A 110670-nucleotide genomic window follows, 5' to 3' on the forward strand; every position below is an offset into this window, starting at 1 on the left:
GAACTGGGGGCCGAGCGGATCATCGCCATGTCCCGGCACGAGTCCCGTCAGAAGCTGGCCCGTGAGTTCGGCGCGACCGACATCGTCGCCGAGCGCGGCGAGGATGGCGTGGCCCGGATCAAGGAGATGACCGACGGTATCGGGGCCGACCGCGTGCTGGAGTGCGTGGGCAACGAGCAGTCGATGCAGCAGGCCCTGAACTCCACCCGGCCCGGCGGCAACGTCGGCTTCGTCGGCGTGCCCCACGGCGTTTCCCTCGACGGCGCGCAGCTCTTCTACTCCCAGGTCGGCGTGCGCGGCGGCCCCGCCCCCGTGCGCGAGTACTTGCCCGACCTGATCGACCGCGTCCTGTCCGGCCGGATCAACCCGGGCAGGGTCTTCGACCTGAAGCTGCCCCTGTCCGAGGTCGCCGAGGGCTACCGGGCCATGGACGAGCGCCGCGCCATCAAGACCCTGCTCATTCCCTGACCGGCTCGCCCACCACGGCGCCGGGACCGAACTGTACTGTGATCACGTCACACCGCTGAGGCGGCTGCTTTCCGCAGGGCGGCCGCCGCGCCGTGCGAGATCGGCTCGCCGTGTCCGAAGACCGCCGTGTCGGCCTCCAGCTCGGCAAGCCGGTGCAGCGACTCGACGACCCGGGCGCGGTCGGTGTTGAAGACACCCAGCATGACCCGGCCGACGTGGACGACCGCGTCGCCGGTGAACAGCACCCCCGGCCCGGGCAGGTGGAGCGCGATCGACCCGTCCGTGTGCCCGGGCACCGCGACCACCACCGCCCCGCCACCGAACTCCAGCACATCGCCGTCCTCCACCTCCCGGTCGACCCGGCACGGCGGGGCGGGCGGCAGCGGCGGAAGGGCCGCCCGGATCGGCACCTCGAACTCCTCCAGTACCGGCGGCGCCCCGGCCGCCTCGCCCCGGATCACCGGCGCCTCCAGCCGATGAGCCACCACCTCCGCGCCGTGCCGGGCGGCCAGTTCGGCAGCCGAGCCCGTATGGTCCTCGTGCCAGTGCGTCAGCACGATCCGCCGCAGCTCGCCCTCAAGTACTTCCTCGATCTTCGCCGCGCAGTCCGCCGTCCCGGCGTCGATCAGGGTCAGCCCGTCGTCGTCCCGCCACAGATAGGCCGCCCCCACGGGGAAGCGGAGCATACGCAGCCTTGGCAGCACCTCGATCACATCCATGCCCCCAGCCTGCACGGTCACTCCGGCGACCACGCCCTCGTTCGCTGACGGCTCACCAGGCGCACGGGACAACCAAGCCGCCAACGCGCGCCCTCCACACGGTCGAGGTAGAACGCCGGGCGAGACGGGGAAGGCTTTCTGCCGGGCGTGGGCACGCTTCTATCGCTGCACACTCTTGGACAGGTACATGGACGAAACTTCATAGCCATTGCATTGATACATGGCAATGGCTGCCTCGTTGTCCCCGACGACGTTCAAATTGAGCGACGTCTTGCCCTCGCGGGCAACGAGTTCCTCTGCGGCGGCGAGGATGGCGGATCCGTATCCGCGGCGCTGGAACTGCGCGAAGACGTTGATGTCGTACAGCCAGGCTGAGTTGATGGTGCCGGAACCATGGCGGGGATCCGGACCGATCCACGCGTTCCCCACAACCTCGCCCGAGCCGTTCTCCGCCACCACGAGATGATGACCGGCCGTGTCGAGCCCGTCCGGGAGGAACTGAGCCGTGCCCTGATGAACCCGCTCTCGCGCCAACTCCTGGGGCATGAACTTACTGAGTTCACGGACCGACTCGGCTTCCCGGCGCCCGGTCGCCACGTCGTACTCCGACGGCGTCATTTTCCGCAAGGTCACCTTCTGTGCGTCCATGCCACCATCTTCAGCATGTCACAGGCGAGAGCGGTACCGAGTTTCCAGGCCCGACACGTGCAACCGGAGCAGAGACCCCCACTCGCTGAGGCCGGCCCGATGGTTCGGGGATCAGCCTCGTGCTCTACTGAGGGGGTTGCTGCCCTCAGGCCGGGCGGAGTTGCCTGATGGTCTGCTCGGTCGACCACACCGCGCTGGCCAGGAAGCGGAAGTTGATGAGGGCGGACAGATAGCCGTCGCCTTCGGGCAGCCGGGGTCCGGCGGTGGCGTCGCGGACGACGGCGACTTCGAATCCCTGCTCGATCAGCTCCCGCAGGTGCCCTTCGGTGCACAGGTTGGCCGCCATGCCGGCGAGAATCACCTGCGAGACGCCGCGCTTGCGGAGTTGGAGGACGAGGTCGTTCGACTCCGGCCCCACGATCTTGTGCGGGGAGGCGATGACGGTCTTCCCGTCCAGGATACCGCGACCTCTCCACCAGCTCCGTGCCGCACATCACGGCCGACGCCCACAGCGCCGGGTTCGCCGACCCCGCCACCCACACGCCCGGGCAGGCCGCGGCCTTCGCCGAACGCCTGCGGCTGATCGAGGAGTTGGAGAGCGCGGACGCGGTGCTGATCGGCGCCCAGAACTATCTGACGGCGGTCCTCTCCGACATGCTCGGTCTCGACCTCGATTTCATCGTGCCGGAGCTGACGATGGCCCCGCACAACCCGGCCATGACCGAACTGGTGCCGCTGTTCGAGTCCTCCCGCGAGCGCGCGCTGCAGGACGCGGCCACCAGGGCGAAGAGCCTCGCCGAACGCTTCGCCGCGGGGCAGCGGTCCGGCCCAGGGTTCGACCGACCCCGGCTGACGGGCGGGCCGGGCTGCGCAACAGCACCCGGCCTTCCTCGCGCACGCTCTCAACCGCCGTCGCGGGCCGGTTCGTCACGGTCGGACAGACGGCGAAATCCCATGTGCGTCGATGAGTTGGTCCACGGCCGCCGCGACCGCCTCGGGGCTGGAGATCATCGTCAGGTGCCGGGCGCCCGGGATGAGCGTCGGAGGCGGTGCGCCGATGCGCCGGGCGGTCTCGTACGGCGCCTGCCGGGTGAACACGTCGTCCTGCGCCCCGAACACCACCGCCTTGGGCAGGTCGAGACCGGCGAGCCGCGCGACCCGGTCGGCAGGCAGGCCCGGTACGCCTTCGGCCAGCATGCTCCACAGGGCGCCCTCTCCGCCCGGCACCTGGAGCGGGCGTCGCCATTGATCCAGGCCGGCGGCGTCCAGCGGCGGGCAGGCAGGCCCGCACTGCGCGTCGTACAGGCTCCGGATCACGGCGTCGATCCCGAGTCCGATGCGCAGCAGGCTGGTGCGGTAGGGGTCGATCAGCACGTACTTGAAGGCCGGCGGCGGGCCGGCACCCGTGTCGAGGGCGTCGCCGTCGAGCAGCATCACGCCCCCCAGCCGGCCAGGAGCGCGCAGCGCGGCCTCGGTGACCACGGCGGCTCCGCTGGAGTGCCCCACCAGCAGCGGGCGCTCGCCGGGGCCGCCGAGGTGCATGGCGTCGAGGAACCCCAGCAACTGCCGGGTGAAATGGTCGACGGTGTACGGGCCGTGGCGTTCGCTGTATCCGTCGCCGGTCAGGTCGAGCGCGTATACGCGGTGATTGCCGGCCAGCAGCGGGGCCAGGCGCGACCAGGTGTCCACGGTCTCGAAGGCGCCGTGCACCAGGACGACCGGTGAGCCCGTCGCGCCCCAGGTCTGGTAGCGCGTGCGGATGTCGGCGGCCTGGACGTACCTGAGTCCCGGCGGAGGCGCGGCGCGGCCGGCGGTGAATCCGTTGTAGGCGAACGAGGCCGCCGTGACGGCCACCAGCAGCATGGCGCAGCCCAGCGCGGCGCGCCGCAGCCACCGCCGCAGCCGTGAACGGCGCGGCCGGGGCGCGCCGTCGGCAGGTGGCGCCGGCGAAGTGGGCGCCGGAAGGGCATCGCCACCTGTGTGGAGATCAGCTGTCACACACCACAGGATCGCCCACCGGCAGGGCCGTGGTCGTCCTGCGGGAGGAGTCCTTGTGACTACTCCGCCGGTTGTACGGGCCTCGGTTCAGGCCGCGCGGCTGCCCGGCCGGTCAATGCCCGAGCCGGGCCGTTCGCACAGCCGCCGAGCCGGCCTGCTCGGCCTATTTGTAGAAGACGGCCACGCCTCCGTGGTGCGAGCAGGCGCCCTGATGGTGGGCGGCATAGGAGTAGGTGCCGTCGTTGCACAGAGCCGTGGCGCCGTTTCCGGCACTGCTGGAACCGCCCGAGGAACTCGAGCCGCCGCTCCCCGACGAACCGCCCGACGAACCGCCCGACGAACCGCCGGACGAACCGCCACTGCCTCCCGAACCCGCCGCGGCGGCCCTCGCGGTGACGGTCACCTTCACCTCGACGGTCTCCGTGGCCGTAGCCGTCACCGTCGGTGCCGGCTTCGGGGTCGCGGTCTCCGTGGCGGTGGCTGTCGCGGTGACAGTGGCCGTCGGACGCACCTTCTCGACGACGGGCTTCACCGTATTGCTGCCCTGATCGCCGGCGCCCGCGCCGATTCCCATGAAGAAGGCGAGGCCCATCACGGGCAGCACATAGCGCTTCCGCGCCCACTTGGGGGCAGGCCGGACAGGTTGTGGCGGAATGGCGTACGGATTGGTCATAGGTCCCCCCAGAACGCGTTGGCAGCGCCGGCCGTGGCGTCGGCTGTGACATCTTGGCGTGCTGCTCGGTGCGGCGGTTGCCCGTTCGTGACGTCGGCCGAGAGCCGCAGAGGACTCCGCCGCCGCAACGCAGCGAGGCCACATCATGCCACAAGTCCGCCATGCGATATGCACACTTCGTTCACATGCATGACCGAGTGATCTGCTGGATGCGTGCGCGGAGGTGACCCCGTACGACGGCGTCCGTCGCCCTACCCGGTGAAGAGTTGCTTGGCCTTCAGGACGAGTTCGTAGAGGCCGTAGCACAGGGGCGCACCCACCCACAGCCAGGAGAAGAGGATCAGTGCTCGCCGGTCAGGCGTGCTGCTCGTGTCGGCCATCGGCGGCCTCCTTCGGTGCGTGGACGTGGTGGCGTGGGTGGACGGGACGTACGAACTCGTTGGCGACGAATCCGACGACGAGCAGCCCGATCATGATCATGAAGGAGAGGCCGTAGAGGGACGCACCGTGCTTGCCCGCCTCCTCCTGGCGGTCGGCGATCCAGTTCACGATCAGCGGGCCGAGGACGCCGGCGGTCGACCAGGCGGTGAGCAGCCGGCCGTGGATCGCGCCGACCTCGTAGGTCCCGAACAGGTCCTTCAGATAGGCGGGGACCGTCGCGAATCCGCCGCCGTAGAAGGAGAGGATCACGAGCGCGCAGAGGACGAACAGCGGCTTGGACGAGTCGCCGAACGACGCGATGAGCAGGTACATGAGCGCGCCGACGCCCAGGTAGACGCGGTAGATGTTCTTGCGTCCGATCAGGTCGGAGGTCGAGGACCAGCCGATGCGGCCCGCCATGTTGGCCGCCGACAGCAGGGCGACGAAGCCGGCGGCCGCGAACGCCGACACCGGGGTGGAGGTGTCCGCGAAGAAGTCCGTGATCATCGGGGCGGCCTTCTCGAGGATGCCGATGCCGGCGGTCACGTTCATGCAGAGCACGAGCCACAGGCACCAGAACTGCGGGGTGCGTACGGCGCTGCGGGCGGAGACCTGAACGCCGGCGACGGCGCTCGGACCGTTCTCGACGGGCTTCCTGGCGCGAGGCACCCGCACCAACAGGACGCCCAGGGACATGAACACCGCGTACGTCAGTCCGTGCACGAGGAAGGCGAGGGCGATCCCCGAGTGGTCGGCGCCGAACGAGTTCAGCATCTGCGCCGACCAGGGTGACGCGATCAGCGCGCCGCCGCCGAAGCCCATGATGGCGATGCCGGTGGCCATTCCGGGCCGGTCCGGGAACCACTTGATCAGGGTGGAGACGGGCGAGATGTAGCCGATGCCCAGTCCGATGCCGCCGACGAACCCGTAGCCGAGGACGATCAGCCAGTACTGCTCGGTCTGCGCCCCCAGTGCGGCGAGCAGGAATCCGGAGGAGAAGCAGACCAGGGCGACGGTCATCGCCCAGCGCGGTCCGTTGCGTTCCACGAGCGTGCCGCCGAACGCGGCGGACAGACCGAGCATCACGATGGCCAGCTGGAACGGCAGCGCGCTCTGCGTGCCGTCGAGGTGCAGCGCGGACTCCAGGGGCGGTTTGAACACGCTCCAGGCGTAGGCCTGGCCGATGGACAGATGGACCGACAGAGCGGCGGGCGGAATCAGCCAGCGGCTCCATCCCGGGGGAGCAACAGGAGCACTCATGATCCCGGACGGTACGAATCCCGTGCCTTGTTGAACACCATTCGGTCTACCGTATGCGGTAAGCGGCATCCCTCGTGCGACGAACGGTCGTACCCCCCGGTTTTCCCCGGTCGACGAGGCCACCGCCGGTGGGTCGTGGCACCGGTGGTGGCCGGTAGTTGTCGGTCTACGGTGTGGGTGTCAGTTCCGCGCGGCCGAACAACAGGGCATAGCCCGGTGGGAGTTGGGTCAGGACACGGTTCACGAGTTCGTCGCCGACCAGGCTCGGCAGGACGCTCAGGACCGAGCTGACGTCCCAGCGGGCCGTGGCGGGAGTGGCCCCCTCCATTCGGACCGCCACCGAGTCGACGAATTCCTGAGCCGTGAGCGGGCGTGTGGCCGGGATCTGGCCGGCGACCACCCGGGCCGCTTCCTCGGGCAGGGCGCGCGCGAGGTCGACGCGCTCGTCCCCGACCACATGTCCGCCGAGGGCCGACAGGACGATACGGGTGACTCGTTCCGCCTCCGCCCGGGTGGGGTACCGGCCGGAGTCCCGTACCTTCTCGGTCAGTTCGACCCATCCGGCGTCGTGTCCCGGGCTCCCGGCCGGCGTGCGCGGGGTGTTCACTGCGGTGGGCGCCGTCGTCGCGGTCACCTGTGGGCTCTCCTCCTCTCATGCGCGCGGGGTACCGCGTCCCGCAGCCGAGCGGCGCGCGGCTGCGGGACGCGTGGCGCGATGTGCGGTTACTTGCCGAGTTCCTTGCGTCCTGCGCCGCCAGAGATCTGGATGCGGCGCGGCTTGGCCTGTTCGGCCACCGGAATGCGCAGCGTCAGCACGCCGGCGTCGTACGCGGCGTCGATGCGTTCCGTGTCGAGGGTGTCGCCGAGGAAGAGCTGCCGGGTGAAGGAGCCCGTGGGCCGCTCGGCGACGATCACTTCCGCGCCCTCGGGGGCGGGGTTCTTGCGCTCGGCGCGGACGTTCAGGACATTGCGCTCGACGTCGAGTTCGATCGTCTCGGGGTCGATGCCGGGAAGGTCGAAGTGGACGATGAAGTCGTCCCCCGACCGGTAGGCGTCCATCGCCATCGCGACGGGGCGGGCGGCGGAGCCGAGGACCTGCTGCGCGAGTCGGTCGAATTCGCGGAACGGGTCGGTACGCATGAGCATCACGGGTCACTCCTCTCTTTCAGGCGCTGAGGTGCGATGCCCTACGACTTCTTATATAGCCCGAAGGAGGAAACTTGACAAGCCTCGACTCAGACAAGAGGTCTGCGCAGGTCAGGTCGGGGAGCCGGGGCCGGGAGGGATGTGGACGGTCATGATCAGGTGGCAGGTGCCGGCGCCCGAGCCGCGGTAGGTGTGGGCGGTGTCGCCGTCGAAGGTGGCGGTCTGTCCGGCTTCGACGGGATGCTCGGTGCCGTCGACGATCAGCGTCATCCGGCCGGACGTGACGCTGACGGTTTCCACGACGCCGGCCTGGTGGGGGTGGCTGGGGTATTCCTCGCCCGGCTCCAGCCTCCAGCGCCAGACCTCGACCGGAGCCGGTCCGGAGGTGGTCAGCATGAGCCGGGCCTCGCTGCCCAGTTCCCCGGCCCACAGGGGCATGACGGCGTCGGCGGACACCACGCGGACGCGGCCTTCGGCCGGTCCCTCCATCAGCGCGGACACCGAGATGCCGAGGGTGTCGGCGAGGCGGACCAGGGTGGCGAAGTTCGGGTTGCCCTGGGCTTTCTCAAGGCCGACCAGGGCGCCCTTGCTGACCTTGGCGCGGCGGCCCAGTTCGTCCAGGGACAGGCCCGCGCGCGTGCGCGCGGCTCTGACGTTGTGCGCGAGCGTGCGCAGGGCTGCTTCGGCCTCGGACACCTGATCACCGTCCTGACGAGTGGAGCACTGGAATGGACCGTCCGGTCGTTTGGTTGACAACACGCGGTCGTTTCATTGTACGGTCGAGTCGTTCCGATGTGAAAGTGAAGGAATTGCCGTGCTCGCTCTGCTGCTGGCCCTGGGCAGCTCTCTCGCCTACGGATGCGCCGATTTCCTCGGGGGCGTCGGCGCCCGCAAGGCGCATGTGCTGCGCACCGTGCTGGTCGCGGCTCCGGCCAGTCTCGCCGTCGAACTCCTGCTGTGGCCCGTCCTGGGCGCCTCGTTCACCTGGGCGAGCGTCGGGTGGGGCGCGGCCTCCGGGGTCGCGTCGGCCGCCGCGTTCGTCCTGCTGTACAAGACCCTGGCGATCGGCCCCATGAACGTGCTGTCGCCGCTCACCGCGCTGGTGTCCGCCGCGCTGCCGGTCGCGGTCGGGCTGCTCCAGGGCGAGCGCCTGGGCGTGGCGGGCCTCGTGGGTCTGCCGCTGGCGCTGGTGGCCGTGGTCATGGTGAGCGCCGGGCACGGAGCGCGCTCGTCGCGTCCGTCGCGGACGGCTCTGCTGCTGGCCTTCGGCGCGGGTGCCGCCATCGCCCTTCAGCTCGTCTGCCTGCACCAGGCGCCCTCCGACAGCGGCGTGGCCCCTCTGATCACCGGCAGAGCGGTCTCCTCGGCCGTCACCCTGGCCGCGGCCGCGGCGATGCACCGCCGGCTGGGCCCGGAGAGGCCCGCCTACGCGATCTCCGCGGCCGCCGGCGTACTCGACTCGCTCGCGAACCTGCTGTTCCTGCTCGCTGCCCGCAGCGGCGACCTCACCATCGTCGCCGTGATCACCGCCCTGTATCCGGCCGGCACGGTCCTGCTCGCCCGTGGCGTGCTCGCCGAACGCATCCACCGCGGCCAGCTCGTCGGCCTGGGCACCGCCGCCCTCGCGGTCGGCCTCCTCGCCCTCACCTGACCAACCGCCCTTCCCCTCAAGGAGAACCGCATGTTCATCCAGCCCTGGGACGCCTCCCTCGACGACACCGAATGGCAGACCTGGATCGCCGACGACCACGACTTCGGCCAGCTCAGCGTCAACGGCCTGCCCGGCCAGGCGCCCGTCGTCGTCCCCACCCACTTCACCACCGGCAACGGCGAACTGCTGATCCACCTCGCCCGGCCCAACCCGGTCTGGAAGGCGATCGAGCACGACCCGAACGTCACCTTCACCGTCTTCGGCGACTACGCCTTCGTCCCCGGACCCTGGCGCGCCCAGCCCGGCATCCCGCCCACCGAGGGCGTGCCCACCAGCTACTACGCGGCCGTCCAGTTCACCTGCCGCGCCCGCATCGTCGACGACCCCGAGGCCAAGGCCGACCTGCTGCGCCGCCAGATGGCCCATTTCCAGCCCGATGGCGACCACGCTCCCGTCGACGTCGACCAGCCGCCCTACGGGCGGATGCTGCCCGGAATCCGCGGTCTGCGCCTGGAAGTCACCGAGGTGCGCGCCAAGTTCAAGTACGACGACCACAAGCCGGTCGAGCACCGCACCAGCGTCGCCGGCCGGCTCACGGAGCGCGGCCAGGGCCTTGACGTGCCCACCGCGCGCCAGCAGTTGCGCCGCCTGGACCGCATCGGCTCCTGGAAGCCCTGACCCTCACCGGCCGGCACGCGCACAAGACAGGACCTCGCCCATGACCGCCTTCCGTATCAGCCCCGCCGTCGCCGACGCCTTCCCGGACACCCTCATCGCCCTGGTCACCGCCACCGGGCTGCGCGGCCACGAGCCCTGGCACGACACCATCACCGCTGTCGAGGACCTGGAGCAGCAACTCGCCCTCGGCATATGGCGGCCTGCCGACGAGAGCGACCAACGCGTCGAGGCGTGGCACACCGCCTACCGCTCCTTCGGCACCAACCCCCGGCGTATCCGCCCCAGTGTCGACGCCCTCGGACGGCGCATGGCCAAGAAGGGCGCGCTCCCCCGCATCAACCCGGCGGTCGACTCCTACAACTCCGTCTCCGTGCGCCACGGACTGCCCGCCGGCGCCTTCGACCTGGGCCACGTCACGGGCGACGTCGACATCCGGTACGCCGACGGAAGCGAGGATTTCACCCCGCTCGGCGAACCCGGAACCGTCGAGCACCCCAAGCCCGGCGAGATCATCTACGCCGACGCCGATGGGGTGCTCACCCGCCACTGGAACCACCGCGACGCCCACCGCACCCGCGTCACCGAGGACTCCGCCCACGTCGCCTTCGTCCTGGAAACCCTCCACGCCACCCGCGACGGCGACATCCTCAAGGTCGCGGCGGACGAACTCCAGGGTCTGCTCGCCCCGCATGCCGAGCAGACCACGGTGCACTACCTGAGCCCCGCCCGCCCCGACGCCGTCACCTGACCGCTTGCGTCCGGTGCGGGGAGAGCCTGGACAGTCCGGCCCTCCCCTTGTGCGGAGCGGGAGTTACTCGGTTACTCGGTGACCTCGTGGTCGTGGCCCTCGTGCAGGCCGCCGCCGCTGCCCGCCGAGCCCTTGGTGTTCTGCGGCGTCACCGGCTTGCTCAGGAGGCTGGTGTCCCAGGCGTACTGGCCCACCGCGTTGGCGATGACGTCGATGTTGACGTCGAATGCCTTCATGTTGATGTTCTTCAGGGTGTCGCAGGCGGCGTGGTAGCAGGCGTCGTACGCGACGCCCGCCTTACCGCCGTACACCTTTGCCTGCACGGCCGTCTTGATGCCCTCGGCGCCGGTGAACGTGCCGCCCGAGGGGATGCCCACCTCGATGAACGGCCCGTAGTCCGACCGGCCGGTGAAGTCGGTGCCCTCGTGCGGGATGCGCCTGCTGTCCAGGTAGTCGGTGATCTGCCGCTCCAGCTGCGCCGAGCCCTCAGGGCCGGGGCCCGCGCCGACCTGGTCGGAGTCGTCGCCGTCGTAGACGAACTGGGCGTAGTTCGGCGAGGCGATCATGTCGAAGTTCAGGTACAGCTTGACCTTCGCACGGTCCGCCGCGGAGAGGCTGTCGACGTACGCCTCCGAGCCCAGCAGGCCGAACTCCTCGGCCGACCACCAGGCGAAACGCACCTTGTTCTTGACCTTCTCGTGGGCGAGGTTCAGGGCCACGTCGAGGATGCCGGCGGAGCCGGAGCCGTTGTCGTTGATGCCCGGGCCGGCCGCCACCGAGTCCAGGTGGGCGCCGAACATCACCACGTTGTCGGCGCTGCCGGTCCTGGTCTCGGCGATCACGTTGTAGGTGTGCCGGGTCTCCGCGAAGGTGCGGATCTCCAGGTTGACGGTCACCGCGCCGGCGGCGGCCCTGGCCGCGAGCGCCTCGCCGTCCGCCTGCGTCACGCCGCCGGCCGGGATCCTGGCGGCGGACGGGTCGCCCAGGGTGCCGTTGAGCGCGCCCTCGGTGTTGTTGTAGATGATCGCGCCGACCGCGCCGGCATCGGCGGCGGCCTCCTGCTTCTCCGCGAAGGTGCAGCCGCCGCGCTTGATCAGCGCGATCTTGCCGGTGAACGTCCCGGAGGCGTAGTCCCCCGGCTCGCAGCCGGTGGTGTCGTCGACCGGCACCACCGCGACCGGGGCGGTGAGGCCGCCGACCGGGCTGCTGGCCGAGTACGTCATGGCGATCAACGGGACGTCCTGCTGCTGCGGCGACACCACCCGCAGGTTCTGCGCCAGCGTCTCGGTGAAGGGGTAGTCGAACTCGTTCCGGGTCACCGAGTACCCGGCCTTCCGCAGCAGGCTCTCGACGTACTCGGCCGACTGCCGGTGCCCCTCCGACCCGGCCACCCGGGTGTTGCCGTTCTTGTCCGCGATCCGCTGGAACTTCTTCAGATGCTCGTAGGCATCCTCGGCGTTGCTCTTCTTGACGAGCTTCTTCGCGAGCTGGGCAGCCTCCTTGGCAGGGTCACTGTGGGCGGAGGCGGTGCCCGAACCGATCAGCAGCAGCGGCGCTATGAGCCCTGCGGCGGATACGGCGGCTACCGTGGTACGGCGGTTCCGAGCGTTCAAGACGCTTCCTTCCGGCAGTCCATCAGAAATGGGCGTAGTGGCCGAAAACAGGCCGAGGGACGTGCGGCGGTACGCCGGGGCAGGCAGAAACGACCGGATCGCACCGTTCCCCTGCCACCGGCAAGGAGAAAGGTATCTGCTCAGTAAACGCTTGGTAATGGGTTGACAAGAATCTTCGACGCCGGCGCCGTCCACACAGGTGCGGAAGTCACCGGTCGGCCGTCGGAGCAGCGGTAGTTGACCTGATGTCACCGGTGCTGGCTACAGTCCACGGCATGTCGAAGGTTGATGTCGGCCGCTATCTGGAGCGGCTGGGGGTCGCGGCTCCCGGCGCGCCGTCAGTGGCGGGGCTGCGGGCGCTGCACGCCGCTCATGTGGCCCGGGTGCCGTACGAGACGCTGGAGATCCATCTGGGGCGGGCGACCACGGTGGATCCTGAGGAGTCGGTGGACCGGATCCTGAGGGGGCGCGGCGGCTACTGCTTCCATCTCAACGGAGCCTTCGCCACCCTGCTCGACGCCCTGGGGTACGCCGTGACGTGGCACCGCGGCGGAGTCCAGGGCAGTGCGGCCGCCGACCCGCCCGGAGCGAACGCCAACCATCTGGCGCTCACGGTGGTCTGCGAGGGCGAGACCTGGTTCGTCGACGTCGGGCTCGGTGACGGGCTGTACGAGCCGCTGCCGCTCCGTGCCGGGGAATACCGGCAGGGGCCCTTCGCCTATCGGCTCTCCCGGTCGGCGGTCGAGCCCGGCGGGTGGCGCTTCGACCACGATCCCCGTGGCTCCTTCGCCGGGATGGACTTCACCATGGCGCCCGCCGGTCCGGAGGACTTCGCCGAGCGGCACCGGGAGTTGTCCACCTCGCCGAGTTCGGGGTTCGTCCGGGTCGTCTCCGCGGTCCGCAGGGACGCGGCCGGCACGGACGAGTTGCGGGGCTGCGTGCTGGTGCGGACGGACGGCGACGGCCGGTCGGAGCGCGAACTGACCATCGAGGAAGCCTGGTTCGCGGCCCTCGCGGAGGTCTTCGGGCTCACCCTCACGGATGTGGGCGAGGACGAGCGAGCCGCGCTCTGGGCCAGGGTGCGGTCGGCCCACCGGGCGTGGCTCGCCGCCCGCGCCGGCTGACCGGACGGCCCGTCACCAGCAGTGCGGGAGTCCCGCCGGGCGGTGGCCGCCCGGCGGGATCGGTGCCGTGGTGCCGGCCGGGTCAGTCGAAGTACTCCGGCTGGGTCTGGACGTTCAGCTGGTCCAGGTGGATCTTCCGGGCCGGGTCGGTGCGCCGGTCGTTGACCTTGAGCACGTCGAAGCCCTTGGCGATGTCGTTCGAGTAGATGTAGCCGTTGTAGTAGTACGCGGACCAGGAGCCGCCCACGGTCAGCCTGTCGGTGCTGAGCGGTCCGCGCTCGAAGTAGCCGATCTCCTTCGGCTTCGTCGAGTCGGTGAAGTCCCAGACCGAGACGCCGCCCTGGTACCAGGCCTGGACCATGAGGTCGCGGCCCTTGACCGGGATCAGCGAGCCGTTGTGGGCGACGCAGTTCTCGGTGTCCGCCTGGTGGCGGGGGATCTTGAAGTAACCGCGGAAGACGAGCTTGCGGTGGTCGCCCTTGCCGACGATGTCGTAGATGCCGTCGGCGCCGCGGTTCGGGCCGATGGCCGCGTTGCAGGTCGCGGCGCCTCCGCCGCCGAGTTCGTCGGTGAAGACGACCTTCTTCGCGGTCTGGTTGAAGGTCGCCGAGTGCCAGAACGCGAAGTTGACGTTGTCCTGGACCTGGTCGATGACCTTCGGGTGCTCCGGGTCCTTGATGGACATCAGGATGCCGTCGCCCATGCAGGCGCCGGCGGCCAGGTCCTTGGACGGCAGCACGGTGATGTCGTGGCAGCCGGTCGTCTTGGAGACACCCGGGTTGGTGGGCGCGCCGGGGTTGCCGCCACCGTCGGGGCCGTCACCGGGGAAGAGCACCGCGAAGTTGACGAGCGCGGCCTTCTGGGGAGCGTCGCGCGGAACCTTGATGATCGAGATGCCGTCGTGCGGGGGCTGGCAGTCGGGGAAGGACGGGCTCGGGGAGTACGAGGACACGTAGATGTAGACGTTGCGGCCATGGGGAACGAGGGAGTGCGTGTGCGAGCCGCAGTTGGTCTCGACGGCCGCGACGTACTTGGGGCTCTTCTTGTTGCTGATGTCGAAGATCTTCATGCCCTCCCACGACGACTTCTCGGTCGCGGGCTGCGACGTGCTGGAGCAGGAGTTGTCGCTGCGTGAGGAGTCGGTCGACAGGAACAGCAGGTTCCCGTAGACGGACACGTCGTTCTGCGATCCCGGGCACAGCACCTGGGAAACCGTCTTGGGCGCCTTCGGGTTGCTGATGTCGAAGACGCGGAAGCCGTCGTAGTTGCCGGCGAACGCGTACTTGCCCTGGAAGGCGAGGTCGGAGTTCAGGTCCTTCAGAGCGTCCTTGGGGACGTTGGCGAGGTGTTCGATGTTGTCGGAGTGGACGATCTCGTCCTGCGCGGGTATCTCGCCGTTGGCGATGGCCGTTCTGGTCTCGGCCGCGTCGCTCTTCGACACACGCTGGGGTGTGGTGGTGGCGTCGCCGGGGTCGGGCGTCGCCATGGCCGGAGCCGCGGTGAGCAGCGCCGCCAGCAGGCCGGTGGCTGCGGCCACAACCCCCAGGCGCCTCCGCCGTGTTCGGGGACTGTTCAACAGGTTCACTGTTTCCTCCCTGGTGTCCGTTCGCAAGGGAACGGTTCACGGACAGCCGCAGTATCGTACGCTTCATGTACAGATCAAAAGATGGCAATGCGTTCCGTGTGAAAGTCTTTGATCGTTCCAGGTGGCGGGCAGTCACCGCTCTCACCCTTGTCGCTCTCACCGTCGGCGCGTGCAACTCGGGCGCGGACTCCCCGGAGAAGAGGAGCGCGCCCGGTCCCTCGGTGATCGCTCCCGGCAAGCCCGGCGAGCCCGCCCGGACCCTGTCCGCGGAGGACGCCGCGAAGGAGATTCCCGACGACTCCCCCAACGCGGCGGACTTCGAGTACGTCCAGATGATGATCGTCCACCATGGCCAGGCCCTGGAGATGACCGAACTCGCCGCCCACCGGGCGAAGTCGGGCGATGTGAAGCGGATGGCCTCCCGCATCGCCGCGGGGCAGGGGCCGGAAATCGACGCCATGAAGGGGTGGTTGAAGAACCACGGCGGGGAGCGGCGCACAAGTGGCGGCGCGGGCTCGGAGCACGACCACGACCATGCCACGATGCCCGGCATGGCGACCGATGCGCAGTTGAAGCAGTTGCGCGCGGCTCGGGGCGTGGCCTTCGACGAGCTGTTCCTGACCCTCATGATCGCGCACCACTACGGGGCGATCACCATGGCCACCTCGGTGCTCTCGGACGGCAACAACGTACAGGTCGAGGAGATGGCGAACGAAGTGATCGCCCAGCAGACCAGCGAGATCAGCCGGATGCGCGAGATGCCCTGACGCCCGGCACGGCGTCCCGCCGGCCGCTCGGCGGCGCGATGAGCGACCACGGTCGCCTCACGCCCCCGGGCGGCACGGCGCAGGAGCCCTGTGCTGCGGGTGGTGGCCCTCGCCGACGGGCGCGGCCGGAGCCCCGCGCCGGCCCGGTTGATTGCCCGGCTCAGGCCCGGTGGGGAGTGGCGTCGCGGGTCGGCCCATGATGGCCGTCATGGAGAACGCGGTCGAAAAGATCAAGGTCTGGTTCCGGTTCGTCCCACGTCAGGGATGGCTTCCCCAGGACACCGAGGGTCTTTGGGCGACGAAGCTCGACGGCAGCACGGCCAGGGTGCGGAACGTCCCCTTCCTTCAGGACGGGGTGGCCGAGGGTGACGTGGTGCGGTACCGGACCGACCCCGACGGGCGCCACTGGGCCGTCGGACGGGTCAGTGCCTCCGGGAACTGCACGATCCGCGTGGTGCCCGTGCCCACCGGCCCCCTGGGAAGCGGTCCGCAGGCGGTGCACCAGCGCATTTCGGCGTTCGGGCTCGGGGGCGAGGTGTTCAGCGAGGACCTCCCCCTGGTGGCCTTCACCGCACCGGCGGGCGCGGACTTCGCCGGACTCAAGGCGCTGCTGAACCGAGGGCGGGAGGAAGGGTGGTGGCACTACGAGGTCGGCTGCGGCACCGACGAGTGGTGGAGCGCCTGAGCCTCGGGAGGCTTCGACGGCCAGGCCACCCGCGAGAAGTTCGGCCGCGGCCTGGCCCTGGTCGGCCAGGACAACCTGCGCCGCATCGTCCTGCGCGAACGCGACCGGCCCGGCGCGGCCGACATCGGGCTGATCGACCTGACCGCCCGCTACGCCCTCGAGGCCGGCTCCCACGTCGTGGTGGAGGGCATCCTGTACGCCGACCGGCACGGCGACATGCTCGCGGCGCTGCACGCCGACCACCGCGGTCCGACGCACGCCTGCTACCTGGACGTGCCGTTCGAGGAAACCCTCGCCCTGCATGCCACCAAGCCGCAGGCGGGCGAATACGGCGAGACCGAGATGCGCGCCTGGTACCGGGACCGGGATCTGCTGCCCGGCGGCGTCGAGACCGTCATCGGCACCGACAGCGCTCCCCCCGCAACCGTCGACCGGATCATGCTCGAATCCGGCCTGGCCCGGCTCCCGGCCCCGGACCGCTGACGCCCCCCCCGGCGCGGTGGCGGGAATGCGGTGATGCGTTATGTTCCCGCCATGCACACCGTCGCCGTCCTGGCGCTGGATCAGGTGATTCCCTTCGACCTGTCCACGCCGATCGAGGTCTTCTCCCGTACCCGGCTCCCCGACGGGCGCCCCGGCTACCAGGTCCGCGTGTGCGCCGAGCGCCCCGAGGTCGACGCGGGCACGTTCACTCTCCGCGCGCACCGCGCGCTCGACGGGCTCAAGGGTGCGGACACGATCGTCGTGCCGGGCACGGCCGCCCCCACGGCACCGCTCACGCCCGAGGTCCGCGAGGCGCTGCTGGCCGCCGCCGCGGGCGGCACCCGGATCGCGTCCGTCTGCACGGGCACCTTCCCGCTGGCCGCCACCGGTCTGCTCGACGGGCTCCGCGCCACGACGCACTGGATGGCGGCCGACCTGCTGGCCGCGCTGCATCCGAAGGTGACGGTCGACCCCGATGTGCTGTACGTCGACAACGGCCGGATCCTCACCTCCGCGGGCGCCGCCGCCGGCCTCGACCTGTGCCTGCACATGATCCGCGGCGACTACGGCTCGGCGGTGGCCGCCGACGCCGCCCGGCTCTCCGTCATGCCGCTCGAACGGGAGGGCGGACAGGCGCAGTTCATCGTCCACAACCGTGCTCCCACACCACAGGGATCCGCCTTCGAACCCCTGCTCACCTGGCTCCAGGACAACCTGCACCGGAACCTGACCCTCGCCGACATGGCCGCGCACACGGGCGTGAGCACCCGCACCCTGATGCGCCGCTTCCGCGAGCAGACCGGCACCAGCCCGCTCCAATGGCTGCACCGGGCGCGCATCCGGCAGGCCCAGCACCTCCTGGAGACCACACAGCACCCGGTGGAACGGATCGCGGGACAGGTCGGGTTCGGCTCACCCACAGCGTTCCGCGACCGCTTCAAGCGGACGACGGGCGTCAGCCCGCAGGCGTACCGCCGTTCATTCAGCTGAAGCCGCACAGGAATAGCCACGGCCCCGCCCCGTGTTCCCGCGCACATGACGACGAACGCGCCGCGGCCCGAGGTGCTGCGCTACACCGCCTTCTCCAGCGACCCCGCCGGGGGCAACCCCGCCGGCGTCGTCCTGGACGCCGCCGCCCTGGACGAGAGCGACATGCTCGCCATCGCCGCCGACCTCGGGTACTCGGAGTCCGCGTTCCTGACCGCGCCCCCGGAGGGCCTCGGTGACGCGGAGGAACGGGCGTACAGCATCCGCTACTTCAGCCCCAAGGCCGAGGTGCCGTTCTGCGGGCACGCCACCGTCGCGACCGCCGTCGCGCTCGCCGAGCGGACGGGCCCCGGGAAGCTGGTGTTCGCGACGCGCGCCGGCACCGTACCGGTGGAGGTGGCCGAGGAGGGCGGGACGGTCAGGGCCACACTCACCAGCGTCGAGCCGCACATCGAAGAGATCGGCCGTGCCGGCCTCACGGAGGCGCTCGCCGCGCTGGGCTGGCCGGTCACCGACCTCGACCCGGCCTTCCCTCCCCGCATCGCGTTCGCCGGCGCCCGCCATCTCGTCCTCGCGGCGGCAACGCGCGCACGCCTGGCGGATCTCGACTACGACTTCCCGCGCCTCGAAGCCCTGATGCACCGCTTGGACCTGACCACTGTCCAGTTGGTGTGGCGGGAGTCGCCCACCGTCTTCCACGTCCGTGACCCGTTCCCCGTCGGCGGCGTCGTCGAGGACCCGGCGACCGGCGCCGCGGCCGCCGCGTTCGGCGCGTACGCCCGTGAGATCGGCCTGGTCCCCGAGGAGGCCGTCCTCACTCTGCATCAGGGCGAGGACCTCGGCCGCCCCGGCGAACTCACGGTGACCCTGCGCGCGGGTGACCCGCGCGTCCGCGTCGGCGGCACGGGGGCCCGCATCGGCTAGTGCCACGGTTGCACGTCAGGTGCTGGTGACGGTGGTGCGGGGGGACTCGTCGACGTGGAGGGTGAAGACGTCGGGGCGCGCGTAGTGGCCGGTGGGGTCGAAGTCGAAGCGGGCCCGTGCGAGGTCGTCGAGGTCAAGTTCGGCGGTCAGGATCCCCTCGCCGTCCCGCAGCGGGCCGGCGAGGACCTCGCCGAGCGGGGAGACGATGACGGAGCCGCCGCCGATCAGGACGGTGTCGGGCGCGTCGCCCTGGACGGGGTGGAGGTCGGCGGGCAGGGCTTCCCGGCGCAGGTACTGGGCTGCGCTCAGGACGAAGCAGCGGCCCTCCAGGGCGATGTGTCGCATGGTGGCCTGCCAGGCGTCGCGGTCGTCCACGGTCGGCGCGCACCACAGGTCGACGCGCTTGGCGTACATGGCCGTACGGAACAGCGGCATGTAGTTCTCCCAGCAGATGGCGGCGCCGAGGCGGGCGGTGCCGGTGTCGACGACCGGGAGGGTGGAACCATCGCCCTGACCCCACAGATAGCGTTCGGCGGCGGTCGGCATGAGCTTGCGGTGCAGGCCCAGGTAGCCCTCGGGACCGAAGAACAGGGCGACGCAGTAGAGGGTGCCGCCCTGGCGTTCGACGGCGCCGACGACGGCGTGGCAGCCGAGGTCCCGGGTGAGGGCGGCCAGGGTGTCGGTCTCGGGGCCGGGGACGTCGATGGCGGCGGCGTGGTAGCGGCGGAAAAGTTCACGGCCGGCCGGGGTGCGGCTGCCGACGGTGATGTCGAAGTCCAGACCCTTGGGATAGCCGCCGAGGAACGCCTCGGGCAGGACGACGACCTCCGCGCCCCGGTCGTCGGCGGCCTCCCGGATGAGGTCCTCGGCGCGTTTCAGCGCCGCCCGGGTGTCGAACAGCGGGGCGGCCGCCTGGACGACGGCGGCGGTCACGGTACGGCGGGACTCGGGGACCGCGGCGGCGGCTGAGGGCAGCGAAGTCATGGCATCGAGACTAGGACGCCCCGATCGTGCGGGCGGGTCCCCGAGCCGCGTACGGAACCAAGCGGTTCGCGCCGGGGCACGGGTCCGCGTCCGTCACGGCTTGCGGCCGACCCCGCACCACATCGGCAGCTCGCCGGGGGACGGGCCGTCCACCGGGTCGGGATGCCATTCCGGCAGTTGGACGACGCCGGGATCCAGGAGATCCGTGCCGTCGAAGAACCGGGTGACCTCGGCACGGGAGCGGGGCGTGGCTCCCGCGTGCCGGGCGGCCCGGTCGTTGTACACGCGCATCGACTCGGCGACCTCCTCGGCCCCGATGTCCGCGGCCGGGTGGGAGAGGACGATGTGACTGCCGGGGGCGAGCGCGTCGAGGAGCCGCCGGGCGATGCCGTGGGGGTCGTCGGCGTCCGGAACGTACTGCAGGACCGCCACGAGCATCAGGCCCACGGGCTGGGACAGGTCCAGCGTCTCCCGAGCCGCCGTCAGGATGCGGTCCACGTCGCGCAGATCCGCCTCCAGACAGTCCGTCGCTCCTTCCTCGGTGCTGACCAGCAGCGCGCGGGCATGAGCCAGGACGATGGGATCGTTGTCGACGTAGACCACCCGGGCGCCGGGATCGACGCGCTGCGCCACCTCGTGCGTGTTGCCGGCCGACGGGATGCCGGTGCCGATGTCGAGGAACTGCCGGATCCCCGCCTTGCCGGCCAACTGCCGCACCGCCCGCCCCAGGAAGGCCCGGTTGGCCCGGACCGCCGGAACGATCTTCGGGTTGGCCGCGGCGGCCAGTTCGGCCGCCTCCTGGTCGACGAGGTAGTGGTCCTTGCCGCCCAGCCAGACGTTGTAGACCCGCGCGGGATGCGCCACCGAAGAGTCGATCGGCACCGAACCACCCGCCGCACGCTCGTCCATCCGCACTCGCTCCCCTCACTTGACCGGTCGGCTGACCACCGTAGCCGACATAGGGAACTCCCTTGCACGTGGGCCCCGTTGCGACGGGCGATCCTGTCGCGGCCGCGCGACGCACGCGGTGAGCCGGCCGGACCGATACGAAGCCTTCACCCGTTCGGCCCATCGGCCCGCCGCCGCCTCCCCCGCCGCGAGCCGCCGGAGCCTGGCCGGACGTGTCCGCCCCGACGGCGTCGGCGGCCTTCCCCGGCCGTTGTCGCCGTAGGACGACACGCCATACTGGGATGAAAGGGGTGAATCATCCGTCGAGCTCGCGGAGGTGCAGGGATGCACGACGACGCCGAGAACGACGAGGGTCCCGTCGAGGAGCCCGAGCTGTACGACGAGGAGGAGGCCGAAGACTCCGACGAGTACGCCGAGCCCGGGCCGTACGACGAGGACGAGGACGAGGACGTTGAGGAGGAGGACGCCGCCGAAGAGGGCGCCGTCCTGCCCGGCGGCGAGGCGGCGGCCGGGAGGGGCGGGGCCGATGCGGCTCCCGACGTCTTCCTCGACGTCCCGCTGCTGAAGGTCGACGAGATCGACCTGGACGTGGAGAACCTGCGGGCCCACGTCTCGCTCCAGGCCGAGGTACTGGACCTGCTGAAGCTGAACGTGGGCGCCGACGTCACCCTCGGGCGGGTGCACCTGGCCATCTCCGGCGTGGAGGCGCAGGCCCAGCTCAAGGTGAGACTCGACAACGTCGCGATGATCATCAACCGGGTGCTCACCACCCTCGACCGCAACCCGCAGATCCTGGAGGAACTGGCCCGGGGCGTCGGATCGGCGGTGCAGGACGTCGGCGGCGGCGCCCGGCAGGCCGTCGGCGAACTCGGCACCGGGGCGGGAAGGGCCGTCGAGGACGTGGGCCGGGGCGCGGGCTCGGCCGTGGAGGACGTCGGTCAGGGGGCAGGATCCGCCGTACAGAATGTCGGGCGCGGGGCAGGCGGCGCCGTTGAAGGCGTGGGGCGAGGTGCCGGCTCGGCGGTGGAGGACGTCGGCCGGGGAGCAGGATCCGCCGTACAGGACGTCGGTCAGGGAGCGGGCGGCGCCATCAAGGACGTCGGCGGCGAGGCCGGGCGCGCGGTGGGGGATGTCGGCGGCCGGGCGGGACGGGCCGTGGGCGACGTCGGCGAGGACGTCGGCGGCGCGGTCCGGGAGACCGGCCGGGCCGCCGGGCGCACCGCGGCGAAGGCGGAGGGCGCTGCCGGCGCAGGGGTCGGCGAGGCGGCCGGCAGGGCCGCCGACACCGCGGGCGAGGCAGCCGGTCGGGCGACGGGCAGCACGGCCCGCCGGACCACCGACACCGCCGGTGACGCGACCGGGCAAGCGGCGGATGACACGGCTCGGCGGACCGCCGACACCGCCGAGGACTCCGCGGAGGATGCCCCGAGGGCAGCGCGGAGCGCCGCTCGCGATGCCGCGCCGGCCGGACGCGGGGCGACGCGGCGAGCGGCCGGGCCCGCGCGGAGGGCCGCCGCCGGAGGCGGCAGCACCGAAAGGGGGCGACCCGTTCGGGGCCGCCGTCCCCGTCACGACGACGGCGATGCCGACGGCCACCACGAGAAGCCGGCCCGACCCGCCCGCCGCCGTGCCCCGGAACGGGGGGACGAACCACCTTGAACGCCCGGCGGCCGAGGGTCGGGCGACGCCGCCACCGGATCGACGGGCCGGTCCCCCGCCGGGCGCGGCTCCGGCGGATCACCGGAGCCGGACATCTCGTTCGAGGCAACGGTCCGCGGTGACCGCCTCCGCTTCGAGGAGGAACCCCGGACGGCCGTCGGTTTCCCCGGGTCCGGCGAACGGGAGTCGTCGTCCCGCAGCGAGCGGACCAACCTCCCCGACAAGGTCGCCCCCGGCCGGGAGTACCGCGACGTCCTCGTCGGCTACCGCCTCGCCACCCGTATGACCCGTGGGACGGCGCGCGACCCGGACGACGGGGGCGGCGGAGGCGCGGCCGGCCGCTGATCGCTCACGCCCCGGCCTCCGGATAGTCGTCCAGAATGGCGAGCGCCGCCGCGGTCGCGGCGACCGGGTCGGCGGCGCGCACGGCCTCGAACAGCGCCGTGTGGAACGGGTCGTCGCCGGCGTCGACCATGCACTGGTTGGCCTTGACGGTCTCCCACAGGGCGTCGCTCATGTTCCGGTACAGATCGCTGAGCAGCGGGTTGTGGGACGCCTCGGCGATGCGCAGATGGAAGTCGACGTCGGCGTCGGTGAAGGCGTCCAGGTCCCCGGCCCGGCCCGCGGCTTCCCTGCGTTGCATGGCTTCGCCCAGCGCGCCGAGGTCGTCGTCGGTGCGCGTCATGCCGGCGAGGCGGGCGGCGACGATGTCCAGGCCGCGGCGGACCGCGAGGATGTCGGCGGTCCTGGCCCGGGTCTGGCCGGATCCGACGACCCCGTGCTCGCCGCGCGCGGGCGCGAGTTCCTCCCCGTACTGCGGCAAGCCGTGCGCACGGCACACGAGTTGGGTGTCCCGGTGGCGGCGGGCACCGACTCCTCCGGCGGGCAGATCGATCCGATCGGCGGCGAGGTGGTACTGATGCACGAGGCCGGCCTGCCGGCCCTGGACGCCATCCGCACCGCCACGACGACCGCAGCCCGGCTGACCGGGCTGAGCGGCAGCGCCGGGCGGCTGGTCCAGGGCTTCCGTGGCGACGCGGTGCTCCTCGACGGCAGTCCTCTGGAGGACCTCACCGTGCTGAGGAAGCCGAGCGCGGTGATCGCCAACGGCGTCGTCGTCGGCACCTGACGGCCGGCCGCGCGAGCGGCGCCTCTCGGGCGCGGCTGAGCGTGCTGTGCGGCCACGGTGGCCGCACGGCGCGCTTCGTCCCCGGGCAGAACCAGATTCCCGGTCGGCCGCGTTGTTTCCGAACATGCCGACGTAGGTGGCGATCAGCCCTTGTTTCCGGCCGAGTTCGGCGCGCCGCTCCTCGTACTCCCGCGGTCGCCGCTCTCCAACGCGTCGGACCATATAAGCGTGACGAAGGGGCCCGCAAACTCAGCTGGGCCCAAGCGCAAGGGTTCAGGCGTCCGGCGCGCAGGACGTGGCGGACCTCAGCCGTGCCGCCGACCAGGCAGATGATCACAATGCGGCAGCAACAAGCCACGACAGGTGGCGGATCACTTGACTACCGGACGTCACACGCGGTTGGCTCCGGCTGAACGAGAGCCATCCGCCCGGTCGTACGTCCGCAGGCCCTCCGCCCCGTCCCTTCCTCCGTTTGCTACATGCTCGGCTGCACAGTGAGGTACCGCACCCTCATGACGACTCCTCCCCCACACACGTTCCGCAGATCCTCCCCCGGCACCGCCGTGACGGCAGCCGTCGCCGTCTGCCTGCTCCTGGCCGGCTGCTCCGGCTCCGGCGACTCCGACTCCGGCACGCGGGCGTCCGGCGGGTCCGGGCTCAAGGTCGCCATGGTCACCCACGAGGCGGAGGGGGACGCCTTCTGGCAACTGGTCCGCAGGGGCGCCGAGGTGGCCGCCGCGAAGGACGGCATCGAGCTGACCTACGTGAGCGACCCCGATGCCGCCCGGCAGGCGGAGCTGGTGCGGGACGCGATCCGGGACGGGGCCGACGGCATCGCGCTGACCCTGGCCAAGCCGGACGCGATGAAGGGGCCGATCGCGGAGGCCAAGGCGGCGGGCATCCCGGTGGTCGGGCTCAACTCCGGTATCGACGCCTGGCGTTCCAGCGGGGCGCTGCAGTACTTCGGCCAGGACGAGAGCGTCGCGGGCCGGGCGGTCGGTGACAAGCTGGACGACCTGGGGGCCAAGCACGCCCTGTGCGTCATCCACGAACGGGGCAACATCGCCCTCGAGGCACGCTGCGCCGGCGTGAAGAAGGCCTTCGACGGCAGGACCGACCTGATCTACAGCGACGGCACCGACATGGACGCGCTGACCGAATCGGTCGCGGCCCGGCTGCGGTTGGACCCGGACATCGACGAAGTGGTCACCAACGGCGCCCAGTTCGCGCTGGCCGCCGTCAAGTCCGTCCACAAGGCGGGCAGCAGGGCGCACGTCGCCACCTTCGACCTGAACAAGGACCTGGTCAAGGCGGTCCAGGACGGGGACGTGCAGTTCGCGGTGGACCAGCAGCCCTATCTCCAGGGCTACCTCGCCGTGGACGCGCTCTGGCTCTACAAGTCCAACGGCAATGTCAGCGGCGGCGGTGTCGCTCCGGTGCTCACCGGTCCCGCCTTCGTGACCAAGGCGAACGTCGCGTCGGTGGCGAAGCTTGCCGCCGGCGGCACGCGCTGAGGACATGCCGTGGCACGGGACGCCGGTGACATGACGGAACGATCCTTCGCCGTCCGACCGGACGTCCGCGCGCACGACGTCCCCCGCGCCTGCCGTCCCGTACCGGACGCGCCGTCACCCCCGCCCGCTCGTTACCCCGCCCCTGTCTCCTCGCAGATCGCTCTAGGACGATGATGTCTCCACGGACACCGAAAGGTCCCCGGCGCCGTCTCGGTTCCATACGGCTCTCGCTGATCCTTCTGGCCCTGGTCCCCACTGTCGCGCTCGCCGGCATGTGGGGTGTGACCACGACCCAGATGTTCTCCGAGGGGCTCCGGCTGCGCTCACAGACGGCGCTGAGCAGGTCGACCGGCGCCATGGGCACCGACGCGGCCCTCGCCCTCCAGCAGGAGCGCGGGCTGTCGGCGGCGTGGCTGGCGTCCCCGCACGGTTCCCGGGCCGCTCTCGACGCGCAGCGCAGGACCACGGACAAGGCGGTGGCCGAACTGCTCCGTCAGGCCGACTCGATCAGGCAGGCCCCCGCTCGCATCAAGAACCGGATGTACTCGGTCGTCGCGTCGGTGGGCAGCCTGGAGTACTACCGGGGCCAGGTGGACAAACCGTCCGACATCACCGGTGAGCAGGCCCTGGACCAGTACACCGCGATCATCGACGACCAGATCCACGCCTTCCAGGAGCTCTCCCAGGTCGACGACGGCGACCTCACCTCCCAGGCCGGTCCGCTCGTGGCCCTGGAGCACGCCGCGGAGCTGGTCTCCCAGGAGGACGCGCAGCTCACCCTGGCCTGGTCCGCCGGGCACATGGACAAGGAGGCGTGGGACAGGTTCGCCCAACTGGTCCACACCCGCCGCTGGCTCGTCGAGGACCAGATCGTCCCCTCGCTCCAGGGCAGCACGAAGACCCAGACCGAACGGATCCTGCGGTCGCCGGAGTGGCGGACGCTCGAGGCCACCGAGGACCGGGTGCTCTCGGCCCGCGACAAGGCCGCCGGCGCGCGCGGGATCCCGCTGCCGGACGCACGCGAGCGATGGACCGCCGCGATCGACAAGCTGTCCGTCCAGTACTCGGCACTGATCCGGCAGCAGACGGCCGAGCTGCTCGACCGCAGTGCCGACCGGGCGCACGGGCTGCTGCTGAAGGCCGCCGTCCTGAGCGCGGCCGGCCTGGCCGCCCTGGTCCTGTGCGTCGGGATGTCCTGGCGGATCACCCGGTCCCTCTCCCGGCGTCTGCTGGGGCTGAGGATCGCCACGCTCCGCCTCGCGGAGGAGCGTCTGCCCGACGTGGTGGCCCGGCTGGAGCGCGGCGAGAAGGTGGACGCGGAGTCCGCGACGCCGCCGCTGGACTACGGCACCGACGAACTCGGCCAGGTCGCCCAGGCGTTCAACACCGCGCAACGTACGGCCGTGCACACCGCGGTGGAACTCGCCGACACCCGGCGCGGCTTCCAGAAGGTCATCCTCGGCATCGCCCGGCAGAGCCAGAACCTGATCAACCTGCAGCTCAGCAAGCTCGACGCGCTGGAACGACGGCACCAGGACCCGGAGTTCCTCCAGGGCCTGTACGAACTGGATTCCACGGCCAGCCAGTTGCGCCGATACGAGGAGAATCTCGTCATCATCAGCGGCGAGCAGCCCCGGCGCAGCTGGACCGAACCGGTCGCGCTGATCGACATCCTGCGCGGCGCCGTCGGCGAGGTCGCCGAGTACCAGCGAGTGGAGGTGCACACCGAGGAGGAGGTGTACCTAGCCCCGCCCGCCGTGGCCGACGTGATCCACCTGCTGGCCGAGCTCATCGACAACGCGACCGCGTACTCCGCCGCACCGAGCCCCGTCGGAGTGCGGGCCGCGATGGTGGCCAAGGGCCTGGTCATCGAGATCGAGGACCGCGGCCTCGGTATGTCCGAGGAGGACTACGCCCAGCTCAACGCCCAGTTGGCCGAGGCCCCGCAGTTCGATGTGGTGGCGCTCGCCGACGACCTGCGGCTCGGCATGTTCGTGGTCGCCCGCCTGGCCACCCGGCACGGCATCACCGTGACCCTGCGCTCCTCGCCGTACGGCGGGACCAGCGCGATCGTGCTCGTCCCGCACGACATCGTGGTGCCCGAGGCAACCGGCTCGCCGCGGACCCGGCCTCAGGCGTCCGAGCCCGCGCGGGTGCCCGCGCCGGTGGGCCCGGAACGACCCCACGAGAGCCCGGCCCCCGCTGCCGCGGCCCGGCGGAGAACGCCGTCCGCGGGGCAGAACGCCTCCCGCGCGGGTGACGGCAGGGGCGAGACGGAACGGACACGTGAGCCCGGGCTGTCGCCGCTGCCGCGCCGGGTGCCGCAGACCAGCCTGGCCGCCGAGCTGCGCGGGGAGTTCGCGCCGGCCGTCGAGGACGACCGCCTCGACGACTTCACCGCCGAACGCGCCGCCTCCTCCCTGGCCGGCTTCCAGCGCGGCACACGCCGGGCACAACACGACGCCACCCCGGAGCGGGCCGGCGACCCGGAGGAGGCCGCTGCACCGGACGGCCCCGACGAGCGCGTCCCCGCCGCAGGCGCCGCCGTCCCCGAGGCCTCGACCGTGTTCGAGCCCGGAGGACACCCACCCTCGACTTCGCCCGCCGACCGCACATGAAGGAACCCATATGACACGCCCCACCCCCGCCACACACACCCAGCTCGACCAGCTGCTGACCGGTCTCGTGGAACGGGTCGCCGACGTCAACCACGCCGTCGTGCTCTCCGAGGACGGACTGGTCGTCAGCAAGTCCATCGGATTCCCGCGCGACGACGCCGAGCGGCTGGCGGCGACCTCGTCCGGCCTGATGAGCCTCAGCAAGGGCGTCAGCATGGACTTCGGCGGCGGCCCGGTGCGGCAGGCGCTCATCGAGCTGGCCCACACCTATCTGATTCTCACCTCGGCCGGACCGGGTGCCCACCTGGTCGTTCTCACCGGCCCCGGCGCCGACGTCGGCGTGGTGGCGTACCAGATGAACATGCTGGTGAAGAAGATCGGCGAGCATCTGAGTGCGGCCCCGCGCGCGGGTGCCGACGCGTCCGGCGACGGCGAGTGAGGTGAGCGGAGGCGACGCGGCGGGACGGCTCGTTCGGCCGTTCACCCTGACCAGTGGACGCACCCGTCCCAGCCGCGCCGACTTCACCCTCATCACGATGGTGACGGCCGTGGATCCGCCGCCCGAACAGGCCGTCCGGCTCCAGCCCGAACACGCGCGGATCCTGAAGCGGTGCGCGGAGCCCATCACCGTGGCGGAGCTCGCCGCCCATCTCGATCTTCCGGTGAGCGTGGTGGTGATCATGCTCTGCGATCTGCTGGACGCCGGACGGATCACCGTGCGCCGGCCGTCCCCGGTCTCCCGCACCCTGGACCTGGACCTTCTGCAGAAAGTGAGGGACGGCCTTGGCCGGCTCTGACACCACCGTTCGGCCGTCGTCGGCCCCCGACACAGCGAAGATCCTGATCGCCGGGGGCTTCGGGGTCGGCAAGACCACCATGGTCGGATCGGTCAGCGAGATCGTCCCGCTGCGCACCGAGGAGCCGCTGACCGCGGCGGGCCTGGGCGTCGACGACCTCGACGGCATCGAGCACAAGCAAGCCACCACGGTGGCCCTGGACTTCGGCCGGATCACGGTGAGCCGGGACCTGGTGCTGTATCTCTTCGGCACACCCGGTCAGCAGCGGTTCTGGTTCATGTGGAACGACCTGGCCGTGGGCGCGCTCGGCGCCGTCGTCCTGATCGACGTCCGCCGGCCGGAGACGAGCTTCGCCGCCATCGACTTCTTCGAGAGCCGGAACATTCCCTTCGTCGTCGGCGTCAACGGTTTCCACGGACGGCACCCCTATCCTCCGGCGGAGATCCGGGAGTCTCTGGCCCTGCCCGAGCACGCCCAGGTACTGCTGTGCGACGCACGCGACCGCGAGTCGTGCCGCGACGTCCTGATCGCCCTGGTCGACCAACTGATCGCCTCAGCCGCCCGGACGACCGCGGCGGCCCGGGTTCGCGGGTGAGGACCGGGATGCGAGCGGACGTCAGCGGCGGGCCGGCCGCGGGAGGCTGTAGCGCTGCGTCCCGGGCCACATCCCGGGCTTCCTTCAGACGCTGTCCCGTGAACTCGCCTTTCATCTCAAGTCCTGAAAGCACATCAGGGCCCCGCCCGCCACAAGGACGAGCTGGGCTGCTTCCCCACCGCCTGCCCCCCTCGAGCGCCGTTCGTTGACCTGCCGCGGTGTACGACCGGCCCCTCCGGCACAGGGGGCGCGTCCCTGCGTGCCGAGCGGCAGTCCGACGGGAGACGCACGTTCCGGCTGGAGGTGGGTGAACCACACGTCCCCGCGGCTGGGCGAGTGCCGAGGTGGGTCGGCATGACGGGCCGGGTGGGCGCACCATGAAGGTGAGGGGCGATGAGGCTCGCCCTCGACCGCACGTCCCGTGCTGATGGCCTCTGGCGTCACCGGTCGCCGCCCGGCGGCCCGGCCCACGGAGGCACCGCGGATGTATGTGTACACGATGCGCAAGGCACGCATGGCCCACAGCGACAAGGTCGTTCTCGACGACGTCACCCTCGCCTTCCTCCCCGGCGCGAAGGTCGGCGTGGTCGGGCCGAACGGCATGGGCAAGTCCACCCTTCTGCGGATCATGGCCGGACTTGAGCGGCCGTCCAGCGGTGACGCGTTCCCAGCGCGATCATCCAGACCGGCACCGAGGCGTACCGTCTCGCGCGCACCAGGGCCCACGCCGAGCGAGCCCGCTGACCCGGGGAGGGGCAAGACCAGACCGTCGGTTCTTCTAGGTCAAAGAGCCGGTCGACAGCAGTCCGACCGTCTTCAGATAGTCGGCCGTATCCGCGTGAGTGTCGAAAAACAGGTCCGCCGGGCGCAGATCGTCCCGGTCATGCGTCGAGGTGAAGCCGGCGACCCGACACCCGGCCGCCTTCCCGGCGGCCACTCCGGCCGGCGCGTCCTCCACGACCAGACACGCCGACGGTTCCAGGCCGAGAGCCGCGGCCGCCTTCAGATAGCACTCGGGCGCGGGTTTGGCCTGCACGACATCGGCCCCATAAACCTGAACCCGCGGCAGCGGAAGACCCGCCACCGCGAACCTGGCATGCACGGCCCCCCGGTCGCCGGAGGTCACGATGGCCCAAGCGTCCACGGGCAGCGCCAACAACAGCTCCACGGCGCCGTCCACCACCGGAAAGGCAGCCCGCTGCTGGTCCAGGAGCCGGTCGAGCACCAAGCGCTCTTGCGAGGGATCCAGTTGCGGGGCTGTCAGCCTCACCGTGTCCTCCGGCCGCCGACCGAAGGTCAACGGCCAAACCACACCGGCATCCAGGCCCCGCAGCCCCGCCCAGGCACCCCACACCCGCCGATGCGCCTCAGTCGAGTCGAGCAGGACCCCGTCCACGTCGAACAACACCGCACCGAGCGTCATGATCCCTCCCCGCCGGTGAGAGCCGTGATACCCAAGCGCGCCAGGACTCCGCTTTCGGTAGGGCCAGGAGGGTTTGAGCTGCCACTGAGCGGTGAGCGCCATGTGGGGTCGTGCCATGTGCTCCCGGCTGAGTGCTCGAGCAGGTGCAGTGCCGTGATCGGGGCGGTGTCCTGAGAGGCTCCTACAGCAGTCAGAGCGGCGGTGAGCGTCGCAGCTGCCTCATCCGGTAGGGCCTGCTCGGTGAGCAAGGGAAGCAGCAGCAGAAGTCGGGCAGCCGGGTCCTCGATCCCTTCGGCTGTGGAGTTCGGGCTGTCGACGATGCGGATGAGTTCACGCCACGTCAGTGTGTCCCCGTGCAAGTCCCCGTCCCAGCTGCCGATTTGCTGGGCCCTGCTCCAGTTCGGATGCGTGAACAAGTAGTCGACGCCGTAGTCGCCGACAAGATTGCGGTAGACCGCCACGGCCTCGTACCCGCCCTCGACCGGCATCCGGAACACCGGCCACCGCTCCGGGTCCATGAGCACCTCGGACATGGCGTCGACATCAGCTCCGTCATCGCCGAACCACTCCGGCTCAGCACCCGCATCACGACAACACGGGCCCCACAGGTGGTTCGACCAGAAGCCTGGACGGTCCACCAGCGGCTCTCCGGCGACCAGCGGGCCGCCGTTGTATCCCTCAATCAGCACCCCGTAAGCCTGCCATCTGCTACTGACGGGGTTCGCTCGGAGGCTTGCTCCGGCAGGGCGCGTGGAGTCCCGCGATTGATCGCAGGGATCCTGTGTGCTGAGGTCCGCGGGCTAGGCTCGTGGTGAATCATCGCTACCAACAGGGGGTCCGCGGGATGAGCGGGACGGTAACTGCAGTCAGCAGCAACAGCGAATACTCGTTCACCAAGCCCAACCGGGCCGGCATCATGTTGCTTGCCGGGCTCGGGGTGGAGGGGGACGTGCACGCCGGCGTCACGGTCAAGCACCGCTCGCGTGTCGCGCAGGACCCCACCCAGCCGAACCTGCGCCAGGTCCACCTCATTCACGAGGAACTCTTCGCCGAAGTCGGCGAAGAGGGATTCAACGTGGCGCCCGGCGAACTCGGCGAGAACATCACCACGAGCGGCATCGACCTGCTCGGCCTTCCCGTCGGGACACTGCTGCGCATCGGCGACGACGCGATCGTGGAGGTCACCGGCCTGCGTAATCCCTGCCTGCAGATCGACCACTTCCAGGACGGCTTGCTGAAGAAGGTCGTCGGCCGCAACGAGGCCGGGAACATCGTGCGGAAGGCCGGGATCATGAGCGTCGTCCAGGCGGGCGGCGTGGTGCGTCCCGGCGACACGATCACCGTGGAGCTCCCGGACGGGCCGCATCGGCCCCTCGACCGGGTCTGACCTCCTTATTGAACGGGTCGTGACGTCGATGGTCGTGCGGGTTCTCGTGGTGTGAACTTCAAGCAGGCCCGCGCGGCCGTGGCTCATCATGCCTTCTGCGGCATCTCGTGCCAGCATCTCGGCGAGTTGATCGAAGAGCTCGCGCCGCGCCGGGAAGCACACTCAGGGGCGCAAGCCCTCGAGTTCGTTCGCGCGACGGTGGTCCTTGGGGCGGCCGAGGGAGCGGCGCATCAGGATCAGGTCGTCCAAGTCGGCGTAGCGGACGGTGAAGCCCGCCGCGTCGTGGGCGCTCACCGCCCGGGCGAGGCAGGGCGCGATGTTCATGCCGCCCCAGGGCAGGGCGGGTGTGCACAGGTCACCGTCGGCGCCGGTCACCCGGTAGGCCACCTGAGGCCGGTCCAGGTCGGGCAGGTTGGTGCAGCCCGTGGCGGTCAGGGCGTCGCGCAGGGCGTGCGCCTGCTCGGGGGTGCCGTCCCACAGCAGGTCGAGGTCGCCGGTCAGCTCTGCCGAGCCGTGCATGATGCCGGCGACCTGGCCTATGACCACCGCGTGCGAACCGGCCTCGTAGAGGGCCCGGAGGAATGGGAACGGATCGAAGCCGAGCGCGCCGTCCGTGGCGAACGTGCCGACGTCGTCGTCGGCCTCCTCCGGGCCACGCCCCGTGGTGGCACGTTCACGGGCGGCGTCCTGAATACGCCGGACGGCCTGACGAAGTCGCAGAACTGAAGCCTCACTCACCTGGCTCATTCAACCGCAGGCGCAGCGCAAGCGCGCCGGCGAACGCGACGCCGTCCCGTGACGTATCACTTCCTGGTTCGCGGAGTGCTCGACCCGTATCGTCCAGACATGGACACCACTGCTTCACCCCGCGTCCTCGTCATCGGGCTTGATCCGTACCGGATTCCCGGGCCGTGGGATCCCGAGCCGGTGGCCGAGGCGATCGAGGCGGGACTGACCAAGTTCGCCGAGCATGGCGTGGGCGTCGAGACATGCCTGCTCGGCCTTGATGGAAGTGACGACGTGGAAGAGGTCGTCGGGAATGCGCTGCGAGCCCATCCGTGGGAGTGCGTCACCGTCGGCGGTGGCCTGCGGCACTCGGACGATCAGGTTGAACTCCTCGAGCAGGTGATCAACCTGGTTCGGCGGTACGCGCCCGATGCGGCCATCGCGTTCAACAGCACCGCGGCCACTACCTACGAGGCCGCTGCCCGTTGGATCGAGTGACGAGAGTGCCCTGGCGGGGCTCGGGTGTCACCTCCCGCGGCTCAGCGCCGGGGAAACCGTGCGAGGTGCTGGTCCCAGTCCTCCGCCGCCCGCATCAGCTCGGCCCGGTCCGTCTCGATCTCGATGACGTGTTGATAGAGATCGACGTCCTCGTCGTCCTGCCGCCACGGAGGCATCGCCTCCAGGGAGAGGTGGACCCGCAGCACTCCCGTGCCGTCGTGCCACCGGACCTGGCTGAAGGCGAGGACCGGTTCGAGGAAGCAAAGGTCCGGGGCGAGTTGGTCCTCCGCGTCCGCTTTCGCGTCCGGCCTCCTCCCGTCTGCGACAGCACGCAGCCACCTGGACAACTCATGGGCCTCGTCGACCAGCAGGCACGCTTCCGTGAAGGACCAGCTTGCCGCCGGAGTGGTGACTTCGGCCCCGATGACGAGCCAGTCGTCGTCCCAGCGGTCACCACAGGCCGCTGGGAACTGGTAACGGAGCGGTCGAAGCCCGATGCCGCCTTCTCGATCAGTAAGTCGCACTGCCGAAGGATGCCACGTCCGTGACGACAGGTCAGAGCTGCGGCTCCCGGGCCACCCAGCCCCGTTCGTAGGCGTGCCAGCCCAGTTGGAGCCTGGTCGACACTCCGGTCAGTTCCATGAGGCCCTTCACCCGCCGCTGCACGGTCCGCAGGCCCAGGTCGAGCTGTTTCGCCACGCTCGCGTCCGTCATCCCGGCCAGCAGCAGCGACAGGACCTCCAGGTCCGCGGCGTCCGGACCGTTGGACTCCTCCTCCACCCGGCCGCCCCCGCCGAGCCGTAGCGGCATCGCCTCCCGCCACACCGCCTCGAACAGGCCCATCAGGGAGTCCAGCAGTCCGGAGCCGTGCACGACCAGGGCCGCCGGCGCCGCGCCCCGGCCGGTCAGAGGCACCATCGCCAGGGTCCCGTCGGCGACGACCAGCTTGGTGGGGACCCGGTCGACGACCCGGCACTGCTCGTCACGGCTCAGCGCCGCCGACAGCTCCACGATCCCGGACGGCAGCGACAGCACCTCGCGCTCCACCACCACCCGGTACGACACCCCGCGCGTGGCGGCCCGCTCCTCGGCCTCGTTCTCCATACCGCTCACCGCGACCGGCTTCCCGGTGACCAGGGCGCACACCTCGCTCGTCGCCCCCAGTTGCAGCTGGAAGAACCGGTGCGCCACCGCACTCGCCCCCGTCACCACCTCGACCAGGTCGTGCACGGCCGCATCGGTCGCGTCCACCCGGTACTCCTCGGCGAGCAGCGCCGCGGCCCGCTCCGCCTGCTCCAGTTCGTGGCGCTGCTGGGTCAGCAGCGCCCCCAGCGCCACCGCGGGCAGCGCCGCCACCCAGCGGTCGACGCGGGACGAGGACTGGGCGGCCAGGCCGCTGCGTTCCAGCCGGCGCAGGGCCCGTTCGGTGTCCGGCTCGGGCAGCGCCAGCCGGTGGGCGAGGTCGGAGACCTCCGCGGCGCCCACCGCCACGAGGGCGCGGTACACCGACTCCTGTATCTCGTCCAGACCGATGGCTCCCAGCATGCCGCTCCCCTCCCGGATGTCCCGGACGAATTGATTCCGCACGCCGTCGTCGTCCTCGGGCGTCCGGCGCGGCGAAAAGCGGCCACGGCGTAAACCCGCCGTGGCCATCATCCCTTCAACGCCCGCCGCTCTGCCAATGTGGCGCCACGGCAGTACCGACAACTTCCGGAATGCCGCTGTTAGTTCAGAGGTAACCCGGTTTTACCTAGGGAGAGCGATGCGTCCGATATCGCGTACGGCGCTGGGCGCGGCCACCGCCGCCGTCCTGGCCGTCACCGCGATCGCACCGTCCGCGGCTGCGCCGCAGGACGACCCGACCGCGAAGAGACCACTGACCGGCAGCTCGACCGCCGCCGGGACAGGCACACCGGTCACCGTCACCCTGGTCACCGGCGACAAGGTCCTGGTGCGCACGGACAGTTCGGGGGCAGCGTCGGTCACCGCGCTGCCCCGCGAGGACGGCTCCGTGCCTCTCCTGCAGACCCGGCAGTCCGGCAAGGACCTCTACGTCTACCCCGACACCGCCGTTCGCGCGCTGGCCGCGGGCAAGGTCGACGAGGAGCTCTTCAACGTCACGGGCCTCGTCCGGCAGGGCTACGACGACGCGCACACCACCGCGCTGCCGCTGATCGCCGTCTACGGGAGCGCCGCGGCCCGGAGCGAGCCCGCCACCCCGCGCGGCGCGAAGCGCGGCCCCACGCTGGACGCCGTCGACGGCGTCGCCCTCACGGCGGACAAGGCGAAGACCGCCGACTTCTGGGCGGACGTCACCAACACCCGTTCGCGTTCCGCCTCCGGCCTGGAGAAGCTGTGGCTCGACCGCAAGGTCAAGGCCACCCTCGACCGGTCCACCAAGCAGATCGGCGCCGACCTCGCCTGGGCCGCCGGCTACACCGGCAAGGGCACCAAGGTGGCCGTCCTCGACACCGGCGCCGACGCCGAACACCCCGATCTCAAGGGCCGGATCGCCGCGTCGGAGAACTTCACCGACTCCAGCACCACCGACGACCACCAGGGACACGGCACCCACACCATCTCCACCGTCGGCGGCTCCGGTGCCGCGAGCGACGGCAGGAAGAAGGGTGTCGCCCCCGACACCGAACTGCTCAACGGCAAGGTCCTCAACGACAGCGGCTACGGAGCCGAATCCTGGATCATCGCCGGAATGCAGTGGGCCGTCGACCAGAAGGCCGACGTCGTCTCCATGAGCCTCGGCAGCCCGGAACCGACCGACTGCACCGACCCGATGAGCATCGCTGCCGAGCAACTCGCCCGGAGCAAGAACACGTTGTTCGTCGTCGCGGCGGGCAACTCCGGCCCGACGCTCAACACCGTCTCCTCGCCCGGCTGCGCCCCGAGCGTGCTCACCGTCGGCGCCGTCGACCGCGACGACTCCACCGCCTGGTTCTCCAGCCGCGGACCCGCGCTCGGCGCGCACACCCTCAAGCCGGAGATCGCCGCACCCGGAGTCGACATCTCCGCCGCGGCCGCGGGCGGCCGGGGCCTGTACGCCTACCAGTCGATGTCGGGGACGTCGATGGCCACCCCGCACGTGGCGGGCGCCGCCGCCCTCGTGAAGCAGCGCCACCCGGACTGGACGGCCCAGCAGGTCAAGGCCGCTCTGGTGTCGTCCGCGAAGAGCGACATCCCCGGCGACGTGCGCGAGACCGGCGGCGGCCGCCTCGACGTGAAGGCCGCCATCGACACCACCGTCGTCGGTGCCCCCGCCGTCCAGGCCGGCTCCTACCACTGGCCGCAGAAGGGCGGCGACCGCACCACCGTCGACCTCCCCTACACCAACTCCGGCACCAAGCCGGTGAAGCTGTCGCTGAAGGTCCAGGGCATCACCGGCAACGACGGCTCCGCGGTCCACTCCCCCGTCGCCGGGCTCGACGCGAAGACCGTCACCGTTCCGGCCGGGGCCACCGTGAAGGTCCCGCTGCGCATCGACCCGGCCGCGCACCTCAAGGCCGCCCAGTACGGTGACGTCACCGGGCGCGTCCTGGCTACCGGACCCGGCGGGGTGAAGGTCTCCACCCCCTTCTCCCTGTATGTCGAGCCGCAGACCGTCACCCTCCGCGTGAAGCTGATCGACCGCGCCGGCGAACCCGCCACGGGTTCCTCCTCGCTGGACGTCATCGGCACCGACACCGCCGGCGGTGAGCGCCGCTTCAACGACGGCGCCACCGAGCAGGTCTACCGGGTGCGCCCCGGCGCGTACTTCGTCTCCGGCTTCGTCATCACGCCCGACGCCGCGGACGCCACGGGCAGCATGGCAGAGTCCGTCGGGTACCTCGCACGGCCCCAGCTGGACGTCACCAAGGACACCACCCTGGTGCTCGACGCCCGCAAGGCCCACCGTCTCCGGGTGGAGACCGCGGACCGCGCCTCCGAGAGCCGCTCCACCACCCTCGCCTTCGGCCGCACCTGGGACGGGACCTGGCTGCACGCCGGCTCCATCACCGGCAACCGGAGCGTCCGGAACTACCTGGCGGACGTGCAGGGCAATGCACACGACGGCGAGTTCGAGTTCGCCAGCCTCTGGCGGACGTACGCCCCGCAGATCGAGAAGCTGTCGGTCGTCGGCGGCGGCGCACTGCACCCGAAGGCGGCGAGCACCGGCTCCGTGAACCTCGACGGAACGGGCGAGGCCGCGCTGGTCGACGCGGGCACCGGCACCCCCGAGGAGTTGAGGGCCGCGGGCGTCGCAGGGAAGATCGCGCTGGTCGAGGCCGGCGACGACGGCTACCTGTACACCCTGGCGCGTGACGCGAAGGCCGCGGGCGCGAAGGCGGTCATCGCCCACCGCCGCGCTGCGGGCCCCTGGCAGCCGTCGATGGGCTTCGGCCAGGCGCCGGTGCCCGCACTCGGCATCGAGGCGGACGAGGCCGCCCAGCTGAAGGCCGCCCTGGCCAAGGGCCCGGTCACGCTGCGCTGGAAGGCCACCGCCGTCAGCCCGTTCGTCTACAACCTCGCCTTCCCCGAGACCGGCCCGGTCGTCTCGGACCGCACCTACCAGGTGCGGGACAAGAAGCTCGGCACGGTCACCGCGACCTACGAGGCGATGGGCCAAGCGGCGGACTACGTCGACACGATGATCATGGAGCGGCCGTACGGCGGGGTGTTCTCCGCCGCCACCGACTCCGTCGCCGTCCCCAGCAAACGCACCGAGTACTACTCGGCGGGCGACACCGCCTGGACCCGCTACCTCTCCTCCAGCTTCCCCTGGGGCGAGCTCATGGCCGACCAGGCGCGCACGTACACCGCGGGCTCGAAGCGAGCGGAGAACTGGTACCGCGGCATCCCGGCCCCGACCGCTCCGCGCGACGCCGACGGCAAGCTCCAGCTGGCTGCCGAACGGCAGGACAACATGATCGGCGTGGCACCCGCCTTCTGGGGCGACACCGAGCACATGGGCGTCCAGGGTTCCTTCGGGGACATCGGCGGCATGAAGCTCACCAGCGGCGGCAAGGTGATCGGCGAGACCGGATGGCCGTCCGGGGTGTTCACCGTCCCGGCCGAGGACTCCGCGTACGAACTCACCATGGACACCATGAAGTTCGGCAGCCCGGCTGCCGTGTGGAAGCGGTCCACCCACACCCAGACGGTCTGGAAGTTCCGCTCGCACCGGGACGAGAACGCCTACTCCCAGGGCATTCCGCTGCTCTTCCCCAGCTACGACCTGGACGCGGACGGGCTCAAGACCCTTCCGGCGAAGGACGGTCAGACGATCGGACTGAGCGTCACCGGCCACGCGGGCTACACGCCCGGCAAGCTGGTCGCCGCCAAGGTCTCGTACTCGTACGACGGCGGCGAGACCTGGACCGAGGGCACCACCTCGCAGCGCGACGGCCACTGGACCGCGACCGTGAACCACGCGGGCGCGGCCGGCAAGCCGGTCACGCTGAAGACCGAACTGACGGACTCCAACGGCAACTCCGTCACCCAGACCGTGACCGACGCGTACGCCGTGCGCTGACCACACACCCCGCGACCCGCGTTCAGGCCGGAGCCTGGGCGCGGGTCGCGTCGTACGTTCTCCCAGCCCGTCGTCGCCGTAGCGGCGAGGGACTTCGTGCGCAGTGCGACGCCCTCTTCGCCGAGCGGGCCGTAAGCAAGGCACATCGGACAGGGTTCGAAAGTCGTGCTGTTCGCCGAGACGCTCGAACCCATTGTGGGACGGGTCGACTGGCTGCGCCGCAAGATCGAGGACTTCGATCTCATCCAGCCGAGCACGAGGCGCTCGCAGAGGCCATCGGGGGCGGCGACCCCGACCGGGCCGCCGCCGCGCGCCGCCACGTACGCGCCTCGCGCGAACGCACCCTCAAGTGGCTCTTCGGCTGAGCGGCACGCTCAGCCCAGGCCGCCCGGGCCGTGGCCCTTGCCCGGAGGGCCTACGCGGATCGTGCGGAAGTAGTCGTAGGACACGTGGGCGGTGCGGACCGGGTCGGGCTGCTGGTCCCTCTCGATGATGTAGTGGTGATGCGGCAGTTGCCGCAGGTTGGCGAAGATCCCGGCGAAGTCGATCTCGCCCTCTCCCAGGTCGGTCTCGACGTCGTTCCACGGTGCGCCGTCCTTGACGTGGAGCATCGGGAAGCGCTTCTCGTACGACCTGAGGTAGGGGGCCGGGTCCGCGCCCGCCCGCAGGATCCAGTAGAGGTCCATCTCGAACCAGACCAGGTCCGGGTCGGTCTCCTCCAACCACACGTCGAAGAGGGTCTGCCCGGTCTGCGGGTCCGCGTGGAACTCGTTGTCGTGCAGGTGGGCGTACCAGCGCAGTCCCCGGGCCCGGGCGGCCTTCCCCCACTGGTTCATCTCCCGCGCCATCGCACGGTACCCCTGGGCGGTCTGGGCGCCGTCCATGTAGGAGACGCCGACGTACTCCTGTCCGAGCGCCACGGCGTTGTCGAAGGTCTGCTGCGCCAGGGCGCCCCGGAAGTCGCCGGGGTTGTGGTGGCTGCCGATGACCCGCAGCCCGTTCGCGTCGGCGATCCCGCGGAACTGCTCGGCGGTGCGGCCGCCGTAGGTGTACGCGGGCTCGATCTCGGCGTAGCCCGCGTCGGCGATCATCTCGAGTGTGCCCTCGGGATCGGCGGCGAGCATGTCGCGCACCGTGTAGAGCTGGAGACCGATGCGGCCGGCCGGAACCCTTCTGCCCGCGCCTTCGGGGGCGGGGGCCGCCAGTGCCGGCCAGGCCTGCGCTCCGGTGGCCAGAACCGCCGCGGAAACCGCCGCTCCACGGAGGAATTGACGGCGACCGTGCGACTTTCCTTGAGCGGAGTTCATCTTTGTCCCTCTCTCAGCGAAAGTTGAGAGGATGCTAGGGACACTTCAACTGCGCACACAAGGCCTTCGACACGGGCCACTCGCAAGTCACCGCTCGCCGATGGCCGGCCGGCGCAGCCCGGTTGGTTGTCGTTCTGTTCCCTGTGCTTCCATGCCGAAGTGAACGTCAAGAGCTTCGGGACGGGTGGGGAGCGGTCGGATCTCCGGATACGGCCGCGGACCGCTGGTGATGTCGAGAGGTGTGTGCGGGTTCTCGCGGAAGTCCATCAGCGTGACGGCTACCCGGTGAACTGGCCCGCCCAGCCCGTCGAGTGGCTGTCGCACGATTCCCCGCTGGGAGTCTGGGTCGCTGAACTCGGCGGCCGTCTCGTCGGCCACGTCAGCCTTTCCCGCGTCGGTGAGGGAGATCTGGCCCCCGGCCTGTGGAGCGAGCGGAACGGGACGAACGAGGCCCTGGCCGCGGTGGTCAGCCGGTTGTTCGTCGCCCCGCGGGCCAGGGGGCACGGCATCGGGGCGCTGCTGCTCGGCCGAGCCGTGGAGGAGGCGCGGCGTCGTGGCCTGCATCCGGTGCTCGACGTCGTGGCGTCCGACACCGCCGCGGCAGCCCTGTACGAGCGGCTGGGCTGGGAGCGGATGGCCACGGTGGAGCAACGATGGGGGCCGTCCCAGCTCGTTGCCATTCACTGTTACGCGGCGGCGTCGTGATGTGGTCTGGTGGTATTGCTCGCCAAGGGTGATCAGGATGTCCTCGATCGCCATGGCTTCCTTGAGTGCGGTCTCGATGCTCATGCTCTTGCCCTGGCCGGAGGCGGGCCGCTGCGTGACGTGGCCACCCGGAGCGCCGGGCGGCACGTCGTCATCCAGGCCATCGGCGAACGCGCCCTGCTGACCGTCATCGGCGACGACTCGACCTCGCCGGCCCGCAACGCGAGATCCACTCCACCGTGGAGCGACTGGCGAAGATCCTCGAAGCCGACGCACCCGCCTGACACGGCAACACCGGGCCTCACCCAGGTCGCGCTCCCCGGACCGCGTATTACTCGCCGGCCGACAGGGAAGGAGTCGGTCCGACGAGGAGGGCAGAACATGCGAGTGGTGGTCGTCGGCAGCGGCATCGTCGGTGCGGCAGCCGGTTACGAACTGGCACGGGCCGGGGTGGACGTGGTCCTGGTGGATTCGCGGGCACCGGGCCGCGCGACGTCGGCCGGCGCGGGCATCATCTGCCCGTGGTCGTCCCAGGTGGACGATCCCGACTGGTACCGGATCGCGGTCGCCGGGGCGGAGCACTACCCGGAGCTGCTGGCGGCGTTGACCTCCGACGGCGAGACCGAGTTCGGTCACCGGCGGGTCGGCTCGCTGCGGCTGGTCTCCGAGGCCGAGTCCGAGGAGGCGCTGCGGAGCGTGGCCGAGCGAGCCGCGAAGTCCCCGATGGCCGGCGAGGTGGAGTTGGTCGACGCCCGCCGGGCCCGCGAGCTCTTCCCGCCCCTGGAACACGACGGCCCGGCGATCCACATCCCCGGAGGAGCGCGCCTGGACGGCCGCTCGGTACGCGACGCGATGCTGCGGGCCGCGGTCCGGCGCGGCGCCCGGGTCGTCGACGGCACTGCGGCGATCGTGGCCGACGGCGCGGTCCGCGGCGTCCGGGTCGACGACGAGTTCGTCGGCGCGGACGCGGTGATCGCGGCGGCCGGCGCCTGGTCGCCGCACCTGCTGGAACCGATCGGCGTCCGGGTGCGGGTGGCCCCGCAGCGCGGTCAGATCATGCATCTGCGCCTGCCGGGCGTGGAGACCGCGAACTGGCCGGTCGTGCTGCCGCGGTCGCGGCACTACCTCCTGGCCTTCGACGACTCCCGGATCGTGGTCGGCGCGACCCGCGAGGACGACGCCGGTTTTGAGCACCGGGTGACCGCCGCCGGGATGGCGGAGGTGCTCGGCGAGGCACTGTCGGTGGCCCCTGGACTGGCCGGTGCCACCCATGTGGAGACCCGCGTCGGGTTCCGCCCGGTGGGCCCCGACATCCGGCCGCTGCTCGGGACGGTCCCGCAGGTCAGCGGCCTGATCGTGGCCAACGGCCTGGGGGCGTCCGGTCTGACGATGGGCCCCTACGCGGGTTCGGTCGCGGCGCGGCTGGCCCGCCGCGCCGATCCGGGGATCGATCTGACGCCCTACGACCCGCTGCGTTGACGACGCGGCAGGCTCACCCGGGCAGGCTGGTCCGTTCCTCGATGCGCTGCAGTGCGCGCTTGAGGTACGGCGCGAACCGCGGGTAGTTCTCGCTCATCGGGAAGTGGCCGATGTCCTTCATCTCGATGAACTCCGCGCCCCGGATCTGCTTGGCGGTGCGCTCGCCGTCCTCGGGGGTGGTGAGGTAGTCGTATTCGCCGGTGAGCATGATCACCGGGCAGGCGTCGCCGTCGATGTCGCCGAGGCGGTCGCGCAGATCGTGGTCGACCGAGTAGAAGTACAGGTCGCCCTTGAACGACTCGGCCCCCTGGGTGTAGTAGAACCACGTGGCCCAGCGGTCCCGCTCCGGTGACTGCGGCGCCATGAGGTCCCATACGCCGCTGGCGCACACCTGGGCCGCGTTGGCGTGCGGGTGCTGCCACCAGTCCAGGTAGAAGCCGGGCGAGTAGTCGGCGCCCTCGACCGGGATGACGGCCTTGAAGCGGTCCGGGTGGCGCAGCGCCAGTTGCAGGGCGACGTTGCCGCCGAAGGAGGAGCCCATGAAGATCGGGTCATCGAGGCCGAGGGCGTCGCAGAACGCGGTGATGAACGCCACGTAGTGATCGGCGGTGAGCTTGTACTCCTCCTTCCACCAGTCCGTGTTCCGCGGCGGGTCGGACTTTCCGTGGCGGGCCAGATCGTAGGCGATGACGCGGTGATCGCCGGTGATCTCCTCGTCCTCCAGGAGATCGCGCCACTGGTGGTTGTGGCAGCCGGCGGTGTGCTGGCAGACGAGCGGCGTGCCCTCGCCGTTCTCCAGGTAGAACACCTTGTACTCGAGGCCCTCGACGTCGATGGTGACGTAGTGGCCGGTGACCGGGGAGATACGGGAATTGGTGCTCATCGGATTCCCTTTCGCGGGGTGATCGTCAGCCCAGCGGGCCGGTTTCGCGCAGCAGTTCCAGCTGCCGGGTCAGGCAGCGCAGGTTCTGCATGAGGACCAGCAGATCCCCCTCGAGGCGCATGCCCCGGCGGAAGGTGGCCGCCCAGATTCCGTGGTACATGGGCGGGGGTGTGGGCCGGCAGAACCCCTGCCAGGTCTCGGCCGTCGCGCGGATCGCGAAGTCGTAGGCCGTCAGCGGCTCCGGGTCGACGATCAGTTCCTCGATGCGCCCCCGGTGCACGCGGACGAGAAAGGAATGCTTCTCCATGTCGAGCAGGTAGCTGCACGAGAAGTACTTCCCGTGCGCCTGGATTTCCGCGTCGCCGTCGCTGAGCTGACGGAAACGTTCCACCGGTTCCCGCGCCGTCGCTGTCGCCATGCGCCTCTCCTCGATGATCCGGGGTTGTCGGCCCCCGCACATCTCTCAGCCTGCGCTCAGCGGCCGGAACCGCAAGCGGGAGCATGTGTGCGGGGCCGCCCTCGCGCACGCCGGGATCAGGGCAGGATGGAGTCGACGTAGCCACCGTCGACGCGCACGGCGCCACCCGTGGTGGCGGAGGCACAGGGCGAGGCGAGGTAGACGACCATGTTGGCGATCTCCTCGGGCTCGATGAGGCGCTGCAGCAGCGACTGGGGACGGTACTTGACCATGAACTCGCGCTGTGCCTCGTCCCAGGGCAGCTCGTCGCCGACGAGTTCGCGGACGAACCCCTCGACGCCGCCGGTGTGGGTCGGTCCGGCGATGACGGAGTTGACGGTGACGCCGGTGCCGGCGGCGTCCTTGGCGAACCCGCGGCTGACGGCGAGCAGCGAGGTCTTCGTCATGCCGTAGTGGATCATCTCGGCGGGGATGACCACGGCCGAGTCGCTGGCGAGGTTGAGCACGCGCCCCCAGCCCCGTTCCTTCATGCCGGGCAGGCAGGCGCGGATGAGCCGGACGGCGGAGAGGACGTTGACCTCGAAGTAGCGGCGCCACTCGGCGTCGTCGATCTCCAGCGGGGCGGCGGAGCCGAAGATGCCGAGATTGTTGACGAGGATGTCGACCGAGGGCACGGCCGCCAGCACCGCGGCGGTGCCCTCCTGCGTCGCCAGGTCTCCCGCGGCGCCGGTGACGTCGTCGCTGCCGGAGGCGGCGCGTACGGTGCGGACGGCTTCGGCGACGCGCTCCTCGCCGCGGCCGTTGACGACGACGCGGGCGCCCGCCCGGGCGAGGCCGGTGGCGATGGCGTGACCGATGCCCTGGGTGGAACCGGTGACCAGAGCAGTGCGGCCGGAGAGATCGATCTGCATGAGGCGTTCCCCTCGTTCTTGAGGCTGTGGAGCTGCTGGTGCGGTGCCGACGTCCCCGGAGTACCCGTCCGCGGCGGACGGGTACTCCGGGAACGTCTCGGTCAGTTGAGGGTGTCGGGGTCCGGGCCGGTGCGCAGACCGCGGTCGAGGTCCGTGAGAGCGGCCATGTCGGCGTCGGTGAGCTCGAAGCCGAAGACGTCCAGGTTCTGCCGGATGCGCTCGGGCGTGACGGACTTGGGGATCACGATGTTGCCGGTCTGCAGGTGCCAGCGCAGCACGACCTGTGCCGGGGCCACGCCGTACGCCTCGGCGGCTCGCACGATCGCCTCGTCCCCGAGGACGGCGCCCTGGGCCAGGGGGCTCCAGGCCTCGGTGGCGATCCCGTGCTCGGCGTGGAAGGCGCGCAGCGCGGTCTGCTGGAGGCCCGGGTGCAGCTCCACCTGGTTGACCGCCGGGGTGATGCCGGTGTGCTCCATGAGCCGCCGCAGGTGGGGGACCTGGAAGTTCGAGACTCCGATGGCGCGGGCCCGCCCCTCGGCGAGGATCTTCTCCAGCGCCTTGTAGGTCTCCACGTACAGGTCGCGGGCCGGAGTGGGCCAGTGGACGAGGTACAGGTCGACGTGGTCGAGGCCCAGCTTCTCCAGGGAGGCGTCGAACGCGGCCAGGGTCCGGTCGTGACCCTGGTCGTCGTTCCACACCTTGGTCGTGACGAACAGCTCCTCACGGGGCAGGCCGGAGGCGGCCAGGGCCCGGCCGACACCGCGCTCGTTGCCGTAGACCGCGGCGGTGTCGATGCTGCGGTAGCCGGCCTCCAGGGCGCTGGTGACCGCTGCGGTGGTCTCCTCGTCGGGGACCTGGAAGACACCGAAGCCCAACTGCGGCATGGCCACACCGTTGTTGAGCGTCACGTTCGGCACGGAGGACATCAGGGTTCCTTTCTTCGGTACTGCTGGGTTCTTCTGTACTGCTGGGTGCGGGGTGTCAGGAGCGGACGGCTCCAGCCGCGGCGGGGGCGCCGGGGGCGGGGGCCGCCGCGGGGTCGGGGTGCGCCGGGCCGGAGCCCGTGACGGTGCGGGTGGGCCGCAGTTCGAGCCGGTGCGAGACGACGGCCAGCACCAGAGCGGCGGCGGCCAGCACGGCCCCTACCGCGTTGGGCGCGGTGTAGCCGAGGCCGGCGGAGATCACCAGGCCGCCGAGCCACGCGGACAGGGCGTTGCCCAGGTTGAAGGCGCCGATGTTGGCCGCCGAGGCGAGTGTCGGCGCGCCGTGGGCGTGGTCCAGGACGCGCTTCTGCAGCGGCGGGACGGTGGCGAAGCCGAGAGCGCCGATGAGGAAGACGGCCACGACGGACGCGGCCTTGCCCGAGGCCAGGAAGGTGAACAGCAGCAGGACCAGCGCCAGACCGCCCAGGGCGGTGCAGAGCATGGGCATGAGCTTGCGGTCCGCGAAACGGCCGCCGGCGAGGTTGCCCGCCACCATGCCGAGACCGAAGACCACCATCAGCCAGGTGACGGAGGATTCGGCGAAGCCGCCGACCTCGGTCGTGATCGGCGCGATGTAGGTGATCGCGGCGAACACTCCCCCGAAGCCGAGAACCGTCATCGCCATGGCCAGGATGACCTGGGTGTTCCTGAAGGCGGCGACCTCGTGGCGCAGCCGCACACCCTCCGGCTTGGGCAGGTCGGGTACGAGCTTGGCGACACCGGCCAGGCCGAGCACGCCGAGGGCGGCGACGAGCAGGAAGGTCACGCGCCAGCCGGCGTGCTGGCCCACGTACGTGCCCAGCGGCACGCCGACGACGTTGGCCACGGTCAGCCCGGTGAACATCATCGAGATCGCGCCGGCCTTCTTCTCGGGCGCCACCAGTTCGGCGGCGACGACGGAGCCGATGCCGAAGAAGGCGCCGTGGGCCAGGGAGGCCACCACGCGGCCGATCAGCATGACGGCGAAGACCGGGGCGAGGGCGGAGATGACGTTGCCGAGGATGAACAGGCCCATGAGCAGCATGAGCATGTTCCTGCGGGAGATCCTGGTGCCGAGGACGGTCATGATCGGCGCGCCGATCATCACGCCGAGGGCGTAGCCGGTGACCAGGAAGCCGGCCGTCGGCACGGACACGCCGAGGTCCGCGCCGACCTGGGGCAGCAGCCCCATGATCACGAATTCCGTGGTGCCGATTCCGAAGGCCCCGATGGCGAGGGCCAGCAGTGCGAGCGGCATGACGAGGGTCCTTTGACGTGCAAAGCTAGAGTGCGCAAGCGCCTTACATGCGTTCGACAATAATTGCACGCGACGGTTAATGGCAAACGCGGCCAGGTGGCGGACATGCGCAGGGCGGCCGGCACGTACGTTCCGCCCGGCCGCCACCCCGGGGCCGCGTCCGGCTCCCTCAGTCCACGTCGGCCTGCCACGGATCGGGGCCGAAGACCTCGTACTGGATGTCGTGCGGGGCGACGCCGTGCTCGATCAGCCGGCTCCGTACGGCCTGCATGAAGGACAAGGGGCCGCACAGGTAGTAGAGGGCGCCGCCGGGAATGTCGGCGGCGGTCGGGTCCATCAGGGCCTCGAAGACCCCGTCCACCGCCTGACACGGCCGGCCGGGGGCGGCGGCGGGTCATGCGCCGCCGGAAGGGCGCGGATCGTCCATGCGGGAGAGCCAGGTGGCGAGCAGCGTTTCGAGTGCCCCGGCCTCGGTGGGCGTCAGCAGATCCAGCAGTCGGCGTTCGTTGCGCATGTGGTCGGTGAACGCGCGGTCGATCAGTTCGCGTCCGGGCCGGGTGAGGGCGACGATCCGGCCGCGCTGGTCGTCGGCGGAACGGCGGCGGGTGACGAGTCCGGCCTGCTCCAGACGGTCGACTCTCTTGGTGACCGCACCAGTGGTGACCATGGTGTACGCGGCGAGCTCACCGGGCGCCCTTTCGTAGGGCTCACCGGCGCGGCGCAGTGCGCACAGGACGTCGAACTCCCCCTCGCCGAGACCGTAGCGGCCGTAGACGAGGCACAGCTCCTCGGTGAGCCGGCCGGCCAGGCGGTGCAGCCGGCCGATCACTCCCTGCGGGGTGATGTCGACGTCGGGCCGTTCGCGGCGCCAGTCGGCCTGGATGCGGGCTACGTGGTCCAGCGGTTGCGGATCGTCCATGGACCCATAGTAACTTCCATGGAAGCTATATTGCCTTCCATGGAAACTAATCTTCGCCGGGTGGTTCTCACCGCGGTCGCGCCGGTGGCCTGGGGGACCAACTACTTCGTCACCCACGAGTTCCTGCCGGCGAACCGCCCGCTCTTCGGGGCCGCCCTGCGGGCGCTGCCCGCAGGCCTGGTCCTGCTGGCCCTGTGCCGGCAGCGGCCACGCGGCGCCTGGTGGTGGCGGTCCGCCGTGCTCGGACTGCTCAACGTGAGCGTGTTCTTCGTACTCGTCTATGCCGCCTCCCAGTTGCTGCCCACGAGCGTCGCCTCGACCGTCATGGCGGTGTCCCCGCTGGCGATGATGCTCATCGCCTGGGCCCTGGTGTCCGAACGGCCCGGCATCTCGCACCTGGCCGGCGCCGCGACAGGGCTCGGCGGGGTCTGTCTCATGCTGCTCACGGGGGTGGGAGGGGTGAGCGTGCCCGGAGTCCTCGCCTCGGCCGGGGCCATGCTGGTGTCGTCCTTCGGCCACATCCTGGCCAAGCGGTGGAGCGCGGGTGCCGACGTGCTCGCCTCGACCGCCTGGCAGCTCACCGCCGGAGGTCTGTTCCTGCTGCCGGTCGCCGCGGTGGCGGAGGGTCCTCCGCCCGCGCTCCGCGCACCGGCGCTCCTCGCGTTCGGCTACGTCGCCCTGGTCGCGACCGCTCTGGCCTTCACCGCCTGGTTCACCGGGTTGCGGCACCTGCCCGCGGGGACCGTAGGACTGGTCGGACTCCTCAACCCCGTCACGGGCGTGCTGCTCGGCACAGTGGTCGCCAGAGAAGCGCTGACGGTCCAGCAACAGTGCGGGCTGGCTCTCGTCCTGGCCGGAGTCGTCCTCGGCCGGCCCGCACGCGCGGGCCGGCGCGGCCGTGGTCAAGTGCCTCCCCAGCCGCTCGACGGGCACGACAAGGGCGGCCACCGGTCGAACCGGTGGCCGCCCTCGGTGCCGGACTGCCGTCGGGACTAGGCGCAGGTGTTGGCGAACGTCTTGCGGGTCACGACGTCCGTCGAGGCGGCGGTGGTGTCGAGCCAGACGACGCGCCGGCCGTCACCGAGGGACGGGGCCAGCTGCGAGCCGGAGGAGCAGGAGACGCGGCTGAAGTCGTTCACGCCGGCCAGCACGTCGGAGGCCTTGGCGACCTTCACCTTGGTGGGGCCGTCCCAGGAGCCGAGGGAGCCCCAGATGGTGTACGTCGAGTACGCCAGGTAGTTGTCGTTCACGGAGAACTGGGCGAGGTAGAGGCTCGACGGGTAGCGCAGGTTGGCCATCTGGTTCACGTCGTCGACCGGCGCCGAGCCCAGGGTGGTGCTCGGGATCAGGAAGCCGTTCGTCACGCGCTAGAAGACGCCGGGGCCGATCCGGCAGGGGCGTCACCCGGCGGATGTATGCCATTCACCACCGTGCCGCGTCCCGCCCTTGTTGTCCTGCTCCGCCGTTGACGGTGGTCAGAGTATCCGCCCTGCCCTGCATTTTTGGTATACAGAAAAGTATGCATGCCGCCGCACCGACCTCGACCCCCGTCTGCCAGTCGCAGCTACCCGACTCCCGGCGCTGGTGGGCGCTGTGCGTTCTCGGGCTGGCGCAGTTGATGATTCTGCTCGACAGCACCATCGTGAATGTGGCGCTGCCGTCCATGCAGACGCAGTTGGGGATGTCGGACGGGGATCGGCCGTGGGTGGTCACCTCGTACACCGTGGCGTTCGGTGGGCTGCTGCTGCTCGCCGGGCGTGTCGCGGACCACGCGGGGCACAAGCGGGTGTTCGTGTCGGGGCTGCTGGGCTTCGCGGTGGCCTCGGCCGCCGGAGGCGTCGCGCCCACCACTCAGGTCCTGTTCGCCGCCCGGGCCGTGCAGGGCGCCTTCGCGGCCCTGCTCGCCGCCTCGGCGCTCGCCCTGGTCGCCACCACGTTCACCGACCCGCGTGAGCGTCGTAAGGCCATCGCCGTCTTCGGTGCTCTCGGCGGCGCCGGCGGCTCCCTCGGAGTGGTGCTCGGCGGGCTGCTCACCCAGTGGGCGGGCTGGCGCTGGTGCCTGCTGGTCAACGTGCCCATCGCCCTTCTGGCACTGCTCGGCAGCATCTGGACACCGCACGACCGCGCGCGGCGCCCGTCCGGGCGCGTCGACGTCGCCGGGGCCGTGCTGGGCTGTGGCGGTCTGACGACCGTGGTGTACGGCTGCAGCCGGGCCGAGGCGCTGGGCTGGACCTCGCCGTTCGTACTCGGGGCGCTGGTCGGAGGGATGGCGCTGCTTGCGGCGTTCGCCTGGTGGCAGACCCGTACCGCCGCCCCGCTCCTGCCGCCGCGGCTCCTGCGCGACCGCCGCCGCGTCGCCGCGCTGCTGGCCGGTGGGGCCCTGATGATGGGGCAACTGTCCGTCGCCCTGTTCCTCACCTACTACCTGCAGACCGTGCTGGGCTGGTCCGCCGTGGCGAGCGGCCTGGGCTTCCTGCCCATCAGCGTCGTCACGACCGCGACCGCGACCCAGCTCGGCACGCGCCTGCTGCCCAGGCTCGGCCCCCGCGTCATGATGACGGTGGGCCTGTCCCTCGCCGCCTGCGGACTGTTCCAGTTCACGCTGCTGACGCCGGACTCCAGTTACGCCGCGAACGTCCTCCCGCGCTGGTCACGTTCAGCGTCGGCAACGGTGGCAGCTTCCTGGCCATCATGACCAGCGCCACCGCCAACGTGCCGGCCCAGGACTCGGGGATCGCCTCGGCGTCGGTCAACTCCGCCCAGCAGGTGGGTGGTTCCATCGGCTCGGCCGCCTTCAACACCGTGGCCGCCAGTGCCGCCGCGGCGTTCCACGGCGGCACGCGGGCCGCTGCCGTGCACGGGTTCACCACGGCGATCTGGGTCCCCCTGGCCGCGCTGGTGCTGGCGGCCGCCGCGACGGCCGTGCTGGCGGGCCCCGGGTCGTCCCGCCCCACGAGGCCGGGCACACGCACGAACTGGGGGTCCCGCCACCCGAGGCCGGGCACCACCCCGGACCGGGATCCCCACCGGGTGAGGGTCGGCGCGCGGCCCCAGGGTCCCACCGCGTGAGGGTGGGCGCGCGGCCCCGTTCGTTCCCCGCCGCATGAGCGGAGCACGCGACCTATGGCGCCCTACATCGTGCGGCTGGCGTGCCATCGGCCCCGCTACGTGAGGCCCCTCGAAGAGTTCGCGGCGCCGTTCACCCCGCCGCCGCGCGGTTGCGCCACCGCGCGCCCGCCCAGCAGGCGCCCACAAGGGCGGTTGCGGTCGCGAGAGTCGCGTACGCGACCGTGTAGGAACTCACGGTGACGACCGCGCCGGCGGCGAAGGCGCCGAGCCCGGTGCCCGCGTCGAAGCCGACGTTCCAGGCGACGCTGACGGAGGAGCGCACCCGCTCGCCGGCGGCGGCGAAGGCCTGCACCAGGGTCAGGTTCTGCAGGCCGCCGTAGGCGACGCCCACGACGAGCATCCCGGTCACGACCAGAACGGACCCGGCCGCCCCGGCACCGTCCACCGCGCCCGCGCCGATCACGGCGAGCCCGGCGGCGCCGGCGAACAGCAGCGGGGCGATCGCCGGGGCGGCGCCCCTGCGGTCCGCGACGTGTCCGAATCCCCACCGGCACAGCGCCGCCGTCGCGGTGAAGGCCAAGAGCGCGAGGTAGACGGCGACCTGGTCGGACAGCAGGCGGGGGGTGAAGGTGAGGATGGCGCCACCGGCCGCGGTGATGACGAGCAGCGCGGCGATCAGACCTATCAGGACACGGCGCAGTCGGTTCGTGTCCCGTGCTTCGGCCGGTGCGGCGGACACGTCGCCGCTGTCGTGCAGGGCGCGTGCCACCCGCGGTGCCAGCGGGACGGCGAGCAGGGGCACGGCCGCGCAGGTGAACACCAGCCAGAATCCGACGCTCTCGGCCAGCCAGGGCGCGACGGGGATGAGCAGGCACTGCGGGGCCGCGATGGCGAGCCCGTAGGCGCCGACCGCCCGGCCGCGGCGGGCGGGTTCGACGAGCGCGGCCACCCCGGTCGCACCGCACACGGTGAGGATCCCGAAGCCGAGGCCCCGCACGGCCGCGAGGGCCATGACGGCCGCGGCCTGGCTGGTGGCCAGGTGCCCCAGGGCGGGAAGTCCGAGCAGGCACGAGCCGAGGGTCAGTGACCTCTGCCAGCCAAGACGCCCGAGGATCCGGCCGACCAGTAGCTGGGCGATCACCGTGAAGAGCATCAGCACGGTGTTGACCAGGCCCGCGCCCAGTTCGTCCGCGCCGCCCTCGAGCGCCCACAGAGGGGCGACCGGCATCAGCAACGACAGGCCGGCGAAGCCCAGCGCGGTCGAGGCCAGCAGAGGCCGCATTCCCGGCACGCGCCACACCGGGACCGCTTCCCGGCAGGCGGCACCGTCACCTTGTTGCTTCAACATTCCGTAGATGGTAGGCCGTTCGCACTGCCGTTCACTCCGCCTCCCCCGGTCTTGTCAGGACGCCCGGTCGATCTCCTTGACGATCTGCTGGTAGCCGCGCCGCCAGAAGGCGATCTGCCGGGCCATGGTGCTGTACGGGTCCCGGTCGTCGCCGAGGGTGTCACGCTGCCACAGCGTGTAGTCGGCGTACTGCACAGGAAGCGGCCGCCACCGCGGTCCCGCCCCGCTCAGCCGGGCCGCGTACGCCGTTCGCTGGCGGGGATCAGGGCGGTGCCGCCGTAACGGTTGGTGCTGCGCACGTCGGCACTCGGACGGGGAGGGACACGGAGTGTCAATAGTATACCAAATGGCCGCGCATCCGAGGCTCACCCTCGCCGCCCCCGCACCCGCACGGCCTGCCACGACCCCGGGGCGACTAGCGTCAGGGCACCACCAGGGGCCGCGCAACCCCGCACCGCCCGGCAGACGCAAGTCAAACGATTGACTAAATGCGCCGCCGGGACGTAGGTTCCCGATGGGGGCATGAGTCGGGACGCTTCTCCGGCCCTGCCCCACGCACTTTTCAGAAGCCTTTTCAGTGCTGCCGAACGGATCACGGGATACCGGTCGAGCGCCTGTCGGCCGGCGAGTTGGAGCAAGACGTGGGCGATCGGTCGGGCATATGCGTCGTGGGCGGTTCCGTCGCCGGTACCTCGGCCGCGCAGGCGCTGCGGGCCAGGGGCCATGACGGGGAGATCCGGCTGATCGAGGCGGAGGCGCACCTCCCCTACGACCGGCCGCCGCTGTCCAAGCAGGTCCTCCAGGGCGGGCTCGACCTCCCCGCGCTGCAGTTCCAGTCGACCGCGCACTGGTCCCGGCTGGGGGTCACCCTCTCGCTGGGCGCGTCGGTGACCGGGCTGGAGCCCGGGGAGCGGGTACTGCGGCTGAGCGACGGATCCGAGCTGCGGGCGTCCGGGATCGTCCTGGCCCCGGGAACGGAGTCCAGGCCTCTGCCCTTCCCCGGCGAGCAGTCCAGGGTGCGCCGGCTGCGCACCCTGGAGGACGCCCTCGTACTGCGCGGATCGCTGCAGACCGCCCGGTCGATCGTGCTCGTCGGCGCCGGCTTCATCGGCCTGGAGGTGGCTGCGACCGCCGTCCGGCTGGGGCTCGACGTCACCGTCGTCGAGCTGCTTCCGCTGCCGCTCGCCCCTGCGGTCGGCGAGGTCGTCGCCGAACGGGTGTGTGCCGCGCACCGGGACAGCGGGGTCACCCTGCTGACGTCGCGTTCGGTGGCGGAGGTCCGCGGTGACGGGCGGGTCTCCACCGTCGTCCTGGACGACGGCCGGGCGATCGAGGCGGACATCGTCGTCGCCGGTGTGGGGGTGCGCCCGGCCACCGCGTGGCTGGCCGGATCGGGCCTGGACCTGGGCGACGGCATTGAGGCCGACGCCTACTGCCGCACCTCGGCGGACCTGGTCTACGCAGCCGGTGACGCGGCACGCTGGCACAACCCCGCCTTCGGCGCCCGGATGCGCGTCGAGCACTGGAGCACCGCCCGCGAGCAGGGTGCGGCGGCGGCCGCGAACCTCCTGGGCGAACTGCGGGGCGAGGACGCGGCCCGTACCCCGTTCGTGCATGTGCCGTACTTCTGGTCCGACCAGCTCGACATGAAGATCCAGCACGTCGGCCGCATCCTCGCGGGCGGACACAGCGAGGTGGAACACGACGGCGACGGCGCCCTGTTCGTCACACACCGGCTCGGCGACCGGCTGACCGGCGCGACGACGGTCAACCGTCCGAGGGACGCGATGCTCTCGCGCAGAAGGATCGCTGAGGAGTGCGAGCGGCTGGGGCCGCCCATCGGCTGAACGGACCCGCCGGCAGGCGGTCCGAGGAGCCGTGATCCGGTGCACCGGCTGACCGCCGCACCGGCAAGCGTTGACGTTGAAAGGAAGAGCCATGGGCAGTTCGCGGCAGGACGCGCAGATTTTCGATCCGACCGACCCGGAGTTCCTGAAGGACCCCTACCCGGTTCTCAGCCACCTGCGGGAGAACACCCCCGTCGTGAGGGCGGAGTCGCTGGGGCTCTGGCTCGTGACCCGCCACGAGGACGTGTTCGCGTGCCAGCGGGACGCCCGCCTCACCCGGAACTTCAGCCACAAGTACACCCCCGAGGAGATGGGGGTCGCGCCGCGCGACGCCCGGTGGGCCGACTTCTGGCAGGCCGAGCGGTGGAGCCTGCTCGACCTGGAACAGCCGGACCACACCCGGATCCGTTCGCTGGTGTCCTCCGCCTTCACCCCGCGCCGGGTGACGCAGATGCGCGACGCGGTCCGCGCCCGCTCCCGGAAGCTGCTCTCGAGCCTCGTCGAGCAGGGCGAGTTCGACCTGCTGCACGACTACGCGATGCCGTACTCGGTGTCGATCGTCTGCGAGCTGCTCGGCGCCGACCAGGAGCACGCGCCACTGTTCCTGGACTGGGCGCACGCGATGGTGAAGATGTACGAACTCGACACCATCGAGGAGCAGGCCCAGCGGGCCAACGACTCGGCCGCGGCCTTCATCGCCTGCGTCCGCGAGCTGATCGCGCAGCGCCGCCGGCAGCCCGCCGACGACCTGGTGAGCGCCCTGGTCGAGGCCGAGACGGAGGAGGGCGGGAAGCTCACCGACGACGAGATCGTGTCCACGGTGATCGTCCTGCTGAACGCCGGCCACGAGGCCACGGTCAACACCACCGGCAACGGCATGACCGCCCTGCTGCGCCACCCCGGCCAGTGGGCGCGGGTGACCTCCGGGGAAGTGGCCCCGCGCCAGGCGGTGGAGGAGGTCATCCGCTGGGATCCCCCGCTCCAGCTCTTCGAGCGCTGGGTGCTGGCCGACGACGTCGAGATCGGCGGCCAAAAGATCCCCTTCGGCTCGAAGATCGCGATGCTGTACGGCGCGGCGAACCGGGACCCGCGTCTGTTCGCCGACCCCGAAGTGCTGGACGTCGGCCGGGTGAACGCCTCCCGCCACGTCAACTTCGGCGGCGGCGTGCACGCCTGCCTGGGCGCGCCGCTGGCCCGGATCGAGCTGGAGGAGACCTTCACCTCGATCCGGGACCTGTGCCCCGGTCTCGGCCTCGTCGAGGAGCCGCGCCGCAACTCCGCCTTCGTCATCTGGGGCATGGAGTCGGTCCGCGTGTCCGCTCGCTGAGCCCCGGCCCGTATCCCGACAGCACGTCAGCAGTCAGTAGGAGGAAACCCATGCCACGCCTGCAGGTCGACGAAGCCCTCTGCAAGGGCCACGGTCTGTGCTACTTCGGCTGGCCGAAGATCTACGACCTCCGGGAGGACGGCATCGCCGTCGCCCTGGTCGACGAGATCCCGGCCGAGCTGCTCGAGGAGGCCCGCAACTCCGTCGAGGCCTGCCCGGAGCGGGCCCTGCGGATCGTGGACTGACCCCGGTCCTGGTGCGCGCGTCCGCCTGGCGGCGGCCGGTCACGGCCGCCGCCGGTCCCGTCCGGGGCGTGGCCGGTAACGATCACCGGCCGCCGCGACCCTGGACCGCGGAACGTATCATCGACGCCTACGGGCCCGGTCGGACCGGGCCGTGGTGCTCGCAGGGGCTGGTCGCCGGCCTCCGGCGGGAAGGGAGTGGCACTCGTGGCACGCCGCCGGGTTACGGGCGCCGATGTCGCCGCCGAGGCGGGGGTGTCGGTCTCCATCGTGTCGCTGGTCCTGAACGGGAAGGACTCCGGGCGGGCGAACCAGGCCACCCGCGACAGGGTCCACGCGGCGGCGCAGCGGCTCGGTTACCGCATCGACCGCCGTGGCCGCAGCCTCGCCACGGGCCGGACCGGCATCGTCGGCTACGTCGCTCCCGATGTCGCGACCCCCTTCTTCAGCAGTGTGCAGATGGGCCTGCTCAGCGAGCTGAGCCCGGAGTACCAGGTCCTCACCGTGGTCACCGCCCTGGGCCAGACGGTCAGCCAGGAGAGCGTCCGGCGGCTGCTCGACCTGGGCGTGGACGGCCTGATCATCTCCACGGTCGAGAGCGACCTGGTGACGTCGCTGAACCCGTCGTGCCCGGTGGTGATCCTCGACTCCCCGGGGCGGCAGAAGGACCTGCCGCGCGTCAATCTGGACGTCGCGGGCAGCGCCAGGGAACTCGCCCGTCATCTGACGGATCTCGGTCACCGGAGCTTCGCCTACCTCGACATCGACACCCGGACCCGGACCCTGGAGGCGCGCCGCAAGGCGTTCACCGCCGAGGCGCGGAAGACGTCGGAGGAGGTGGGCGTCGTGGTGGCGCGCTCCCCCATCGACGTGACGGCGGCGTACGACAGCGTGGCCGGCAACTGGCCCTCCTGGCGCGCTGCCGGGGTGACGGCGCTGGTGTGCGGCTCCGACCTCCAGGCGTTCGGCGCGATGGCGGCGCTGCGCGACCTCGGGGTGGGGGTGCCGGCGGAGGTGTCCGTGGCGGGCGCCGACGACCAGCCGATGTCCCGGATCGTGCAGCCGTCGCTGACCACGGTGAGACTCCCCTCGTTCGAGCTGGGCAGCCTGGGTGCGCGGGAGCTGCGCAAGGCGATGGACGGGCCGGACGAAGCCGCGGGGCGGCCGTTGGTGCTGCCGACCCGGCTCGAGATCAGGGAGTCGACCGGCAGCGCGCCGGGAGTCCACTCCACGCCGCGCTGACCCGGCACCCGGGCCCGGAGCGCCGGGGTCATGCGGACGGTGGGGTGCGCGGCGCGGGGACGGCCATGTCGTCGTGCCCGTCGCTGGGACGGTGACCTGCGAGGGTCCGCACTTGCTCCGAAGGCGGCACACCACGCCCCGCACGGACCAGAGTGGCTCCCACCGCGGTGCGCACCTGTGCGCGGGGCGTGCCCCCTCCTGCCCGCGCGTGGCCCGTGGTCGACTGTGCTGCCACGGCCTGAGCGAGACCGGCCTGATGCGCCAACGAGCCCACGGAGGGGTGGAGTTGACCGTGCAACGTGCGCTGGCGCCCAGCGAGGCGGCGATGGCCGCCACCGGCAGTCCCACCGTCGTCGGCTGGACTCTCCACGGGGGTCTGGACACCGGGTTGCTGCGCGCGGCCGTCCGGGAGCTGGCTCGGCGGACGCCGGTTCTGTCGGCCCGCATCGTCGAGGGACCCGACGGCCTCGTCCTACGGCGCGACCCTGCTGATCCGCCGGTCGACCTGAGTTTCGCATCGGACGGCTGGGCCCCGCACGACGCTCCTTTCCTCCGGCCGGGCGACCAGGTGCTGCGCGCCGTTCTTCATCGCGACGGCCTCCGTGAGCACACGCTGACGCTGCTGGCCTGGCATGCCGTCAGCGACGCCGCCTGTGTGCTGGCGCTGCACCGGCGGTTGTGGCGGATCCACCGGGAACTGGCCGCGGGCATCGCCGAAGCATCACCCGCCGAATCCGCCGGGCTCCCTCCGTCCGTGGAGGGGCGCCTGCTCGCCCGGCACAGCCCGGCCGACGTCGCCGCCTACGCCGCCCGCTGGTCGGCACGGCTGGACGCGTCGCAGCCCGCCGCCCTCGTGCCGCGCGCCGCACACGACGGCAGACCGGGTCCGGCCGACGGAGCCCACCGCCACCGGTTCACCCTCTCCGCCCGGCAGACCGAAGCACTGGCACGCGAGGCGCGCCGACGCGGCGCGAGCGCCAACAGCCTGCTCTGCGCCGTCGCGACGACCGCTGTCCGCGACCTGCTGTCCCCCGAGGCCGCCCAGGACGACCATGCACAACTGACCTGTCTGATCCCCGTCGACCTGCGGTCACGGCTTCATCCGCCACTGACGGCGGACGAGTTCGCCTTCGCCGCGTCCACCGCCTCGGCGACGGTCACCGTCGGCCCGGGAACCGAACTCGGCACCACCGCCGCGGAGATCGGCCGCCAAGTCGAAACGGCCCTGGACGCCGGCCACGCCGAACTGGAGTACCTGGCCACCGCGCACATGCTGCACCGGCTGGCCTCCGCGGCCGTCACGGTGGCCGTCAGCAATGTCACCCACTCCTGCGATCCGCCCGCGCTGCCTGCCGGTCTGACCGCCACGCGCGCGCACGTCCTCACCATCCCGCCCGGCCCCGTCCCGACCCTTTTCGTCAGCCGCCACGACAAGGCGCTCCGTCTGGACCTCGTCCAGCCCCGCGCCTGGTACACCCGGGAACAGGCCGGCCGTCTGGCGGACGCTCTGCGGCGCACCCTGACCCCCGTCACCGGAGCACCCGGCGTGGAGGACCTCAACCGCCCGGCGCCACCTGCCGGATGACGGTCAGGGCCCGCTGACGAGTCGGTGCGGAAGAGGGAAGGAAGTGGTCAGGCGGCGGGTGCGCCGAACGCGCGCGTCGCGTCGAACATCGCCTCGACGGCCCGTTCCACGCTGATCTGGCCGTTGCCGGCCACGATGTGCAGTCCGTAGGCGTCCTCCAGCGCCACCAGGTTCAGGGCCGCCGTCGGCGTGTCCAGGACTAGGTTGAACGCCCCGGCCGCGGCGCCGAGTTCGAGGACGGTCCGGTACGTGGCCAGTTGCCGCTCGTACATCGACTCGACCAGCTTGGTGTGCAGCGGGGAGCTCTCCGCCAGCACGTCGAACTCGTACAGCAGGCGCATCAGCGCGTCGTCGGGGCCCGTCGGGAGTCCGGCGCGGATCGTCTCCCCCAGGAGTCGCGCCGGTTCCTCGATCGTGCCCTGCAACGCGTCCCGTCGGTCGCAGAAGCGTTCCATGCCCGCGCGGTAGGCCTCGCTCAGCAGCGCGTCGAGGTCGTCGTAGTAGTACAGGACGGCCCCTCGGGTCAGCCCCGCCTTGCGCGCCACGTCCGCGAGCGAGAGAGAGCGGAGACCGGTCTCGGCGGTCGTGTCGATGACCGCCTGGATGAGGTGGGCGCGGCGTTCGTCCTGGTTTTTTCGGCGGGCCATCCCTTGACAGTAGCCGAGACGCTCATGAGACTCGAACCATTCTTTGACGCCGATGACAAAAAATGCGCGCACCGTCTCGGCGCACCTTCGCCGCGCGTTCGTGGCGCGGCTCAGAACCAAGGACGACCATGCTGGACACCCTGATCACCGGCGCCCGTGTGCGCACGTTCGACGCTTCCCGCCCGTGGGCCGGCGCCGTCGGCATCACCGGCGGGCGCATCGCGTTCGTGGGCGACGAGGCGGAGGCCCCGGCGGCCCGCGAGCACCGCCGCCTGGACGGAGGCCTCCTCACCCCGGGCATCGTCGACAGCCACAACCACCTGCTGCTCGGCTTCGACCCCGACGCCGTCAGCCTCGAGGGCGCGGAGACCCTCGACGAGGTCCGCCGCCGTATCTCCGAACTCGCCGACGCGCGTCCCGACCTGACCTGGGTCTGCGCCGAGAACGCCGTGTACTCGGTGGTCCACGGCCGCCGCCCCCACGCCCGCGACCTGGCCGGCCTCACCTCGCGCCCCGTCTTCGTCACCACCTACGACCAGCACTCGGTGTGGCTCAACGACGCCGCGATCCGCGCGCTGCGCCTGGACGACGGCGGCGACATCCCGTGGGGCCGCCCGGAGCGGGACGCCGACGGCCGCGCCACCGGATGGGTCACCGACTTCTACACGAGCGCCATGACGACGGCGGGCCTGGCCGGCCTCCAGCGCGACATCCCCATGTACTCGCCCGAGCGGCGCTACCGGAAGCTGCTGGGCAGCCTGGAGATGGCCACCGCCGCCGGTATCACCACCGTCGTGGAACCGCAGGTCCCGCTCGCGGAGATCGACCTGTTCCAGCGCGCCCGGGACGAGGGGCGCCTCAGCTCCCGCGTCGTCGCGGCACTCTTCCACCCGATGGGGTCCGACGGCGCGTTCCGGCAGCGGTTGCGTGCGGCGGCGGACGCCGCCCCGAGCGGTGACCGCCTCGCGTTCGGTCCCGTCAAGCTCTACGCCGACGACGTGATCGAGCCCCACAACGCCTGGATGCTGGAGGACTACGCCAACCGGCCCGGGTACCGCGGCCACCCCTCCGCACCACTGGGCGAGCTCACCCAGGTCATCACCGAACTGGACCGCCTCGGCTTCCAGACCCACACCCACGCGACGGGCGACGGGGGCATCCGCCTGGCCCTGGACGCGATCGAGCACGCCGCGCGCACCAACGGCACACGCGACCGGCGCCACGGGATCGTGCACGTCGAGTGCCTCGCCCCGGAGGACCTGCCTCGCTTCGCCCGGCTGGGCGTCACCGCCTGCATGCAGCCGCGCCACTGCTCCCCGGACCTCGTGGCAGGCACCTGGATGGAGAACGTCGGCGAGTCCCGCTGGGACCGCGCCTGGCGGCTGCGCTCGCTCATGGCGTCCGGCGCCCATGTGGCCCTCTCCAGCGACTGGCAGGTGGGGGAGATGGACCCGCTCATCGGGTTCTACTCGGCGCTGACCCGGGCCGGGCTCGACGGCATGGACGCCTGGACCCCCGCGGAGCGGCTGGGACTCGACGACACCCTGCGCGGCTACACCGCCGAGGGCGCCTGGGCCTGGCACCGGGAGAACGAGTACGGTGTCATCCGCGAGGGCGCCAAGGCCGACCTCGTCGCCTGGTCCGAGGACCTGTACGCGCTCGAACCGGACCCGGCGGCGCTGCTCCAGCAGCGGGCCGAGGTCACCTGGGTGGGCGGCGAGGTGGTCCACGAGGCCGCCGGCGCGCGCGCCACCGCCGGCCACTACGGTCCGCTCACCTCCTGCTCCGCCCACGCCGAAGGCGGTCACGCCCATGTCTGACAGCAGCCTTCCCCCGGGCGCCGCCGAGGGCACCGCCACACGGACCGCGTCGAACCCCTCGTCCGCCGCACACCGCGGCACCGCGCGGGACGCCGCGACCGCCGCCGACGGCGACCGGGCCGAGGAGGCCCCGGGCGGCGCACAGTTGCGCCGCAGCCTGAAGCTGCGCCACATCGTCTTCCTCGGCCTGGCCTTCATGGCGCCGCTGGCGGTGTTCGACACCTTCGGTCTGGTCTCCGAAGCGACCGACGGACATGTGCCGCTCGCCTACCTGGCCGTCCTGGTCGCGGTCGGCCTCACGGCGCTCAGCTACGCGCGGATGGCCCGCCGCATCACCTCCGCCGGATCCGTGTACACCTACGCCGGCAAGTCGCTCGGGGCGCCCGTGGGCTTCCTGGTGGGCTGGTCGGCCACGCTGGACTACGTCCTGCTGCCCATGCTCAACGCCCTGCTGGCCGCGATCTACATGGGCGCCGTGCTGCCCGGCGTCCCGGCGTGGGTGTGGGTGCTCTCCACCGTCGTGGTCTGCACGGCGCTGAACCTGGTGGGCGTGCGACTGGCAGCCAAGGTGAACGTGGCGCTCGTGGTCATCCAGGCCGGCGTTGCCATCGCGTTCCTGGTGTTCGCCGTGCGTGCCATCAGCACCCATGGCCAGTCCTTCGGGAGCACCGGCTGGGACCCGGCCTCGGTGCCGTTGCCCGCCCTGCTCAGCGGCGCCTCGCTGCTGGCCCTGTCGTTCCTGGGCTTCGACGCCGTCTCCACCCTCTCCGAGGAGGCCGAGCACCCGCGCCGGGACATCCCGCGGGCCATCCTGCTCATCGTGGCTGCCGCCGGGGTGTTCTTCCTGGCCATCACCTACGCCATGCAGACGCTCTTCCCGGACGTCTCGGCCGTGGGCAGCATCGTGGGCGCCTCGCCGGAGATCGCCAAGTACATCGGCGGTGCCGCGTTCCAGGCGGTGTTCGTGGGCGGCTACCTCACCGCGGTCCTCGGATGCGGTCTGACCCAGCAGATGAGTGCGGCGCGGCTGCTGTTCGCCATGGGCCGCGACGGCATGCTGCCGCGCGCGGTCTTCGGGCGGGTCGACCCGCGTACCGGCGTCCCCGCCCTCAACGTGCTCATCGTGGGCCTCATCGCCGCCTCCGCCGTCTTCCTGGACCTCGGCAGCGCCGCCTCACTGATCAACTTCGGCGCCTACGTCGCCTTCGCCGCGGTGAACCTCGCGGTGATCGGGTTCTGGGTGCGCGACCGGCGTGCCGGGCAGGCGGAGGCCCGTGGACCCGTCGCCGCCGTGCTGCAACTGGTGCTGCCGGCCCTCGGGTTCGTCGTGAACGCGGCCCTGTGGGTCAGCCTGGACACCCCGGCCAAGGTGGTGGGCGTCATCTGGGCGCTGCTGGGCGTGGGGATCCTCACGCTCCGCACGGGCGGATTCCGCCGCCCGGTGCAGACGTTGAACCTGGAGGAGTAGGTCCGCGGAGTGCTCAGGTCCCCGGCCGGACGGAGCGGTCAGCGCCGGAGAGCGGTACGCCCTCGTCCTGCACGTTCAGCGGAACCGGTTCCAGTTCTCAGGGCGCGCATGGCGAGGGCGCCGGCCAACGGGCCGGGGCCCAGCAGGAGGAACGCGTACCGCCAGCCGACGGCCTCGGCGAGGAGCGGGGTCAGCTGGATGCTGACGACCGTGAGCGCGAACCCGATCGCGGTCTGGGCCGTGAGGGCCGTTCCGATGTAGCGGGAGTCGGCGACCTCGCTGAGGGCGGTGGAGAACACTCCGGAGTCCGCGATCACCGCGGCGCCCCACAGGGCGCAGAACACGACCACGAGCACCGGCGGGGAGTGCACGAGCAGCGGTGAGAGCAGACAGCACAGACCACTGGTGAGCAGGGCCGCGATGGCGGCGGGAGGGCGGCCGTAGCGGTCGGCGCCCCAGCCGCCGAGCAGACAGCCGACGACGCCGCCGATCCCCATGGTGAGGAACACGGTGACCTCGACGGACCCGGGAAGGCGACCGGCGCTGTCCGTGGCGGCGAGAAATGCGGGGATCCAGGTCCACAGGGCGTAGAGCTCCCACATGTGCCCGAAGTAGCCGAGGTTGGCCGAGCGGGGGCCGCGCTGGGTGAACATGGTCAGCGCGTAGCGGGGGTTGCGGGCGGGCGCGGCCGGGGCGGCATGGGGGCCGACGCGGATGAAGGCCAGCGCGATGCAGGAGGCCAGGAGTCCGGCGGCCGACGCGACCAGGAGAACGCCTCGCCAGGGCAGCGACCCGACACCGGCGATGAGGTGCGGAAGGGTCGATCCGAGCGTCAGGGCGGCGATGAGCACGCCCATGGACCTGCCGCGTGCGGCGCCGGGCGCCCAGGAGGCCATGAGTTTCATGCCGACCGGATACACACCGGCCAGGCACACACCGGTCACGAAGCGCAGTGGCACGGCTGTGGCGAGCCGGTCGACCGACACGGCCAGCAGCACGGTGCACACGGCGGCCGCGGCGGCGCCGCCGGCGAGAAGGCGCTGCGGTGGGAGACGGTCGGCGAGGGTGAGGGCGGCGGACGTGAGCGCGCCGGTGACGAACCCGAGCTGGACCGCCGCGGTCAGCCATACGGCGTCGGCGGAGTCGAGCCCCCACTCCCCGCGCAGTGTGGGAACCACCGCCGACATGGAGAACCAGACGGCGAGGCCGAGCACCTGTACGGCGGCGATCGCGGCGCGCTGTATGCCGGCGTTCATGGTCTCCCCTGCTCCGGAACCAAGTGGGCGGGAGAAGCCTACGGGGCGGTGTCCTGCCTGGGTGGCTCGGCTCCCGTCGCCCGGGGCCGGCGTGCCCCAATCAGCTCGTAGCACCCCCTTGGCCACACAAACAGGGCATACCGGATTTCACGATTGCTAAATTTCGCAATTGCTTAGATGCTGTACTCGCTGTGCCCCTAGGTAGCCGGGGGCACAGCGTCTGTCTGTGGCTCGCCCGGTGGGGCTCTGCGAGGGGAAGCTGAGGGATCGTGCCGGTTGCGCTCCACCAACGGATCACCTCCTTGCTGCCCTCCCGCTCCGACCTGACCCAGATGCGGCGTGATCCGCGCCGCGACCTGCTCGCCGGGCTCACCGTGGCGATCGTGGCGCTGCCGCTCGCCCTCGGCTTCGGGGTGTCCTCCGGGCTCGGGGCCGAGGCGGGCCTGGCGACCGCGGTGGTCGCCGGCGCGCTGGCCGCCGTGTTCGGCGGATCGAACCTCCAGGTCTCGGGACCGACCGGGGCGATGACCGTGGTCCTGGTGCCGATCGTCGGCCAGTACGGCCCGACCGCCGTTCTGACGGTGGGCCTGATGGCCGGCGTGATGCTCGTCCTCCTCGCCGCGTTCAGGGCCGGGCGGTACATGCAGTACGTGCCGGCTCCCGTGATCGAGGGATTCACGCTCGGCATCGCCGGAGTGATCGGGCTCCAGCAGGTGCCGAACGCGCTGGGCGTGCCCAAACCAGAGGGCGACAAGGTGCTCGTCGTCACCTGGCACGCGGTCGCGGGGTTCGTGAAGGCGCCGGACTGGACCGCCGTGGGATTCGCGGTCTGTGTGGTCGTGCTCATGCTGGCCGGTGCGCGGTGGCGGCCGACCGTGCCGTTCTCCGTCGTCGCCGTGATCGCCGCCACGGTCGTGGCCCAGGCCGCAGGGCTGGACGCCCAGCCGATCGGCGACCTGCCCGCCGGACTGCCGCTGCCTTCCCTCTCCTTCTTCGACCCCGGCTCGCTCGGCTCGCTGCTCGCCCCGGCCGTGGCGGTGGCCGCGCTGGCCGCACTGGAGTCGCTGATGTCAGCGGCCGCCGCCGACGCCATGACCGTGGGGCAGCGGCACGACCCGGACCGGGAGCTGCTCGGCCAGGGTCTGGCCAACATCGCCGCGCCGCTGTTCGGTGGTGTCCCGGCCACCGGAGCCATCGCGCGCACCGCCGTCAATGTGCGCACGGGTGCCCGCTCCCGGCTGGCCGCCCTGACCCACGCCGCCGTCCTCGCGGTGATCGTCTTCGCGGCGGCGCCCCTGGTGTCGAGGATCCCGCTGGCGGCGCTGGCCGGTGTGCTGCTGGCCACCGCGATCCGCATGGTCGAGGTCGGCTCGCTGAAGGCGATGGCCAGGGCCACCCGGTCCGACGCCGTGATCCTCGTCCTGACGGCAGCGGCGACGCTGGCCCTCGACCTGGTGTACGCGGTGATCATCGGCCTGTTGACGGCCGGGGCCCTCGCCCTGCGGGCCGTGGCGAAGCAGGCCCGCTTCGACCAGGTGTCCCTCGACCGGGGCGATCACACCGACGAGGAGCACCGGTTGCTCGCCGAGCACATCGTCGCCTACCGCATCGACGGTCCGCTGTTCTTCGCCGCCGCGCACCGCTTCCTGCTGGAGCTGACCGAGGTCGCGGACGTGAAGGTCGTCGTCCTGCGGATGTCGCGGGTGTCCACGATGGACGCCACCGGCGCCCTCGTCCTCAAAGACGCGGTGGAGAAGCTGAACCGGCGCGGCATCGTCGTCCTGGCCTCCGGTATCCGTCCCGAGCAGCGGCAGGCACTCGACTCCGTGGGCGCTCTGGAACTGCTGCGGCACGAGGGGCGCGACTACGTCACCACGCCCGAGGCGATCCACGCCGCACGCGATCACCTGCGTCTGGCCGGGCTCCTGCCCGCCGGGCCGACGGCACCGGCTGGACAGGGACGCGACGGAACACGCGAGGATAGGGCGCATGTTCTTGACGAGTAGGTGGATGCGATGCCGAGTGGTCCGGACGTTCCGGTCGGGCCGTGCCGGGGAGGGGACGGCAGGGTGAGTACGCCCCTGTACCAGCTGAAGGCCGAGTTCTTCAAGACGCTCGGACACCCGGCCCGTATCCGGGTCCTGGAGCTGCTGAGCGAGCGCGAGCACGCGGTCGCGGAGATGCTGCCCGAGGTGGGGATCGAACCGGCGCACCTGTCCCAGCAGTTGGCGGTGCTGCGGCGGGCGAACCTGGTGCGGACCCGCAAGGAGGGCTCGAACGTGTACTACTCGCTGGCCGGCCTGGAGGTGGCGGAGCTGATGCGGGTGGCACGCTCGATCCTGTCGGGTGTGCTGGCCGGACAGGCGGAGCTGCTCGCCGATCTGCGGGCGGACCAGCCGGAGAGGAAGCAGCCGTCGCGGTGACGGTCACCGGGCGGCGGCCGCCCCGGAGGGAGGCGGCCCGGTGGCCTCCGAGGTGCCGCGGGGCTCGACTACGCGTTGGGGGTGGTCTCGTGCTCCGCCCCCTGCGGCCAGAGCACCTCGACGTCGACACCGTGGCTGCGGGCATAGGCCACCAGGTGCGCCGTCGCGTCCCTCCCCGAGGAGGGAGAGCCGTCCCAGACGGCCAGCACCCGCGCGCACGAACGCAGCAGGCTCTCGTCGGCCGTCACACACGAGGTGCGGTCGCCGGGGTCGTACTCCACGAGCCGCACCTGCTCGGAAAGGAGCAGGAGTTCACCGGCCGCCTTCCGGTCCGGCTCGGCGACGTGCGCGGGCACGCCGTTGCGGGACGGCAGCACCGTCACCAGGGCCAGTCCCGCCTTGCGGGCGGCCCGCCCGACCACCACCGGCAGTCCCTTCCCGGCGCGCACCAGCCCGGACGTACCCGCCTGGGCGAAGGCGGCCAGACGGGACCGCAGTTCGTCCTCCAGGAGGGCCAGCGTCGGCGCGGTGAGATCGGCGTGGCCTACGACAGCGATCACTTGTGGCTTTCCCTTCTCCCCATGTGCTTGATCATCGTCACGGCCGGCCGGTCCGCGCAGGGGTCCGTCGGCCTCGAAATCAGGCTGTTCGGCCCTGGCGGACGCCACCGCACGGAGCCGGGCGGCACACAGCCGAGGACCGTTCCCGCCTGCGGGTCACAGCCCGAACAGCTTTGCCGCGTTGTCGTGGCACACGGCTCGCAGCCACTCCTGTCCGAGTCCCAGCCGCTCCAGGGCGTGGAGCTGATGGACGTAGGGATAGGGGATGTTGGGGAAGTCGGAGCCGAGCAGGACGCGGTCGCCGAGTCCTTCGAGCCGGGGCAGGGCCCGGCGCGGGAACGGCATGAATTGCTCGGTGAAGTCGGTGAACGCCATCGTCGTGTCCAGCCGCACCTGCCCGTACCGCTCGGCCAGGCCCAGGAACTCCTCGTACTCGGGCATGCCCATGTGCGCGACGACCAGGCGCAGTCCGGGATGGCGCGCCAGCACCCGCGCGATCGGCTCGGGACCGGTGTGCTTGCCGGGCGCGGGCCCCGAGCCGCAGTGGATCACCACCGGAATCCGTGCCTCGGCCAGCAACCCCCATGCCCGCTGGAGGAGTTCGTCGTCCGGGTCGTACGCCCCCACCTGTACATGTGCCTTGAACACACGCGCGCCCGCTTCGACGGCCTCGCGGACGTACGTCTCGACGTCCGGCTCGGGGTAGAGGGTGGCGGTGTGCAGGCAGTCGGGGGTGCGCCGGGCGAAGTCGGCCGCCCATCCGTTCAGCCACCGGGCCATGCCGGGCTTGTGCGGGTAGAGCATCGCGGTGAAGGCCCGGACACCGAACTGCCGGAGGACGGCCGTGCGCTCCGCCTCCTCCTCGCGGTAGGTGATCGGCCACTCCAGCCCGCCGGTCAGCGGTCCCTGCGCGTCGAAGTAGTCCCAGACCTTGTGCAGGACACGCTCCGGCATGAAGTGCGTGTGGACGTCGACCAGGCCGGGAAGACCGAGCCGGCGCCAGAAGCGGCGGACCTCGCCGGGTGCCATGCGGTGATCGTTCATAGCCTCCACGATCGGCCCTGGTGAGGGCGCGGGGCCACCCCTTCCGCACGGGGCGCGGTGCGGTGTCCGTCACACGGGACGCGTCAGCGTGGCGTCGGCTCCGGCTAAGAGGTAGTTCCGCGAGGGGCCACCAGGCCGGACTCGTAGGCCGCCACGACGAGTTGGGCGCGGTCGCGGGCGGCGAGCTTGGTCATGGCGCGGCTGACGTGCGTCTTGACCGTGGAGGAGCTGATCACCATGTGGGCGGCGATCTCGTCGTTGCTGAGTCCGCGGCCGACCAGGGCGAGGACCTCGCGCTCCCGCCGGGTCAGCCCCTCCAGCAGGGAGTGCGTGTCCGAGCCCGGGTACAGGGGCCGGGACGTGTACTCGGCGATGAGCTTGCGGGTGATGGCCGGGGACAGCAGCGCGTCGCCGCGGGCGGCGACCCGGACCGCCTGGAGCAGGTCGGCGGGTTCGATGTCCTTGACGAGGAATCCGCACGCGCCCGCGCGCAGCGCGCCGTAGACGTACGCGTCGACGCCGTAGTTCGTCAGGATCACCACGTGCACGGCGGACAGGGCCGGGTTCGCGGCGATGCGGTGGGTGGCCTCGATGCCGTCCGCCACCGGCATCGAGATGTCGACGAGGGCCACGTCGGGCACGTGCTCGGCGGCGAGCGCGGCCCCGGCGGCTCCGTCGGCGGCCTCGGCGACGACCTCGATGTCGTCCTCGGCCTCCAGGAGCGCGCGGAAGCCGCCGCGGATGAGCGGCTGGTCGTCGACGAGCAGGACCCGGATCACGGTGTGCCGCCCGGGCCGGTGCCGTTCAGCGGAAACTCGGCGCGGACCGTGAACCCGCCCTCCGGCCGGGGTCCGGCGTGCAGCCGCCCGCCGAGTCCCGTGACCCGCTCGCGCATGCCGGTCAGGCCGGTGCCCGGCGTTGGCCGCGCCGCGGGGGTCGCCCTGCCGTCGTCGTCGATGTGCACGGCGAGCGAGTCCTGCCGGTAGTCGAGACGGATCCGGGCGGAGGCGGCCCCGGCGTGCCGGGCGGTGTTCGTCAGGGCCTCCTGGACGACCCGGTAGACGGCCCGGTCGAGTTCGGGCGGCAGGTCCCTCGGCTCGCCCTGGACGGTCACGGTGGCGGGCAGGCCGGTGGCGCTGGTCCGTTCCACCAGCACGGGCAGGAGCCCGAGTCCGGTGACCGGGGGTCCTGGCCGGCCGGGGACGGCCTCGCCCGGAGCGCGGAGCACGTCGAGGGTCGCCCGGAGTTCGCGGGTCGCGTCGCCCGCGGCCTCCTGGATGGCCAGCAGGGCCTCCGGCACGCTCTCGCCGCGTTTGCGCGCCAGATGGACGGCGACCCCGGCCTGCACCTTGATCACGGAGATGCTGTGAGTGAGCGAGTCGTGCAACTCGCGGGCGATCCGCAGGCGTTCCTCCCCCGCACGGCGGCGTGCGGTCTCCTCGCGGAGCCGCTCGGCGTCGGCCGCCCGCTGCTCGGCCTCGGCGGCACGCTGCTCGGCCTGGCTGAGGTTGCGGTTCCACTGGCGCCGCGTCTCCGCCGCCATGGCCGCGGCCACCACCCAGCCGGCCAGCAGGAACCGTCCCTCGACGATCTGCCGGACGGACTGGCCGCCGGCGGACGTGAGGCCCAGCGCCACCGTGCCCGCGACGAACATGCTCGCGCCCAGGGCGAGCGTCACCAGGCGGTGGCCCGCGAGGACGGCGGTGTGGATCGCCACGAGAACCGGTACGGCGGCCCCGTCGCCGGGGTAGCCGCGCAGATGGTAGGCGAACAGGCAGACGAGTGTGGTGGCCACGACCGCGACCGGGAAGCGGTGCCGGGCGGTGAGCGCGAGAGCCCCCGCCAGCACCAGCAGGTATCCGAGTACGTCGAGGCCGGTGCGGTCGGGGACGGCCACCAATGAGCTGACCAGCGAGATCACGGCGACGACACCTGCCGTCACCGCGTCACGCGCGTAGCCGCGCAAGCTCAGCCGCATGCACATCCCCGCACGGTAGCGCCGGTGCGCTCGTCAACACGTCCCCTTGCAGGGCCATTTCGTGCGTAGTCCCGGTGTAGTAGCCGTCCGTCCGGGTGGTCCCGGCGCGGCAGCGCGCAGTCGCGCCGCCAGGGCGACGACGACGGCCCTCGGCCCCTCCCATCATCGAAGGGACGTCCCAGCCGGCGCCGAGAGGGTCGGTTCGGCGAGGGCATCGGAAGGAGAACAGGTCATGAAAGGTCATGGAGCCGGCACGGCCGGCACCGGGGTGCGGGAGCCGGAGCAGCCGGGCCTCATCATCCCGTGGGCGCGCCGGTACAACCTGCTCGTCACGGTGATGTTCGGCGGCCGCCGGGGCGCGCTGAACAACACGCTGGTGGCGGCGAGCGGCGTCCGCCCCGGCGACCGGGTGCTCGACGTCGGCTGCGGCCCCGGCGTCTTCGCCGGCCGGCTCGCCGAGGCGGTGGGGCCCGGCGGCCGGGTGGTCGGCGTCGACCCCTCGGAGCCGATGGTGAAGTACGCGTCCCGGCACGCGGGCCGGGCGGCCAACTGCCGTTTCGTGCGCGGGGCCGCGCAGTCCCTGGACCTGCCCGACGGTGAGTTCGACGTGGTCACCTCGACGTTCGCGATGCACCACGTCCCCGCGGCGCACCGGGAGAGCGCGCTGGCGCAGATGTACCGCGTACTGCGGCCGGGCGGGCGGCTGTTGATCGCGGACGCCTTTCCGAGCGGCCCGGTGGCCCCGCGGGTGACCCGTGCCGTCGCCGGGATGATGGTCCACGGTGTGTCGCACGGGGAGGCTACGAAGGATCCCATGTCCGCCGCCGACGTGCGGCAGTACTCGGACGTGCTCCGTGCCGTCGGGTTCACCGAGCCGCGGTTCGCCGACGTGCGGCCCTGGACGCGTTATCTCCTGGCGGAGCGGCCGGCTGTGTGACCGCCGCGGGCGTTCGGGCCGGGTTGCCGGGGCGCGTCAACGTGGTCCGGCGACCCGGCCGCATCCGGCGGCGGTGGCGTCGCAGAGTGGAGGTTGGGCCCATACTGGCCGAAGTAGTTGCCCAGAGACAGGTATACCCACCCGTATCATCACTGGGCCAGACACCCGCAGCCGGAGCGCCTGCCACCTGACTCGCTGCCATGGGGGCGCAGGCTCCGACCGGCCCGGAGCAAGGAGAGAAGAGTGCCCCACAACACGGCTCCCGCCACTGAGTTGACGTCGCAGTACATCAGCCAGGTGACCGGCGACCTGGAGCAGAACGTCAAGGAGCAGGAACGCATCACGGCGGAGATCGCCGCGTTGCAGCAGCAGTTGGCCGCCCTGCAGCACGACCACACCGTACTGGTGAACATGCGGCAGGCACTCGGCCTCGCGGACACGGCTCCCGAGCCCGCGGCCACCGACAGTGCCACCGTGCCCTCCCCACGGAAGAAGGCCACTGCCGAGCCCCGCAGGAAGGCCACCGCTGAGCCTCGCGGGAAGGCGAAGAAGACGACCGCCGAACAGCCCACGACCAAGAGGCGCTCGGTGAAAACTCCCGCGGCCAAGAAGGACGTTGCCGGGAAGGAGGTTGCCAGGAAGGACACGGCCGCGAAGAAGGCCCAGCCCACGCTGGCCGACCTCGTCCGCCGCCATCTGGGCGGACAGAACGAACCGCGCTCCGCGGCGGAGGTCGCCACGGCGCTCGGCGAGGCTCACCCCGACCGCGGCATCAAGACCAACGTCGTGCGCACCACCCTCGAAAACCTTGTCGCCCGGAGCCAGGCGCAGCGCAGCAAGCAGGGCACGTCCGTCTTCTACACCGCCCCCCACGCGCCGGAGCCCGAAGCGGCCCCCGAAGGCGAGGCCAAGCCCGAAACCGCCGCCTAGACCACGCTTCCGTACGCTTGACCGCCGCTGCCCGACCCGGTGTTGGCAGCTCCGAGGAAGCGGGCTGGGCAGCCCCGCGGCGGTCCCTTGCCGGGTCCTTCCACTCCGGCCTTCCTCCAACTCCCTGTTACTCCGGCTCCTCCGCGTCGGATGCGGCGCGGCTCGCGAGTCGTTCGTATCGCTGCCTGGCCGCCTGCGGAGTGCCGAGCCCGAGTCCGAAGGCGATCTCCTGCCAGGTCATGCCACGGCCCCGGGCCATCTGAAGCAGTCCGGTTTCGAGCTCGTCCATCTCCCCGCGCACCAGCGGGACGAGGCTCAACGCGGCCGTGATGTCGGCGCGATCCACCTCCGGTTCACCGTCTTCGGGCTGTGCGGCCCCGCTGAGCAGGAACGACACGAGCCTGACGGCCTCGTGCGGCGCGACGACCGAGGGATGAACCTGCCGCCGGCGTTGCTCGTCGGTGGCCGCGTGCCGCTCGGCGATGCGCAGCAGGGACGCATAGACGCGCTGCGCCCGCGCCTGCTCCGGCCGCGGAGGCGTGAAGGGGTCGGGGTGCTGATCGGAAATGGACGGCATGAGATGAGCATGGCGTGCCGCATGAACGATGTCAACGTCTCGTTTTAAACAGTTCGTTCAACCGGTTCAACGGCGTGCAATCCTCCACCCGCCGGCACGGAAAAGTGCACTGGGAACCCTTGACACCCCCGCGTGACCAGCGGATAGTTTCTGGCCGCTCAGCGCTACGGCGTTGCGCCGAGCGCACCGGAAGGCGGCACAGCCGTTCGGTGCGGGGCACCAGATCATCGAGGAGTCTCATGGCCGAGCCGACTGCCGAACCGGGCACACCAGCGCCACGCGGGGTACTGCAGAGCGCCGACCGCGCGCTGGTCGCCCTGCTCTCGTTCACCGAGCGGCGGCCCGAGTGGGGCGTCAGCGAGATCGCCCGCCACCACGGCTGGGACAAGGCGGTTGCCCAGCGGCTGCTCACCACGCTCACCGCGCGCGGGTTCCTCACCTGTGACACGATCACGCGCCGCTACCGTCTCGGGCCGTCCGTGCACCGGCTGGCCCGGGTGGGCGAGCACAGCGGAGTCCTGCCCTCCCTGGTCCGTCCGGTCCTCGCCCGCATCCTGCGCGAGACCGGAGAGAGCGTCGTCCTCAACGTCCCCAACGGGGGCGGGTACCGTTGCACGGCGGCCGTCGACGGCACCGGACCGGTCCGCTACACCGCGATCGTGGGCGCCCTCATCCCCGGCCACGCCGGAGCGTCCGGACACGCGATCTTCGCCCACTACCCCGAGGCGGAGATCCGGAAGACCTTCGGAGCCACCCCGCTCCAGCGTTTCAACGAACACACCATCACCGACTTCGACGCCCTGCTCGCCTGCTACGCCGACGTGCGCGAGCGTGGCTTCAGCGTCAGCCACGGCGAGTACGACGAGGCCGTCTCCGCCGTCTCCGCACCGGTCTTCCAGGCCGGCACCATCACCGCCTCCCTCACCGTCATCGGTCCCGCGCACCGCATCGACGCCGGCGTCGACCGGATCGCCGAACTCGTCACCGCCGGAGCCGCGGAGGCCACCGCCGCCCTCGGCGCCTGACCGGCCCACCGGCCGCCCGCGCCCACGCCGGCCCTCACCGCCTCCCGCCGGCGCCCGCCTCCCGCTGCCCCGCCGGCCTCCTTCTTTCTTCATCTCCCTGTTCCCGTCGTCCTTCGGCGTCCCCCGACCCCGCCAGGACTCGCCCACGCAAGGGATGTCCCGTGCCCCATCACACCTCCGCACCGCCCACCGCGCCCCCGCCTTCCCCGGTCGGGGAGCCGACACACCATCCCCGGGTCCGCGAGCCCGCCGTCTTCGCCCTGCTGGTCGTGCTCTCGGTCGTCGGCGCCGTGATCGGAGCGGACCTCGTCGCCAAGCTGGGCATCTCCGCGAACACCTCCGTCGTGGGCGCGCTGATCGCCATGCTCGTGGGGCGCATCCCGCTCGCCGGACTGCGCGGCATGCGGTCCGTCCATCGGCAGAACCTCGCCCAGTCCGCCATCTCCGCCGCCACCTTCGCCTCGGCGAACGCGCTGCTCACGTCCGTGGCCGTGCCGTACGTCTTCGGCCGCAAGGACCTCGTGTGGCCGATGCTGACCGGCGCGTTCATCGGACTGCTCATCGACACGTGGGTCCTCTACCGTTCCTTCGGTTCCCGGCTGCTGCCCGCCACCGCTGCCTGGCCGCCCGGCACCGCCGCCGCCGAGACCATCAAGGCCGGGGACCAGGGCGGCCGGCGCGCCCTCGTCCTGGGCGCGGGAACGCTCGTCGGCATCGGCGGGACCCTGCTCAGCCTGCCGCTGTCGGCCGCGGGCGTCGCCTTCCTCGGCAACGTGTGGGCGCTGCTGATGTTCGGCGTGGGCCTCGGCATCCGCCAGTTCAGCCCCGAGCTGTTCCACACCGACATCGGCGCGGGCTACATCCCCCACGGCGTGATGGTCGGCGCCGGCGTCGTCGCCCTCGGCCAGGCCGCGGTGCTGCTGCTGCGCCGTCGCTCCGACCGCACCGCGCACCAGCCGGCGCGAACCGCCGCGGGCACCGGTCCCGCGGACGGCCACGGCGCCGAAGCCGCCGCCGACCCCAGCACCGCCGTCACCGTCGACGAACGCGGCCTGCGGCACACCCTGCTGCGCGGATACGCCCTCTTCACCGCCGGGGCCGCGGTCCTCGCCGTCGTCGGTGGCCTCCTCGGGGACATGCGCCCCGTCGGCCTGGTCGCCTGGGTCCTGTTCGCCGCGTTCGCCGCCCTCGTGCACGAGCTGATCGTGGGCCTGGCCGCCATGCAGTCCGGCTGGTTCCCCTCGTTCGCGGTGACCCTGATCTTCCTGATCGCCGGCCTGCTCATCGGCATCCCGTCCGTGCCGCTCGCCCTCCTCGTCGGATACGTGTCCGCCACGGGCCCCGCGTTCGCCGACATGGGCTACGACCTCAAGGCCGGCTGGCTGCTGCGGCGCGAGCACCGGCCCTGGGACCCCTTCGAACGCGAGGGCCGGCGCGAACAGTTCCGGGCGGCACTCATCGGCTTCGGCGCCGCGCTCGTCGTCGTGGCGGTCCTGTGGCAGTCCTACTTCCGGCAGGGACTCATCCCCCCGGTCGCCAAGGTGTACGCCGACACCGTCAAGCACGGGCTCGGCGACCCGGGTGTGATGCGCACCCTGGCGCTGTGGGCCGTCCCCGGCGCGCTGGTCCAGTTCCTCGGCGGCACCAGACGGCAGATGGGCGTCATGCTCGCCACGGGGCTGCTGATCCTCACCCCGCAGGCCTGCTGGATGGTCCTGGCCGCGCTCGCCGTCCGCATCGGCTACCGCCGTCTGCGCGGTCCGCGGGCGGAGGAGGAGCTCAACCTCGTGGGCGCCGGACTCATCGCCGGTTCCTCCCTCGGCGACTCGGCCCAGATCATCAAGGCCGGCTGACCCGGGCCCGCCCACCCCCTGTCCACCGCGCGGGACGAGCCATGCCGTCCCGCCGCGTCCCGCACCGCTGTCACGCGGTACCGATCACGCAGCACCAAGGAGATCCACCCCATGGAGATGTTCAGCCGTCTCGAACCGCGCGGCGAGTACCTCAGCTTCGAGCTGGCCCTCGCCGCCCGCAAGCTCGTCGAGGAGGTCATGCTCGTCAAGCCCGGTGAGCACGTCGTCCTCACCGGCGACACCAGCAGCGACCGCCGCGTGGTCGAGGCCACCGCCCAGGCCGTCGCCGCCGCGGGCGCCCACCCCGTCGTCGTCTGGTACGAGACACTGCCCAGCTCCTCCATGGAGCCGCCGCGACCGGTCGCCGGCGCCATCGCGGACGCCGACGTGTGGATCGAGTTCGCCGTCTCGTACGTCATGCACTCCGACGCGTTCCGGACGGCCATGGCCAACGGCTGCCGGTACACCAACCTGACCGCGATGGACGTGCACATGCTCGTCGCGACCGTGGGCCGGCCCGACTTCCAGGGTGTCATCAGGCTCGGCAAGGCACTGGTGCGGCTGCTGGAGCAGGCGGACGAGGTCCGCATCACCTCGGCGGCGGGCACCGACCTGGTGGGCCGCAACGGCGACCGCCCCATCAACCTGCGCGGAAAGCCTGCCGAGAGGCCCGGCGAGACCGTGATGCTGTCCGGGCAGATCTCCTGGAACCCGCTGGAGGAGACCCAGGACGGCGTCCTCGTCTTCGACGGCGCCCTGTGGCCGCCGGACCAGCTCGGCCTGCTCCACTCCCCCGTCCGTCTCACCGTCGAGAAGGGCGTCGTCACGTCCATCGACGGGGACGGCCAGGACGCGGCCGTCTTCCGCCGCTGGATGGAGTCCTGGAACGACCCGAACATGTACCGCGTCGCCCACTGGTCGCTCGGCTTCAACCCGGGCGTGCCCGCTCCCACCGGCCGGATCGTCGAGGACGAGCGCGTCTTCGGCTGCGTCGAGCTGGGCATCGGCACCAAGGGCGCCTGGATCGGCGGCGAACCCTGGGTCGCCGCCGCGCACACCGACGGCTCGGTCAGCGCCCCCTCCATCCACCTGGACGGCGAGTGCATCGAGAAGGACGGCGTGTACGTGCATCCCGAGCTCGTCGAGATCTGCCGTGAGCTGGGGGTCGAGGGCTACTGATGGCCACTGTCCATCGCCACGGCGGCATGGTGTGCACCGACCACACCCTCGACGTCCCGCTGGACCACTCCCGGCCCGACGGCCCGTCGATCTCCCTGTTCGCCCGCGAGGTCGTCGCCGCCGGCAACGAACACCGCGAACTGCCCCGCCTGCTGTGGCTCCAGGGCGGCCCGGGAGGCCGCGCGGAGCGCCCGAACGCCGCCGGGGCCTGGCTGAAGCGCGCTCTGAAGGACTACCGGGTGGTCCTCATGGACCAGCGCGGCACGGGCCGGTCCACCCCCGCCGACCGGCACACCCTCGCGGTCCATCCCTCCCCCGAGGCCACGGCCGGGTACCTCGGGCACTTCCGCGCCGACGCCATCGTCCGCGACGCCGAGCTGCTGCGCGGGTTCCTGGCCGGCGACCGGCCGTGGACGGTGCTGGGTCAGAGTTTCGGGGGCTTCTGCGCCCTGACCTATCTCAGTCACGCGCCCCACGGCCTGGACCAGGTGTTCATCACGGGCGGTCTGCCCACGCTGACGGGTCACGCCGACGACGTGTACCGGGCCGCGTACCGGCGCACCGCCCGCCACAACGAGCTGTTCTTCGACCGCTACCCGGGCGACCAGGAACTCGCCCGGAGGATCGCCGCGCACCTCGGCGGCCACGACGTGCGCATGCCGTCCGGCGAGCGGCTGAGCGTCCGCCGATTCCAGTCCCTCGGCACAGGTCTGGGCACCTCGTCCGGCTTCGACGCCCTCCACTATCTGCTGGAGGGCGCGTTCGTGGCCGGGCCGGCCGGACCGCGGCTGTCGGACGCCTTCCTCCACGGCGCCCAGGCCACGCTGTCCTTCGCCCCGCGCCCCCTCTATGCGGTGCTCCACGAGCCCATCTACGCCCAGGGCGGCCGGGCCACCGCGTGGTCGGCGCACCGCGTCCGCGAGGAGTTCCCCGAGTTCGACGCGGGCGGTGACGGCCCGTTCCGTTTCACCGGCGAGATGATCTACCCCTGGCAGTTCGAGGAGGACCCGGCGCTTGTGCCGCTGCGCGAGGCCGCGCAGGTGCTGGCCGCGCGCACCGACTGGCCCGCCCTGTACGACCTGAACCGGCTCGCCGGCAACAGTGTCCCGGTGGCGGCGGCCGTGTACTTCGACGACATGTTCGTCGACCGCGAGCAGTCCCTGGAGACCGCGGCGGCGGTCCGCGGTCTGCGGCCGTGGATCACCAACGCCCACGCCCACGACGGTGTCCGCGCCGACGCCGCGGTGCTGGACCGGCTGATCGCGATGGCACGCGGCGAGGCGTGAGATCCCGGCCCGGTGCTGCTCCCCGCTCGGCGTCGTACGAGCGGGGAGCAGCACCGGAGCAGACCATGCCGTGGGGTTCGACGCGGCGGTGACCGGTCGGCGCCCGGTTCAGGCGGCCTGCGGCCAGGCGCGCAGCAGGGCGGCGATGCTCTTTGTGGTGCAGCCGGGATCGCGCAGGAGGTCGCGCAGGGCGACGGCGTCCTCGCGGGTGGGCTTGACCGAGATCCCGGAGGCCTCCAGGTACATCACGCCTGTCGCCGCGGCCACGGCCATGTTGGAGCGCTCGAGCCAGCGACAGCGGCCGAGGACGTGCACGAGGGCGGCGGCACGGGCGTAGGGGCCGTCGTAGACGGGTGTCTCCAGCAGTTCGGCACGGTGGCAGGCGACCGCGGCCACGGGCACACCGTAGTCGTCGGGGGCGGGGTCTCCCGCTCCCGCGAGTTCGGCGACCTGCAGGATCCAGGGGACGTCGATGTGCAGTTCCATTACGCGGCGTGCGCTCCCCGGGGACGGCGCTCGGCCTCTTCCGCCTCGTCGAAGAGACTCTGGTGCTCGTCGAGGAAGCGCCGCGCGGCATCCAGGCCCCGCTGCCGCAGCCCGCTGGTGTCCTCCCGGACGAGGCCGGCGATGTAGTCACCGAGGCTCAGGCCGCGGTCCCTCGCCCGGGCCTCGGCCAGTTCCTTGATCTCGTCGTCGACGCGTACGCCGAGCTGTGTCTTCGCCATCCGCTGATGGTAACAGCTGTTACCATCCGGGCGGACGCCCTTGCCGAGCACGAGCCGCAGCCGCAGCCGCTCAGTAGCGCTGCGCCTTGGCCAGTCGGGCCGTCAGCCTGGGCTCGGGAGGTTTCCGGCTGAACACGATGGGCTGCTGGCGCTTGCCGGGCTCCAGGTTCTCCGCACCGGTGTAGCGGGTCTCGACCACATGCCCCTGCGCGTCCACGAAGTCGACCTGCACGGCGTAGGACGCCTTGTGGTCCGTCTTGTTGGTGATGGTGACCAGGGAGGCCGGCACACCTCCGGACTGCGCCCTGGGCACGCCGGTCAGGCCCACCTCCGACCATGCGTTGCCGCGTCCCGGGACGCCCTTGAGCTCCTTCTCGGCGACCGCGGCCCGCCGGGCGGTCTCGGCCGACACCGACGCCTCGAACTCCGAGGCGCGCGCGGACGCGGAAGAGGCCGCCGCCGACGCAGAGGCACGAGCGGAGGCGATGGCCGACGACGCGGAGGACGCCAGCGCCGACGGCAGCGGCTGGGACGAGAACGACGCCGTGTGGGGCGGGGTCGGCCGCGGGCTGACCGTGGAACCACTGCCGCCGCTGCCGCATCCGGTCAGCACACCGGCTGCGAGAGCGAACGTCACAGTGACCGAGGACCGGACGAAGCATCGCCCGTGCGGGCGGACACGGCGGAGGGACGGCGGCAGGTCTTCCGTCGGCTGAGGGCACATGACCTCATCGTCCGCACTGCGTGCCGGGTACGCGACGCGGACCGGTCCTGACGGGTGACCCCGCCGGCATACGGCGCCCCACCCGAGAACCACGCCCCACGCGCCCGCGCCGGCTCTTCACCGAGTTCCGCGGTGGCATCCGGTACGGACGCACTCCCCTGGTCACCGCGGCCGACATCCACACGACGGTCGCGGTCCGTCGTCCTGACCCCGGGCCCCCACCCGCATTACCGCCCTACGCGGGTGCCGCCGTACGGTCCGCGAGTCCACCGAACCGGTCGGTGTGAGCGGCGGCACACAGCCGCGGGGCTTCCGATCCGGCCGGTGGAGGCGTACGTTCCGCTTACCTCGCGAAGGCGCCTCCGGGGCGCCGGCCCGCCGGTCCTGGGCGGCGGGCCACGCGGGGGCCAACCGCGCCTGTTCCAAGCCGGACGGCAGCACGGGCGTCCCGCGCCGCCGCACCCGTACCGGTCGGCGCCAGGGCCATGGGCCGCCTGCCGTCACACAGCATCAGGGGCACCGGCCTCCCCCGCACGCCAACGGGCACCCCTCACGGCGGTCACTCGGGCCCACGGCAGCGGGATCCTGTCCTCGCCGCCCGGCAGCATCGCCTTGCCGCCGACGGCCATGGCGACCAGCGCCCCCGCCGGGCCGCCCACGGCCTTGAGCTGACGCACGCCCTCCAGCCCTCGGACGCCGGTCGCGCGACGACCGGGCCCTGCGGCAGGCCGCCCGCGACCTCGCCTGCGGCGGCCCGGCCCTCGGCCGCGGCGAAGACGGAGCAACCTCGGCCATGGCGATCGACATGCTCTTCTATCACCGCCGCCGCCCGCTGGCACGCCAAGAAGAACCACGCCCAGCAGGCTGCCGCAGCGCACAGGGCCGCCGAGCACCTGCGCTCCGCCTACCAGGCCGCAGCAGCAGCGCCGCTTGGCGCCCTGTACCAGCGGGGACGGCGACTCAACCACACGCTACGGCAGCGGCAGACGGCCATGCTGCGTGAAGCAGTGCCCGAGCTGGCCGAGCAGATCCTCGCCGAGCCAGGCTGGTACGCAGTCGCTGCCACTCTCGCCGACGCAGAAGGCGCCGGCCATGACCCTGCTGCTCTGCTTACCGAAGCGGCGGGGCAACGCGAACTCGACACGCCAACCAAGGATCGGCGATAGACCGAATCACGGCGTTGCGGCATCAAGACGCACCAGGCCGACTGCTGCGGTCACGACTGTGGAGTTTGTGAAGTGAAGCAGGTCCGGGAGCTAGGCAACGATCATGGCGCGTGCAGAACGAGACGGGGGAGGACGTCAGGGCGTTTCACCGGATACGCCGCCGGCGAGCGGCGGAGACCAGCGAGCCGCAGCGCCGCAGCTACGAGGCATACCAGCGGTGGACGACTGCCTTCCTCCTGAACTGCGGGTGCCGAGCCACGACCAGCTCGACGGCCGGATGATGCCCTGGACGCAGCCGAACCCCCTCTACACGCCCTACCGCCAGGCCGTTGACCAGGAGAAATACAGAAGTCCGGCTGGAGTACTCATACGCTCGGGGACGTAGGAACAGTGGTCGGCTGTTTTGTGGTGATCGACGGCTCGGCCGGTTCATGCCTGGAACTCGGTGAGGTCGATGGCGTGAACGCGCAGGGGGTAGCCGTACACCGGGTGTGCCGTCTCCCGCTCGGGCGCCATGCCGAGCTTGCGGATGACGTTCTCGGAGGCGTTGTCACCCACCCGGTTGATGCTGATGACGCGGTCGAGGCCGCGATCCTGGAGAGCGAACTCCAGTGTGGCGTGGGCAGCTTCGGACGCATAGCCCTGGCCCCAGAACTGTGAGCCGATCCGCCAGCTGATCGCCACGGCGGGCATCACCTCCGGCAGGAACTCGGGCACGGACAGTCCCGTGAAGCCGATCAGTTCGCCCGAGGCCAGCAGCTCGACGGCGAAGAGCCCGAAGCCCTCCTCGTCCCACTCCTCCTCCCACCGCTCGATGTCCTCGGCCGTGTGGTCCAGGTCGCGCACCGAGCCGTCATCGATCCAGCGCATGACCCGTGGGTCCGCGTTGATGTCCGCCATCGGCGCGAGGTCGTCATCGTGCCAGGTACGGAGGAGGAGGCGGGGTGTGCGGATCTCGGTCATGCGCCCATCTTGCCGAAGGCAAGGGCCTCATCCGTAATCCGGCGCTCGCGCCGCCGCTGCGGAACCACAAGGCGTCAAGCCGCCTGCACCGCACACCGTGACGGACGAAAATCAGGCTGACGGCCGAGCAGACGACATGCCACGTAGTCAGCGCAGTCGAGAGGTGAGACCGATTCCGCGGCAGCCTACCGCAGCACCGAGATCATTCACGGAATCGCGGTCAGAGCCATTTTCAAAGAACGCCAACACTGCGACGGAACCGGCCTCGCCCGCCCGCCTGCAGTTGGACTCCGCTATGCGCATACGCTCTGTCACCTGGGCGACCATCACCCTGATGACCTGCCGCCTCACCGCAACCGCCAACTCCCCAATCCGACCAGCTGGCACAGGCCGTCTGATCAGGCCAGCTTGCGGCGAGGAAAGAAGCGCCGCCGCAGTCGGTCACCGATCTCACCTACGACGATCACCAGCACAGCACTCGCCGCGCACCCTCCAAGGCTCGGTGACTGACCGAGCACCTTACCCAAGACCCAAAAAGCAGCGGCGATAGCCGCCCACCACACAGCCCACAAGGTGATCACAGACCACCAACGCCGTCTCTTCATGACATCACGATACGTCTCTCCGAACCTGGTCACGCGGTCCTCTGCATCACCGCAGGTGGCTGGGCGGCAGACCGGATTTTCCGTTCGGCCCGTGTGCGACACAAGGCGGCGGCATAGGTGGCGTCAGCTTCACGGCGGCGCTGGGCACGGGCGACTTCGATCGGGCCGGGCTGGTCGCGGAGCCGCTGCGCGGGACACTCACGAAGCTGGCCGACCGCGGCTGGCTGCACCAACGACCCAACGGGAAGTTCACCACCCGCGTATGAGCAGGCCGCACAGCGGCGGGGCGTAACCGAGGTGCCCCCGGCGGCTGTTGGAATTGTGTGACGAATACCAAAGAGCACGCCGGGGACACCGTGTCCCTGGTCTACCAGTGCCGCCTGCCGCTGTCCACGCACACCCTGACCTGCCTCGCCGACCTGTTGCGCCGCCATCTGACGGCCACACGCTCCCGGTGGCGGCGTTGCCGCCGACATGACCGGCGGCCCTCGAAGCGGGGCGGCCCAAGGCCGATCACTGACTGCGCCCGATCAGGGAGCGCAGCGCTGGCGCGGCGGTCCCGGCCGCGGTCAGCCCAGCCAGCACGGCGCCCGGTGCCGAAGGGGCGGCAATGAGGGCGGTCAGTCTGCCCACTACCAGGCCAATGAGGATCGCGGCGAGCAGGACGACGGTGGAGTGCAGAGACAGAAACGGCGGCTCCGGCGCGGAGCCACCAGCGGGGCCGGAGTTGACCGGCGCGTTCGGATCGGGTTGATGTCCTGGGATGAATATGGCGACGAATGCGACCCGCCCGACCGCCGCGCCCCGCAGTTGACACCGTGGCGTAGCCACTGGCGCACCCTACCGAGCCCGTGCACGGTTGGCAGTGGGACGTTGAGCCTTTGATCGTCGATCATGGTCGTGTGGCGGGGAGCGCGAATCGTGCAGCGATCATCAGCAATCGGAGGATCACGGGCCTGTCGGCCGATGTGATTGCCGAACTTATCGCTGAGATAGGCCTGTTGTGGCACGAACGACACCACGCCAAGCTCGTGTCCAGGCCGCGTAAGCGAGCCGTAGGCGCCGGAGCGAAGCACCGGCTGGTGTTCATTGACCGGCTCCTGGCCACGCTCGTGCATCTCCGCCATGGGGCCACGCACGACGTGCTGGCCTGCTGGTTCAATGTGGACCGCTCCACCATCACCCGGGCCATCGGCGAGGTGCGGCCGCTGCTTGCCGAGCGAGGATGCACCGTCAGCCGGGGTGTGCGGCTGCGGACCCTGGCCGAGGTCGTCGACCATCTCGGCGCCAGCGGGACGACCGGGATCATCGACGGCACCGAGATCCGGGTCCGGCGCCCGGCTGCCGGACACAAGGACCGGGACAAGTTCATCTCCGGCAAGAGCAAGCAGAACGCCGTCAAAGCCATGGTGGTCACCGACGAGGACGGCCGCCTACTGTTCTGCAGCCCGACCAAGCCCGGTAGCTGCGCGGACATCTCCCAGGCCCGTCAATTAGGGCTGGTCAGGCTCCTGGTCGACGGGCCTGCGATAGAAATCCTCGCAGATGCCGGCTACCAGGGCCTGGGTGCGCAGACCGGTGGACGGGTGGTGACACCACCGCACCGCAAGTTCAAGAAGAACGCTCCGGACTGGTAAGAGGAGATGCACGAGAGACAGCGCAAGGCGCACTCCTCGCGACGCATCCGCGTCGAGCACGGCATCGCTCATCTGAAGAACTGGCGAGCACTGGCCCGCCACCTCGGCCGCCGCGAGCACGTCAGCGACACCGTACAAGCCATCGCCGGCCTGCCGTCCCACCAGCAGACCACGGACCTGAACTCGGCACAGCAGGCGTGAACGCCGAGCCCCACCGAAGTCCTCGACGCCCCACTGCCAACCGTGCACGAGCTCGTTAGCTAGGCCACTACAGGCAATTGACCTCTACCGCAGGCAGGCCCACGACCAGCGCAAGCACCCGGAACAGCGTCACTGAGCCGGAATCGGCTGGGTGAGGTTCACCGGGTTGCCGTCGGGGTCCTGGATGTGGGCGACGCGCTGTCCCCACGGCATGTCGTTGGGGCCGCCACGGACCGAGCCGCCCAGCGCCGTCACCCGGCCGAGCATCTCGTCGACGTCGTCGACACCGATGCTGAGCAGGATCCGCGGTGCCGCCCCGGTCCCCGGGTTGGTCTTGGCCACCAGCCCAAGGTCGGCGTCGCCGATGCGCAAGCCGAGGTAGAAGGCCGGGCCTTCCGCCGGTACCCGGAAGATCTCCTCGGCGCCGAACAATTTCGTATAGAAGCCGAGCAGAACATCCTGGTCGGCAGTGATGATCACTGGTTGGATGGTGGACATGGCACTCCTGTCGAGAACGGTCGTGTCGCTGGGTAGACCGTTCGAGGGCGGTGAACTCATCGGCAAAACCGCCCCACCGGACGATCTACACCCCGGACTGCCGCCCGCGACCAGTAGGACCAGCCCGAAACGGAGTCACACCACCCTTGATGACCCGCCACTTCAGGATGGCGCAGCCTCAAATGATCGCGCGGTCGGGGCCTCCCTCGTTGAGCAGCCGGTGATGCGCCGTGAGGACCTTGACGGCGCTCAACGTGCTGATATGCGCGAAGCCCGGCCGCCCCTGTAAGGGTGACCGGGCTTCGTGGTGTCGGATGGACGATCGACGCTGACTCCCCGGAGGGGCTGAGCGGTGCCGCTGTCGTTGTCCACGGTGCCGTAGGTGACGTCCCCCAGGGCGCGATCGTCCTTGAGCAACTGCTGCTCGTACTGCCCGGCATTCATCCTGCTGCGCAGCACCGGGCTGCCGCCGCCCGGGAAGGCGTACAGGACGGTCTCTTCGCAGGTCTCTGGGTCCGAGGGCGTGTCCGCCGGTGTCTGCTGCCCGCTCACCGTCACGCGAAGGCTTACCGATCCGTCGGTGGAGGCCGCCTTGAGGGCGTCGCGGGTGTCGACCAGCCAGGACTCCTGTGCCTTCAGCAGCCAGCTGTACATGGCGGCGTTAGGTGTAGGGCTTCCGTTGGTGAGGCCGGTGATCACCGTGCTCGTGTCTTTGGTGGTGCGCTTGGCTACGAGGGCGCCGAAGGAGTCCAGGGCCGTCACCTCGTAGTGGAGGAGGCTGTCGCTGTATCCGCTGTCGTCACTGGCTCCCCAGGTGACCAGGGCCCCCTGTCCCCGCCCCGGGCGGGGACCGCTGTGGGCACCGATGGAGGCGTGGCCGCCTGGTAGTCGACCGCGAGCGTGGCCGAGGTGAAGCTGATGCCCGCCGTCCTCGGTGCGTCCTCGGGCCGGCGCAGCGCCAGGCCGTAGTTGGCGTTCGCCCCGTCGGTCCAGCCCATGACGAGGCCAGTGACGTCGATCGACCAGGGCGCGGTGCCGGTCACGTTGGCCTCCGGTGCCATGACGGAGTCCAGCTGGCTTCCCGTGCCGGTCGTGGCCCAGGCCTCGTCAAGTGCGTGCACAAGGACACCGTGGTCCTGCGTCCGGCCGAGGCCGTCGAAGTGGTCGTCCGCTTCACCGACTGCACCGGCCCCTTCATGCTCCACTGCCACAACCTGGAGCACGAGGACATGGCCATGATGGGTGACTTCGTCACCGAGTAGTGCCCGCGTGCCAGGCGGCCGGCCGTCCTCTGTCCGACAGGCAGAGGCGGTCGGCCGCCGTCCGTCCGCGAGCCGCTCGGCTACTGCAGCACCGCCTTCATGACGCTGCGGGCGATGGGAGCGCCGAGCCGGCCGCCGGAGATGTCCTGGCGGGAGATGTCCATGTCGGTGGGGTCGATGAAGACGGCGACGGCGACCGAGGCGCCGTCGGGCCTCTTGCCGTAGGAGACGAACCAGCCGTAGGGCACTTCGTCGGCGACATTCACGCCCCGCTGCGCGGTGCCGGTCTTGCCACCGACGACGATGCCGTCGATCAGCGCGCGCTGGGCGCTGCCCTCCTTGGCGGTGTACTCCATCATCTGCTGCACCTTCCGCGCCGTGGCGGCGGAGACGGCCTGGCTCATGACGGCCGGCTGGGTCTTCTCCAGAGTGCTCAGGTCGGGTCCGCGGATCTCGTCGACGATGTGGGGCTGCATGAGTTCGCCGTCGTTGGCCAGTGCCGCGGTGACCATGGCCATCTGCATGGGCGTGCTGGTGAGGCTGCCCTGTCCCATGCCGGTCAGAGCGGTTCCCGGCTTGTCCAGGTCCTGCGGATAGATGCTCTTCGTCGCGAGCAGGTCTCCGAAGTCCGGCGAGTAGACGTCCTCGTTGAACCCGAACTTCTGCGCCGTCTCACGCATCCGGTCCGGTCCGAGTTCGGCGGCGGCGTCGAGGAAGACGTTGTTGCAGGAGTACTGCATCGCGGTCTTCATGGAAGCGTTGCCGCAGACCGCGTCGCCGGCCTCGCTGCCGATCCGGTTCGTCGACTGGGGCAGCTGGTAGGGGGACTGCGCCCCGCTGGGGGCGTCGATGTCCGTGACCACCCCGTGCTCGATGGCCGCGGCGGCCGTGAGGATCTTGAACGTGGATCCGGGCGGGTAGATCTCCCGCAGCGGCCGGTTCGCCAGCGGCTTGCGCTTGTCCTTGTCCAGGGCCAGGAACCTGTCGGACTCCTTGAAGGTGTTGCCCGCGAAGACCGACGGATCGTAGGACGGCGCCGACGCCAGGGCCAGCACCTTCCCGGTCTTCGGATCCAGGGCGACCACAGCGCCCCGCGCACCCTTCAGGCCGGTCAGTCCCTCATAGGCGGCCTTCTGCGCCCGTGGGTCGATCGTGGTCACCACGGACCCTGTGCCGCGTTCCTTGCCCGTCACGACGTCCAGGAAGTGCTGGAACGCCAGACGGTCGTCCTGCCCCGACAGGATGCCGTCATAGGTCTTCTCCAGCAGCGACATGCCCTGCGCCTGCGACGCGAAGCCGGTCACCGGCGCGTACATCGGCCCGTTGACGTAGGTGCGCTTGTACTTGAGTTCCCTGCCCGGGACCGCCTCGGACCCGGTCACCGCCTCGCCGCCGACGACGATGTCACCCCGCGCGGAGGCGAACCGTTCGATCTGCACGCGGCGGTTGTGCGTATCCGACGCCAGCGCCTCAGCCTCCGCGTACTGCAGCCAGTTCGCCCGGATCAGCAGGGCCAGCATGAGCAGGCCGCAGAAGACGGCGATCGCCCGCACGGCTCGGTTCATCGCCGGCCTCCAGCCGCGGGCCCGGACATCGTGGCCGCACTCAACTGCGCTGGTAGCAAGGGGAGTCTGACGGATATGAGGATGAGTGGCGCCATGCGAGCACCCTAGCCGCACGGTTCGCACGCGGGTTCGGTTCCCCTCGGCGACCGCCGGTCGCCTTCAGCACAGGGCCGTGCTTGTCACCCGGCACCTCCCCCGGCGGCCGGGAGCCGGATGTTTCCCTTTCACCGGCAGGTGGCGGACCCTGGAAGCAGGGCGTGACCTGTCGGCGGTGATGGGAATGAAGGGTTCTGTCCGGCTCGGAAGCATCCGGGGACTGGCGATCCAGGCGCACTGGAGCGTGCCGCTGGTCATGCTGTTCTTCGCGTACGGACTGGCCGTCTGGACGCTGCCCAGGTACCAGGCCGGCGTGGCGCCGGTGGTGTACGCGGCCGGCGGGGTCGTCGGTGCTTCGCTGTTGCTTGTGAGCCTGGTGGTGCACGAGGTGGCGCACGCGCTGACGGCCCTCAGAGCGGGGATCTCCGTACGGGACGTGACGCTGTGGGCACTCGGCGGGCTGACCCGGATGGACCGGCCGACGACGGCGCGTACGGCGTTCTGGGTCGCCGTCAGCGGGCCGGTCGCCAGCCTGCTCCTCGGCGGTGTCTGGCTGGGCGTGGCGGCCGCCGTGGACACGACGCTGGGATGGCGGATTCCGGTTGCCGTGCTGGGCTGGCTGGGTGGTACGAACCTCCTGCTGGGCGTCTTCAACCTGCTGCCCGCCGCGCCCCTGGACGGAGGCCGGCTGGTCCAGGCCGCGGTGTGGTGGCGTACGGGTGACCGCGAGCGGGCCCAGCGGGCGGCCGGCCGCTGCGGACAGGTCATCGGCGTGGCGCTGGCCGCCGCCGGGTGGGTGGTGCTCCTGAGGGGCACGACCGGAGGCCTGTGGCTGATGGCCATCGGCCTGTTCGTGGCCGGTACGGCGGCGACCGAACGGCGGTGGGCGGAGCTGGTCACCGCTCTGCGTGGCGTGCGGGTGGGGCAGACGATGACCACTCCGGTGGTGACCGGGCCCGACTGGCTGACCGTGGGCAGTTTCCTGTCCGAGGTGGCCGCCCGGACGGGGCACTCGGTGGTGCCCCTGCTGGACTTCGACGGCCGGCCCAGCGGCATCCTGCAGATGCGCAGGCTGGCCACCGTACCGCCCGGGCAACGGGAGCTGCTGCGGGCACGGGACCTCGCGGCCCCGCTGTCCCGGTGCACGCTCGCCGCACCGGACGAGCTGCTGAACTCCGTGCTGGAGCGCCTCGGCGCCGCGGGCGGCGGACTGCCCATCCTGGTCATGGACGACGGCCGGCTCAGCGGCATCGTCACCGCCCACGACATCGACCGGTCCCGCCGGCGCCACCGCGATCCCTCGGCCCACAGGGAGCACCCGGTGTAGCACGCCGGGGCGGCTGCCCGTCTCGTACCCGGCCCGGCCGGTGCCGCCCCGGCCGCCGCCTCCGCGCGGATCAGGGGGTCGTCGGCGGGCGGCCGACGGTCACGGGTGCGGGAGCGCCGGGGCCGCCTCCGAGGGGCGGGCTCGTGACGTGGGGCCGGTCGGTCGGCAGTGCCAGCAGCAGGCCCAGGGTGATCCACACATAGGTGTTGCTGCCGAGGAAGCCGCCGGGTCCGGAGGCGTCGTCGAACCACAGCCAGACCACGCTGCTGCACAGCAGCCCGTACAGGACGGCCGCGGTCCGCAGTCGGCGTGCGTGCGCCAGCACGGCGAACGACGGCAGCAGCCAGACGAGATGGTGCACCCAGGTGATCGGGCTGATCAGGCACGAGACCAGCCCCGTGAGGGCGAAGGCGGCCCGCCAGTCGCCGGCGCGCAGCGCCCGGTGCGTGCGCCACGCCCACACGGCCAGGACGAGGACGACGGCCAGCGCCCAGGCGGCGCGGCTGGGTTCGCCGGGTGCCGTGAGCCGGGCCAGGACGCCCTGGAGGGACTGGTTGGAGACGTAGTCGAGGCGGCCCACGCGGGTGGTGTCCCAGACGGCGTGCGTCCAGTAGAAGCGGGAGGCGTCCGGTGCCGCCCAGGCCGCGAGGACCGTGGCCGCGGCGGTGACGGCGGTCGCGACGGCGGCGGCCCGCCAGCGCCTGGCGAGCAGCAGCAGGCCGATGAAGACCGCGGGCGTGAGCTTGACGGCCGCGGCGAGCCCGATGCCCGCCCCCGCCCAGCGGCCGCGCCCGGTGGACAGCAGCCATCCGTCGGCGAGCACGAGGGCCAGCAGCAGGAGGTTGACCTGCCCGAAGCTGATGGTGTCCCGCACGGGTTCGAGCAGTGCCAGCGCGCAGGCCGCGAGGGCCCAGCCGAACCAGCCGTGGCGGCTCAGCTCCCGGCCGGCGAGGATCCACAGGACGACGGCGACGGCGACGAGGTTGAGCAGCAGTGCGCCCGCGATCGCCGTGTCCGGGCCGACGAGTGCCATCGGCAGCATGATCAGCGCGGCGAACGGCGGGTAGGTGAAGCCGTAGCCGGTCCCCGGCACCTGGTAGTCGTAGAGGCGGCCGCCGTGGTGCACCCAGTCGTTCACGGCACCGTAGTAGACGCGCAGGTCGAACCAGCCGCGCAGCAGCGGCACGGTGGCCGTGAAGACGGTCACGGCCACGGCGAGGCACAGGACGAGGACGAGCCGTCCCAGGTCGGTACGCGGCAGTCTCACGCGGTCCCCCCGAGCACCGGCGACTGGGCCGTCTGGTGGGCCTGCCACAGGACGACCAGGGCGAGCGCGCCCCCGGAGACCGCGAGGGCCACCTGGGCGAGGTCCGGCGGGCCGCCGCTGGGCAGTACGGCGAGCGCGAGGACGGCGGTCGCGGCGGCCACCCGGTGGCGGACGGAGGCGCTGGGCGCGGCGGCGGCGATCAGGAACAGGCCCCACAGCGCGTACCAGGGCCGGATCGCCGGGCCGAGGACGGCGACGGCGGCGAGGCTCAGGCCGAGCGCGTAGATCGGCCCGGGACGCAGCCGGAGCCATATGAACAGCACCGCTGCCGTGGTCGCGAGCAGGCCGGCCGCGTGCCAGACCGGGGTCGCGAGGGGCGCGAGGCCGCTGCCCAGGTGTGCGAGGACGTCGCCCGTGGCCCGGCCGAGAAGGCTGGTGGGCGACCAGTTGTGGGGGGAGACGGGTGTCCGCAGGGCAGCGATCCAGCCGTACCCCGTGCCGGTGAGGGCGGTCGCCACGACCGTGGTGGCGAGCGCGGCCGCGGTGGTCGTCGCGACCGCGCGCATCACTCCGGTGTGCCGGCGCAGCGCGATCACGGCCAGCAGGCCGAGTGCGGCCGGGGCCTTCACCAGCGCGGCGAGCGTGATCAGGACGGCGCCGAGGACGTGCAGACGGCCGCGGGCGGCGAGCAGGCCGATGCCGAGCAGGCCCAGCATGATGGCGTCGTTGTGGGCTCCGGCGACCAGGTGCAGCAGCACCAGCGGGTTGAGCGCGCCGAGCCACAGCGCGGCGGCGGGATCGGCGCCGCACTGGCGGGCGAGCCGCGGCAGCGCCACGGCCATGAGGGCCACACCGAGCAGGGCGACCAGCCGCATGCCGAGCAGGCCGGCCGGCAGTTCCCCGCGGGTCAGTGCGGACAGGGCGGAGGCCACGGCGAGGAAGACCGGGCCGTACGGGGCCGCGGTGTCCCGCCACACCGGCGCGACCTCGGCCGCGAGCGGCCCGCCGAGTTGCGCGGGCCCGTGTGTGTACACGTCGAGGTGGGCGTCGACCATGGCGCCCTGCGCGAGATAGCTGTACACGTCCCGGCTGAACAGCGGCGGCGCAAGCAGCAGCGGCGCCGCCCATACGGCCAGGACGAGCAGCAGGGCGCGGGGCGTGGGCGGTTCGGGGCCGCGGATCACCCGGCCGAGCAGCGCCCACGCGGCGATCAGCAGGACGACCCCGAAGTACACGCCCACCAGTCCGAGCGCGGCGCGCCCGGACCCGGGAGAGACCAGGTCCGCGACCGGCAGGGCCCCGGCGGTCCGACCGCCGAGCGCGAGGAAGGCGGTTCCGGCCAGGCCGAGGGCCTGGCAGCGGCGGAGATCGACGGGGAAAGCCATGGCCAACACTCGGGAAGCGTGTCAACGCCGGGTGGCCGGAAGGCGACGCACGTCCCTCGGCGGGGCGGCCTGCGCATGACCGCCGTGTGAGCGCCGCGGCGCGCGTGATCGCCCGCCGCGGCGCGGGTGCCGTGGCGCGCCCGTTGGTGACGTACGTGTCCCGGTGAGGTGGGTGTCGGGGCCCGGTCGTCGGGCGGGTGGAGGTGGTTCAGATCTTCGGCGAGCCGCTGCCCGCGAGCACCTCGGGCCGCAGCAGTGCCTCGAGCCGCTCGGCCGGCAGCAGGCCCTTCTCCAGGACGAGTTCGGCGACGCCGCGGCCGGTGGCCAGGGCCTCCTTGGCGATGCCGGTGGCCGCCTCGTACCCGATGTGCGGGTTGAGGGCGGTGACCAGACCGATGGAGTTCTCCACCGCGGCCCGCAGTTGCGACGTGTTGGCGGTGATGCCGGACACGCAGCGCTCGGCGAGGGTCAGGCAGGCGCGCTCCAGATGGGTGATGCTCTCCGACAGGGAGTGCAGGATGACCGGCTCGAACGCGTTGAGCTGGAGCTGGCCGGCCTCGGCGGCCATGGTGATGGTCACGTCGTTGCCGATCACCTCGAAGGCGACCTGGTTGACGACCTCGGGGATCACCGGGTTGACCTTGCCGGGCATGATGCTCGAACCGGCCTGCACCGGCGGCAGGTTGATCTCGCCCAGGCCCGCGCGCGGACCGGAGGACAGCAGGCGAAGGTCGTTGCAGCTCTTGGAGAGCTTGACGGCGATCCGCTTGAGCACGCCGGACATCTGCACGAAGGCACCGCAGTCCTGGGTGGCCTCCACCAGGTTGGCGGCGGTCACCAGCGGCAGGCCGGTGATCTTGGCGAGGTGGCGGCGGGCCGACTCGGCGTATCCGGCGGGGGCGTTGAGGCCGGTGCCGATCGCCGTGGCGCCGAGGTTGATCTCGTGGATCAGCTCGACGGCCTCCGCGAGCCGGAGACGGTCCTCGTCGAGCATCACCGCGAACGCGGAGAACTCCTGGCCCAGGGTCATCGGCACGGCGTCCTGGAGCTGGGTGCGGCCCATCTTGAGCACATCGCGGAACTCGACGGCCTTGCCGGCGAAGGCGTCCTGGAGCACGGCCATCGCCTTGAGCAGGCCGCGTACGGCGAACACCGTCGCGATCTTGACGGCGGTCGGGTAGACGTCGTTGGTGGACTGGCCGAGGTTGACGTCCTCGTTGGGGTGCAGGTGCTGGTACTCGCCCTTGGCGTGGCCGAGCAGTTCCAGCGCGCGGTTGGCGACGACCTCGTTGGCGTTCATGTTGGTGGAGGTGCCGGCGCCGCCCTGGATGACGTCGACGACGAACTCGTCGTGCAGTTTGCCGTCGCGGATCTCGCGGCAGGCCTCGACGATGACGGCGGCCTTGCGCGGCTCCAGCAGGCCGAGTTCCTCGTTGGCGAGGGCGGCGGCCTCCTTGACGGCGGCGAGGGCGTCGATCAGGTGCGGGTAGGCGGAGATCGGAGTCCCCGTGATGGGGAAGTTCTCCCTGGCGCGCAGGGAGTGGACGCCCCAGTACGCCTCGGCGGGTATGTCGCGGTGGCCGAGCAGGTCGTGTTCGCTGCGGTGGGCTGCGGCGGTCATGGCTGTGCGGGTCCTCTTTCGGGGGTGGACGGTTCGGTCAGGCGGGCGTCCGGGCGGGGAGGCGGCCCTCGTCCGGGCGGGGCCGGGAGCCCGGTGCGGGGTCGAGGGCTCGGACGGCCCGTACGCTGCCGACCGGTCGGCCGCCGCCGAGCAGGGGCTCCCCGGCGAACTCGGCGAGCGCGGCCGGGTCGATCCCGGCCCGGGCGAGGGCCGCGGCGGCGACCGGGACACGCGCCCGGTCCGCCCCGTCGGCGATCTTCACGGCAACGGCCCGGCCGTCCGGCAGCGCGGCGACCTGGACGCCCTCGAAGCCGTCCTTGGCGAGCAGACCGGGCACGGCGCGCATCAGCGCCGCGACGTCCCGCCCGGAGCCGGAGGCCATCTCCGCGTGTCCGCGCACGGCGTGCGCCACCCGCCCCTCGGGGGTGCCGGCGGGTGCGGTGGTGATCCGGGCCGCGGCGCGGGCGAGCCCGTGCAGCGAGACGGCGAACAGGGGTGCTCCGCAGCCGTCGACGGTCACGCGGGCGATCGCCTGCCCTGTGAGGTCCTCGACGGTGTCGGCGACGGCCCGCTGCAAGGGATGGTCCGGATCGAGGTAGTCCTCCAGCGGCCAGCCGTTCAGCCCGCAGGTGTAGAGCATGGCCGCGTGCTTGCCGGAGCAGTTCTGCGCGAGCCGGGACGGCCGTCGCCCCTCGCGCACCCAGGCCTCGCGGACGGCCGGGCCGTAGGGCAGGTCGGGGACGTTGCGCAGGTCGTCCTCGGTGACTCCGGCCAGCTCCAGGATGCGCCGGGTGCCTGCCAGGTGCCGTGCCTCCCCGGAGTGGCTGGCGGCGGTCAGCGACAGCAGTTCGCCGTCGAGCGGCAGCCCGGCCCGGAGCATCGCCACCGCCTGCACCGGCTTGAGCGCCGAGCGCGGATAGAAGGCGGCCTCGATGTCGCCGAGTCGCAGTTCCACGGCTCCGTCGGCGCCGAGGACGACGACCGAGCCGTGGTGGACGCCCTCGACGACCCCGCCGCGGACGAGGTGGGCGACGGGGACGTGGCGGGGCTCCCGGACCACGGGAGCCCCGGCCACCAGCGAACTTCCGTACACAACTGCCTGGTTCACGCCTTGGAACCGCCTTCCGTGGGTGCATCCGTGCGGCCCGGGCGCATGATGTCGGTGAGGGTCGTCTCGACGCGGTCGAGATGGTGGGTCATGGCCTGGACCGCGTCGTGCTCGGAACCGTCGACCAGCGCCTCGACGATCGCCCGGTGCTCGCGGTTGGACTGCTCGCGCCGGCCGCCGAGTTCGTTGAGGAAGGCGGACTGGCGGGCCAGCGCGTCCCGGATCTCCTCGATCACCCGGCGGAAGACCGAGTTCTGCGTGGCTTCGGCCACGGCCAGGTGGAAGACGGTGTCCATCGCGACCCACGCGGTGGTGTCCGTCTCCTGCTCCATCCGGTCCAGCAGGTGGACCAGACGGTCGAGGTCCTCCGCGGTACGGCGCTGCGCCGCGTATCCGGCGACCGGGATCTCGACGTGGCGGCGCACCTCCAGGAGGTCGCTGGCCGCGTAGTCGCCGAAGGTGGGATCGTCGACCGCGCCGGCGACGACGAAGGTGCCCTTGCCGGTCCTGGAGACCGTGAGCCCCATCGTCTGCAGGGCCCGAAGCGCCTCCCGCAGCACGGGACGGCTGACCTCCAGTGTGCGGCACAGCTCGGCTTCCGAGGGGAGCTTGTCGCCGATGGCGTAGTCGCCGCGCTCGATGGCGCCGCGGAGGTGGCCGAGCACCGCTTCCATGGCGCTGACGCGCCGCGGCCCCGGACCACCTGTCTGGCTGTCTGACAGGTTCACGGGGTGATCCTGCGCCTGGCTGAGCCGCACTGTCAAGGCGCGCCCTTGCCGGAGGGCTACTCGGCGGGCAGCGCGTCCCGGATCGCCTTCGCGGTGACGGCCGGGTCGTAGTCCTCGGGCACGCCCGGTACCAGGATGATGTCGCCCTCGATGTGCCGCGCGCGCAACGGCGCGATCTCCTGGTACGCGGGCGAGTCCCACCAGGCGCGCGCCTCGGCCATCCCGGGGAAGGAGATCACGACGACGCCGCCGGGCCAGCTTCCCTCCTTCACCTCGTGCCGCGCGGCATGCACGAGGAAGCGGCCACCGTACGGCTCGAAGGTGCCGCCGATGCGCTCGATGTACTCGGCGATCTCCGGATGCGGAGCGGCCTCCTGCAGGTGGGCCAACGCGTAGGCGGTCATGTCGTCCTTCCGTCCGTTCGGGCTCTGTTGCACCGGCGATCCTGGCAGGCGGGTGCGCAGAGGGCGATGACCTGGCAGGTAAGCGCGCTGCGCAAGCACGGACAGGGCCCGGCCGCCTCTGTGACACGCTGTGCACCATGGGGTGGAGTTTCACACTGCATGGTGCTGTCGCAGCCGGGCTGGGCGGCGTGCTCCTGTCGCCGGCCGCGCTGACATGGCTGCCCGGGACCCTGCCACTGCCGGGTGGGAGCTGGTCGGCGGCCGCGAGCTTCGGATCCGCCTTCTTGACCTGTGTCTCGGCTCTGGTGCGACTGACTGGCCCTGACACATGCGGAGAAGTACACGGTGTGGCTGGCCTTCCGGTGCCTGCCGGGCAGGGTTCAACTGACACTCGAGGTGCCGGCGTTGACGGGTGTGGCGCTGTTGGTGTTCAGCACGCTGAAGGAGACCCACCCTGGAAAACGACCAGCGCACCATGCTGGCCATCCCGGGCATGCTCTGCCTCGGCGCCGCCTGCGCCGCGCCGACAGCCGGAGAGCTACGACGAGCGGACCGCGCTGTCGCGCAGGCTGACGTCGTGTGACCGGGGACTGGTCCGTACTGACGACGGTCCGAGTCCGAGGTGGAAGCGCAGCAGGCGTGCCCGGTCCGGGCCGAGTGCGTCTTGCGCGGCGCGCAGTTGCTCCGCGAGCGCGTCGGCCGTACTGCCCCGCGGCTTCGAGTACGTGGTGGCGGCTTCCCTCGCGAGCCACGTCGTGATGTCGCCGCGGGCGCGGTGGCGCATCAAGGGCGAGGGGTCGTTGGCGAGTTCGAGGTCGGTGAGCAGCCGGGTCCAGGTGTCCCGTTCGTGGAGCAACCGGTAGGCGGCCATCCGGGTGTGCTGCGGATTGCTCGTGCTGAGGAGCCGGCGGAGGCGCGGCAGGTCGAGGCGGGACACCGAGGGGCGCAGCGCGACGGTGATCTGCCGGGTCACCGCGCCGGACGGGTCGGTGAGCATCCCGAACAGGCGCTCCGGGTCGACACCGCCCAGGCGGCGCAGCGCGCGCACCGCCTCAGCTCGGGCGCGAGGGCGCGGGTGTTCCAGCCAGGCCGCGACGAGGCCGGCGTCGTCAGCGCTCCCCGTCTCCCCGAGGCCGGCGACGGCTCCGGGGTCGGGGGGTCCGGTCAGACGCGCGACGGCCGCCTCACGGACATGGCCGTCGGGGTGGCACGCGGCGACCGTGAGCCCCAACGGTGAGGATTCGCCCTGCACCAGTCGTTGCACCGCGGTGCCCGACCAGCGTCGAGCCTGCCGCCATGCGGGGCGTATCGCCACATCGAGCATGAGCCACAAACGGGGGGATGCCTGGAGCAGCAGCTGTTCGGCGTCGGCGAGCAGTTGCGGGTCACCGTCGCGGTCGACGGTGAGCAGCAGCACGGCGAGCTCGTCGGCGCTTCGCACTCGCCCGGACTCGATCGCGGCTGTCACGTCCCGGAGTTGACCCGCCGTCGGCCGGGGAGGCAGCTGGTCCTCCGGCAAGTGCGCTGTGGCGTCGGGGGCTTCGAGGCGGGATCGCAGCCGTCGCCGCAACCGCCGTCCAGGGCTGGGGATCACCGTGCTCCGTTCCGGTGCGGTGGGTCGGCCGCACATGCGGCGGGGCTTCAGGATCCCTCTCGGTCCGCGGTCCGCGCGAGCCGTTTTCGTGGGGTGGGCGTGTGGACGTCGGTACCTCGATTATCGGCCACATGTCATGTACAGCTCTTGACCGCATTGGTGTAGACCTTTAGATTCCAGGCCGTCAGGCCCCCCACCGTGCCGGGTCGAGCCCCCATGCCGCAACGACGGTCCTCGCCGGGCCGTCCCCGTACCCCCGCCCGCGCGACCGCTCCCGCGTCCCACCGGAGCCGGGTGGCCACGTCGTCACTCAACCGCCTCTTCCCCAGGAGCACACCCCACATGCCCACCCCCCACCCTGGTTCGAGCCTCCGCAGACGCGCACCGCTGGCCAAGCTCACGGTCAGCGCGCTGCTCGCCCTCGCCCTCTCCGCCCTGTTCGCCGTCTCCCCCGCCTGGGCGGCGGAGGGGCAGATCACCGGCCTCGCCGGCAAGTGCGTCGACGTCGCCGCCGCGAGCAACGCCAACGGCACGCCCGTCCAGCTCTACGACTGCAACGGCACGAACGCCCAGAAGTGGTCCAACTCCGGTGACGGAACCCTGCGGGCGCTCGGCAAGTGTCTCGACGTCGTCGACCGCAGCACGGCCGACGGCGCCGCCGTGCAGCTGTGGGACTGCTCCGGCGGAGCGAACCAGCAATGGGTCGTCACCGCCGCCCGCGACATCGTCAACCCGGCCGCGAACAAGTGCCTCGACGTGCGGGACAACAACAGCGCCAACGGCACCCGTCTGCAGATCTGGACCTGCATCGGCGGCGGCAACCAGAAGTGGAGCGCCCCGTCGAGCGGCGGCAGCGGCAACCCGTCCGGGTTCGTCGTCTCCGAGGCCCAGTTCAACCAGATGTTCCCGAGCCGGAACTCCTTCTACACCTACAGCGGTCTGACCGCCGCGCTCAGCGCCTACCCCGGCTTCGCCGGTACGGGCAGCGACACCACCAAGAAGCAGGAGGCGGCCGCCTTCCTGGCCAACGTCAGCCACGAGACGGGCGGCCTGGTCTACGTGGTTGAGCAGAACACCGCCAACTACCCCCACTACTGCGACTGGAACCAGCCGTACGGCTGCCCCGCCGGGCAGGCGGCCTACTACGGCCGCGGGCCCATCCAGCTCAGCTGGAACTTCAACTACAAGGCAGCCGGTGACGCGCTCGGCATCGACCTGCTCAACAACCCCTGGCTGGTGCAGAACGACGCCTCCGTGGCCTGGAAGACCGGCCTGTGGTACTGGAACACCCAGTCGGGTCCCGGCTCCATGACCCCGCACGCCGCCATGGTCAACGGCGCCGGCTTCGGGCAGACCATCCGCTCGATCAACGGCTCCCTGGAGTGCGACGGCAGGAACCCCGGCCAGGTGCAGAGCCGCGTGGACGCCTACCAGCGCTTCGCGTCCATCCTCGGCGTGAGCCCCGGTAACAACCTGTACTGCTGAGCAACACCCTTCCGCAGGCAGGCAGGCAAGTGGGCAGGGCGTGGGCCGAGGAAGGAAGTCCGGTCCACGCCCTGCCCGCTGCCGGCACCAGGCGCCAGGCGTCAGGCGTCAGGAACGCGACGCCACGAGCCGGGTGAGCAACGGAAGTGCCGCGGCGCCGATCAGGCCGGCGTCCGGGCCGAGGGCGGCCCCGGTGGATGGGCGGCGGTGCCGGGCGGGTGCGCGTGGTGTGGGCGTAGGCCTCGTGCTCCGTCAGGTCGGCGTCCTCCAGCGGCCGGGCGCGGGAGCGCACCAGCACCGTGGTGTCCAGGCACACCGGCACGTCGTCCAGACCGCGCACCCGGACGCCCGCTACCGCGACCCGGCCACCGGGCACCTGGACGGCGACACCCTGCCGGTCGACCTGGCCGCCAACGCCGCGAGCCTGGGCGCGGACGTCATCCGCGCACGCGGCCTGGACGGCTTCCGCGAGGCGCTCGCCACCGCACTGGCCGCGGAGCACACCACCGTCGTCCATGTGGAGACCGATCCCCTGGTCCCCGTCCCCGACTCGGACGCCTGGTGGGACGTCCCGGTGGCAGAGGTCTCCGCTCTGCCCACGACCACCGCGGCCCGCGCCGCCTACGAGCAGCACAAGGGGGCCCAGCGCCCGCTGCTCACCCCGCCCCCGGCCTGACCCGGCCCGGCCCCGGCCGGCAACAAGGCCCGTGTCCGCTGAGACTCCTCCGGCGGACACGGGCCTGCTGCGGCCGTTCCGTCAGGCGGCGAAGCCGATGTTGGTGACGTATTCGTACTGGCCCCACTGGGAGCCGAGGTCGACGACGGCGTCGTTCACCCAGGCGTCGTCCAGGGCCTGGTCGTCAGCGGCCGCCCAGGCGGCGACGATGCCGTCCCAGTGGCGGACGTTGAGCGAGCGGTACTCCACGACGCGTTGGCGGGGCCGGGTGACCTGGGACTGGTTGAGCGGGTGGAACTCCACCCGGGTGCCCCGGCCTTCGCGGTTGAGGCGGGCGAGCAGATAGCGGGCGACGTTGTGCCGGCGCACCGCCCGGTACGCGGTCTCCACGCGTTCGAGGTTCCTCCTCGACGGGCTCCGCCTGCCCTCCAGCCACGCGTTCAGCGTCCGGTCCGTCACCGTCAGACCGGCCTCACGCGCCGCTCGGCGCTCGGGTCCCGTCCGGATTCCCAGCCACCGACCCTGGACGGGCCGACGTTCAGGGCCCGCGCGAGCTGGGCGCGCGAAACGCTCAGCCCCTCGCGCAGAGCACGCCGCTCCCCGGCCGGCGGCAGCGGGACCTCCTTCCTGGCCCCGGCCAGCAGCGCATCGATCGCGTCGAAGTCCGTCATCGGGCACCTCCGTCCCGTACGGCCGCGGTGCGTCCCGAGCCGGTGTGGCGGCGGGGAACGCGACGGCGTTCCCCGGGCAGCGACTCCGTGGCCCGGGTGGGTCCCGCCAGGAGTTCGAGGACCTCGATGCCGTAGTGCGCGGCGACCGCGTCGCAGTCGGCCAGGCTCCAGGGGGCGCCGCCGGACTGACGGCGGCTCACCTGCGCCTGGCTGACTCCCAACGCGGCTGCGAGATCGGTCTGGGACTCACCCGTCGCGTGCAGCAGCGCGGCCACCGCGGACCGCACCCGCTCGTCGAGACTCATACCCATGACGGCGACTCTAGCGCGCAGAACTCATGGATTATGCGCACACCGCATTGAGCGCCGCGTCGCACAGGGTGGCAAAAAGAAAAGGAAAGGAGGGCCGCCGGCTCCTTTCCACTCTCAACGTATAGCGCACCGGGGGGCTTGCGGCAAGGCCCCCGGTGTGCCGCACAATCACCGGCCGAAGCCGGAAACCAAGCGTCCGCCGGTGCCCGCGTGCACCGCGCGGGCCCGTCGATCCCTGTGCCGCACGCAATGGTCGCAAGCGACCCCAGATCGGAACCCAAGAGATCATGAACCCGCTCACCACCAGCGCTTTCGACCTTCCCGACCGTCTCTCCGCCAAGGCCGACCCGGCACTGATCGCCGACGACGAGCGGCACTTCGCGGCCATCGCGGAGTGCCTCGAGCAGTCGATCGCCGAGGTGTCCGACCGCCTCGCCGCCGAACGCAGTGCGCCGGGCGGCACGGGCCGGCAGGCCATGGACCGTGACCTGGAGATCCACCGGCTGACCGCTCGGCTGCGCACCCTGCGCCGCTTCGGTCTGGACCTGTGCCTCGGCCGCATGGTCGGCACGGACCAGCCCGAGCCCCTGTACTTCGGGCGGCTCGGCCTCACGGACAGCACGGGTCGCCGGCTCCTGCTCGACTGGCGCTCCCCCGCGGCCGAGCCCTTCTTCGGAGCCACCCACGCCCGTCCGATGGGGCTGACGAGCCGCCGCCGGTACCGCTGGACCGGCGGCCGGATCGGCGACTACTGGGACGAGGTGTTCACCGCGGACGACATCGCCGGGCACGCCGCGCTCGACGACCAGTCCGCCTTCATCGCCAGCCTGGGCGGCAGCCGCTCGTCCCGGATGCGCGACGTGCTCGGCACCATCCAGGCCGACCAGGACGCCGTCATCCGCGCGAGCTCCCGCGGCGCTCTCGTCGTCGACGGCGGTCCGGGTACGGGGAAGACCGTCGTCGCCCTGCACCGCGCCGCCTACCTCCTCCACTCCGATCCCCGTCTCGGCCACCGCCGCGGCGGCCTGCTGTTCGTCGGCCCGCACCAGCCGTACCTCGGTTACGTCGCCGACGTCCTCCCCAGCCTCGGCGAGGAGGGCGTACAGACCTGCACCCTGCGCGACCTCGTCGCCGAGGGAGCCGCGGCGGCGGTCGAGAGCGACCCGGACGTGGCACTCCTGAAGTCGTCCGCGGACATGGTGAAGGCGATCGAGAAGGCCGTCAGGTTCTACGAGGAGCCGCCGGCGGAGGGGATGACGGTCACGACCCCCTGGTCCGACGTGCGGCTGACCGCCGACGACTGGGCCGCGGCCTTCGAGGCGGTCGAGCCCGGGACCCCGCACAACGAGGCGCGGGACCAGATCCGGGAGGAGCTGCTCACGATCCTGGTGGACAAGCACGAGGTGGACGAGCACGAAGGCGGCGTCCCGGCCGACCGGCTCCGCGCGTCCCTGACGCGCAACAGGGAACTGCTCACCGCCCTCAACCGCGCCTGGCCGCTGCTCGAAGCGGCCGACCTCGTCGGAGACCTGTGGTCCGTGCCCGCCTATCTGCGGATGTGCGCTCCCTGGCTGGGCCGCGACGACGTCGAGAAGCTCCAGCGCCGGGACGCCCTGGCCTGGACGGTGTCCGACCTGCCGCTGCTGGACGCGGCGCGGCAGCGGCTCGGTGACGCGGAGACGTCGCGGCGCGAGGCCCGGCACGCGGCCGTCCTCGCCGCCCAGCGCGAGCGCATGGAGCAGGTCGTCGACAACCTGATCGCCGCCGCGGCCGACTCCGGGGCCGACGGTGACGAAGGTGAGGGCCTGGTGAGGATGCTGCGCGGTGAGGACGCCGAGGTCAGCCTGGTCGACGAGTCGGAACTGACCACCGCCGACCCGGACCGGCTCGCCGGCCCGTTCGCGCACATCGTCGTCGACGAGGCCCAGGAACTGACCGACGCGGAATGGCAGATGCTGCTGCTGAGGTGCCCGTCGCGGAGCTTCACCATCGTCGGGGACCGTGCCCAGGCCAGGCGCGGGTTCACGGAGTCGTGGCGGGAACGGCTCGAACGGATCGGGCTCGACCGGATCAGCCTGGCGTCGCTGAGCATCAACTACCGCACGCCCGAGGAGATCATGGCGGAAGCCGAGCCGGTCATCCGGGCCGTGCTCCCCGACGCGAACGTGCCGACCTCGGTCCGCAGCGGCGGCGTCCCCGTCATGCACGGATCCACCTCGGAGCTGCGCTCGGTCGTCGACACCTGGCTGGCCGCGCATGCCGAGGGGGTCGCCTGTGTCATCGGCGATCCCTCGTTCCGGACCACGTCCCGCGTCCGGTCACTCACCCCGGAACTGTCGAAGGGACTCGAGTTCGACCTGGTCGTCCTCGTCGACCCGGGGAGGTTCGGCGAGGGTGTCGAAGGAGCGATCGACCGCTATGTCGCCATGACGAGAGCGACCCAGCAACTCGTCGTCCTCACGAGCCCCTGACGTCGGTGTCACCGGGAAGGCCCGGCAGCCTTGCGCTGCCGGGCACCGCTCCCCTCTGGGTCCAGGGCGTTCAGCGTCCTTCCTTCCGCCTGCCGCGCACGAGCCAGGTGGCTCCCCCGACGGCCAGGGCGACCGGCCATTCGAGGGCCCCCGCGACGGCGAGGGCTCCCAGGCCCCCGTAGAAGACCAGGTCCCGGGTGGGCACGTTCTCCAGACCGAGGTGCGGGATCGGAACCGGGGCGCGGAACACGCGACCGCCCAGGTGGAGTCCTCCGTCAGGATGCGCCTCCCCGGCCCCGTCCTGCTGGGCTTGCGTACGGCCGGTGAACACTCGCCTGCTCTGGGTCGGGTAATGCCCCTTCTGGGCCCGCACGCGTGCCGCGGGCTCGAGCGTGGTCAGTCCGGCCTCCGACATCTTCTTCTGGGCCCGGACACGCTCGATGGGCTCGAGCACGGTCTCAGCTGCCGTAACCATCCCCGCTCCTCCTCTCCTGTGAGCCGGTATGGATGGGTCTCTTCCTCCATCCTCCCTTCTATCCTCGCTCGCCGTCCGCCGTAGAGCCCCCTCGCGGTGAACCCGGACGGCTCGGCCGGGTCCGGAAGCGCTCGTGCGGGGGCTCCGGCCCGCCCTGCCGGGCCGGAGCCCCCGCATCCGCTCACTTCCCAGCCGCGGGGAGGGCCGTCACGGCGAGCAGTAGGCGAGGGGAGTGACGTCGTAGCTCTGGGTGGCGGAGGTGTTGTGGAAGTTCACGGTCCAGCTGTCGCCGGGGTTGGTGCTCGTGCTCTGGTAGCTGTTCACAGGGATGACCTCGTCGCCCCCGACCCAGCCCCCGCTGACCGCGGTCTGACCGGCCGGACACACGACGACCAGGGCCGTGCTCTGCCCCGGTGCCAGCGTCACGTCGCCTCCGACGACCTGAGTGACGTCCGTGCTGCCCGCCGCGCCCTGCGGGCCCGCGACGCCCTGCGGACCGGTGGCACCCGCAGTGCCCGTGTCGCCCTGCGGACCGGCAACACCCTGCGGGCCGGCGGCCCCCGTGTCGCCCTGCGGGCCGGTGGCACCCTGGGGGCCGGTGCCCCCGGTGTTGCCCTGCGGGCCGGTAGCGCCGGTGTTGCCCTGCGGACCGGTGGCACCCGTGGTGCCCGTGGCGCCCTGCGGACCGGTGGCACCGGTCTCACCCTGCGGACCTGTAGCACCCTGATCGCCAGTGGCACCGGTGTTGCCCTGCGGGCCGGTAGCGCCGGTGTTGCCCTGCGGACCGGTGGCACCCGTCGTGCCCGTGGCGCCCTGCGGACCGGTCGCACCGGTCTCACCCTGCGGACCCGTGGCACCCTGATCGCCAGTGGCACCGGTGTTGCCCTGCGGACCGGTCGCGCCCGTCACGCCCTGCGGACCAGCAGCACCCGTCACGCCCTGCGGCCCGTTGGCGCCCGTGTCACCCTGCGGGCCGGTCGCGCCCGTGTCACCCGTGGCTCCTTGGGGCCCTGCGGCACCGGTGTCGCCCTGCGGACCAGTTGCACCGGTGGTGCCCTGAGCGCCCGTGTCACCCTGCGGTCCCGTGGCCCCGGTGTCGCCCTGCGGACCAGACGCACCGATGGTGCCCTGAGGCCCCGCAGCCCCGGTGTCGCCCTGAGGACCACTGGCACCCGTCGTACCCTGCGGCCCGTTCGCACCGGTCAGTCCCTGAGGCCCCGCGGCCCCCGTGTCGCCCTGTGGGCCACTGGCACCCGTCGTGCCCTGAGGGCCCGTAGCGCCCGTGTCGCCCTGCGGACCCGCAGGACCACCGACACCCTGCGGCCCCATTGCCCCGGTGTCGCCCTGCGGTCCCGCGGCCCCCGTGTCGCCCTGAGGACCACTGACACCCGTCGTACCCTGCGGCCCGTTCGCACCGGTCAGTCCCTGAGGCCCCGCAGCGCCCGTGTCGCCCTGCGGGCCACTAGCGCCCGTCACGCCCTGCGGCCCGGTAGCACCCGTCACGCCCTGCGGCCCGTTGGCACCCGTGGAGCCCTGCGGACCGCCCGGCCCGGTCGCACCCGTCGAGCCCTGCGGACCGCCCGGCCCGGTCGCACCCGTCGAGCCCTGCGGACCGGTGGCACCCGTCGTACCCTGCGGACCGGCGGGCCCGGTCGCACCCGTCGCGCCCTGCGCGCCCTGCGGGCCCTGGGGGCCGGGCTCGCCGCACGACGGTACGGTGCCCGAGACGCTGACGTAGCGAGCGGCGACCCAGCCCGAGCGGTCGGCGAGCCGGTACCAGACCGGGTCGCCGTCGACGCTCTCGCCCAGCGCCTGACACCAGACGCTGATCCGCGCGCCGCTGGAATAGCTCCCCAACTGGGCGGAACCGGTGGTCGGTTGGGCGCGGATGCTCAGGCTCGTCCTCGAGGTCACCGTCCCGGGAATCGCCGCCGCGAACACGGTACGTTCCAACTGGGTGGCGGCGGCCCATGAGCGCATCGTGTCCGTCGGCCCCGGAGCGGCTGTCGCCACAGACCCTTGCAGCTCACATGCCAGGCCCAGGCTCACCGCTCCCAGGGCCAGCGACAGGTAGGCAAGCCTTCGCATCAAAACATCACGCCTTCCGCTCTTCGCCTGCAATGAAGGAGACGTGAAGAGAAAAGCGTATATTCATCTCACAACACCGCTATGACACGAACAAAATCCCAAATCCCATCAAACCGTGGCCTGTCAGATCGCCGGGCCCGCGATCCGGGTGTACGTGAGTCCGTTGCTCACACCGGCGAGCGTGGTCACCGTGACGGTGACCGCTCCGGCGGCGCCCGCGGGCGCGACGGCCGTGACGCTGGTCGGCGAGAGCACGGTGAACGCCGCGGGGCTGGCGTCGAAGTCCACGACCGTCGTGGTGGTGAGGTTGGCGCCGGTGAGCGTGACGACGGCGCCGTCGTACGTCGGTCCCTGATCGGGCGTCACGGAGATGAGAGTGGGCGCGTCGAGGTAGACGTAGCTCAGAGGGTTGCTGGTGCCGCCGGCGGTGGTGACCGTGACCGCCGCCGCACCGGCCGCGTGAGCAGGAGTCACCACCGTGATCCGCGTGGCGGAGACGACGGTGAACGACGCCGCCGTCGCGTCGAAGCGCACCGCCGTCGCGTTGAGGAGACCGCTGCCGGTCAGGGTCGCCGCGGTGCCGCCGGCCGAGGGCCCGGCGGGGGGCTCGACGCCGGTCAGGGACGGCACCGGGGTGTAGTAGAAGTACGCGGTGGGGTTGTCGGGGTTGCTGGTTCCGCCTGGGGTGGTCACCGTGACCGCCGCGGCGCCGGGCGCGTGGGCGGGGGTCACCGCGACGATCCTCGTGGGGGACAGAACGTTGAACGCGGTCGCCGCGATCCCGTCGAAGAGCACCGTCGTCGCCCCCGACAGGCCGGTGCCCGTCAGCGCCACCGAAGTGCCTCCGGACACCGGCCCCTGACCGGGCGACAGAGCCGAAACGGTGGGGGCGGCGACGTAGGTGTACGTGACGGTCTGCGTGCTGGTGCCCTGGCCGGTGGTGACGGTGACGTTGACCGCGCCCGTCCCGGATGGAGGGATCGCGGTGAGCTGTGTGCTGCTGAGGACGGTGAAGGAGGTGGCGGCCGCGCCGCCGAACTGTACGGCTGTCACGCCCGTGAAGCCGGTACCGGTCACGGTGACGACGGTCCCGCCGGAGGACGCCCCCTGAGTGGGACTGATCGAGGAGACGGTGGGGGCGGCCATGGCGGGACTCCTTCACGCGACACTGCGGCAGAACCTGCGCAGGACCGGTTCGTACGTCGGACCGGTTTCGGGCGACGAGGGCCCGGGGAGACACCCGCCCGAGCGGAGGAGGGGACCGCGCTCGGACGGGTGTCGTGTGCATCCCCGGAACGGGGTTGCTGGATCAGATGCCCGGACCGGCGACGTAGGTGAATCCGCCGACGGCGGTGGCGGTTCCGGCCGGGTTGGTGACCACGACGTCGACGGCGCCGGCCGTGCCGGGCGGGGTGACCGCCGACAGGGTGGTGGCGCTGATGACGGAGAACGGCGCCGCGGTTCCGCCGAAGGTGACCGACTCGGCGCTGTCGAGGTTGGTGCCAGTGATAGTCACCGCCGTTCCGCCGGAGGCCGGACCCGAGGACGGGTTGACGGTCACGATCGTGGGGTCGTCGATGTAGGTGTAGGAGAGGCCGTTGCTGCTGCCGCCCGCGGTCGTCACGGTCACCCCCACGGGTCCCGCCGCGGTGCCCGCGGGCACGACGACGCTGATGGAACTGTCGGAGTTCACGGTCGGGGTGGCGCTGTTGGCGCCGAAGGACACGCTGGTCGCGGTCGACAGGCCGGTGCCGTTGATGGCGACGGTGTTGCCGCCCGCCAGCGGCCCGGAGTTCGCGCCCAGGGAGGACTTGAACGGGGCGCCGACGTAGAAGAACGACAGCGGGTTGCTCGTCCCGCCCGGGGTCGTCAGGGTGACCCCGACCGCGCCCGCCCCCGACGGGGAGACGGCGGTGACCTGGGTCGGGGAGACGTTGGTGACGCTCGTCGCGGGCTTGGTGCCGAACATCACCGCGCTGGTGTTGGAGAGGTTGGTTCCGGTGATGGTCACCAGCGTGCCTCCGCCGGTGGAACCCTGATTCGGAGAGATGGGCATGGGGACACTCCTTCGTCTCTGCTGGGGACATGCGAGGAGCCGGCGGAACGGCCAGTCACCGTCCGAGCCGCCGCCGAGAAGCGGGACCGCCCCGGCGCACGAGCGCCGTCAGCCCTTTCGGGCTGCCTCAGCGTGGAAGGGCACGGCTCAGGAATGCTGCTGGACCCGGAGAGAACGAACGGACTGTCGCCCGGGCACACAGGGCCGGGCACACAGCATCCTGCGCGGTCTTCCTGGGCATGGAGAAAACCGGCAACAGCTGCCTGTCTCAACGTCCTTCTGGCACGGGGATGGGCAGCCCGCCGGTGTCGCACTCTCAGTGACCCACACCTCCGATCGGGTGACAAGAGGCCTTCATCACCATCACCCGTTTGGAGTAATCCGGTGCTCGTGCGGCGCCTGGCCGGCTTCGCGGTTCACACCTTGCCCGGCCTTCGGCGCCACCCCGACCGGGCGCTGCCGGCCGCCGCGCCGAGCGTCCGCGGCCAACTCCCTTGTCTCACAAGGCAAGACACCGTCAGGGCGCACGACCTGAGCAATCCCAGCAGGTGGTACGACGAGAGGGGAGCCAGATGATCGCGCTCCCCTGATGGAGTGACACGCCTGGAAACCCCTTGCCGGTCCGCTGACCCGAAGGCTTGGATGTGAATATCCAACCGGTGGGCTGCCCATCCTCTCCGGGGGATGTGGCGGTCGGTCCGCGTGCGGTTTCTCTCCGGAGGACAGGCGCGGGTGCCGGCTTGCCACGATGGGCACCCCCGGCAGAGGGAATTGGATCGGATCGGCCGGTACCGTCCAGGTACCGGCCGACCCGGCGGTACAGGTGATCAGGGACTCTTGCAGGTGATGTTCCCCGGTGCGGGGGTGGAGTTGCCGGTGGCGGTGAAGCCGAAGGTGGCGGTGCCGTTGGCCGCGAGGGTGCCGTTGTACGAGCTGTTGCGCACCGTGACGGATCCGCTGGTCCCCGTGTTGACGCCGTCCCAGAGGCTGCTGATGGACTGGCCGGACGCCAGGTTCAGGCCGACGGTCCAGCCGCCCAGCGTGCTGGTTCCGTTGTTGCGGACCGTCACCTCGCCCTGGAAGCCGCCCGACCAGCTGTTGACGTTGCGGTAGGCGGCCGTGCACGTGCCGTTCGTGCCACCGCCGCCCGGCTCACCGCCGGGGTCTCCACCCGTGCCGCCGCCCGGGTCGCCCCCGTTGCCCCCTCCGCCGTCGGTCAGGGTCGGCGTCTGCCAGTCACGCCACGAGGACAGGTTGCCGGACTTGCTGGGCGCGATCCTGAACACGCCCGAGCCGTTGCCCGTGCCGAGCAGGAACTTCTGGAGGTTCTGCTGCAACGGCGTCTTCCACTCGGACCTGACGGCGCAGTGGGTCCCGTCCTGGACGTCCGACCAGTAGGTGATGTTGCTGCCCGCGCCGAGCGCCTTGTAGATCTCCGCCCCGCCCAGCGCCGCCACGCTTCCCGACCTGGCGGCCAGCCAGTCGACGTACGGGTTCTCCATGACGAACAGCCCGCGCGGCGCGACCATGCCCAGGATCTCGTGGGTGTCCACCGGCAGCGAGTTCGGGTTGCCCGTGTAGGAGCTGAACGCGTCGCCGAGCCAGGGCTGTTCCGAGTAGGCGCTGCTCAACGGCTGAGCGCCGCTCTCCCCCGGGATACCGCGGAGGATGGGCACGCCGCCGCTTCCCGACTCGATCGGCATGGTCAGGGCGACACGCTGGTCGAACGCGCCGGCCACGATGGTGCCCTTGCCGAACCGCGAGCATCCCGTGACGCCGGTCGCGCTCGCCTTGAGGATGTTCCCTCCGGACTGCTCGATGACGTCGATGATGCGGCTCACGCCCCACGACCAGGCCATCAGCAGACCCGTACTGCTGGACGAGCCGTACACGCTGTAGAAGGCGCCCTGCTTGTTGTTCCGCGCGGTGCCCTCCTTGCCCACCGTGTAGGGGTCGAAGTTGATGACGGCGACACCGGAGGCCTTGATGGTGGCCGTGTCCGCCCCGAGCCCGCCGAGCACGATGACGGCCGGGAAGGGCCCCGAACCGCTGGGCAGGCTCACGCTCGCCGAGAAGCTCGCGCTCCTGCCCTGGTCCGTCACGTTCACGGTGATGCTGCTCGCCGACACCGTGCCCGTCACGCCGGCGGGTTTCGCGGGCTTCTGCCCGTAGACGGACCTCTGCGCCAGTTGGCTGATCTCCGCCCGCCGGCACCGCCAGTCGCCCTTGGCCGAGATACGCGTGCCGTTCAGCTTCTTGAAGGGGTCCGGCAGCATGGAACTCGCCGACGGAGAGCCCGGGTTGTGCACCGCGCAGTCCGCACCGTCGTCCTCGCCGCCGGCCAGCACCCGCACGGCGGTGACGGCCCCTTCGGCGGCGCCCGCCTGTGCGGTGAGCGAGGGGGTGATCAGGCTCGCGGTGGCGACCAGGACCGCGGCCGCCCACACTCTGGGCCGATATCGATTCCGATGCATGCGCATGGGGACCTCCGGAGGAAGATGCGCGATCGACTGTGAGGTTGTTCGGTTCGAAAGTTGCGTGGATCGTGGGGCGGCGCGTACAGGGTGTGGGAGCGCTCCCAAGCCTAGGAACAGGGTCGGAACATGACAACAGCGAGGACAGAGGTTTCCGGCCTCTCGTATGGCAGAGCGAAACTTTCGACGCCACACCGTGCACCGGCGGCGAACCGGGCACGACCCTTCACCGCACCGAACGGCGCAGCATCCCGGCGAAAAATGACAGAGTGTTACAACGGGTGCGTAAGGAAGGAACACGATGAAGCGGAAGCCTTCACAGTCGACGGAGCCGAGGGCGGGATCCACGCCGGAGGTCGCCGCGGCCCGGCTGCGGCTGCTGGCCGAGGCGAGCCGCGCGCTGGCCTCGGGCCTCGACGCGGAGGAGGCGCTGCGCCGTGTGGCCCGGGTGGTGGTTCCGCATCTGGCCGACGCCTGTGTCGTCGACCTGGTCGAGGGCAGCGGGCTGCGCCGTCTCACCGTCATGGACCGGGACGCCGAGCGGGTGCTGCGCGTGCTGCCCGGCGGGTTCCTGCCCGGGCCCGACGACTCGGCCGCCGCTCTGGCGAAGGTGCTGCGCGGCGCGGGTCCCACGGTGGTCACCGACTTCGCCATGCCCGATCCGGACGACTCCCTGCGATCCGCCCAGTGGGCCCTCTACCGCACGCTGGGCGCCGAGACCGCGTTGATCGTGCCCATGGGCGTACGCCGGGAGGCCCTCGGGGCGCTCACCTTCGTCCGCCGCGCCCCGGCCGTTCCCTTCGACGAGCAGGAGCAGGCGCTCGCCGCCGACCTGGGGCATCGCGCGGGCCTCGCCCTGGACAACGCGCGCCTGTACGCGCTGCAGCAGCACACCGCGGAGCAGCTCCAGCTCTCCCTCCTGCCCGATCTGTCCGGGCTCGGGCACCTCCAGCTCGCCACCCGCTACGTGGCCGCCCGCGAGCGGGCCGAGGTCGGCGGCGACTGGTACGACGCCTTCCCGCTTCCCGACGGTTCGGTGATCCTCGCGATCGGGGACGTGGTCGGCCACGACCTGGCGGCGGCGGTCCGCATGGGCCAGTTGCGCAACATGCTGCGCGCGCTCGCCTACGACAGCGGGGACGACCCGGCCGGGGTGATGAACCGCCTGGACCGGGTGATGCAGGGCCTGACCAGCATCGAACTCGTCACCGCCGTCATCGCCCGGATCGAGACGCCGCCCGCCGGACCGTGGCGGATGCTCATGACCAACGCCGGCCATCTTCCGCCGCTGCTCGCCCAGCCCGACGGCCGCACCCTCCTCCTTGAGGAGGGACACGCCCCCATCCTGGGAGTCGACCCCGCGCTCGAGCGCGAGACCGCGGCGGTCGCCCTGCCCTCCGGCTCCACTCTGCTCTTCTACACCGACGGCCTCATCGAACGCCCGGGCGAGGACATCGGCCGCGGACTCACCCGGCTGCGCCAGCACGCGGCCGCGCTGGCCCGTGAACCGCTTGCGGTCTTCCGCGACGAACTGCTCACCCGGTTGAGCGACGACCAGCACGACGACATCGCCATCCTGGCCCTCCGTGTCCCCTGATTCTTCGAAAGGCGTGGGTACAGAGAAGCGAAGAGTCAGTTGCGGTCGTCGAAGTGTTCGCATTCGGCACTCCCCGATCAATGGACGTCAGTGTTGAAGACCTCCCCTCGAACGCTCCGGACGCGCGTCTACGGTGCGATCACCGGACGGCCGGCGCCGTCCAGGACTCAGCCGACGATCAAGGGGAGACACCGTGGCGAGTGTGGAAGTGTCGCTGAAGGAAATGATGACCGCGGTCGAGGGGGCGCTGGGCGCGGCGGTCGTCGACTACACCAGCGGAATGGCCCTGGGAACCCTGGGCGGGGGCAAGGACCTGGATCTCACCATCGCCGCGGCGGGGAACACGGATGTGATCCGCGCCAAGGTGCGCACCATGGAGCAGTTGGGCCTGAACAGCCAGATCCAGGACGTGCTGATCACGCTCGGCGACCAGTACCACCTGATCCGCCTGGTCACCGGACGCAACGGCAACGGACTGTTCCTCTACCTGGTGCTGGACAAGGCCCGTTCGAATCTGGCGATGGCCCGCCACCAGCTCAAGCGCGTCGAGGAACAGCTCGAGGTCTAGCTCTTCGCGTGCCCCGGGCCGACGTGCGCCCATGATGTGAAAACTTCTTCAAGTCACCACATCAGCATGATTCCAATTCGTGGTTGCACGCGGTCCG

At 71.4% G+C, this 110670-nt stretch carries 109 protein-coding genes, 7 pseudogenes and 1 riboswitch (1 of these 117 only partly in view); of the genes and pseudogenes, 53 read left to right on the plus strand and 63 right to left on the minus strand.

The genetic code is table 11. The features are described from left to right. A protein-coding gene (locus ACF09J_RS25745; RefSeq protein ID WP_392307799.1) for a zinc-dependent alcohol dehydrogenase family protein crosses the window boundary here: on the plus strand, positions 1-468 show its end. The gene continues 555 nt to the left of window position 1, outside the view; the window shows 468 of its 1023 coding nt (coding positions 556-1023); the start codon falls outside the window, past its left edge; the stop codon is at positions 466-468. 47 nt (positions 469-515) lie between these two features. Here ACF09J_RS25745 and ACF09J_RS25750 read toward each other — a convergent pair whose 3' ends face one another. From ACF09J_RS25750 to ACF09J_RS25760, 3 genes are all read right to left on the minus strand, one after another. Beyond that, the gene (locus tag ACF09J_RS25750; RefSeq protein ID WP_392307800.1) at positions 516-1187 is read right to left on the minus strand and encodes an MBL fold metallo-hydrolase; all 672 of its coding nucleotides are present in this window, start codon (positions 1185-1187) and stop codon (positions 516-518) included. Positions 1188-1346: 159 nt separating this feature from the next. Continuing rightward, complete coding sequence (locus tag ACF09J_RS25755; protein ID WP_392307801.1) at positions 1347-1835, minus strand: GNAT family N-acetyltransferase; 489 nt, start codon at positions 1833-1835, stop codon at positions 1347-1349. A 145-nt stretch (positions 1836-1980) separates the two neighbouring features. Continuing rightward, positions 1981-2253 (minus strand): cysteine hydrolase family protein, encoded by a 273-nt coding sequence (locus tag ACF09J_RS25760; RefSeq protein WP_392307802.1) that lies wholly within the window; start codon positions 2251-2253, stop codon positions 1981-1983. Between the two features lie 41 nt (positions 2254-2294). On the opposite strand from ACF09J_RS25760, the pseudogene ACF09J_RS25765 reads away from it, so the two are divergent. Then, positions 2295-2648 (plus strand): annotated as a pseudogene (locus ACF09J_RS25765) (FMN-dependent NADH-azoreductase); the annotation flags it as partial. Between the two features lie 114 nt (positions 2649-2762). Here the strand turns inward: ACF09J_RS25765 and ACF09J_RS25770 are convergent. Beyond that, the gene (locus ACF09J_RS25770; RefSeq protein ID WP_392307803.1) at positions 2763-3833 is read right to left on the minus strand and encodes an alpha/beta fold hydrolase; all 1071 of its coding nucleotides are present in this window, start codon (positions 3831-3833) and stop codon (positions 2763-2765) included. A 163-nt stretch (positions 3834-3996) separates the two neighbouring features. Beyond that, entirely contained in the window at positions 3997-4083 is an 87-nt protein-coding gene (locus tag ACF09J_RS25775; protein ID WP_351516337.1) for a DUF3761 domain-containing protein, read from the minus strand. Here ACF09J_RS25775 and ACF09J_RS25780 point away from each other — a divergent pair. Further along, positions 4076-4381, plus strand: coding sequence for a hypothetical protein (locus ACF09J_RS25780; RefSeq protein WP_392307935.1), 306 nt, complete (start codon positions 4076-4078; stop codon positions 4379-4381). The genes ACF09J_RS25775 and ACF09J_RS25780 overlap by 8 nt on opposite strands. 376 nt (positions 4382-4757) lie before the next feature. Here ACF09J_RS25780 and ACF09J_RS25785 read toward each other — a convergent pair whose 3' ends face one another. From ACF09J_RS25785 to ACF09J_RS25805, 5 genes are all read right to left on the minus strand, one after another. Continuing rightward, on the minus strand, positions 4758-4886 hold the full coding sequence (locus ACF09J_RS25785; protein ID WP_392307804.1) for a hypothetical protein: 129 nt from the start codon (positions 4884-4886) through the stop codon (positions 4758-4760). Then, positions 4861-6186: an OFA family MFS transporter gene (locus ACF09J_RS25790; protein ID WP_392307805.1), complete on the minus strand. Its 1326-nt coding sequence runs from the start codon at positions 6184-6186 to the stop codon at positions 4861-4863. Before ACF09J_RS25790 ends, ACF09J_RS25785 begins: the two co-directional genes overlap by 26 nt. Positions 6187-6352: 166 nt before the next feature. Then, on the minus strand, positions 6353-6820 hold the full coding sequence (locus tag ACF09J_RS25795) for a DUF2267 domain-containing protein (protein ID WP_392307806.1): 468 nt from the start codon (positions 6818-6820) through the stop codon (positions 6353-6355). A gap of 89 nt (positions 6821-6909) precedes the next feature. Then, on the minus strand, positions 6910-7332 hold the full coding sequence (locus tag ACF09J_RS25800) for an Hsp20/alpha crystallin family protein (RefSeq protein WP_392307928.1): 423 nt from the start codon (positions 7330-7332) through the stop codon (positions 6910-6912). Positions 7333-7443: 111 nt separating this feature from the next. Beyond that, on the minus strand, positions 7444-8028 hold the full coding sequence (locus ACF09J_RS25805) for a helix-turn-helix domain-containing protein (RefSeq protein ID WP_392307807.1): 585 nt from the start codon (positions 8026-8028) through the stop codon (positions 7444-7446). Between the two features lie 118 nt (positions 8029-8146). Between ACF09J_RS25805 and ACF09J_RS25810 the strand changes: the two genes are divergently transcribed. The 3 genes from ACF09J_RS25810 to ACF09J_RS25820 are packed head-to-tail and all read left to right on the plus strand — an operon-like array spanning position 8147 to position 10409. Beyond that, positions 8147-8983 (plus strand): EamA family transporter, encoded by an 837-nt coding sequence (locus ACF09J_RS25810; RefSeq protein ID WP_392307808.1) that lies wholly within the window; start codon positions 8147-8149, stop codon positions 8981-8983. Between the two features lie 30 nt (positions 8984-9013). Beyond that, positions 9014-9661, plus strand: a complete 648-nt coding sequence (locus tag ACF09J_RS25815; RefSeq protein WP_392307809.1) for an FMN-binding negative transcriptional regulator — start codon at positions 9014-9016, stop codon at positions 9659-9661. Positions 9662-9701: 40 nt separating this feature from the next. Further along, positions 9702-10409: a B3/4 domain-containing protein gene (locus ACF09J_RS25820; RefSeq protein WP_392307810.1), complete on the plus strand. Its 708-nt coding sequence runs from the start codon at positions 9702-9704 to the stop codon at positions 10407-10409. A 71-nt stretch (positions 10410-10480) separates the two neighbouring features. On the opposite strand, the gene ACF09J_RS25825 is transcribed toward ACF09J_RS25820, so the two are convergent. After that, entirely contained in the window at positions 10481-12022 is a 1542-nt protein-coding gene (locus ACF09J_RS25825; protein ID WP_392307811.1) for a M28 family metallopeptidase, read from the minus strand. A gap of 275 nt (positions 12023-12297) precedes the next feature. On the opposite strand from ACF09J_RS25825, the gene ACF09J_RS25830 reads away from it, so the two are divergent. After that, on the plus strand, positions 12298-13146 hold the full coding sequence (locus ACF09J_RS25830) for an arylamine N-acetyltransferase (protein ID WP_392307812.1): 849 nt from the start codon (positions 12298-12300) through the stop codon (positions 13144-13146). Between the two features lie 82 nt (positions 13147-13228). Here the strand turns inward: ACF09J_RS25830 and ACF09J_RS25835 are convergent, their stop codons facing one another. Beyond that, complete coding sequence (locus ACF09J_RS25835; protein WP_392307813.1) at positions 13229-14731, minus strand: LVIVD repeat-containing protein; 1503 nt, start codon at positions 14729-14731, stop codon at positions 13229-13231. Positions 14732-14796: 65 nt separating this feature from the next. On the opposite strand from ACF09J_RS25835, the gene ACF09J_RS25840 reads away from it, so the two are divergent. The 5 genes and pseudogenes from ACF09J_RS25840 (at position 14797) to ACF09J_RS25860 (ending at position 18577) form a co-directional block, all read left to right on the plus strand. Then, a complete protein-coding gene (locus ACF09J_RS25840; protein ID WP_392307814.1) occupies positions 14797-15498 on the plus strand; it encodes a DUF305 domain-containing protein in 702 nt (233 codons plus the stop codon). Positions 15499-15694: 196 nt separating this feature from the next. Further along, a complete protein-coding gene (locus tag ACF09J_RS25845) occupies positions 15695-16183 on the plus strand; it encodes a DUF4265 domain-containing protein (RefSeq protein ID WP_392307815.1) in 489 nt (162 codons plus the stop codon). A gap of 30 nt (positions 16184-16213) precedes the next feature. Then, positions 16214-16666 (plus strand): annotated as a pseudogene (locus tag ACF09J_RS25850) (kinase); the annotation flags it as partial. A gap of 51 nt (positions 16667-16717) precedes the next feature. Further along, complete coding sequence (locus ACF09J_RS25855; RefSeq protein ID WP_392307816.1) at positions 16718-17656, plus strand: GlxA family transcriptional regulator; 939 nt, start codon at positions 16718-16720, stop codon at positions 17654-17656. Between the two features lie 45 nt (positions 17657-17701). Beyond that, entirely contained in the window at positions 17702-18577 is an 876-nt protein-coding gene (locus ACF09J_RS25860) for a PhzF family phenazine biosynthesis isomerase (RefSeq protein ID WP_392307817.1), read from the plus strand. A 15-nt stretch (positions 18578-18592) separates the two neighbouring features. Here ACF09J_RS25860 and ACF09J_RS25865 read toward each other — a convergent pair whose 3' ends face one another. Beyond that, positions 18593-19561 carry a nitrilase-related carbon-nitrogen hydrolase gene (locus tag ACF09J_RS25865; RefSeq protein ID WP_392307818.1) on the minus strand — a complete coding sequence of 323 codons (969 nt, stop codon included), beginning with the start codon at positions 19559-19561 and terminating at the stop codon, positions 18593-18595. Between the two features lie 93 nt (positions 19562-19654). Beyond that, positions 19655-20470 (minus strand): SAM-dependent methyltransferase, encoded by an 816-nt coding sequence (locus tag ACF09J_RS25870; RefSeq protein WP_392307819.1) that lies wholly within the window; start codon positions 20468-20470, stop codon positions 19655-19657. A 324-nt stretch (positions 20471-20794) separates the two neighbouring features. Between ACF09J_RS25870 and ACF09J_RS25875 the strand changes: the two genes are divergently transcribed. Further along, positions 20795-22129 carry a hypothetical protein gene (locus tag ACF09J_RS25875; protein ID WP_392307820.1) on the plus strand — a complete coding sequence of 445 codons (1335 nt, stop codon included), beginning with the start codon at positions 20795-20797 and terminating at the stop codon, positions 22127-22129. A 349-nt stretch (positions 22130-22478) separates the two neighbouring features. On the opposite strand, the gene ACF09J_RS25880 is transcribed toward ACF09J_RS25875, so the two are convergent. Beyond that, positions 22479-22970, minus strand: a complete 492-nt coding sequence (locus tag ACF09J_RS25880; RefSeq protein WP_392307821.1) for a FadR/GntR family transcriptional regulator — start codon at positions 22968-22970, stop codon at positions 22479-22481. On the opposite strand from ACF09J_RS25880, the pseudogene ACF09J_RS25885 reads away from it, so the two are divergent. The 7 genes and pseudogenes from ACF09J_RS25885 to ACF09J_RS25915 all read left to right on the plus strand — a co-directional run. Further along, positions 22884-23258 (plus strand): annotated as a pseudogene (locus ACF09J_RS25885) (amidohydrolase family protein); the annotation flags it as partial. The gene ACF09J_RS25880 and the pseudogene ACF09J_RS25885 sit on opposite strands and share 87 nt — an antisense overlap. 512 nt (positions 23259-23770) lie before the next feature. Beyond that, positions 23771-24772, plus strand: coding sequence for a substrate-binding domain-containing protein (locus ACF09J_RS25890; RefSeq protein ID WP_392307822.1), 1002 nt, complete (start codon positions 23771-23773; stop codon positions 24770-24772). Positions 24773-24945: 173 nt separating this feature from the next. Beyond that, positions 24946-27390, plus strand: coding sequence for a nitrate- and nitrite sensing domain-containing protein (locus tag ACF09J_RS25895; RefSeq protein WP_392307929.1), 2445 nt, complete (start codon positions 24946-24948; stop codon positions 27388-27390). A 10-nt stretch (positions 27391-27400) separates the two neighbouring features. Then, positions 27401-27829, plus strand: coding sequence for a roadblock/LC7 domain-containing protein (locus tag ACF09J_RS25900; protein ID WP_392307823.1), 429 nt, complete (start codon positions 27401-27403; stop codon positions 27827-27829). 1 nt (position 27830) lies between these two features. After that, on the plus strand, positions 27831-28187 hold the full coding sequence (locus ACF09J_RS25905) for a DUF742 domain-containing protein (RefSeq protein WP_392307824.1): 357 nt from the start codon (positions 27831-27833) through the stop codon (positions 28185-28187). Then, positions 28174-28782, plus strand: a complete 609-nt coding sequence (locus tag ACF09J_RS25910; RefSeq protein WP_392307825.1) for an ATP/GTP-binding protein — start codon at positions 28174-28176, stop codon at positions 28780-28782. The genes ACF09J_RS25905 and ACF09J_RS25910 overlap by 14 nt, the downstream gene beginning before the upstream one ends. A gap of 380 nt (positions 28783-29162) precedes the next feature. Continuing rightward, a riboswitch (Fluoride riboswitch) is annotated at positions 29163-29226 on the plus strand. A 40-nt stretch (positions 29227-29266) separates the two neighbouring features. Then, positions 29267-29455: pseudogene (locus tag ACF09J_RS25915) on the plus strand (ATP-binding cassette domain-containing protein); the annotation flags it as partial. Between the two features lie 105 nt (positions 29456-29560). On the opposite strand, the gene ACF09J_RS25920 reads toward ACF09J_RS25915, so the two are convergent. Together ACF09J_RS25920 and ACF09J_RS25925 are read right to left on the minus strand one after the other, a co-directional pair. Beyond that, a complete protein-coding gene (locus ACF09J_RS25920; protein ID WP_392307826.1) occupies positions 29561-30205 on the minus strand; it encodes an HAD-IA family hydrolase in 645 nt (214 codons plus the stop codon). Next, on the minus strand, positions 30202-30894 hold the full coding sequence (locus tag ACF09J_RS25925) for a hypothetical protein (protein WP_392307827.1): 693 nt from the start codon (positions 30892-30894) through the stop codon (positions 30202-30204). Before ACF09J_RS25925 ends, ACF09J_RS25920 begins: the two co-directional genes overlap by 4 nt. Positions 30895-31049: 155 nt before the next feature. Between ACF09J_RS25925 and ACF09J_RS25930 the strand changes: the two genes are divergently transcribed. Further along, positions 31050-31592: an MOSC domain-containing protein gene (locus tag ACF09J_RS25930; RefSeq protein ID WP_392307828.1), complete on the plus strand. Its 543-nt coding sequence runs from the start codon at positions 31050-31052 to the stop codon at positions 31590-31592. A gap of 162 nt (positions 31593-31754) precedes the next feature. Here ACF09J_RS25930 and ACF09J_RS25935 read toward each other — a convergent pair whose 3' ends face one another. Then, positions 31755-32330: a hypothetical protein gene (locus tag ACF09J_RS25935; RefSeq protein ID WP_392307829.1), complete on the minus strand. Its 576-nt coding sequence runs from the start codon at positions 32328-32330 to the stop codon at positions 31755-31757. Between the two features lie 108 nt (positions 32331-32438). On the opposite strand from ACF09J_RS25935, the gene ACF09J_RS25940 reads away from it, so the two are divergent. Next, positions 32439-32816 (plus strand): hypothetical protein, encoded by a 378-nt coding sequence (locus tag ACF09J_RS25940; RefSeq protein ID WP_392307830.1) that lies wholly within the window; start codon positions 32439-32441, stop codon positions 32814-32816. 41 nt (positions 32817-32857) lie between these two features. Here the strand turns inward: ACF09J_RS25940 and ACF09J_RS25945 are convergent, their stop codons facing one another. Continuing rightward, a complete protein-coding gene (locus ACF09J_RS25945) occupies positions 32858-33340 on the minus strand; it encodes a hypothetical protein (protein ID WP_392307831.1) in 483 nt (160 codons plus the stop codon). A 31-nt stretch (positions 33341-33371) separates the two neighbouring features. Continuing rightward, positions 33372-34361: a helix-turn-helix domain-containing protein gene (locus ACF09J_RS25950; RefSeq protein ID WP_392307832.1), complete on the minus strand. Its 990-nt coding sequence runs from the start codon at positions 34359-34361 to the stop codon at positions 33372-33374. A 217-nt stretch (positions 34362-34578) separates the two neighbouring features. On the opposite strand from ACF09J_RS25950, the gene ACF09J_RS25955 reads away from it, so the two are divergent. Then, positions 34579-38340 carry a S8 family serine peptidase gene (locus ACF09J_RS25955; protein ID WP_392307833.1) on the plus strand — a complete coding sequence of 1254 codons (3762 nt, stop codon included), beginning with the start codon at positions 34579-34581 and terminating at the stop codon, positions 38338-38340. Positions 38341-38714: 374 nt separating this feature from the next. On the opposite strand, the gene ACF09J_RS25960 is transcribed toward ACF09J_RS25955, so the two are convergent. Continuing rightward, positions 38715-39647: a sugar phosphate isomerase/epimerase family protein gene (locus ACF09J_RS25960; RefSeq protein ID WP_392307834.1), complete on the minus strand. Its 933-nt coding sequence runs from the start codon at positions 39645-39647 to the stop codon at positions 38715-38717. Between the two features lie 243 nt (positions 39648-39890). Here ACF09J_RS25960 and ACF09J_RS25965 point away from each other — a divergent pair, with 243 nt between their 5' ends. Then, on the plus strand, positions 39891-40352 hold the full coding sequence (locus ACF09J_RS25965; protein ID WP_392307835.1) for a GNAT family N-acetyltransferase: 462 nt from the start codon (positions 39891-39893) through the stop codon (positions 40350-40352). A gap of 381 nt (positions 40353-40733) precedes the next feature. Next, complete coding sequence (locus ACF09J_RS25970; RefSeq protein ID WP_392307836.1) at positions 40734-41831, plus strand: NAD(P)/FAD-dependent oxidoreductase; 1098 nt, start codon at positions 40734-40736, stop codon at positions 41829-41831. Between the two features lie 13 nt (positions 41832-41844). Here ACF09J_RS25970 and ACF09J_RS25975 read toward each other — a convergent pair whose 3' ends face one another. The 7 genes from ACF09J_RS25975 to ACF09J_RS26005 form a co-directional block, all read right to left on the minus strand. Continuing rightward, entirely contained in the window at positions 41845-42714 is an 870-nt protein-coding gene (locus ACF09J_RS25975; RefSeq protein WP_392307837.1) for an alpha/beta fold hydrolase, read from the minus strand. A gap of 25 nt (positions 42715-42739) precedes the next feature. Next, positions 42740-43132: a hypothetical protein gene (locus tag ACF09J_RS25980; RefSeq protein ID WP_392307838.1), complete on the minus strand. Its 393-nt coding sequence runs from the start codon at positions 43130-43132 to the stop codon at positions 42740-42742. A 116-nt stretch (positions 43133-43248) separates the two neighbouring features. Further along, the gene (locus ACF09J_RS25985; RefSeq protein ID WP_392307839.1) at positions 43249-44043 is read right to left on the minus strand and encodes an SDR family NAD(P)-dependent oxidoreductase; all 795 of its coding nucleotides are present in this window, start codon (positions 44041-44043) and stop codon (positions 43249-43251) included. 101 nt (positions 44044-44144) lie between these two features. Next, complete coding sequence (locus ACF09J_RS25990) at positions 44145-44969, minus strand: aldo/keto reductase (protein WP_392307840.1); 825 nt, start codon at positions 44967-44969, stop codon at positions 44145-44147. 55 nt (positions 44970-45024) lie between these two features. Next, positions 45025-46263: an MFS transporter gene (locus ACF09J_RS25995; RefSeq protein ID WP_392307841.1), complete on the minus strand. Its 1239-nt coding sequence runs from the start codon at positions 46261-46263 to the stop codon at positions 45025-45027. 169 nt (positions 46264-46432) lie between these two features. After that, positions 46433-46624 carry a hypothetical protein gene (locus ACF09J_RS26000; RefSeq protein WP_392307842.1) on the minus strand — a complete coding sequence of 64 codons (192 nt, stop codon included), beginning with the start codon at positions 46622-46624 and terminating at the stop codon, positions 46433-46435. Positions 46625-46657: 33 nt separating this feature from the next. Beyond that, on the minus strand, positions 46658-47182 hold the full coding sequence (locus ACF09J_RS26005; protein ID WP_392307843.1) for a MarR family winged helix-turn-helix transcriptional regulator: 525 nt from the start codon (positions 47180-47182) through the stop codon (positions 46658-46660). A gap of 39 nt (positions 47183-47221) precedes the next feature. Here ACF09J_RS26005 and ACF09J_RS26010 point away from each other — a divergent pair, with 39 nt between their 5' ends. Next, entirely contained in the window at positions 47222-48178 is a 957-nt protein-coding gene (locus ACF09J_RS26010; protein WP_392307844.1) for an EamA family transporter, read from the plus strand. Here the strand turns inward: ACF09J_RS26010 and ACF09J_RS26015 are convergent. Further along, positions 48175-48546, minus strand: coding sequence for a hypothetical protein (locus tag ACF09J_RS26015; protein WP_392307845.1), 372 nt, complete (start codon positions 48544-48546; stop codon positions 48175-48177). The genes ACF09J_RS26010 and ACF09J_RS26015 overlap by 4 nt on opposite strands. A 155-nt stretch (positions 48547-48701) precedes the next feature. Here ACF09J_RS26015 and ACF09J_RS26020 point away from each other — a divergent pair, with 155 nt between their 5' ends. Together ACF09J_RS26020 and ACF09J_RS26025 are read left to right on the plus strand one after the other, a co-directional pair. Next, complete coding sequence (locus ACF09J_RS26020; RefSeq protein ID WP_392307846.1) at positions 48702-49877, plus strand: MFS transporter; 1176 nt, start codon at positions 48702-48704, stop codon at positions 49875-49877. Then, complete coding sequence (locus ACF09J_RS26025; RefSeq protein WP_392307847.1) at positions 49874-50251, plus strand: hypothetical protein; 378 nt, start codon at positions 49874-49876, stop codon at positions 50249-50251. Before ACF09J_RS26020 ends, ACF09J_RS26025 begins: the two co-directional genes overlap by 4 nt. A gap of 130 nt (positions 50252-50381) precedes the next feature. Here the strand turns inward: ACF09J_RS26025 and ACF09J_RS26030 are convergent, their stop codons facing one another. Together ACF09J_RS26030 and ACF09J_RS26035 are read right to left on the minus strand one after the other, a co-directional pair. Next, a complete protein-coding gene (locus ACF09J_RS26030) occupies positions 50382-51599 on the minus strand; it encodes an MFS transporter (RefSeq protein ID WP_392307848.1) in 1218 nt (405 codons plus the stop codon). Positions 51600-51653: 54 nt separating this feature from the next. Beyond that, positions 51654-51794: a hypothetical protein gene (locus ACF09J_RS26035; RefSeq protein ID WP_392307849.1), complete on the minus strand. Its 141-nt coding sequence runs from the start codon at positions 51792-51794 to the stop codon at positions 51654-51656. A gap of 446 nt (positions 51795-52240) precedes the next feature. Here ACF09J_RS26035 and ACF09J_RS26040 point away from each other — a divergent pair, with 446 nt between their 5' ends. The 5 genes from ACF09J_RS26040 (at position 52241) to ACF09J_RS26060 (ending at position 57842) form a co-directional block, all read left to right on the plus strand. Then, positions 52241-53446, plus strand: a complete 1206-nt coding sequence (locus tag ACF09J_RS26040; RefSeq protein ID WP_392307850.1) for an NAD(P)/FAD-dependent oxidoreductase — start codon at positions 52241-52243, stop codon at positions 53444-53446. Between the two features lie 91 nt (positions 53447-53537). Continuing rightward, a complete protein-coding gene (locus tag ACF09J_RS26045) occupies positions 53538-54773 on the plus strand; it encodes a cytochrome P450 (RefSeq protein WP_392307851.1) in 1236 nt (411 codons plus the stop codon). Positions 54774-54823: 50 nt separating this feature from the next. After that, on the plus strand, positions 54824-55018 hold the full coding sequence (locus tag ACF09J_RS26050) for a ferredoxin (RefSeq protein WP_141365015.1): 195 nt from the start codon (positions 54824-54826) through the stop codon (positions 55016-55018). 204 nt (positions 55019-55222) lie between these two features. Beyond that, positions 55223-56257 (plus strand): LacI family DNA-binding transcriptional regulator, encoded by a 1035-nt coding sequence (locus ACF09J_RS26055; RefSeq protein ID WP_392307852.1) that lies wholly within the window; start codon positions 55223-55225, stop codon positions 56255-56257. Between the two features lie 292 nt (positions 56258-56549). Beyond that, entirely contained in the window at positions 56550-57842 is a 1293-nt protein-coding gene (locus ACF09J_RS26060) for a hypothetical protein (RefSeq protein ID WP_392307930.1), read from the plus strand. A 47-nt stretch (positions 57843-57889) separates the two neighbouring features. Here the strand turns inward: ACF09J_RS26060 and ACF09J_RS26065 are convergent, their stop codons facing one another. Continuing rightward, positions 57890-58489 carry a TetR/AcrR family transcriptional regulator gene (locus ACF09J_RS26065; protein WP_392307853.1) on the minus strand — a complete coding sequence of 200 codons (600 nt, stop codon included), beginning with the start codon at positions 58487-58489 and terminating at the stop codon, positions 57890-57892. A gap of 128 nt (positions 58490-58617) precedes the next feature. On the opposite strand from ACF09J_RS26065, the gene ACF09J_RS26070 reads away from it, so the two are divergent. Both ACF09J_RS26070 and ACF09J_RS26075 read left to right on the plus strand, forming a co-directional pair. Beyond that, a complete protein-coding gene (locus ACF09J_RS26070; protein WP_392307854.1) occupies positions 58618-60309 on the plus strand; it encodes an amidohydrolase in 1692 nt (563 codons plus the stop codon). Continuing rightward, the gene (locus ACF09J_RS26075) at positions 60302-61777 is read left to right on the plus strand and encodes an APC family permease (protein ID WP_392307855.1); all 1476 of its coding nucleotides are present in this window, start codon (positions 60302-60304) and stop codon (positions 61775-61777) included. Before ACF09J_RS26070 ends, ACF09J_RS26075 begins: the two co-directional genes overlap by 8 nt. Positions 61778-61815: 38 nt before the next feature. Here the strand turns inward: ACF09J_RS26075 and ACF09J_RS26080 are convergent, their stop codons facing one another. Then, positions 61816-63033 (minus strand): MFS transporter, encoded by a 1218-nt coding sequence (locus tag ACF09J_RS26080; RefSeq protein ID WP_392307856.1) that lies wholly within the window; start codon positions 63031-63033, stop codon positions 61816-61818. 332 nt (positions 63034-63365) lie between these two features. Between ACF09J_RS26080 and ACF09J_RS26085 the strand changes: the two genes are divergently transcribed. Together ACF09J_RS26085 and ACF09J_RS26090 are read left to right on the plus strand one after the other, a co-directional pair. Then, a complete protein-coding gene (locus tag ACF09J_RS26085; RefSeq protein WP_392307931.1) occupies positions 63366-65039 on the plus strand; it encodes a SulP family inorganic anion transporter in 1674 nt (557 codons plus the stop codon). A gap of 63 nt (positions 65040-65102) precedes the next feature. Then, complete coding sequence (locus ACF09J_RS26090; RefSeq protein ID WP_392307857.1) at positions 65103-65456, plus strand: ArsR/SmtB family transcription factor; 354 nt, start codon at positions 65103-65105, stop codon at positions 65454-65456. Between the two features lie 68 nt (positions 65457-65524). Here ACF09J_RS26090 and ACF09J_RS26095 read toward each other — a convergent pair whose 3' ends face one another. From ACF09J_RS26095 to ACF09J_RS26110, 4 genes are all read right to left on the minus strand, one after another. Further along, the gene (locus ACF09J_RS26095) at positions 65525-66016 is read right to left on the minus strand and encodes a hypothetical protein (RefSeq protein WP_392307858.1); all 492 of its coding nucleotides are present in this window, start codon (positions 66014-66016) and stop codon (positions 65525-65527) included. Between the two features lie 156 nt (positions 66017-66172). Then, on the minus strand, positions 66173-67060 hold the full coding sequence (locus ACF09J_RS26100; protein ID WP_392307859.1) for an amidohydrolase family protein: 888 nt from the start codon (positions 67058-67060) through the stop codon (positions 66173-66175). Between the two features lie 104 nt (positions 67061-67164). Beyond that, positions 67165-67839: a response regulator gene (locus ACF09J_RS26105; RefSeq protein ID WP_392307860.1), complete on the minus strand. Its 675-nt coding sequence runs from the start codon at positions 67837-67839 to the stop codon at positions 67165-67167. Further along, entirely contained in the window at positions 67836-69038 is a 1203-nt protein-coding gene (locus ACF09J_RS26110; RefSeq protein ID WP_392307861.1) for a sensor histidine kinase, read from the minus strand. The genes ACF09J_RS26105 and ACF09J_RS26110 overlap by 4 nt, the downstream gene beginning before the upstream one ends. Before the next feature lie 232 nt (positions 69039-69270). Here ACF09J_RS26110 and ACF09J_RS26115 point away from each other — a divergent pair, with 232 nt between their 5' ends. Then, positions 69271-69975: a class I SAM-dependent methyltransferase gene (locus tag ACF09J_RS26115; RefSeq protein ID WP_392307862.1), complete on the plus strand. Its 705-nt coding sequence runs from the start codon at positions 69271-69273 to the stop codon at positions 69973-69975. Between the two features lie 243 nt (positions 69976-70218). Then, positions 70219-70905: a hypothetical protein gene (locus tag ACF09J_RS26120; protein WP_392307863.1), complete on the plus strand. Its 687-nt coding sequence runs from the start codon at positions 70219-70221 to the stop codon at positions 70903-70905. Positions 70906-71032: 127 nt separating this feature from the next. Here the strand turns inward: ACF09J_RS26120 and ACF09J_RS26125 are convergent, their stop codons facing one another. Continuing rightward, the gene (locus ACF09J_RS26125; protein ID WP_392307864.1) at positions 71033-71482 is read right to left on the minus strand and encodes a DNA-binding protein; all 450 of its coding nucleotides are present in this window, start codon (positions 71480-71482) and stop codon (positions 71033-71035) included. Positions 71483-71721: 239 nt separating this feature from the next. Between ACF09J_RS26125 and ACF09J_RS26130 the strand changes: the two genes are divergently transcribed. From ACF09J_RS26130 to ACF09J_RS26145, 4 genes are all read left to right on the plus strand, one after another. Further along, entirely contained in the window at positions 71722-72507 is a 786-nt protein-coding gene (locus ACF09J_RS26130) for an IclR family transcriptional regulator (protein ID WP_392307865.1), read from the plus strand. Positions 72508-72668: 161 nt separating this feature from the next. Beyond that, the gene (locus ACF09J_RS26135; RefSeq protein WP_392307866.1) at positions 72669-74360 is read left to right on the plus strand and encodes an OPT/YSL family transporter; all 1692 of its coding nucleotides are present in this window, start codon (positions 72669-72671) and stop codon (positions 74358-74360) included. 111 nt (positions 74361-74471) lie between these two features. Beyond that, positions 74472-75539 (plus strand): hypothetical protein, encoded by a 1068-nt coding sequence (locus ACF09J_RS26140; RefSeq protein WP_392307867.1) that lies wholly within the window; start codon positions 74472-74474, stop codon positions 75537-75539. Then, positions 75539-76825, plus strand: a complete 1287-nt coding sequence (locus tag ACF09J_RS26145) for an alpha/beta fold hydrolase (protein ID WP_392307868.1) — start codon at positions 75539-75541, stop codon at positions 76823-76825. The genes ACF09J_RS26140 and ACF09J_RS26145 overlap by 1 nt, the downstream gene beginning before the upstream one ends. A gap of 108 nt (positions 76826-76933) precedes the next feature. Here the strand turns inward: ACF09J_RS26145 and ACF09J_RS26150 are convergent, their stop codons facing one another. From ACF09J_RS26150 to ACF09J_RS26165, 4 genes are all read right to left on the minus strand, one after another. After that, complete coding sequence (locus tag ACF09J_RS26150) at positions 76934-77311, minus strand: fic family toxin-antitoxin system, toxin component (protein WP_392307869.1); 378 nt, start codon at positions 77309-77311, stop codon at positions 76934-76936. Then, positions 77311-77550 (minus strand): hypothetical protein, encoded by a 240-nt coding sequence (locus ACF09J_RS26155; protein ID WP_392307870.1) that lies wholly within the window; start codon positions 77548-77550, stop codon positions 77311-77313. The genes ACF09J_RS26150 and ACF09J_RS26155 overlap by 1 nt, the downstream gene beginning before the upstream one ends. A gap of 70 nt (positions 77551-77620) precedes the next feature. Continuing rightward, a complete protein-coding gene (locus ACF09J_RS26160; RefSeq protein WP_392307871.1) occupies positions 77621-78274 on the minus strand; it encodes an FxLYD domain-containing protein in 654 nt (217 codons plus the stop codon). Between the two features lie 500 nt (positions 78275-78774). Then, positions 78775-78951: a hypothetical protein gene (locus ACF09J_RS26165; protein ID WP_392307872.1), complete on the minus strand. Its 177-nt coding sequence runs from the start codon at positions 78949-78951 to the stop codon at positions 78775-78777. A 32-nt stretch (positions 78952-78983) separates the two neighbouring features. Between ACF09J_RS26165 and ACF09J_RS26170 the strand changes: the two are divergent. Continuing rightward, a pseudogene (locus ACF09J_RS26170) lies at positions 78984-79419 on the plus strand (mobilization protein); the annotation flags it as partial. Between the two features lie 450 nt (positions 79420-79869). Here the strand turns inward: ACF09J_RS26170 and ACF09J_RS26175 are convergent. Continuing rightward, positions 79870-80403 (minus strand): GNAT family N-acetyltransferase, encoded by a 534-nt coding sequence (locus ACF09J_RS26175; protein WP_392307873.1) that lies wholly within the window; start codon positions 80401-80403, stop codon positions 79870-79872. Positions 80404-81859: 1456 nt separating this feature from the next. On the opposite strand from ACF09J_RS26175, the gene ACF09J_RS26180 reads away from it, so the two are divergent. Together ACF09J_RS26180 and ACF09J_RS26185 are read left to right on the plus strand one after the other, a co-directional pair. Further along, positions 81860-82645, plus strand: a complete 786-nt coding sequence (locus ACF09J_RS26180; protein ID WP_392307874.1) for a transposase family protein — start codon at positions 81860-81862, stop codon at positions 82643-82645. A 6-nt stretch (positions 82646-82651) separates the two neighbouring features. Continuing rightward, positions 82652-82846, plus strand: coding sequence for a hypothetical protein (locus ACF09J_RS26185; RefSeq protein WP_392307875.1), 195 nt, complete (start codon positions 82652-82654; stop codon positions 82844-82846). 129 nt (positions 82847-82975) lie between these two features. Here the strand turns inward: ACF09J_RS26185 and ACF09J_RS26190 are convergent, their stop codons facing one another. The 3 genes from ACF09J_RS26190 to ACF09J_RS26200 form a co-directional block, all read right to left on the minus strand. Next, entirely contained in the window at positions 82976-83344 is a 369-nt protein-coding gene (locus tag ACF09J_RS26190) for a VOC family protein (protein ID WP_392307876.1), read from the minus strand. 249 nt (positions 83345-83593) lie between these two features. Continuing rightward, on the minus strand, positions 83594-84106 hold the full coding sequence (locus ACF09J_RS26195) for a hypothetical protein (RefSeq protein WP_392307877.1): 513 nt from the start codon (positions 84104-84106) through the stop codon (positions 83594-83596). Beyond that, complete coding sequence (locus ACF09J_RS26200) at positions 84103-84465, minus strand: hypothetical protein (RefSeq protein ID WP_392307878.1); 363 nt, start codon at positions 84463-84465, stop codon at positions 84103-84105. Before ACF09J_RS26200 ends, ACF09J_RS26195 begins: the two co-directional genes overlap by 4 nt. On the opposite strand from ACF09J_RS26200, the gene ACF09J_RS26205 reads away from it, so the two are divergent. Then, positions 84460-84606: a multicopper oxidase domain-containing protein gene (locus ACF09J_RS26205; protein WP_392307879.1), complete on the plus strand. Its 147-nt coding sequence runs from the start codon at positions 84460-84462 to the stop codon at positions 84604-84606. The two genes, ACF09J_RS26200 and ACF09J_RS26205, sit on opposite strands and share 6 nt — an antisense overlap. 80 nt (positions 84607-84686) lie before the next feature. On the opposite strand, the gene ACF09J_RS26210 is transcribed toward ACF09J_RS26205, so the two are convergent. Continuing rightward, a complete protein-coding gene (locus tag ACF09J_RS26210) occupies positions 84687-86171 on the minus strand; it encodes a peptidoglycan D,D-transpeptidase FtsI family protein (protein ID WP_392307880.1) in 1485 nt (494 codons plus the stop codon). A 280-nt stretch (positions 86172-86451) separates the two neighbouring features. Here ACF09J_RS26210 and ACF09J_RS26215 point away from each other — a divergent pair, with 280 nt between their 5' ends. Further along, a complete protein-coding gene (locus ACF09J_RS26215) occupies positions 86452-87594 on the plus strand; it encodes a site-2 protease family protein (protein WP_392307881.1) in 1143 nt (380 codons plus the stop codon). Between the two features lie 70 nt (positions 87595-87664). Here the strand turns inward: ACF09J_RS26215 and ACF09J_RS26220 are convergent, their stop codons facing one another. The 7 genes from ACF09J_RS26220 to ACF09J_RS26250 all read right to left on the minus strand — a co-directional run bounded on the left by ACF09J_RS26220 (position 87665) and on the right by ACF09J_RS26250 (position 95575). Further along, positions 87665-88861, minus strand: coding sequence for a glycosyltransferase 87 family protein (locus ACF09J_RS26220; RefSeq protein ID WP_392307882.1), 1197 nt, complete (start codon positions 88859-88861; stop codon positions 87665-87667). Next, the gene (mptB, locus tag ACF09J_RS26225) at positions 88858-90246 is read right to left on the minus strand and encodes a polyprenol phosphomannose-dependent alpha 1,6 mannosyltransferase MptB (RefSeq protein WP_392307883.1); all 1389 of its coding nucleotides are present in this window, start codon (positions 90244-90246) and stop codon (positions 88858-88860) included. Before mptB ends, ACF09J_RS26220 begins: the two co-directional genes overlap by 4 nt. A 208-nt stretch (positions 90247-90454) precedes the next feature. Next, positions 90455-91867 carry an aspartate ammonia-lyase gene (aspA, locus tag ACF09J_RS26230; protein ID WP_392307884.1) on the minus strand — a complete coding sequence of 471 codons (1413 nt, stop codon included), beginning with the start codon at positions 91865-91867 and terminating at the stop codon, positions 90455-90457. Positions 91868-91904: 37 nt separating this feature from the next. Further along, positions 91905-92975, minus strand: coding sequence for an asparaginase (locus tag ACF09J_RS26235; protein ID WP_392307885.1), 1071 nt, complete (start codon positions 92973-92975; stop codon positions 91905-91907). Continuing rightward, positions 92972-93649, minus strand: a complete 678-nt coding sequence (locus ACF09J_RS26240) for a FadR/GntR family transcriptional regulator (protein WP_392307932.1) — start codon at positions 93647-93649, stop codon at positions 92972-92974. The genes ACF09J_RS26235 and ACF09J_RS26240 overlap by 4 nt, the downstream gene beginning before the upstream one ends. Positions 93650-93759: 110 nt before the next feature. After that, complete coding sequence (locus ACF09J_RS26245) at positions 93760-94107, minus strand: DUF1330 domain-containing protein (RefSeq protein WP_392307886.1); 348 nt, start codon at positions 94105-94107, stop codon at positions 93760-93762. A 538-nt stretch (positions 94108-94645) separates the two neighbouring features. Then, positions 94646-95575: a HEAT repeat domain-containing protein gene (locus tag ACF09J_RS26250; RefSeq protein ID WP_392307887.1), complete on the minus strand. Its 930-nt coding sequence runs from the start codon at positions 95573-95575 to the stop codon at positions 94646-94648. Between the two features lie 468 nt (positions 95576-96043). Here ACF09J_RS26250 and ACF09J_RS26255 point away from each other — a divergent pair, with 468 nt between their 5' ends. Both ACF09J_RS26255 and ACF09J_RS26260 read left to right on the plus strand, forming a co-directional pair. Then, positions 96044-97186, plus strand: coding sequence for a glycoside hydrolase family 19 protein (locus tag ACF09J_RS26255; RefSeq protein ID WP_392307888.1), 1143 nt, complete (start codon positions 96044-96046; stop codon positions 97184-97186). A gap of 229 nt (positions 97187-97415) precedes the next feature. Beyond that, positions 97416-97862: a hypothetical protein gene (locus ACF09J_RS26260; RefSeq protein ID WP_392307889.1), complete on the plus strand. Its 447-nt coding sequence runs from the start codon at positions 97416-97418 to the stop codon at positions 97860-97862. 81 nt (positions 97863-97943) lie between these two features. Here ACF09J_RS26260 and ACF09J_RS26265 read toward each other — a convergent pair. The 3 genes and pseudogenes from ACF09J_RS26265 to ACF09J_RS26275 all read right to left on the minus strand — a co-directional run. After that, positions 97944-98351 (minus strand): annotated as a pseudogene (locus ACF09J_RS26265) (transcriptional regulator); the annotation flags it as partial. Beyond that, on the minus strand, positions 98324-98533 hold the full coding sequence (locus tag ACF09J_RS26270; protein ID WP_392307933.1) for a helix-turn-helix domain-containing protein: 210 nt from the start codon (positions 98531-98533) through the stop codon (positions 98324-98326). The pseudogene ACF09J_RS26265 and the gene ACF09J_RS26270, both read right to left, overlap by 28 nt. Continuing rightward, a complete protein-coding gene (locus tag ACF09J_RS26275) occupies positions 98530-98844 on the minus strand; it encodes a helix-turn-helix domain-containing protein (protein ID WP_392307890.1) in 315 nt (104 codons plus the stop codon). The genes ACF09J_RS26270 and ACF09J_RS26275 overlap by 4 nt, the downstream gene beginning before the upstream one ends. Before the next feature lie 287 nt (positions 98845-99131). Between ACF09J_RS26275 and helR the strand changes: the two genes are divergently transcribed. Beyond that, positions 99132-101315, plus strand: coding sequence for an RNA polymerase recycling motor ATPase HelR (helR, locus tag ACF09J_RS26280; protein WP_392307891.1), 2184 nt, complete (start codon positions 99132-99134; stop codon positions 101313-101315). Positions 101316-101385: 70 nt separating this feature from the next. Here the strand turns inward: helR and ACF09J_RS26285 are convergent, their stop codons facing one another. The 6 genes and pseudogenes from ACF09J_RS26285 to ACF09J_RS26310 all read right to left on the minus strand — a co-directional run bounded on the left by ACF09J_RS26285 (position 101386) and on the right by ACF09J_RS26310 (position 108414). Next, entirely contained in the window at positions 101386-101790 is a 405-nt protein-coding gene (locus ACF09J_RS26285; protein ID WP_392307892.1) for a hypothetical protein, read from the minus strand. A 207-nt stretch (positions 101791-101997) separates the two neighbouring features. Next, positions 101998-102699 carry a hypothetical protein gene (locus ACF09J_RS26290; protein ID WP_392307936.1) on the minus strand — a complete coding sequence of 234 codons (702 nt, stop codon included), beginning with the start codon at positions 102697-102699 and terminating at the stop codon, positions 101998-102000. An 831-nt stretch (positions 102700-103530) separates the two neighbouring features. Continuing rightward, a pseudogene (locus ACF09J_RS26295) lies at positions 103531-103878 on the minus strand (hypothetical protein); the annotation flags it as partial. 123 nt (positions 103879-104001) lie between these two features. After that, positions 104002-105024: an IPT/TIG domain-containing protein gene (locus tag ACF09J_RS26300; protein WP_392307893.1), complete on the minus strand. Its 1023-nt coding sequence runs from the start codon at positions 105022-105024 to the stop codon at positions 104002-104004. A 163-nt stretch (positions 105025-105187) separates the two neighbouring features. Continuing rightward, positions 105188-105934 (minus strand): IPT/TIG domain-containing protein, encoded by a 747-nt coding sequence (locus ACF09J_RS26305; RefSeq protein ID WP_392307894.1) that lies wholly within the window; start codon positions 105932-105934, stop codon positions 105188-105190. 827 nt (positions 105935-106761) lie between these two features. After that, positions 106762-108414 (minus strand): cellulose binding domain-containing protein, encoded by a 1653-nt coding sequence (locus ACF09J_RS26310; RefSeq protein ID WP_392307895.1) that lies wholly within the window; start codon positions 108412-108414, stop codon positions 106762-106764. A 295-nt stretch (positions 108415-108709) separates the two neighbouring features. Between ACF09J_RS26310 and ACF09J_RS26315 the strand changes: the two genes are divergently transcribed. Continuing rightward, positions 108710-110005: a PP2C family protein-serine/threonine phosphatase gene (locus ACF09J_RS26315; RefSeq protein WP_392307896.1), complete on the plus strand. Its 1296-nt coding sequence runs from the start codon at positions 108710-108712 to the stop codon at positions 110003-110005. A gap of 193 nt (positions 110006-110198) precedes the next feature. Continuing rightward, positions 110199-110573 carry a hypothetical protein gene (locus tag ACF09J_RS26320; RefSeq protein ID WP_392307897.1) on the plus strand — a complete coding sequence of 125 codons (375 nt, stop codon included), beginning with the start codon at positions 110199-110201 and terminating at the stop codon, positions 110571-110573. Positions 110574-110670 lie beyond the last annotated feature (97 nt).

The sequence above is a fragment of the Streptomyces sp. NPDC014889 genome, from assembly GCF_043081205.1.
Classification (GTDB): Bacteria; Actinomycetota; Actinomycetes; order Streptomycetales; family Streptomycetaceae; genus Streptomyces.

Coding starts and splice junctions, on each gene's coding strand:
- ACF09J_RS25750 (WP_392307800.1), bottom strand. CDS start 1,187: ATGGATGTGATCGAGGTGCTGCCAAGGCTGCGTATGCTCCGCTTCCCC.
- ACF09J_RS25755 (WP_392307801.1), bottom strand. CDS start 1,835: ATGGACGCACAGAAGGTGACCTTGCGGAAAATGACGCCGTCGGAGTAC.
- ACF09J_RS25785 (WP_392307804.1), bottom strand. CDS start 4,886: ATGGCCGACACGAGCAGCACGCCTGACCGGCGAGCACTGATCCTCTTC.
- ACF09J_RS25790 (WP_392307805.1), bottom strand. CDS start 6,186: ATGAGTGCTCCTGTTGCTCCCCCGGGATGGAGCCGCTGGCTGATTCCG.
- ACF09J_RS25800 (WP_392307928.1), bottom strand. CDS start 7,332: ATGCTCATGCGTACCGACCCGTTCCGCGAATTCGACCGACTCGCGCAG.
- ACF09J_RS25815 (WP_392307809.1), top strand. CDS start 9,014: ATGTTCATCCAGCCCTGGGACGCCTCCCTCGACGACACCGAATGGCAG.
- ACF09J_RS25820 (WP_392307810.1), top strand. CDS start 9,702: ATGACCGCCTTCCGTATCAGCCCCGCCGTCGCCGACGCCTTCCCGGAC.
- ACF09J_RS25830 (WP_392307812.1), top strand. CDS start 12,298: ATGTCGAAGGTTGATGTCGGCCGCTATCTGGAGCGGCTGGGGGTCGCG.
- ACF09J_RS25840 (WP_392307814.1), top strand. CDS start 14,797: ATGTACAGATCAAAAGATGGCAATGCGTTCCGTGTGAAAGTCTTTGAT.
- ACF09J_RS25845 (WP_392307815.1), top strand. CDS start 15,695: ATGATGGCCGTCATGGAGAACGCGGTCGAAAAGATCAAGGTCTGGTTC.
- ACF09J_RS25855 (WP_392307816.1), top strand. CDS start 16,718: ATGCACACCGTCGCCGTCCTGGCGCTGGATCAGGTGATTCCCTTCGAC.
- ACF09J_RS25860 (WP_392307817.1), top strand. CDS start 17,702: ATGACGACGAACGCGCCGCGGCCCGAGGTGCTGCGCTACACCGCCTTC.
- ACF09J_RS25865 (WP_392307818.1), bottom strand. CDS start 19,561: ATGACTTCGCTGCCCTCAGCCGCCGCCGCGGTCCCCGAGTCCCGCCGT.
- ACF09J_RS25870 (WP_392307819.1), bottom strand. CDS start 20,470: ATGGACGAGCGTGCGGCGGGTGGTTCGGTGCCGATCGACTCTTCGGTG.
- ACF09J_RS25875 (WP_392307820.1), top strand. CDS start 20,795: ATGCACGACGACGCCGAGAACGACGAGGGTCCCGTCGAGGAGCCCGAG.
- ACF09J_RS25890 (WP_392307822.1), top strand. CDS start 23,771: ATGACGACTCCTCCCCCACACACGTTCCGCAGATCCTCCCCCGGCACC.
- ACF09J_RS25895 (WP_392307929.1), top strand. CDS start 24,946: ATGTCTCCACGGACACCGAAAGGTCCCCGGCGCCGTCTCGGTTCCATA.
- ACF09J_RS25900 (WP_392307823.1), top strand. CDS start 27,401: ATGACACGCCCCACCCCCGCCACACACACCCAGCTCGACCAGCTGCTG.
- ACF09J_RS25920 (WP_392307826.1), bottom strand. CDS start 30,205: ATGACGCTCGGTGCGGTGTTGTTCGACGTGGACGGGGTCCTGCTCGAC.
- ACF09J_RS25930 (WP_392307828.1), top strand. CDS start 31,050: ATGAGCGGGACGGTAACTGCAGTCAGCAGCAACAGCGAATACTCGTTC.
- ACF09J_RS25940 (WP_392307830.1), top strand. CDS start 32,439: ATGGACACCACTGCTTCACCCCGCGTCCTCGTCATCGGGCTTGATCCG.
- ACF09J_RS25950 (WP_392307832.1), bottom strand. CDS start 34,361: ATGCTGGGAGCCATCGGTCTGGACGAGATACAGGAGTCGGTGTACCGC.
- ACF09J_RS25955 (WP_392307833.1), top strand. CDS start 34,579: ATGCGTCCGATATCGCGTACGGCGCTGGGCGCGGCCACCGCCGCCGTC.
- ACF09J_RS25960 (WP_392307834.1), bottom strand. CDS start 39,647: ATGAACTCCGCTCAAGGAAAGTCGCACGGTCGCCGTCAATTCCTCCGT.
- ACF09J_RS25970 (WP_392307836.1), top strand. CDS start 40,734: ATGCGAGTGGTGGTCGTCGGCAGCGGCATCGTCGGTGCGGCAGCCGGT.
- ACF09J_RS25975 (WP_392307837.1), bottom strand. CDS start 42,714: ATGAGCACCAATTCCCGTATCTCCCCGGTCACCGGCCACTACGTCACC.
- ACF09J_RS25980 (WP_392307838.1), bottom strand. CDS start 43,132: ATGGCGACAGCGACGGCGCGGGAACCGGTGGAACGTTTCCGTCAGCTC.
- ACF09J_RS25985 (WP_392307839.1), bottom strand. CDS start 44,043: ATGCAGATCGATCTCTCCGGCCGCACTGCTCTGGTCACCGGTTCCACC.
- ACF09J_RS25990 (WP_392307840.1), bottom strand. CDS start 44,969: ATGTCCTCCGTGCCGAACGTGACGCTCAACAACGGTGTGGCCATGCCG.
- ACF09J_RS25995 (WP_392307841.1), bottom strand. CDS start 46,263: ATGCCGCTCGCACTGCTGGCCCTCGCCATCGGGGCCTTCGGAATCGGC.
- ACF09J_RS26005 (WP_392307843.1), bottom strand. CDS start 47,182: ATGGACGATCCGCAACCGCTGGACCACGTAGCCCGCATCCAGGCCGAC.
- ACF09J_RS26010 (WP_392307844.1), top strand. CDS start 47,222: ATGGAAACTAATCTTCGCCGGGTGGTTCTCACCGCGGTCGCGCCGGTG.
- ACF09J_RS26020 (WP_392307846.1), top strand. CDS start 48,702: ATGCATGCCGCCGCACCGACCTCGACCCCCGTCTGCCAGTCGCAGCTA.
- ACF09J_RS26025 (WP_392307847.1), top strand. CDS start 49,874: ATGACCAGCGCCACCGCCAACGTGCCGGCCCAGGACTCGGGGATCGCC.
- ACF09J_RS26030 (WP_392307848.1), bottom strand. CDS start 51,599: ATGTTGAAGCAACAAGGTGACGGTGCCGCCTGCCGGGAAGCGGTCCCG.
- ACF09J_RS26045 (WP_392307851.1), top strand. CDS start 53,538: ATGGGCAGTTCGCGGCAGGACGCGCAGATTTTCGATCCGACCGACCCG.
- ACF09J_RS26050 (WP_141365015.1), top strand. CDS start 54,824: ATGCCACGCCTGCAGGTCGACGAAGCCCTCTGCAAGGGCCACGGTCTG.
- ACF09J_RS26065 (WP_392307853.1), bottom strand. CDS start 58,489: ATGGCCCGCCGAAAAAACCAGGACGAACGCCGCGCCCACCTCATCCAG.
- ACF09J_RS26070 (WP_392307854.1), top strand. CDS start 58,618: ATGCTGGACACCCTGATCACCGGCGCCCGTGTGCGCACGTTCGACGCT.
- ACF09J_RS26075 (WP_392307855.1), top strand. CDS start 60,302: ATGTCTGACAGCAGCCTTCCCCCGGGCGCCGCCGAGGGCACCGCCACA.
- ACF09J_RS26080 (WP_392307856.1), bottom strand. CDS start 63,033: ATGAACGCCGGCATACAGCGCGCCGCGATCGCCGCCGTACAGGTGCTC.
- ACF09J_RS26085 (WP_392307931.1), top strand. CDS start 63,366: ATGCGGCGTGATCCGCGCCGCGACCTGCTCGCCGGGCTCACCGTGGCG.
- ACF09J_RS26100 (WP_392307859.1), bottom strand. CDS start 67,060: ATGAACGATCACCGCATGGCACCCGGCGAGGTCCGCCGCTTCTGGCGC.
- ACF09J_RS26110 (WP_392307861.1), bottom strand. CDS start 69,038: ATGCGGCTGAGCTTGCGCGGCTACGCGCGTGACGCGGTGACGGCAGGT.
- ACF09J_RS26115 (WP_392307862.1), top strand. CDS start 69,271: ATGAAAGGTCATGGAGCCGGCACGGCCGGCACCGGGGTGCGGGAGCCG.
- ACF09J_RS26125 (WP_392307864.1), bottom strand. CDS start 71,482: ATGCCGTCCATTTCCGATCAGCACCCCGACCCCTTCACGCCTCCGCGG.
- ACF09J_RS26130 (WP_392307865.1), top strand. CDS start 71,722: ATGGCCGAGCCGACTGCCGAACCGGGCACACCAGCGCCACGCGGGGTA.
- ACF09J_RS26140 (WP_392307867.1), top strand. CDS start 74,472: ATGGAGATGTTCAGCCGTCTCGAACCGCGCGGCGAGTACCTCAGCTTC.
- ACF09J_RS26145 (WP_392307868.1), top strand. CDS start 75,539: ATGGCCACTGTCCATCGCCACGGCGGCATGGTGTGCACCGACCACACC.
- ACF09J_RS26150 (WP_392307869.1), bottom strand. CDS start 77,311: ATGGAACTGCACATCGACGTCCCCTGGATCCTGCAGGTCGCCGAACTC.
- ACF09J_RS26155 (WP_392307870.1), bottom strand. CDS start 77,550: ATGGCGAAGACACAGCTCGGCGTACGCGTCGACGACGAGATCAAGGAA.
- ACF09J_RS26160 (WP_392307871.1), bottom strand. CDS start 78,274: ATGTGCCCTCAGCCGACGGAAGACCTGCCGCCGTCCCTCCGCCGTGTC.
- ACF09J_RS26175 (WP_392307873.1), bottom strand. CDS start 80,403: ATGACCGAGATCCGCACACCCCGCCTCCTCCTCCGTACCTGGCACGAT.
- ACF09J_RS26185 (WP_392307875.1), top strand. CDS start 82,652: ATGCACGAGAGACAGCGCAAGGCGCACTCCTCGCGACGCATCCGCGTC.
- ACF09J_RS26190 (WP_392307876.1), bottom strand. CDS start 83,344: ATGTCCACCATCCAACCAGTGATCATCACTGCCGACCAGGATGTTCTG.
- ACF09J_RS26210 (WP_392307880.1), bottom strand. CDS start 86,171: ATGAACCGAGCCGTGCGGGCGATCGCCGTCTTCTGCGGCCTGCTCATG.
- ACF09J_RS26215 (WP_392307881.1), top strand. CDS start 86,452: ATGAAGGGTTCTGTCCGGCTCGGAAGCATCCGGGGACTGGCGATCCAG.
- mptB (WP_392307883.1), bottom strand. CDS start 90,246: ATGGCTTTCCCCGTCGATCTCCGCCGCTGCCAGGCCCTCGGCCTGGCC.
- aspA (WP_392307884.1), bottom strand. CDS start 91,867: ATGACCGCCGCAGCCCACCGCAGCGAACACGACCTGCTCGGCCACCGC.
- ACF09J_RS26240 (WP_392307932.1), bottom strand. CDS start 93,649: ATGGAAGCGGTGCTCGGCCACCTCCGCGGCGCCATCGAGCGCGGCGAC.
- ACF09J_RS26245 (WP_392307886.1), bottom strand. CDS start 94,107: ATGACCGCCTACGCGTTGGCCCACCTGCAGGAGGCCGCTCCGCATCCG.
- ACF09J_RS26255 (WP_392307888.1), top strand. CDS start 96,044: ATGCCCACCCCCCACCCTGGTTCGAGCCTCCGCAGACGCGCACCGCTG.
- ACF09J_RS26270 (WP_392307933.1), bottom strand. CDS start 98,533: ATGACGGACTTCGACGCGATCGATGCGCTGCTGGCCGGGGCCAGGAAG.
- ACF09J_RS26275 (WP_392307890.1), bottom strand. CDS start 98,844: ATGGGTATGAGTCTCGACGAGCGGGTGCGGTCCGCGGTGGCCGCGCTG.
- helR (WP_392307891.1), top strand. CDS start 99,132: ATGAACCCGCTCACCACCAGCGCTTTCGACCTTCCCGACCGTCTCTCC.
- ACF09J_RS26285 (WP_392307892.1), bottom strand. CDS start 101,790: ATGGTTACGGCAGCTGAGACCGTGCTCGAGCCCATCGAGCGTGTCCGG.
- ACF09J_RS26300 (WP_392307893.1), bottom strand. CDS start 105,024: ATGGCCGCCCCCACCGTCTCCTCGATCAGTCCCACTCAGGGGGCGTCC.
- ACF09J_RS26305 (WP_392307894.1), bottom strand. CDS start 105,934: ATGCCCATCTCTCCGAATCAGGGTTCCACCGGCGGAGGCACGCTGGTG.
- ACF09J_RS26310 (WP_392307895.1), bottom strand. CDS start 108,414: ATGCGCATGCATCGGAATCGATATCGGCCCAGAGTGTGGGCGGCCGCG.
- ACF09J_RS26315 (WP_392307896.1), top strand. CDS start 108,710: ATGAAGCGGAAGCCTTCACAGTCGACGGAGCCGAGGGCGGGATCCACG.